The organism is Dermacoccus sp. Tok2021 (genome assembly GCF_019895135.1).
Lineage (GTDB): Bacteria > Actinomycetota > Actinomycetes > Actinomycetales > Dermatophilaceae > Dermacoccus > Dermacoccus abyssi.
Window position 1 is genome coordinate 1 of record NZ_JAGTHU010000011.1, and the last position, 105,161, is coordinate 105,161.

Genomic DNA, 105,161 nt, shown 5'->3' on the forward strand with positions numbered 1-105,161 from the left:
TGAGAGTCGTTGTTCATGGCGTCACTTGTAAGAGGCAATGAGGGTGTCCTTCGCCGACGAGTTCGGAGTCCGCTGAGTGTGGAGAACTGCAGGGAACGTACGTGATTTCACGCATCGTTCGCCCCTCCGATGCGCTGCGCTGGCTAGATTCCTTTGTCATGAAGCTGTCGAACAGCGTCAACGCTTCAACGGGCTTTGTCATCGGATTCGTGCTCGGGTTGTTGTTCTTCCACGACAAGGGCGAGGCGTGGTGGGCCACCGTCGTCCCCGCCGCCGTTCTCGGAATCGCGGGTGGGTTCGTGGGCTACATCCTCGCGCGCGATGCCGAGAAGAAGCGCGCTGACAAGCGGTAGGACCCATCGCAGGATGTGAGCTCTGGCCCGGTCTGTGACCGGCGCAGCTCACAGACCGGGCCACAACTCACATCCTGGGCCGAAGGTCACACATCGCCCGCCCATGGCGAGCGCTACCGTTCACCCCATGGCTTCGCACCCTCGCGCGCTGACGCAGCGCGCCGGCGTCAGACTGGCTGTGTGCATCGCGCTGGGCGCGCTCGTCGCTGCCCTGTCGATGGCGAACCTTGCGCGGAGCCTCTCCTTCGACGTCATGGCGGGCTGGACGACGGCCGCCTTCACCTTGGCCGCGTGGACGTGGCTCATCGTGCGCGGCATGGACGAACACGAGGCCGCGGAGCACGCGCGCGAGGAGGACCCGAGCGTCACGGCGTCGGAACTCGTCGTGCTCACCGGCACCGTCGCGAGCCTCGGCGGGGTCGGGCTGCTGCTCGCGGCAGCGGGGCACCACAGCAGTGGAACACCCGAAGCACTCCTCGGTGCGGGCAGCGTGCTCACGTCGTGGTTCCTCGTCCACCTCGTCTACACCCTGCGCTACGCCCGCGAGTACTACGGCGGCGGGCCTGGCGCCCACGGCATCGACTTCGAGGGCGGCGAGCCCGACTACTACGACTTCGCCTACGTCGCGTTCGACCTCGGCATGACGTATCAGATCGCCGACACCAACCTGAAGAACCGCCAGATGCGCCGCCTCGTGCTCGCCCACACGCTGTTGAGCTACGTGTTGGGCGTCGGCGTCGTCGCGACGACGCTCAACCTCGTCGTGTCGCTCGCGTCGAGCTAGGCCGCGCCGTCAGTCGGTGGTTTCGGTGGGCGTGCCGGGGTCGTCGCTGACGATCTCGCGCTCGGGCGAGCCCTCGTCGATCGCGCGAGCCTCGTTGCGGGCGTCTTCGCCGCCCTCGTCGTGGTCCTCGTCGTTCGAGAACGCGTCGGTGAGCTTGTCGATACCCATGGGATCTCCCTTGTTCGGTGCGCATTCTTCTGGTGTGCGTGGTTTTTGGCGTGCCCGTGCCCGGCCGGCGCGGGCACATCAAGGGCAGGCAGTCGGGCGGCCGCCGGTGAGCGCGTCACGAGGACGCTGCAGGGGCGCACTTGCGACGCTTCGTCGCGATGGCTCGCAAGCGCGCCCGCGCAGCCGGCGGCCGCCCGATCGGGGAGCGCTCAGGCGCCGGTCGTCGGGCGAGCGGCGCTCACCTGGGGCGTGCCCGCGTCCTCGTCACCGGTGAGCGCGTCGATCTCGCGGACGATGCGCTCGAACTCGTCATCGTCGATGGTGACGCCCGCTGCATCGAGGCCCTCCCGCAGCTTGCTGTCGATCTTGGCGTCGCCGGCGCTGTAGTCCCACGACGTCGCGGTGTCGACGGCGGCCTGGGCGGCCTCGCGCGCAGCTTCGAGTTCTTCGGGGGTGTGGCTCATGGGTGATGTCCTTTTCGTGTGTTCCGGCGGGGTGGGTTGGTGCCGTCACTCGCCCTGGAGGCGGTCCTTGTCGAGGCCGGACTGGGGCACGTTGTCCTCGTCGACGCGGTCTGCTTCGCCGCCCGCCTCCGGGTCTGTGATGTTGCGCTTGTCGCGCTCGCTCGGGCGCCCGCCCTCGTTGTCGCCGTCGTCCGGCATCTCGAAGACAGCGTCAGTCGCTACCGTCATGTCAGTTCCTCCACATCGAGTCTCGTGCAAGGCAGTGGACGGCCGGCCCACACGTGGGAGTGCCGCCCCGGCCATGATTGCCGAAATTGTCTGCCCGCGTGCGGCTTACGCTCAGGCGCCGCCGCGAGTAGGACACCCACTCAGCTAATCAGGAGGTACGTCGTCTGTCACCCGACCCCAGGGGTGGCCTAGCCCCGTGCGAGTATCTCCGCCGCTTGAGGGAGGTGCGCCCGGCGACTGCGCTCTACCCTCGGTCGGGTGAAACAGTTCTTCGGCCTCGACGACGAATGGGTGCGCAGTCGACCTGACGCCTGGCTGAGGCGAGATGTTCTCATCGCCATCCTGTTCTTCCTCGGCGCGCTGCTGGGTCTCGAGGTGTGGCGCGCACTCGGCTTCTCGGCCGATTCCCTGTGGCCGCGTTGGGCGCTGTATCTGAGCGCCGCCATCGGAGCCGGCCCGCTCGTGCTGCGCCGACGTTTCCCCGTCACCGTCATGCTCGTCACGGCCGCGCACATGTTCGTCATGGGGCTGACGCAGGTGCCGGTGATGTCGTCCATCGCCATGCAGGGCGTGTACTTCTTCGCCATCTTCACCGCGCTCGCCTGGGCGCCCGACCGCAAGCTGGTCACCCTCGCGGCAGCGGGCCTCGTGCTGTTCATGTTCGGCTGGCTGAGCGTGCAGTGGTCCGTGGCGGCGATGAACGATGACCTCCTCGACTCCTACAACGCCCAGCCCGCCAAGGCGCGCGACCCGTGGTTCGGCGCGACGGCCGCAGCCGTCCTGCAGGGGCTGATGATCAACGTGCTCTACTTCGCGACGGCGGTCGGGGCCGGGGCGAACTCGTGGCGTGGCGCCCGTGCCCGCGCGTTCGCCCACCAGCAGGCCCAGACGATCACCCGTCAGGCCGGCCAACTCACCGAGCAGGCCGTCGTCGAGGAGCGGCTGCGCATCGCACGCGAACTGCACGACGTCGTCGCCCACCACGTAGCGGCCATCGGCATCCAGGCCGCAGCGGCCCGCAAGGTGATGGTGAAAGACCCTGAGCGCGCGACGGACTCGCTGAGCAACGTCGAGGCCTCGTCGCGTGAGGCCGTCACGCAGATGCGCGCCCTGCTCGGCACTCTGCGCGCCGACGGACAACACACTGCGAACGGCTCGGGCGAGCCCACGAACGGCGCCGCACGCGCACCCGAACCGGGCCTGAACGACGTCGCCGCCCTCGTGGCGGGCGTACGCACCCCCACCTTCGACGTGCGCCTCGACGACCTCGTCGACGTCGACGTGCCCGCCAACGTCGGGCACAGCATCTACCGCACCGTGCAGGAGGCGCTCGCCAACGTCCAGCGTCACTCGACGGCCACGGCAGCCACCGTCACGCTGCGCGCGGGTGGCGAGGGCAACGGCCGCTACGTCGAGGTCGAGGTGCTCGACGACGGCCGCCCCCGCGCGGGTACGTCCGGCAGCGGGCTGGGCCTGCTCGGCATGCGTGAACGGGTGCGCGCCCACCACGGCTCGGCCGAGATCGGGCCGCGCCTCACCGGTGGATACCGTGTGCGCGTGCGCCTGCCTCTCGCCGCCTCGACCAGGAACAAGGAGACGCCGTGACCGAATCGCTCAGGGTCCTCATCGTCGACGACCAGCGGATGGTGAGCGGCGGGTTCTCCCTCATCCTGTCGGTGGAGGACGACCTCGACGTCGTCGCCACCGCCGCGAACGGTGAGGAGGCGCTCGCGGTCGCGCGCGAGCTGCACCCCGACGTCACGCTCATGGATGTACAGATGCCCGTCATGGACGGCATCGAGGCCACGCGCCGCTTCGTCGAGGAGGGCCTGGGCCGCGTCGTCATCCTCACGACCTTCGATCGCGACGACTACCTCTTCAGCGCGCTCGACGCCGGCGCGAGCGGCTTCCTGCTCAAGAACGCCGAGGCCGACGAACTCGCCGAGGCGGTGCGAACCGTCGGTCACGGCCACGCGCTGCTCGCCCCCGAGGTGACGCGCCGCGTCATCGAACGACGTACCGCGCAGCAGGCCGCACCCGAAGCGGATGCCCGCCTCGCCGCGCTCACCCCGCGCGAACGCGACGTTCTCGCGCTGCTCGGGCGCGGGCGCTCGAACGCGGAGATCGCCGACGAACTCTTCGTCGGTGAGGCCACCGTCAAGACGCACGTGTCGAACGTCCTCATGAAGCTCGACCTGCGCGATCGCGTGCAGGCCGCCGTCGCCGCCTACGAAACCGGCCTCGTGCGCGTGGGGGAGCAGCCCGGCACCTGAAGTTCATCCTCCCGGCGGAGGTGAGAACCCCGCCGTTTCGCCAGGATGGTTCACGTACCTCCCAAAGGGCGAAACCGAGAGGAACGGACGATGTTCGAAGCGAAAGGGCTGAGCCGCACGTTCGGCGACAAGGTCGCCGTGCGCGACGTGTCTTTCAGCGTGCCGGACGGCCGGATGACCGGTTTCGTCGGCGGCAACGGCGCCGGCAAGACGACGACGATGCGCATGATCATGGGCGTGCTCGAGCCCAGCGCCGGCGAAGCGCTGTGGAACGGGCAGCCGATCACGGCGGCCGACCGTCGCTCGATCGGCTACATGCCCGAGGAGCGCGGCCTCTACCCGAAGCAGCCGCTCATCGACCAGCTCGTCTACCTCGCGCAACTGCGCGGCGTGAAGGCGTCCGTGGCCCGCACCCGCGGCCTCGAGCTGCTCGACCGATTCGGCCTTGCCGAGCGCTCGAAGGACAAGCTCGAAGCGCTCTCGCTCGGTAACCAACAACGCGTGCAGATTGCGGCGTCCGTCATCACCGACCCGTCGGCGCTCATCCTCGACGAGCCGTTCAGCGGCCTCGACCCGCAGGCCGTCGACTCGATGGTCGACCTCCTGCGCGAGTTCACCGCACGCGGCGTGCCGGTGTTGTTCAGCAGCCACCAGCTCGACCTCGTCGAGCGGTTGTGCGACGGGCTCGTCATCCTCGCGCGCGGCGAGGTCGTGGCCGAAGGGCGCGCGCAGGATCTGCGCCGCCGCGGTCGCGTTCGCCACCGCCTCGTCCTCGACGCCGACGCCGGCTGGCTGCGCGACGTGGCCGACTCGCTCGGCATCAGCGTCGTCGACATCGACGGACCGGTGGCCGTGCTCGAACTTCCCTCCGAACCCGAGCGTTCCGCGGCAGCCGCGGACGCTGTGCTCCGCCGCGCGATGGAGCGGGGCCGCGTGCGTGAGTTCCACGAACTCGTGCCCCAACTCGCCGACATCTACCGAGAGGTGGCCTGAGGAATGAACGCCGCCGCAGAAACCCAGACCCGCCCCGCCTGGCAGATCGTCGCCCTGCGCGAACTTTCCGTGAAGGCGCGGGACAAGAACTTCCTCATGTCGCTCGTCGTGACGCTCCTGCTCGTCGCAGGCACGTTCGGCGTCCAGATCTGGCTCTCGGGCAAGACGCCTACGTCGTCCATCGCCGTCGTGACGCAGAAGAACGCGGCCGGGCTCTCGGGAAGCTCACTCGTCGACGCCGCCGAGAAGGCGGCGAAGGCCGACCACGACAAGGTCGAGTACACGAGCGTCTCCGCGTCGTCGCCCGCCGACGCCCGCGACGCGGTCAAGAGCGGTCGCGCCGATCTGGCGCTCCTGCCCACCTCCGGCGGCTGGACGCTCGTCGGTGACAAGGACGTCGACGCCGACGTGAAGAAGTTCGTCACGAGCGCCGCCGCGGAGCAGACGCTCGCCGCGAACGCGAAGGCTCAGGGCGTCGATCTCGCCAAGCTCTCGAGCGGAGCGAACGTGACGGACGAACGGCTCGACCCCGGATCCGTCAACGCCGGGCTGGGTAAGCTCGTCACCTTCATCTTCGCGTTCCTGTTCTACTTCGTCGCCTTCATCTTCGGCATGCCGATCGCGCAGAGCGTCGTCGAGGAGAAGCAGTCACGCATCGTCGAAATCCTGGCCAGCGCGGTGCCGCTCAAGCACCTGCTCGCCGGTAAGGTCATCGGCAACGCCGTCCTCGCGTTGGCCCAGGTGACGCTGCTCGTCGGCGTAGCGCTCATCGGGTTGTCGCAGACACGGTGGAGCACGCTCATCGGCACCGTGGCGAGTGCCTCGGGGTGGTTCGTCGTGTTCTTCCTCGCGGGCTTCCTCGTCGTCGCCTGCATGTTCGCGGTGGCCGGCGCGCTCGCGTCACGTAGCGAGGACGTCCAGACGACCGCCCAGCCGGTGACAATGCTCGTCGTCGTCGTGCTCATGCTCGGCATGATGCTCACCGGAACGGCCCTCAAGGTGGCCTCGTTCGTGCCGGTCGTCTCGACGGTGGCGATGCCCGCGCGCGTCATCACCGGCGATGCAGCCTGGTGGGAGCCGCTCGTCGCGCTCGTCATCGCGGGTGTCGCTGCGATCGCCATCACTCGGGTCGCGACGCGCCTCTACAGCCGCAGCGTCATGCAGACGGGTGGGCGCCTGAGCTACAAGGAGGCCTTCAAGCTGCAGGCGTGAGGGCTCCCCGGTAGATTTGGGCGCAGATCACACTTCAGCATCTCGACACGGGAGGGTCGCATGAGCGACAACAACGAGAAGCCCGCCTCCACCTGGGGCGGCGGCGACTCAGAGGCAGAGACCCGCATCGCGGGCGGTTCGACGCCGGCGGCTGAGCCGAACCCGGTGCACGACCACACCCAGCGGTTCGAGAACGATGCCACGCAGGTGGCCTACCGTGACCAGCCGCAGGCTGCAGCTCAGCCGGGGCAGTCCCCCGAGCGTGCGGAGTCGCCGACGCAGGCGTCGTCCGCGCATTCGCAGGCCTACCCGAGCGCGCCCATCGCCCAGCAGCAGTCGGCTCCCTACGCGCAGGGTTACCCGGGTGCTGCCGGCCAGCAGGGTCAGTACGGCGCGGGTCAGCAGTACGGTTCGGCGCCGCAGGGTGGGCAGTACAACTCCGCTCCGCAGGGTCAGTACGGCGCGGGTCAGCAGTACAACTCGTCGCCCCAGGGAGGCCAGCAGTACGGCTCCGCGCCGCAGGGTGGTCATGCGCAGCCGGGTCAGTACAACTCGTCGCCCCAGGGAGGCCAGCAGTACGGCTCCGCGCCGCAGGGTGGTCATGCGCAGCCGGGTCAGTACAACTCCTCGCCCCAGGGCGGCCAGCAGTACGGTTCGGCGCCGCAGGGTGGGCAGTACAACTCCGCTCCGCAGGGTGGCTACGCTCAGCCCGGTCAGTACAGCTCGTCGCCCCAGGGCGGCCAGACGTACGGCTCGGGCCAGCACACGACCCCGGCGCACGGCGGCCAGCAGGGCCAGTACACGTCGGCCGCGTACGGTCAGTCGCAGTCGGCCCAGCCGACGAAGACCTCGAGCGCGTCCCCCGTGGCGAAGTTCGGCCCGTTCCTGCCAGCCCTCCTGGCACTCATCGCTCCGTTCGTCGCGTGGGTGACGTTCAAGTCGGGCAGTGAGACCGTCGCGCTCAACGGCATCGGCGGCAACAGCAACTCGGCCAACCCGACGCTCGGTGAGTCGAGCAACACGGGCGGCATCTTCGTCCTCATCCTCGCCATCGGTCTCGCCGTGGCCGGCGTGCTCGCCGCTCTGGGCAAGCTCAACGCGAAGGTGACGGGCATCGTCACGGCCGCCCTCGGCGTCGTGCTGCTCATCATCGGCATCCTGCAGTTCCCGAGCACGGCCAGTGCCGTCGGTGACGGTGGCGCCGCATCCGGTTACTCGGCGACGATCGGCGCCGGCGTGTGGTTGACGCTCCTCGCGGGGCTCGCGGCGCTCGCGGTCGGTGTCGTCGCGTTCCTGCAGAGCCGCAAGGGCTCGAGCGCCTCGGCGACGAACGGCGGCCAGCAGTGGAACGGTGGCTACCAGCAGGGCCAGCAGCAGTTCGGCCAGGGCAACGGCCAGCAGTACGGCTCGGCCCCGCAGGGCGGGTTCGGCCAGAACCACTGATCTGCCTTACCTGACGAGGGCCCCTTCCGAGCGATCGGAAGGGGCCCTGGGCGTCTGTTCGTCCTTCCTCCTGCCGCCCCCGTGCAGCTCACGCCGTGACGTTCGCGGGAAGGCGCGACGCGTAGGGTGTGCGTGTGACTCCGTCCGACGACACGACGCCCGTCATTCCCGAGGCTGCGGCCGCGAACAGCGTCCGACCCGGCGCAGGTGCCGGCTCGCACGAATGGCCACCGCTCATGGTCTGCCTCGACATCGACGGCACTCTCCTGCAGTACGACGGCACGATGCACGACGCGACGCGTGACGCCGTGCGCAACACCGTCGCCGCCGGCCACCACGTCGTCCTGTCGACGGGGCGCGCCGTTGTCGCGACGACGCCGATCCTGCGCATGCTCGACCTCGACCACGGCTACGTCGTGTGCTCGAACGGCGCCATCACCCTGCGTCTCGACAGCTCGCTCGACGCGGGCTACGAGGTCGTCGACCGGGTGACGTTCGACCCCGCGCCGGCGCTGTCGTTGCTGCGTGGGCAGTGGGAGGATGCCGTCATCGCCGTCGAGGGGCCGGACGGGTTCAAGGTCACCGCGCCCTTCCCCGACGGGGAACTCGACGGCGAGCAGACCGTCGTGGAGTGGGAGGAGCTCATGTCGGAGCCCGTGACGCGCGTGACGTTCCGCTCGCCGTCGGGCACGAGCGAGGACTTCCTCGAGCTCGCCGACCGCATCGGCCTGCACCACGTCAACTACGCCGTTGGGTACACGGCCTGGATGGACATCAACCCCGAGGGCGTCTCGAAGGCGTCGGCGCTCGAGTTGGTGCGCCGCAAGCTCGCCATCGAGCCGTCGAACACGGTGGCCGTGGGCGATCAGCGCAACGACCTCGAGATGCTCGAGTGGGCTGCGCGCGGCGTCGCGATGGGCCAGGCGCCCGACGAGGTGAAGGACGCCGCGGACGAGGTGACCGGCCCGATCGAGAACGACGGCGCCGCCGACGTCCTGCGCTCGCTCTGTGAATCCGCCCGACGGCGGGGTGCCTGCTGACGCGGTGCGGCTGACGTTCGATGGCGAGGCCGACGCGGCGTACGTCGCGCTCGGCCCGGACCCGGGAGCCGGCGGTGTGACGCGCACCGTCCCGGTCGACCTCGGCGGCGAGCCGGGTATCGACGTCGCGTTGGACGTGGACGCGAACGGCCGCCTGGTCGGCGTGGAGGTGCTCGGCGCGAGCCGTTTGCTCGCGCCGGAGGTGCTGGCCGCCGCGCACCGGTTGGACGACTGATCGCCCGTCGCTTCAGCGGGCCAGAGCCCGCAGGTAGCGGCGCGTCATCCAGCGCTGCGCCCACCGCATGACGGGGGCGCCGATGCGGGTGAGGAGCCAGCCGGGCCGACTGAGGGAGTCGATGCTGACCCACACGTCATCGCCGCGACGTTCGACGAGGAAACGTTCGACGCCGCACTCGGGGTGACCGGGCAGCGTCGCGTAGGCGAATCCGCGCCGGTGCGGCTCGTCGATCACCTCCGTGACGCGGCACGGAATCGGCAGGCGCACCCGCCCGACGCCGAGACCGAGCACGACGACGGTGCCCGCGCGCAGCGGCACGTCGTTCGCCCGCACCGTCATCCCCGAGCCCAGTTGGAGACCCCACGAAAGCAACTCGTCGCCGACGGCGTCGAGATCCGAACGGCGCAGCAGTGCCGACTCCGCGAGCCGCTCGAAGCCCCGAGGTGCCGGCGCTGCCGTGTCGTCGAAGTCGAAGGCGAGAAGCTCCGTCGGAGCGGTGATCTGTGCTCCGGCCAGCGTCCGAACCGTCGCCTCGGACAACAGCCCGACCCCCGCCTCACTCCTCACCACAGCACCATCCTGCACGTGCAGATCGGGGCTTCGGCGGTGGGGGTTGAGTGGGGGAGAATGGGCGGGTGGCTGATCTTCACCTCACCTCCGCGACCAACCCGCGCCTCAAGGGGCTCGTCGGTCTGCGTAAGCGCCGTACCCGCGAGAACGAGGGCGTCACCCTGCTCGAGGGGTACGAGGAACTGTCGCTCGCGCTCGATGCAGGGGTGCGCCCCCGGGCCCTCTACACGTGCGACGACCTCATGCTCGACGCCGACCGCCAGCAGGACGTCGTCGACGCCGCCCGCGCCGCCGGGGCCGAGATCGTGACGGTGGCGCGCGCCGCGTTCGAGAAGGTCGCCTACCGCGAGGGGCCGGACGGCTTCCTCGCCGTCGTGCCGAGCGTCCAGGCCCACCCGCGCGAACTCGACCTGCCCGAGAGTCCGCTCCTTCTCGTCGCCGAGGGCGTCGAGAAGCCCGGCAATCTCGGGGCCATGCTCCGCACCGCCGACGCGGTCGGCGTCGACGGCGTCATCGCCGCCGACCCGGTCACCGACTGGGGCAACCCCAACGTCGTGCGCGGCTCGAAGGGCACCGTCTTCAGCGTGCCGGTGGCCGCCGCGTCCACCTCCGAGACCCTGAGCTGGCTCGAAGAGCGCGGCATTCCGCTCGTCGCGGCGACGCCGGACACCGACGTCATGCACACCGACGTCGACTACCGCGGCCCCGTCGCGATCGCCGTCGGCACCGAGAAGTACGGCCTCACCGACGAGGCGCTCGCCGCTGCCACGACCCGCGTGCGCATCCCCATGGTGGGCCAGGTCAACTCCCTCAACGTCGCGACGAGCGCCGCCGTTCTGCTCTACGAAGCGATGCGTCAGCGCGGCGTGCGCGGTTGACGGAGCGCGCCGGGTCGAAGGAGAGTGACCCGGATTACAGTCCACACCAATGGGCGTGGCACAGTGTGCACATGCGTATTGACCACGTGATGTATGCGGCCGAGTCCGACGGTCTGCAGGCGACGGCCGAGCGACTCGCGCAGCAGCTCGGCGTGGAAGCACTCGACGGCGGCGTTCACCCGCGGTTCGGTACCCGCAACGTCATCCTGCCGCTCACCGAGCACCGGTTCCTCGAGGTCGTCGAAGCCCTCGAGCACCCCAGCGTCGACAAGATGCCGTACGGCCAGGCCGTCAAGGCTCGCTCCGCCAACGGTGGCGGCTGGATCGGTTGGGTCGTCGAACTCGACGACATGACCCGCCCCGTCGAGAAGCTCGGTCGCGGCACCACCGAAGGCCGCCGTCACCGCCCCGACGGCACCGAGGTCACCTGGCAGCAGATCGGCATCAGCGACCTCGTCCTCGACCCGCAGCTGCCCTACTTCATCAAGTGGGACGACGACGCGACCCACCCGTCGTCGGACGGCCCCAGCGACTCGGGCCTCAAGGGCATCACGCTCGCCGGCGCGCCCGAGCGCGTGCGCGAGTGGATCGGCCTCTCCGGTGAACCGGGCGTCGACCGCGAGGAGTGGGAGCCGAGCATCGACTTCTCCTTCGTCGCCCCGCACGGCACCCCGTCGGTGCTGTCGGTGACGTTCACGACGCCCCGCGGCGACGTCACGATCTGACGCACGCATCACGCTCATCACGGGTCGGCATCCACGTTCGGATGCCGGCCCGTTGCGTTGCCGTCGTACGCCTCTGGGGAGGCTTAACCTCACCTGGCGCGGGTGGTCGGATGAACATATGGGCGACTCGGTGACACGGCAACGTCTCGCCTGCGGGCTGACGCTCGTCGTCGGCACGCTCGTGCTGGCGTGGAGCCTGTCGATCGAGCCCGCTGATGCACTCTTCTACCCCGCGACGGCGCTGCTGGCCGCGGTGTGGTTCGTCGGCGCGTTCCTGGCCCGACGTCCGGGTGGGCGTGAAGCGCCGAAGCCGACCGGAGCGCGTCGGCCCGCAGCCGACGTGGCTCTCGGCGCCGGCGTCGGGGCCGCACTCGCAGGGGCTTTTCTCGTCGGTGCGCTTGTTCTCACGCAGATTCCCGCGTTACGCGACCCCGTCCAGCAACTCCTCGATCACGCCGACCGCGGCGCCTTCGTCGTGGTTCTCGTCCTCACCCTCGTCAACGGCGTGGCGGAGGAGGACTTCTTCCGTGGCGCGCTCTACGACGCGTTGCGCGGCCACGCTCCTGTCGTCACGAGCACCCTCGTCTACACCGTCGTCACGGCTGCCTCGGGCATTTGGATGCTCGCCTTCGCCGGCCTCGTGCTTGGCGGGGTGTGCGCGCTCCTGCGCCGCCGCACCGGCACCCTTCACGCCCCGAGGCGGGCGTCGTCATCGGTGAAGGGTCGTCGTCGTTCCAGATGTTGCGTCACCTCGCCGAGCGGCTGCCGGGGGCGCTCGCGCCGCGGTGGGTGCGCAACACGATCCAGCCCATCGCCGTGGCCGACGCGGTGCACTACCTCGTGGCCGCGGCGGACCTGCCGACCGACATCAACCGCACCTTCGACATCGGGGGCCCCGGGGCCATCCAGTACGCCGACATGATGAGCGAGTACGCCACGAGGGTGGGGTTGCGACCGCGCATCGTGCTCAAGGCGCCCGTGACGACTCCGGGGCTGGCGGCTTACTGGGTCGGCCTCGTGACACCCGTGACGACACAGCTCGCCACACCGCTCATCGGCAGCCTGCAGCACGACACCGTCGTCCACGAACGCGACCTCGACAACCTCGTGGGGCCGCCGCCGGGCGGGCACACCACCTTCCGTGACGCCGTCCGGACCGCCTCGCGCAGCGCCGACACCCGCCGATGGGGTCGGACGCTCGCGCGCACGAGCGCCGCCGTCGCGGCGACCGCGGTGGTCGGCAGTCTCGCGACCGACCCCGACTCGCTCTGGTACCGCACCCTGCGCAAGCCCGCTTTCCAGCCGCCTGCGTGGGTCTTCCCCGTGGCGTGGACGGCGCTGTATGCCGACATCGCGCTCACGAGTTCCCTCGTGCTCGCGGACCTCGGCGAGCAGGGGCGCACGCGCGAGCAGAAGGCCTATGCAGCGGCTCTGGCCGGCAACCTCGTGCTCAACGCGGGATGGAGCGTGCTGTTCTTCGACCGAAAGAAGTTGCGTCCCGCCTGCCTCGAGGCCATTGCACTCGCCGTGAGCAGCGCCGACCTCGTGCGCCGAGCCGGTGCTCACACCCCGGAGCGCGGCGTCGCGCTCGCGCCGTACGCCGCGTGGACCGGTTTCGCAGCCGTGCTCACCGGTGCCATCGCGCGCTTGAACCCGCGTCGCTGACACCTCGGGCTCAGTAGCCCCGGTAGGCGCCCTTCTGCGCGTCGAGGATCGTGGGCGACAGCAGGGTCGACGGTTTCACGGGCATCCGGCCACGGTCGGGCGGGAAGACGGCAGCGGCGCGCAGCACGTCCTGCGTGACGAAGCGCTGCGCCGGGGCGTCATCGGGCAGCGTGAGCGACGGCGGCGTCGACGAGCGCGTCGCGAGGTGGAAGCCCCAGTCGCCGAAGCTCGGCACGTCGACGTGGTACGGCGTTGTCGCGAACCCGGCGCGGCGCAGGGTCGCCTCCGTCGTCCAGTAAGCCTCGCGGGCGAAGAACGGCGAGCCGCTCTGGACGACCATGCGGCCGCCGGGGGCGAGGGCCCTGTTCATCAGCCCGTAGATCTCCTGCGAGTACAGCTTCGCGGTGGCCACGTCGTCGGCGTCGGGGAAGTCGACGACGATGGCGTCGAACGTCTCGTTCTGGGTGCGCAGCCACGTGAACGCATCGGCGGCGCGATAGGTCAGGCGCGGGTCGTCCATCGCATCGGCGTTGGCCGCGACGAATTCGGGCCGCGTGCGCGCGAGATCGACCACCGCCGGGTCGAGGTCGACGAGCGTCACCTTCTCGACGCCGGGATACTCGAGCACCCGCCGTGCCGCGAGTCCGTCGCCCCCGCCGAGCACGAGGACCTTCGTGCGCGGCCCGTTCATCGCAGGAGCGACGAGCGCCTCGTGGTAGCGGTACTCGTCGAGCGTCGAGAACTGCAGGTCACCGTTGAGGAACAGCCGCACGTCGCGTCCGTCGAGGCCGGACGTGACGACGATGTCCTGGTAGGCCGAACGCTCGCTCACGACGATCGGATCGCGGTAGATGCGCTGCTGCGCGGACAGCTCGAACTTCCCCGAGAACCAGGCAAGCCCCGCGAGCCCGACCAGCGTCACGGCGAGCGCGCCGCCGACGAGGCGCCGCCCCCACGTCGTGAACGAGTCACGAAACACCCACAGGCACAAGGCAACACCGACGAGGGCGTTGACGGCGCCGACGGCGAGTGTGCCGCGGAGCAGGCCGAAGAGGGGCAGCAGGAGGAACGGGAACGCCAGGCCACCCACGAGGGCGCCGACGTAATCGGCGGCGAAGAGATCAGCGACGGCGTCCGACGCATCCTGCTTGCGGATGCGCTGCAGCAACGTCATCAGCAGGGGGATCTCGGCACCGATGAGCGCCCCGATCGTGAAGGCGAGGGCAACGAGTGCCGGCCCGTAGAGCGACCACCACGCGAAGGCGGCGTACAGCACGATGACGCTCGTGCCGCCGATGACGGCGAGGGCCAGCTCGATCAGGGCGAAGTTGCTGGCCGCCTGGCCGACGAGGCGCTTCGCGGCGAGCGAGCCGATGCCCATGGCGAACACCATGACCGACAGGACGATCGACGTCTGCGTGATCGAGTTGCCGAGCAGGTACGAGCCGAGTGCGACGAGCGCGAGCTCGTAGACGAGACCGCATGCGGCGCACAGCAGGACGGCGCCGAAGACGAGGGCGCGGGCGAAGCGGGGAGCCTCAGACGGTGAGCGCACGGCTCACCTCGATCGCGCGAACGCTGCGAACAGCGTCGCTCACTTTCCGCTGCCCGAACCGCCACCGCGGAAGGAACTACCGTGACGGCGCGTCGTCGAGCTGCGGTGATCGTTGTCGCAGGCCTCCTTGACGGCCCGCTCGTTGGGCGTGAAGCCCTGCGCTCGCGCCATCTGACGCTGCTGCTCGCGGCAGGCTTCCTCTTCCTTGCTCGTGCCGCAGCCGCTCAACCCGAGGCCGAGGGCCGCGACGAGCAGTATGTTGACGGTGCGCTTCATGCCGGATCCCTCCGTCGCTGCAGGTCGAGCGAGGACGCGGTCTCGACCAGTTCTCCGTGCTGCGGGTAGACGTGCCAGGTGCGCCACGTGAGGACGTCGTCGAGGCGCTCGGCGAGGAGGGCCGTCAACGCGAGGTCATGCCCGGGAAAGCGCGCGACGACGGCGTCGTCACGCTCGCCGAGCGCAGGGACGAACGCGTTGACCGCGTCGCGCAGGGCGTCCGGAGCCAGGTGCGTGACGCTCGTGCGCAGCGAGTAGCCGGGCGCGGTGTGGCGTTCCGGCAGAGGCATCGGGACGTGGGGGAGGTAGGCGATCGTCTCGGTGAACGGCTCGTCCTCCGTCTCGATGACGACCTGGTGCGAGGCCCCGAGCACGCGCAGGTCGGCACCCGCCACGAAGCAGGTGGCGAGAGGCTCCACAGGGGCCAAGCCGAGCCCCAGGCGTAGGTCGGCGGCGCGGGTGTCGACGAACGGCGACGCGATGGCGTGAAGGGTCACGACGAACCCCCGGTGACCTGCACGCCGAACGCCGGGATGTGACGGCCGGTCGACGGCTCCCACGCGCCGTCGTCGAAGCGCTCGAAGGCGACGAGCGTGCCGCCGAGGCGGTAGTCGGCGTAGGCGTAACGGCCCGAGCGCCCCGACGGAAGGCTGCGGTAGGTGCCCGTGCCGTCCTCGTTGCGGCGCAGCTCCGTGCCGTCGCAGACGACGTTGCGATCGCCAGGCTCGCCGCGCTCGGGCAGGGCCGGGCGGTCCTTCCACAGGGTGAGGCTGAGCGTGCCCTCGTCGTCCTCGACAGTGAGCCAGTCGGCGTCCGGATGCCCGCTGAGGCGGTGCGAGTGCCAGGTGAAGTCGTCGACGGTGAGTTCGAGGGTCTCCTCGACGCGCGCGGGAGCGCCCGCGAGCGAGAGGTGCGAGCCGGGGCGGATGGTCAGCGCGTCGTGGGTCATGGGAGCGCCGATCAGGAGATGGCGGCGCAGATCATGAGCGCGACCGCGATGTGAGCCGCCGCCGACACCCAGACCGCCGGGTGCCTGTCCTCCTGCAGCAGCAACGCGCCCAGCTTGCCCGGCGTCAGTGCGTCGAGGGCGAAGAAGCTCAGGGCCATGAAGACGAGGCCGAGGATGCCGTAGACGGCAGTGCTCAGGAGACCCGCCGCGAGGCCGTCGTGCGACGAGCGGATGGCGGTGAAGACGATGAGGCCGACGGCGATGAGGTTCGCCGACACGAGGATCGCCGCGTTCTGGTTGCGCTCACGCCAGATGATGTCGGCGAGGCGACCCGGCGTCAGCAGATCGGTCATGAAGTAGCCGAGCGCCTGGAGCGCGCAGCCGACGATGGCGAAGGCCGCGATGGCCCCGACGTCGTAGAGCAGATCGGATGCGGTCATCGAATTCATCGCCTTCCCGGCCGACGCAGGGCTGGGGCCGTTCCCCACGCGCAGTGACTGCGCGATGCCCCCGGAACATGCAAGAACTATAGGCGAATCACTCCGCCCCAAGGGGTGATTAGGGGGTGAGAGCCGCGGGTGGCTCGGGTGCGGTGGTGGCGCGGTCGTACGTTGTGTCCTGACGCCGCCTGTCATCGCGCAGCACGACGCCCTGCCCGCGGAGCACAGCTGCGGGCAGGGCGTCGCGTGAGCGCAGGTTCGTCAGACCTCGAGGTAATCGACGAGCTGAGGTGCGATGCCGATGTAGGTGGCAGGCGTCATCTCGAGGAAACGCGCCTCGACGTCGGAGGGAAGGTCGAGGCCGCGCACGAACTCGCGCAGGTCGTCACCGGTGATACGGCGACCGCGCGTCAACTCCTTGAGGCGCTCGTACGGCTGCTCCATGCCGGGCACGCCCTGGGCGCCGAGCGCGCGCATCGCCGTCTGGATGGGCTCGCCGAGCACCTCCCAGTTGGCTTCGAGGTCCTTGGCCATGGCGCCCGGCACGGGGTCGAGACCGCCGAGGCCCCGCGCGACGTTGTCCATGGCCAGCACCGAGTGCCCGAACGCGGTGCCGATGTTGCGCTGCATCGAGGAATCCGTGAGGTCGCGCTGCAGGCGCGACGTGACGAGCGTCGAGGCGAGAACGTCGAGCAGAGCGCTCGAGACCTCGAGGTTGGCCTCGGCGTTCTCGAAGCGGATCGGGTTCACCTTGTGCGGCATCGTCGACGAGCCGACGGTGCCCTGGCCGCGCACCTGCGCGAAGTAGCCCATCGAGATGTAGGTCCACACGTCGGTGCACATGTTGTGCAGGATGCGGTTGAACCGCGCGATGTCGGCGTAGAGCTCGGCCTGCCAGTCGTGGCTCTCGATCTGCGTCGTCAACGGGTTCCACGTGAGGCCGAGGCCCTCGACGAACGACTTGCTCAGTGCCGGCCAGTCGGCGCTCGGCACCGCAGCCGTGTGCGCACCGAACGTGCCGGTGGCTCCGTTGATCTTGCCGAGGTACTCCTGCCCGCCGATGCGGCGCAGCTGACGGCCCAGGCGGTGGGCGAGCACCGCGAACTCCTTGCCCATCGTCGTCGGCGTCGCGGGCTGGCCGTGGGTGTGCGCGAGCAGCGGCACGTCACGCATGTCACGGGCCATCGTCGCGACCTGCTCGACGAGCGTCGTCGCCTTCGGCAGCCACACCTGCTGCGTCGCACGCTGCACCATGAGGGCGTAGCTGAGGTTGTTGATGTCCTCGCTCGTGCAGCAGAAGTGGATGAGTTCCGAGAGCTGCTCGGCGTCGTCGTGGCCCGCGTCGGCCACGATCTGCGTGAGGCGGCGCTTGAGGTAGTACTCGACGGCCTTGACGTCGTGCACCGTCTCGCGCTCGATCTCGGCGAGTTCGGCGATGTCGTCACCGTCGAACTCCTCGACGACGTCGCGCAGCGCCTCCTTCTCGCCGTCGTCCAGCGCGCGTACGCCGTCGAGGATGCCGGCGTCGGTGAGGTGGATGAGCCACTCGACCTCGACGTGCACGCGCATGCGGTTGAGCGCGGCCTCCGACAGGTGGTCGACGAGCGGGGCGACGGCGCCGCGGTAGCGGCCGTCGAGGGCTCCGAGGGCGATGGAGGGCTGGGTGTCGGCGAGGCTGTGCATGCACCCATTGTTCCAAACGACGAGCCCCGGACGCGTGTCGCATCCGAGGCTCATCCCCACGGTGGAGTCAGCGCTTTCGGGCCCGCAGCGGGAGCCACACCGCCAGGCCCATGAGCGCCATCGCCAGCGGGACATGGACGGCGGCCATGACGTCCTTGCCCTCGTCCACGATGAGCCCCCCGAGATAGGCCTCGAGGATCAACAGCACCGTCAACGCCAGCGCACCGAAGGTCAGGTCGGTGCGTTCACGCAGCTTCAGGAACACCCACACCGTGGCGAGGAGCGCGAACCCGATGGCGGCCTTCCCGCACCACGAATGGACCTCGAGCCAGGGCGTCTTCTCAGGGTCGGTGTCGGGCGTCGACATGAACAATCCGGCCCACAGGCCCTGCAGCAGCACGGCGAGCGACGCGACGCCGACGAGTGCTGCGAACGTACGAGTGGGTGCCGTCGCGGCTGAGGAATTCGCGGGCGTGGAGCTCGCCATGATGGTCCTTCGCGTGGAATGAAGCAGTGTCCCCACAGCCAACCGCGTCCACCTAGGAGAAGGCTCTCGTCCGGAACCGGCAGACCTGACAAGTACCCGGGATTTTCCTGGGTCAGGGCCGACTCACCTCACCTGCTCGTCACTCGGCGTCGCGATCGTGCTCCGCCTCCTCCTCGGCTTCCGCGGTGTAGGAGATGACGTTGAAGACCTCGCCCTCGGGGCCGCGGATGGTGGCCTCGGGGCCGAACGGGGTGTCGAAGCTCATGAGCACCTCGCCGTCGAGCTCCTCGACGATGGCGACGCTCGAGTCGCGGTCGGCCACGACGAAGTGCGTGAGCCAGTTCGCCGGGACCTCGTCCGGCAGGTGCTCCGCGAGATGGATCCCGGCGACGACCTCACCGCCGGAGGCGCGCTTGCACGTGACGTAGTCGGCGCCCATCTCGTCGTAGCTGAACCCGAAGACCTTGCCGTAGAACGCCTTCGCGCCCTCGAGGTCTCGCGTCATGAGGTCGTTCCAACCCACGGAGCCAGACTCGTTGAAGATGCCGAAACCGTGGTGCTCACCGCCCTGCCAGGCGCCGAACGCGGCACCCTCGGCATCGGTGAAGAACGCCATGCGGCCTGCACCGGCGACGCCCATCGGCTCGGCGATGACGCTGCCTCCCGCGGCGCGCACCGCCTCGGCGGTGGCATCGACGTCGTCGGAGGCGAAGAACGTCGACCACGCCGTGGGAACCTCTGGCGCCATACGCGGCGTGATGGCAGCGGCGGATCGTCCGTGCTTGAAGCACAGTGCGTAGCCGCCCATCTCGGCCGGGCCCTCCTGCACGTCCCAGCCGAAGAGCTTGGCGTAGAAGTCGCCGGCCTTCTTCACGTCGTCGAAGCAGCAGTCGACCCAGTTCGGGGTGCCTGCAGGCCAGTTCGTGTCACGGGTGGGCATGGGAGCTCCTTCGTTCGAAGTGCCGAGTTCAACGGCTCGACATGAGCCAACCACGGGCCACCGACAACCGCCAGGGTGTCTGGCTCCTGCGCAGATTCCGGTGATCAGGTCGCACGTTCGGGATAAGGCGTCCAATACGTGCCCACGAAGACCCGACGAGGCCTACTCTTGTCGCCGTGACCCAGCCCTCCGCCGAAGCGCGCATTCTCACGTCGGCAGCGTTCCGGCGCGCGCGGCTCCGGGCGGCGTCACTCATCGCCTCCCGCACGGAGTTGCACAGGCTGCTCGCCAGCGTCGAGTCGAAGCGCGAGAGCAACCCGCGCCTGTACGAGGGCGCGCAAGGGCTTGACCTCGACATCATCTGCTCGGTCGTCGACGCCTACGTCGACGAGGGCATGCTCACCGTGGACGGCCACGACGACCCACACACCACCAGCATCACCGGCAAGGCACGTCTGCGCCTCGTCGTGGCAGCGTTCGTCTACCTCGTCGACGTGGAGGACGTCATCCCGGACTCGCGGCCCAACGGCCTCACCGACGACGTCGTCCTCTTGCGCTGGGCGTCACGCATGGCGCGCGCCGAACTGCCCGCCGTCTGAGGTCACTTCAGACGTTTGGCACCTTCGCTCGCGAGAGCGACGAACGGCTCCGGCTCGGCGAAGCCACCCTTCGCGGCACGCTGCTTCGCAAGCTCCACGGCGTCGTCGACACGGCCCGAATCGATGAGGGCGATGACGCAGCCGCCGAAGCCGCCGCCCGTCATCCGTGCGCCGTACGCGCCGCCGTCCTCAAGGGCCGCGGCGAGCGTGTCGACGGCCGGGACGGTGATCTCGAAGTCGTCGCACATGCTGGCGTGCGACGCGCTGAGCACGCGGCCGACGGCGGGGGCGCTCTCGCGCGTGACGCCGGCCCCCAGGGCCTCGTGCACGGCAAGCACCCGCGCCGAGTCGGTGATGACGTGGCGCGCGCGGCGGCGCGGAACGTCGGGCAACTCCTCGAGGCGCGCATCGACCGCACTGACGTCGCGTCCGTCGACCTCACTGCACAGGTGACCTCGCTCAATGCCGAGCAGATCAGCGGCCTCCTCGCAGGAGCGACGGCGCTCGCCGTAGGCCCCGTCGACGAGCTCGTGCGGCGCGTGGGAGTTGACGACGAGCAGGACGAGCCCGGCCGAGTCGAGATCGAACGGCACCTGCTCGGTGTCGTTCGTCAGCGTGTCGAGGCGTAGTGCGGAACCGGCTTCACACAGCACCGAGGCCATCTGGTCCATCGTTCCCGTCGGCGCGCCGGCGATCTCGTTCTCCGCGAGACGGCCGAGGCGGGCGATGGCCGGACGCTCGAGGCCCCATCCGGCCAAGTCGTTCCAGGCGCTAGCGGTCGAGCAGCTCAGCGAGGCGGACGACGACAGCCCGGCACCGCGCGGCACGTCGGCCGCGAACGCTATGTCGAGGCCGGGCACGTCGAGGCCGTCACGCGCGGCCGCCCAGCCGACGCCGGCCGCGTACGAAGCCCAGCCGAGCGACGCCTCGCGCGAGATGTCGCCCAGGCGCACCTCGGCGCGCTTGCCCTCGGAGACGAGCCGGACGAGGTCGTCGTCACGACGCCGCGCGACGGCGACGGTGCCGGTCGGCAGAGCGATGGGCAGGACGTAGCCGCCGTTGTAGTCCGTGTGCTCGCCGACGATGTTGACGCGCCCGGGCGCCCACCACGCGCCGTCCGGCGTGACGTCGCCGAACTCGCACGCGAACAGCGCTTCCGCTTCGGCGAGCAGGCGGCTCTGCGAGTCGCTCGAGGTGATCTCCTGCGTCATCGCGACGTTACCAGCTCGCGCAGGCGCTCGGCCACCGCCTCGGGCGCCACGTCGTTGCTGAACGCGCCCTGGCCGGACTCGGTACCTGCGAGGTACTTGAGCTTGTCCGCGCTGCGCCGGATCGAGAACAGCTCGACGTGCAGACACGCGAGGCGACGGTCCGGGTGGTCACCCTTCGCAGGAGCTTGCTGCCACGCCGAGATGTAGGGCAGCGGGGCGTCGTACATCGCGTCGAAACGGCCGAGGACGTCGCGGTAGAGCTCCGCGAGGCCGTCGCGCTGCGCCTCGTCGAGGGCCGCGAGGTCGGGCGTCTGACGGCGCGGGTAGAGGTGCACCTCGACGGGCCAGCGCGCCGCGAACGGCACGAACGCCACCCACGTCGCGTTCTGTGCGACGATGCGCGACCCCTCCGCCAGCTCGCGGCTCAGAATGTCGCCGAAAAGGTTGCGGCCGGTGCGCGAGTGGTGGCGACGGGCGGCGTCGAGTTCCTTGCGCGCCCGCGGCGGAACCATGTCGTAGGCGTAGATCTGGCCGTGTGGGTGCGGCAGGGTGACGCCGATCTCGGCGCCGCGGTTCTCGAACGGGTAGACGTACTCGACGCTCTCGCGCGCGGAGAGTTCGCGCGTCCGGTCGGCCCACGTGTCGACGACGAGGCGGGCCTGCTCGAGCGACAGGTCCTTGAACGAGGCGTTGTGGTTCGAGCTGAAGCAGACCACCTCGCACGCGCCGTACGCGGGCGCCGAGGCGAACAGCGGGTCGTCGATCTCCTCGACGCCCGTGACGGCGTCCGAGAGCGCCGGGAAACGGTTGTCGAAGACAGCGACCTCGTAGTCCTCCGAGGGCACTTCGCTCGCGTAGTCCGGGCGGCTCGGACACAGCGGGCACTCGTTCGCCGGCGGCATGAAGGTGCGGTTCTGACGGTGCGCGGCGAGCACGATGTACTCGTCGGTGAGGACGTCGTAGCGCAATTGCGACATGGGCGTCGTCTCGGGCAGATCGCGCCGGTCGGGCACGGCTTCGCGGCCCTCCTCGCGGTCGTACCAGCGGATCGTGCGGCCATCGGCGAGACGGCCGTCGGTTCGGAACATCACAGGTGCACCCACTTGCTTGCGTTGTTTCGGAAGGTGTTCGGGTCGAGTTGGGCCGCACGTTCCGGCAGGCGCCCGAGCGGCTGCGCGCCGGCGGCGTTCGGCAGGTCGTCGAGGTTCGTGCGCTCGGCGAGGCCGGGCTCGTCGGGGTAGCTGCCGACGACGTAGCCGATGAGGTCGAGGCCCCGGTGGCGCAGCGCCTCGGCGGTGAGGGCCGTGACGTTGAGCGTGCCGAGACGGGGCGCGACGACGAGCACGAAGCCCGCGCGAACGCCCTTGTCGCGCAGGTGAACAGCGAGGTCGGCCAGGGTGGCGCCCCCGCCGTCGAGGTGGACGAGCAGGCCGCCCGCGCCCTCGACGATGACGGTGTCGACGTCGTCGCGGTCGGCGATCTCGAGGACGCGCTCGGCGTGCTCCGCGACGGTCGGGATGCTCGTGCCGGCGAGGCGCGCGGCGGCGTCGGGCGCGAGGGGGTCGGGCAGGCGGGTGAACTCGTGTGTCGTCACGCCCTCGGTGCCGGCCAGGCGGGCGACCTCGTCGACGTCACCCGGCTCACCCGGGGCCAGGCCCGTCTGGACAGGTTTGACGACGGCGATCCGCATGCCCTGCGCGGCAAGTGCCGCGGCGACGGCGGCCGTCGTCACCGTCTTGCCGACCTCTGTGTCGGTGCCGGTGACGAGGATGACGGGGGCGCTCATCGTGCTCCTTCGAACGTGCTGGCGACGGCGCCGAGGATACGCCTGGCGTCGTCGAGTTCCGCATCCGTGAGTCCCGCCGTGGCGGTGACGCGCAGGCGGCTGATGCCGTCCGGCGTGCTCGGCGGGCGGAAGCACCCGATGCGCAGACCCTGCGCGCGGGCCGCGTCGACGGCGGCCAGTGCTTCGGCGGGTGACGGCATGGGCTTGGACAGCACGGCCCCGGCCGACGGCTCGACGCCGAGGGCGTCGGCGATGGCGGCTGCTGCAGCGAGAGTTCGACCAGGGAGCTCGGGATGCGCGACGAGATGACGAAGGGCTCCGAGCGCGGCCCCAGCGGACGCGGGCGCGAGGCCCGTGTCGAAGATGAACGGGCGTGCCGTGTTGAGCAGGTGTTCCCGCAGCGATCGCGGCCCGAGAACCGCGCCGCCCTGACTCGCAAGCGACTTCGACAGGGTGACCGTGACGACGACGCGGTCGGCGCCCTCGCCGTCGAGGAGGCCGCCAGCCCTGACGAGCCCCTCGCCGCCCTTACCCGCGACACCGAGGCCGTGCGCCTCGTCGACGACGAGCAGCGCGTCGTGCTCGACGGCGAGCGCGAGGAGCGCGGGCAGGTCGGCGGCGTCGCCGAGCACGGAGAAGATCGACTCGACGACGATGACGGCGCGCGGCTCGGTGCGTTCGGCGAGGGCGCGACGCACGGCGTCGACGTCGAGGTGCGGTGTGACGGCGACGCGAGCTTTGGCCAGGCGCATGCCGTCGATGAGGCTCGCGTGGTTGTGAGCGTCGCTGATGACGAGGGTGTCGGCGGTGCCGAGCACCGTCATGGCGGAGAGGTTCGCGTGGTACCCGGTGGAGAACACGAGCGCGGATTCGTGCCCCATGTGCGCGGCGAGCTCGGCTTCGAGCGTCGTGTGGACGGCGTGCGTTCCGGTGATGAGGCGGCTCGCGCCCGCGCCGCCGCCGGCTTCGTCGAGGGCTCGCTGCGCGCCGTCGAGCACCGCGGGGTGGCGCCGCAGGCCGAGGTAGTCGTTGCCCGCGAGATCGATGCGGACACCGTCGAGCTGGTCGGCCTCGGCCGTGCGGGTGAGGTCGCGCTCGGTGCGCCGTTTCGCGGCGGCGTCGAGGGCGTCGAGGTACTGGTTCACGGCGCCTGCTCGCTCGCCGGGGCGCATGCGTGGACCGCGGCGGTGACAGCCTCGCAGATCGTGCCCAGGTCGTCGTCGGTGCAGACGAACGGCGGCATCGTGTAGATGAGGCGGCGGAAGGGGCGGATCCATGCGCCCGCGTCGAGGGCGGCTGCCGTGGCCGCGTCGACGTCGACGTCGTGGGTCAGCTCGACGACGCCGACCGCACCCAGCGTGCGAACATCCGCGACGTGGGGGAGTTCGCGCAGGGGAGCGAGGTGAGTGTCGAGTGTGTCGGCGAATCCGGCTGCGCGGGTGAGACGTTCGGTGTCGAGGAGGTCGATGCTGGCGAGCGCGACGGCGCACGAGAGCGGGTTGCCCATGAAGGTGGGGCCGTGCATCATCGCGCCGGTGCGCTCGCTGATGGTGCGGGCGAGTTCGTCGGTGCAGAGCACGGCCGCCATCGTGAGGTAGCCGCCGGTGAGGGCCTTGCCGAGGCAGAGGATGTCGGGCGTGATACCGATACGGTCGGCAGCCCAGTAGGTGCCGGTGCGCCCGAAGCCGGTGGCGATCTCGTCGAAGATGACGAGCGCGCCGTGCTCGCGGGCGAGGGTGGTGAGGAATCGCACGCATTCGGGGTCGTAGATGCGCATGCCGCCGGCGCCCTGGAGGAGTGGCTCGACGATGACGGCCGCGATCTCGTCGGCGTGTTCCCTGTAGAGGGAAGCGGTTTCGCGCTTCCATGCCTCGAGTTCGTCAGGGTCGGCTTCAAGGCCTGCAGGTGGGAGCGGGGCGAAGAGCTGTTGCGGCAGCGTGCCGCGCCAGAGGGAGTGCATGCCGCCGTCGGGGTCGCAGACGCTCATGGGGTGCAGGGTGTCGCCGTGGTAACCGCCGCGGATCGTGAGGACGGTGCGTCGCGGACGGTCGTCGGCGGCGAAGACCTGGAGGGCCATCTTGAGGGCCACCTCGACGCTGACGGAGCCGGAGTCGGCGAGGAACGCGCGCGTCAGCTTCGGTCGGTCGGCCTCTGGTGCGGGCGCGATCTCGACGAGCTTCTCACCGAGGCGGACGGCGGGTTCGTGCGTCAGGCCGCCGAACATGACGTGACTCATCCGCTGCAGCTGCGCCTCGGCGGCGGCATTGAGCTCGGGCACGTTGTAGCCGTGGATGGCGCACCACCAAGAGCTCATGGCGTCGAGCACCTCGCGCGATGCGCCGTCGTCGTCACGCAGGGTGAGGCGCGGCCCGTGCGCGGACTCGACGAACCGCGTCGTCGCAGGGTTCGTGGCGCTCGAGTAGGGGTGCCACAGGTGGTCACGATCCGAGGCGAGCAGCCGTGCGACGTCGGGGGTGGGCATGGCCCTCATCCTTTCACCTGGGGAAGGGGTGTGGCACCTGTGGCATCGATCGACTCGACCCGACTCTGCGCGTCGGCGAGTGGAGGCGGAAGGCGGGGTCGCTCCAGTCGCGGTGGCCGCTCTTGGCGCGCAGGGTCGTCTGGATCCCGGGGATGGTGAGGCCGCGCTTCGTCGCTTGTCGGCGCTGGCGGTGCGCCGTTGACTCCGCGGGGCACGATTGCGCCGGCAGGGTGGCAGGCTGCCCGCGGGCGCGCCGTCCGGGTTCTCAGCCGGTGCCTCTGGAGCCGGTGTTCCTCGCTACCCTGGGGCGCATGCTTTCGGACCTCTCGGTGGCCGCCATGGTCGGTGCTGTCGCGCTTCTCGTCATTGCCGGTGTCATGACGTGGGTGGCGCGCGGTGCCGACGACGGACGCCTCCCGTTCGGTGGCCGCGTGTCGATCCGGACGGCGACGACCCGTCGTTCGCCGGAAGCCCTTCTCGTCGGCAACCGCGCTGCAGCCCCGTTCCTGCGCCGCTACGCCGTCATCCTCGCGGTACTCGCGGCCCTCGTGCTCCTGCTGAGCTTCGTCAGCGACATCGCGGCCCTCGCCGTGCACCTCCTCGCCGTGGTGGCCCTCGTCCTGGCCGTAATGGTCTGCATTCGGAAAGCGAATGCGGCAGCAGCCCCAGCCCCAACCGACGCTTAACTGGTGACGTTTTCTGCGGTTGGTGACGTTGCAACGCAGCCAAGCGCCGCAAACGTCACCAGCTAGCGGCGCTCGGCGCGCGCCATTGCCGCGTGAAGGCGCGGCACGAACCGACCGCACCGCAGGTCGTCTGCGATGACACGGACAACGAGCCACCCGAGCTCCTCGATCTGGTTGTGACGCACCCGTTCCTTCTTCAGGTCGTCCGGGCGTCGGTACTTGCCCAAACCGTCGACCTCGACGACGACCTTGTATCCCGCAACGGTGAAGTCGACCGTGGCCACCCACTCGCCCGCCCTGTCGCGGATGACGGTCTGCGGCTCAAGACGGATCCCTTCCCCGTGCGCCTGCCACGCGGTTTGCGTTTCCAAGGGCGATTCGCGACGGCCGTCGGCGAGTTCGGCGACGAGCCGGGCCTGGGCGATGCCGTGGCGCTTGCCCCAGGAAGCCAGGACACGTTCGAACCGCACGTCCTCGTGCCGGGCCGCGACATCGGCAGGCACGAGTCCGTGGAGCGCACCCTCGCGCGCTGCCAGTTCGACGATGGCCGCCTCGGGGCACTGCACGTCCACCCCGAGGTCGTCGAGTGTTCGGATGTCATGCGACCACGGGCGGTGTGCGCGCAGCCCGAGCCTGCGGGTTTGGACACGGGACGAGGCGCGCGCGATGTGAGCGTCGCGGGGAAGAACGAGGAGGGGAAGTCCGAGCGCAAGGCACGCGCTCGGTCCCACGAGGTAAGCCCCGGAGGAGGATCGGCACAGGGCGACAGCTCGGACGAGATGCTCCCGTACCCGTGACTCCGGGCTTGCCGCGTCTACGTCGAGGCTTTCGACGTAGACACCTCGGCCGATTCGCTCGAGCTTGCCCGAGCGAACGAAGGCATCGATCTGACGTGAGGTGAGACCTGCGCGCGTCAGTTGCGCCGTCGTCACGCTCCGCACGGGCGGTTGATGGGTGCTCATGGAGCCAGCATCAGGAGCCTGGGCCGGGGTGACAAGAAGCCTCGGACGGGGCCTGTGGACAGAAGCCTCGGCCGTCACTGCTGTGGACACGCTGGTTGGTGACGTTTGCTGCGCTTGGTGACGTTGCAACGCAGCCAACCGCAGCAAACGTCACCAGCTAGCCCCCGCCCCAGCGGGTCAGACTCCTGCGCCGCCGCTCAATGCGCCGTGGCGGGAGCACTCGGCCGACCACCCCGTCGGGACGACCTGCACCTTCATCCGGCGGGCGCACTGGGCGCAGAAGCGGGGCGGTTCCTCGGCGGCGAGCCAGCGCGCGCAGGCGGTGTGGTCGGCCTCGTCGGGCAGCTTGCCGCACCGGGTGCAGTACGTCGCGGTGACGTCCGCGACGCCCGTGTCGCTCTTAGCGCTCATCAGGAAGGTCTCCTCGGAGGGTGAGACGTCCGCTCCCGAACGCGAGGCGATCGGGAGCGGACGAAGAGTCGGTGCGGGGCGGCGCTCAGAGCGTGGCGTTGAGCGCCTTGATCGGCATGTTGAGGTCCGACAGGAGTGACAGGTCTTCCTTCGGGTCGCGCCCGAGCGTCGTGAGGTAGTTGCCCACGATGACGGCGTTGATGCCACCCATGAGGCCGTCGCGCGTGCCGAGGTCGCCGAGCGTGAGCTCACGGCCGCCCGCGTAGCGCAGGATGGTGCGCGGCAGCGCGAGGCGGAACGCGGCGATGGTGCGCAGGGCGTCGTTCGACTCCATCGGCTCGATGTTCTCGAACGGCGTTCCCGGGCGCGGGTTGAGGAAGTTGAGCGGCACCTCGTGCGGGTCGAGCTCAGCCAGCTGCGACGCGAGTTCGGCGCGCTGCTCAAGCGTCTCGCCCATGCCGACGAGCCCACCGCAGCACAGCTCCATGCCCGACTCGCGGATCATCTGGCACGTCTCGAAACGCTCCTCGTACGAGTGCGTCGTGACGACGTCGGGAAAGTACGACTTCGCCGCTTCGAGGTTGTGGTTGTAGCGGTGCACGCCCATGTCGCGCAGGTCGTCGACCTGCTCCTGGGTGAGCATGCCGAGCGACGCCGCGACCTGGATGTCGACCTCGGCGTGGATGGCCTTCACGGCCTCACGCATCTGCGTCATGAGCTTCTCGTCGGGCCCGCGCACGGCGGCGACGATGCAGAACTCCGACGCGCCCGTCTCGCGCGTCTGCTTCGCGGCGCGCACCAGCTGCGGGATGTTGAGCCACACCGAGCGCACCGGCGAGGTGAACTGGCCCGACTGGGAACAGAAGTGGCAGTCCTCCGGGCACCCGCCCGTCTTGAGGCTGACGATGCCCTCGACCTCGACCTCGTCACCGTTGTAGCGAAGGCGCACGTCGTGGGCCAGTTGCAGCAACTCCTCGAGTCGGTCGTCGCCGGTGCGCAGCACCTCGACGAGGTCGTCATAGCCGAGCGGCTGCCCGTTCTCGAGCACCTGCGTCCGGGCGCGCGCCAGGATATCGGTGCTGTCGTCGGTGTGCGTGCTGGGTGCCTCAGTCGTCGCGGTCATGCCGCCTAGATTAACGACGATTAACCGAGACGGGCGAGTAACTCGCAGCCCGATTGCCCGGGCTCGGCCACGCAGACCTCGGCGCCGTGCGCGCTGGGCGACGCACACACCGATCACGTGCGTGCACCGCCCAGCGTCGACGTGGCCGACTCAGCCCTGACGAGCCTTGATGCGCGGGTTCTGTTTGTTGATGACGTAGGTCTTGCCGCGGCGGCGAACAACCTGCGAGCCGGGCTGGTCCTTGAGTGAGCGCAGGGACTTGCGCACCTTCATCGTCGTCCTCCGTCGTCGATGCGTGATTCTGTGGGCGGGTCGATGAGCCCTCGTTCGACGGCCCGGGCGAGACGCCGCGGAACCCGGTAGAACGTCCCGTCCACGGCGACGGGGACGCGCGCCGCGAGCACCGCCTTCCAGTTCGCTCGTCGCGAGCGGGTGTTGGCGCGTGAGACTTTTCGTTTCGGAACGGCCATCAGTGGTACTCCTTCATGTCGCCGAGCCAGGGCTCGAGTCCGTCTTCGTCGGTGCTCCACACGGTTGCGAGCGTGTCGAGTTCGGCGGGTGTGCACAGGGCCGCTTCGAAGGCTCGACGCAATTCGTCGCGAGGGTCGCCGTGCGCGAGGAGCCCGGTGACGACGAAGTCCGTGCGCCGCGCGGCCGGACGGCGCCAGCGCCCCGCCGTGCCGATGTTGAGCTGACCCGCTGCGCCGTCCCACACGCACAGCGTCTCCGGCCGGGTCGGCACCCAGAAGCAGCCGCGCGTCCGGAACGCGCCGCCGCCGAGTTCCGGAACGTTCTCCTGGATGCGCTCGGGGTGTACGGCACGTTCGGAGCGAAGCCGCACGCGCCACACACCGTCCTCGCACGAGTCCCCGATCTGGGCGGGTGGCGTCTCGGCGACCCACTTCTCGATGGCTTCGACGTCGTGCACGCCGGGCAGAAGCGCTGTCGCGTCCCACTGCGACCAGTTCTCGACCACCTGCGCGCCCGGGCGCGCCAGCGTGCGGACGAGCGTCGAGCATTCGGGCATGAGTTCGCCGTCGACGGCGATGACATCCGCGTACTCGAGCAGGGTCGTCGCCACCTCGGCGGTGCCGCGCACGTCACCTTCGAACGTGGGCAACTCCCGTTCGACCAGCAGCTCGGGCCCGGTGAGGTGTCGGACGGCGTCACATCCGTCGACCGCGTTCACGACGGCTGCGATCCGTGCTCCGCCGAGCGTGTTCGGCTCATAGGAGGCAACCCGGCACAGCTGCGTCGCCTCAGCTCCGATCGGCAGTCTCGCGATGATGCTCGACCAGTGGCCGCTGCTCGCGAGGCCGGCAATCGTCGGCAGCACGTCCTCGCGGATCGCGCACGGCACGCAGGCGTGTTCGAGGTCGATCGTCGTGCGATCCAGCAGGCCGGTCACGTCGCTCACCGTGCGCACGAGGCTCGTCCGGTCAGCCCCGAACGAGTGCGTGACGACGACAGGCTTCGGCAGGTCGAACAGCAAACTCATGGCCGTGGTGTCGGCTGCGCTCTGTTCGACGCTGGTGATGACGACGGTGGGCGTTGCGCTGTTCCCCTGCCCGCTCACGCCGTGCGTCCTCGTCCGTAACGGCGGTTGAACTGTGCCACGCGCCCTTCGCTGTCGTGCACGCGCGCCTTGCCCGTCCAGAGCGGGTGCGAGTCGCTGGAGACCTCGACGTTGACGACCGGCACCGCGTCACCGTCGATGTCGATGGTCTCGCTCGGGCGCAGCGTCGATCGCGTGACGAACACGGCGCCGGTGGTGGAGTCCCGGAACGCCACGCGCTCGTAGGCGGGGTGGATGCCCTTCTTCACGGTTGCTACCCCTCTTTCCTCGTGTTAGAAATGAAAACCGTTCTCATTTTGTATCCGAGGAGCAGCATGTCACGCAAATGCATGGTCAGCGGCGCTGTGCCGGGCTTCGGCCATTCGATCTCGCACAGCCACGTGCGCAGCAAGAGGCGGTTCGACGTCAACGTCCAGAAGAGGCGCTACTGGGTGCCGAGCCTCGGGCGCACCGTGCGCCTCACCGTCAGCCCACGCGGCATTCGCACCATCGACAAGCGCGGTATCGACGTCGTCGTCGCCGAGTTGCGGGCGAGGGGAGTGAAGCTCTGATGGCCTCCAAGAGGAGCGACGTACGCCCGAAGGTCAGCGTCCAGTCGAGCGCCGGCACCGGCTATCGCTACATCACGCAGAAGAACCGTCGAAACACCCCCGGCCGGCTCGAACTGCGCAAGTACGACCCGATCGTGCGCCGGCACGTCGTGTTCGAGGAGATCCGCTGATGGCCAAGAAGTCGAAGATCGCAAAGGACGCCGAGCGGCGAAAGATCGTGGCCCGGTACGCCGACCGGCGAGCCGAACTCAAGGAGCGCATCCGCACGGGCAGCCCCGACGAGGTGGCCCTCGCCGTCCGTGAGCTCGCTGCGTTGCCACGTGACGCCAGCCCGACCCGGCTGCGCAACCGTGATGTCGTCGACGGGCGGCCGCGCGGCCACCTCACGCGATTCGGTCTCTCGCGCGTGCGCTTTCGCGCGATGTCCCACGACGGGCAGTTACCGGGAGTCACGAAGTCGAGCTGGTGAGACGAACGGCGGGCGCGAACCATCCCCAGAGAAGGTTCGCGCCCGCCGCAGTTCTTCGATGCGTCAGTGCTTCGGCTTGTAGCCGTCGTCACGCACCGTGTCGTTGTCATCGGCCAGGTGCTTCGGCTCGCTGTGGCTCTCGCCTTCGAAGACCTTCGCCACCGTGGACGCCGGGGTGGCGCCACCAGCGGCCGCCGAGCCCGACACAGCAGCTGCGCCGGCCACGGCCGGCGTCCCCGGGCGAGCGCCGTGCTGGGCGAGGCTCTCGCCCTCGACGTCGACGTTCGGCAGGATCTTGTCGAGCCACTTCGGCATCCACCAGGCCTTGTCGCCGAGCATGAGCATGACGGCGGGCACGAGGATCATGCGCACGAGGAAGGCGTCGAACACGATCGCTGCCGCGAGCGCGATACCGATCTCACGGATGAGCGCGTTGTCCTGTGCCGCGAAGGCGGCGAACACCGAGATCATGATGAGAGCAGCGGCCACGACGACGCGGCCCGAGTGGCGGAAACCGTCGATGACGGCGTCACGCGCTTCCGTGCCGTGCACGTAGGCCTCGCGCATGCGGGTCGTGAGGAACACCTGATAGTCCATCGCGAGCCCGAACACGATGCCGATGAGCAGCGTAGGCATGAAGCTCATGATCGGCTGCGGCTCGAAGATGCCGAACGTGCCGTCGGTGACGAGCTTCGTCGTGAAACCGAGCGTCGCGAGCACGGAGAGCAGGAAGCCCAGCGTGGCGAGCAGCGGCACGACGATCGAACGGAACACGAGCACGAGGAGCAGGAACGCGAGGCCGACGACGATGGCGAGGTACTTCGGCAGGGCGTCGGCGAGCTTCTCCGACACGTCCGCCGCGATCGCCGTCTGGCCGGTGATGCCGAGCTTCGTGCCCGTGGCCTTCTCGGTGGCGGCCTGCTGGTCGCGCAGACGCTCCAGCATCTCGTCGGTGGCCTTGTCGGCCGGGCCCGTCTTCGGCGTCACCATGACGACGGCGCCGTCGCCCTTCTTCGCCATCTGCACGATCTGTGCGTTGGCCACGTTCTCGTCCTTGGCCGCCCATTCGACGACCTTGGCGTAGGCACCCATCTGGGCCTTCTGGCCGCCGTCGATCTCACGGCCGTCGATGATGGCGATCATCGGCGCGTTCTTGCCCGCGCCCCAGCCCTCGGCGAGCAGGTCGGCGCTCTGTCGAGCCTCCGTACCCTTCTGCGCCGTCGCGTCGGACGGCAGGCCGAGGTGGAGGTGCTGCACCGGCGAGGCCAGGGCGGCGAGCAGCGCGACGACAGCGAGTGCGACCGCCCACGGGGCCTTGCGGATACCGCGCGCGAGGCGCACCGAGCCGTTGGTCGAGTCGTGGTCGAACTCGTCGGCGGCCTTGTCCTCGCGGACCCGACCGGCGAACGCCTTCGTCTTGAGCATGCCCATGAGGGCGGGCAGCAGCGTCAGCGACGTGATGACGGCGAGCGTGACGGTGCCGGCCGCGCCGAGACCCATCGCCGTCAGCATGCTGATACCGAGAACGCCGAACGCGGACAGCGCGATGATGACGGTGAGGCCGGCGAAGACGACCGCCGAACCGGCCGTGCCGAGTGCGCGGCCCATGGCGTGCTCACGGTCGGCCTGGCTCTTGATGTCGACGTGGCGCAGCTCCGCGCGGTAGCGCGACAGGATGAACAGCGCGTAGTCGATACCGACGGCGAGGCCGATCATCGAGGCCAGCGCGGTCGTCGTCTCGGGCAGGTCGAAGAACGCGGTGGCGCCGGTGATGCCCATCATGCCGAGCATGAGGCCCATGACGGCGTTGAGGATCGGCATGCCCGCGGCGACGAACGAGCCGAAGGTCAGGACGAGGACGAGCAGCGCGATGCCGATGCCGATGAGCTCGGAGGTGGTGCCCGGCTGCATCATCTCCTGCATGCCCTGGCCGCCGGCCGCGATGGTGAGCCCGTTCTTCTCGGCGGCCTTGGCCGCGTCGAGGATGCTCTGCTGCGTCTCGGGCTTGATGTCCATGTTGTTGTCGACGGCGAAGTTCCACGACACCGTGCCGATGCGGCCGTCCTTGCTCAGCGGGGAGAGCGCCTCGGCGTTCTTCTCCGCGACAGCCTTGGGCGTGCCCTGCTTCGTGGCCTGCGCGACGATCTGCTGCTTCATCGCGGGGCCGGCTTCGGCGGGGTTGGCGAGCTTCGTCTTCGGCATCTGCTGGACGCCGCTGACCTTCTTGATCAGTTCGTCGACCTGGCCCTTGTAGGGCTGTTCGGCGAGGGTGTGCCCGGCCGGTGCCTTGATGACGAGCTGGCCGTTGACCTGCTTGTCGGCGGCGGGCTGATCCGGGAACAGTTCCTTCTGCGTCTCGGCGGCCTGCAGCGAGGGGATGCCGGGAATCGTGAACTGCGACGTCATCGGCCGCGACTTCGCGGCGGCGAATCCGCCGAGCGCGAGGAGGGCGATGAGCCACCCCACGAGGAAGAACGGCCACTTGCGGTAGGCCGTCCTTCCGAGGCGGTAGAGCATGTTTGCCACTGGGGAACTCCTTTGTGAAAGGGGGGTCTGTGGGGTGTCAGCGCATCGAGCGGACGGCGGCATCCGCGTCGAGCACGTCGTGGAAGACGGTCATGAAGTCGGAGTCGGCCTTGCGGAGGGAGAACTCCTCGAGGCTGACCTTGACGATGGCGAGGAAGGTTGCAGTGATCGTGCGGGCGCGCAGGTCGCCCGCGTCCCACTTCTCGCGCTCGCAGATCAGGGTGGCCAGGGTGTCGGACAGGTGCGTGAACCGCTCGAACGCGAGGTGGGCCACCTTGCCGTCGCTCGCGATGGCCCGTTCGACAAGGGCGTGCTGATCGCTGGCCATGGAGGGATCCTCGACCTCGCTCATGACGCTGTCGAGCGCCTGGATGAGGTCGGGCATGAGGACACCGGTGGGGCCGCCGTCACGGAAGAGCGCGACCTGCGGGTTGTCCCCGACGCCGTCGGGGCCGAGGACGGCCGACGCCTTGTCGGGCGCGTAGTTGAACAGGGTGCGGCGGCTGACGCCGGCGGCCTCGGCGAGGTCGTCCATGGTGAAGCCGTCGTACCCGCGCTCGATGACGAGGATGCACGCCGCCGAGCGGATCTCCTGGAGCCGCTTGTGGGCGCGCTGGGCTCGGGGGTCGTCAGTGCTGCAATCCCACATGAAACCCACGGCCACTCCTTTGCACTGTCAAATATGCGAGTGCAATTTTGCACGAATGAGCTATGAAGTGCAACTACACCTGTGGCGCCGCCGCCTCGGGGCTCGGGCCGCTTTGGCGCGTCACCGGGAGACGACACTCCGAACAAGGGGGTATCGGCCAGGTGCGCCCGTGGTTAGGCTCAACCAAGAACCGCTGCCCCCGCAGCGCATCCGTAACCGAGGGGATATGAAGATGATCACCGCGCATGAGGTCAGGACGGCGCAGTTCCACCGCGCCGACGCCGGCAAGGTCGGCTATGACGAGGTCGGTGTCGACGACTACCTCGACCGCGTCGCCGACACGCTCGAAGCCATCGAGCGCGGCGGCCAGATGCCGTCGCACGCCGTGAGCGCCAACGACGTCGTCGAGGTGGTGTTCTCCGAGCGCGGCCCGCAGTCTGCCGGTGGATACGACCTCGACGACGTCGACGACCTGCTCGACCGGGTCGCCCAGCGCATCCGTGCCTACGAGGACGGCGTGCGTCGGGCGTCCGCGCCTGTCGACGCAGGACTCCCCAGTGACGTCGAGGCCGACGACCGTGGTGTCGTCCGCGACGAGCGTGGACACGGCGCACACGGCGGTCACGGTGTGGCTGCGGCAGGTGCCGCCGGCGCCGGTGTCGCGGGTGCTGCTGCGTACGAGCGCCGCGAGGACCGTGCGGACGTCGATCCGCGCGGCGACGTCCGCGACGATCGCTACGACGAGCGCGGTTTCGTCGACGAGCGTGACCTGCGCGACGAGCGTCGCCCGGAGGCCTACGCAGAGCCTGCGGCGCCTGAGCTTCAGGACTCGCCGCGCAGCGCCTTCGCCGACGACGGGGGCGTGCGTGACGGTGAGGCCCTCGCGGTCGCCGGCGGTGCGCCGCGGCGTGAGGAGCGCTTCGACGACGAGCGCGGCTTCGAGCCCGCCGACGAGCGTCGGGGTGGCTTCGGTGAGCCCGGCGTCCGTGTCGACGAGGTCTCGGACGCCGCAGCGTTCGACGGCCGCCGCGACGAGAACGTCGCCGATGAGCGCGCTTTCGACGGTCGTGAGCGCCGAGACGAGCGTGGCTTCGACGGTCGCGACGCGGGCCTGGTGGCAGGTGGCGGCGCTGTCGCCGCCGGAGGTGCCGCGGCTGCGCACGGTCAGCGCGACGAGCGCCGTGACGACGCCTTCGCTTCCGACACGCGTGATGACGTGCGCGACGACCGCGCCGGTCATGCAGGGGCCGGCCGTCAGGGCGGTGTCAACATGGTCGGATCCGACCCGGTCGACGAGGCGCCGATCATGGCCCCGGACGAGTCGGGCCGCAACCGTGAGCTGCGCTCGGAGGGCCGTTCCGACGTGAACACCTCCCACGACGCCGCGTACGCGCCGCCGGCCGAGCGCGACACGTTGGCGAACGACTCCGCGGTCACGCCTGAGGAGCGCTTCGACGCCGAGCGCCGCGATGACGTCGTACGTGACGAGCAGCTGGGCAACGACCCCTTCGCGGACGAGCGTCGTGACGCAGACCTGCGTGACGAGCGTGGCTTCGAGGGCGAGCGCGAGGAGCGTTCCTCGGGCTTCGGCCCCGCCGGTGTCGCAGCCGCTGCCGGCGGTGCTGCCGCCGGAGGTTACGCCGCTCACCGCCACAGCGATCAGGGCGAGCAGGTTGAGCGCAACGAGTGGGCCCCGCGTGACGAGCGCGACGCCGTGCGTATCGACGGCGAGCCCGTCGGTGACTCTGCCGGCGACCCGGTGCGTCGTGAGCACGACGCCGCCGACTACCACGACCCGGCTGCAGCCCACAGCGAGACGTTCGCCGAGCCGGTGCCGCCGCAGCAGGTGAGTGCCGAGGAGGCCCGCCCGGTCGCCGCAGCCGAGCAGGGTGACAACTGGGCCTTCGAGGACAACGGTCTTCGCCGCGACCGCGCCCCCCGCGACCCCGACGAAGGCGCGATCCTTCTCCAGGGTGAGGATGAGGGCCCCCGCGCCGACGAGCGCTTCCAGGGCAGCAACGCGTACGAAGGCGACGCAGTGGCCGGCGGTGACGCCGTCGCCGACGAGCGCCCGATCGCCACGCAGCCCGAGATCGTCTCCTACCGCGCCACCGACCGTCGAGTTCCGCTGCCCCGCAGTGAGGCTCGCCGTTCGATGAGCGATGAGGACCGCGAGGCGGAGGCTCAGTACCACCCCGAGTACAGCGCATACTCCTCGCCCGAGGACGGGGCCGGTGACTCCCCGCGTCGCAGCACGGGCGGCGCCTACGACGAGAGCGCGAGCAGGCCGGCGAGCGATCTCGATCGTGGGCCGGACGCCGGCGTTCTGCCGACCGAGCAGGCGCCGCTCGTCGATGACCGCCCGGTGGCGCCCGAGGCCCCCGTGGCACAGGACGCCCGTCGCGATGGGGAGTTCGACCCGTTCTCCGAGCCGAGCGCTGTGACCGAGCGTCCGCTGCCGACGCAGCCGAACGAAGGGGGCGAGGCGCCGCAGGCTGCCCCGCCGCAGACCGGTGGCTTCGAGCGTGACCCGTTCGCGGACGACGCTGGTCGGGACTCCTTCGAGCGCCCCGAGCAGCCGGCCCGGGCCGAAACGTTCGGTGGGCGCGGCACGGACGGCCCGCAGCGTGTGGCGCCGATGAACGAGGAGACCGCTCGCGTGCGTGAGCCGCGCGAGGGTGGCTTCGAGCAGCCCGGCGTCGGCAACCGTGACCCGTTCGCCGACGACGCCCGTCGTGACGGTTCGTTCGACGTTGCCGGTGGTGGCGACGACGTGCGCGAGCAGCAGTCGTTCGAGGCGTCGAGCCCGGTCGCCGACGACCGTCGGGCGTCCGACGTGAAACGCCCGGAGTCGATCGACCGTCCGCAGCCCATCGACCAGGCCGAGCCGCTGCCGGAGCGTGACGACACATCGCGCAAGGGCCTGCTGCGTCGCATCTTCAAGGGCTGACGTGCTGGCGTCGGACGACGTCGTCAAGGTCGAGTTCGAGCAAGGGCGCGGCGGGGCTGGTTACGACGAGATCGAGGTCGATGACTTCCTCGATTCCCTTGTGATCACCCTTCGCGGCTACGAGCAGGGCGCGCCGCGTCAGGGCGTGGTCACGTCTCGTTCGATCGACGACGTGGCGTTCACGCGGGCGCGTGGTTTCGGGCGCAGAGGGTACGACGCCGCGAGCGTCGATGCTTTCCTCGTCAAGGCCCGCGAGACGCTACGCGCGTACGAATCGCGCGGGGGCGTTTCGACGCAGGCACCTGAGGTCGTGTCCGCCCCGCGACAGGCGCCCTCGACGGCGCAACGCTCGGCCGTGAGCGAGCCGAAGAAAGGCATCTTCGGCAAGCTCTTCGGTGGCTGAACCGAACTGAACGACAAACGAGCCCCACACCAACGCGGTGTGGGGCTCGTGGCGTACGGCCATGCGGTTCGTGCGCAGGAACCGTCGAAGCTCAGCTCGTGACGGCGGGCAGGTCGATCACGCGGTCGAGCGCGTCGAACGCGATGGGGTGGTGGCTCACCATGACGACGGTGCGTCCGGTGCTCGCGGTGAGCAGGTCGCGGACGACGGCGTCGGCGGTCGGTCCGTCGAGGTGGGCGACGGGCTCGTCGAGCAGGATGACGGGACGCTCGGAGAGCAGCGCCCGCGCAATGCCGAGGCGCGCCCTCTCGCCGCCGCTGATCGAGCGCTCGGTGGCGGTGGCCACCGACTCGGCCCCCGAACGTCCGGCGCTCACGAGGTATTCGCCGAGGTGCGTGTCGAGTCCCTCGCCGAGTTCCGCGATCCACGGCCCGAGGCCGGCACGCTCGAGCGCGCGAAGCACGTCCGCGTCGTCCGCGTCAGGGCGGGCGAGCAGGAGGTTGGCGCGCAGCGAGCCGGCGAACAGGTGCGGGTCGTCGTCGACGAAGGCTATGCCGTCGCGCACGGCGTCCAGCGGGAGGTCGCGGACGTCACGCTCGCCCCAGGCGTACGTTCCGCCGGTCGGGTCGAGGTGGCGCGCGAGGACGGCGAGAAGTGTCGACTTGCCGCACCCGTTGGGGCCGGTGACGGCGATGTGCTCACCGGGTGCGACATCGAGGGTGACAGGCCCGAGGTCGGTCTTCTCGCCGGCCCACGAAGCCGTCAGGTCACGCACGCGCAGGTGCGGCACCGTCTCGTCCGGCGCAGCCTCCGAGCCCGAATCCCGCACCGCCGGCTCCTGCGTGAGCAGCGCTTCGAGACGGTCGCGGGCGGCGGACGAGCGGGCGAGCGAGCCCACGGCGTCGGGGATGAGGCCGACGACGTCGCCGAGGGCGAGTGGGGTGAGGAGCAGCAGCGCAGCGAAGGGTCCGTTGATCGTTCCGGCCTCGACCTCGCCGTCGAGAACCCACGCCATGGCGAGGGTTGCCACTCCCGTGACGGCGAGCGCGAGAGCCACTCCGGCGGCGCGGCCGCGCGACTGGGCGAACGCGGCCTTCTCGACGTTCTTCTGCGCGTACGCGAGCCACGTCATCGGCTCGTCAGTGGCGCGGATGGCGCCGAGCTCGTTCGCTCCGGACGCCACGAGGTGCGCCACCCGGTCGACCTGGCCGCGCGCCGCGAGCGACGCCGCCTGGCCGCGGCGTTCGAGCGCGAGGTCGATCCAGCCCACGAGGGCCGCCGCGACGACCGAGCCGAGCACGACGAAGCCCGCGGGCGGATGGACGACGAACGTCGTGACGACGGCAACGAGCGCGGCACCGACCGTCGTGATGAGCGGGACGACGACGCGCACCTGGATGTCGACCTCGTCGTCCAGGTCGCGCACGACGCCGGAGAGAAGGTCGGCGCGGCGCTTCGTGCCCAGGCGTGCCGGGGTGAGCGGCACGAGCTGGCGGTAGGCCGCGGTTCGACGATCCGTGAGGTCGGCCAGCGCGGCGTTGTGGGAGACGAGTCGCTCGACGTAGCGGAACACCGGGCGTCCGATACCGAACGCACGCACGGCGACGATGGCGGTGAGCAGGGTGAGGACGACGGGGCGCTCGCTGGCGCGCACGATGAGCCAGCCCGACGTAGCCGTCAGCGCAACGCCACACGCGAACGCGAGCGCACCGATGAGCCCGGCGAGCGTCACGCCGCGCACCGGCTTGAACAGCGGGCGTCGCTCCTGCGTTTCGGAGGTCATGCCGTCACCTCGTCGCGGATCGGGCGGGCCGTGAGACGCCACTGGTTGTCGGCGCGGGCCGCGAGTTCCTCGTCGTGCGTCACGACGACGACGGGCTTGCGCGCGGCGAGCGCGACGATCGACTCACGGATGTCCGCAGCACTCGCCGGGTCGAGGTGAGCGGTGGGCTCGTCGAGCAGGACGATGGCGGCGTCGGAGAGCCACGCGCGCGTCAGGACGAGGCGGGCGCGCTGGCCCGCGGAGAGGCCGAACCCTTCGTCGCCGAGGGAGGTGTTGACGCCGTCGGGCATGCCGAGGACGACGTCGTCGAAGCCGGTGGCGGCCATGGCCTCGCGGATCTCGTCGACGCTCGCGTCGTTGCCCAGCGTCAGGTTGGCGCGCACTGACATCGGCGCGATGAACGGACGCTGCGAGACGAGGTGCGTGCTCGGCACCTCGAGGCGCCCCGCCGTCGGGCGGCGCGCCCCGGCGAGCACTTCGAGCAGCGTCGACTTGCCGCATCCACTCGGGCCGGTGAGGGCGGTGAGGCCGTCGCGCACGACGGAGGTGACACCGCTGACGGCCGGGCTCTGCTGGCCGGGGTAGGTGTAGGAGACGCCGCTCAGCATGGCGCGCGCGAGGCCGCCGGCCTGTTCGGGGGCGGGCGCGTGCCACGGCCGGGCGTCGCTGCCCGCGAGGAGCGAGTCGATGGCCTCTACGCCGTCGGCCGCCGCGTGGAACTCCTGCCCGACGCGGCGGATCGGCCAGTACGCCTCGGGCGCGATGAGGATGGCCATGAGGCCGGTGAGCAGCGAGACGTCGCCGTGGGCCATGCGCAGGCCGACGGCGACGGCGACCATGGCGACGGAGATCGTCGCGAGCAGGTCGAGCGCTGCGGAGGAGAGGAAGGCGATGCGCAGCGTGCGCATCGTGGCCGAGCGGTGACGTTCGCCGACGCGGTGGATCTGCGCGACCTGGTGCTCGCCCCGTCCGTAGGCCACGAGCGTCGGAAGGCCCGCGACGACGTCGGAGAAGTGGCCGGCAAGCATCGTCGTCTCGACCCAGCGTTCCGCCGTGGCGCGCTGGGTGTAGCGGCCGATGAGCGCTGCGAAGACCGGCAGGAGCGGCAGCGTGACAATGACGATGAGGGCGCTCGGCCAGTCGACGACGAGCATCGCGGCGATGGCGAGCACCGGCACGACGCCAGCCGTCACGAGGGCCGGAAGGTAGCGCGCGACGTACGGTTCGACGGCGGCCGCGCCCTTCGTGGCCATGGTGAGCATGGCGCTGGGGCCGGGGCGTTCGTCCGCCGTCTGCGTCATCCAGCGGCGCATCGCGCCCTCGCGCAGCGCCCCGGAGATGCGTGCGCCGGCGTGGGCGGCCACCGTCTCGGTCGATGCGTTGAGTACCCCGCGCAGGGTGAAGAGGCCCAGGACCCACAGGCCGGGCGTCCAGAACGAGTGGCCCTCGACGACGGCGACGACGAGGTGCGCCACGGCGACGGCCTGGGCGATCGCGACGGCTCCGCTGAGCCCTCCGATGAGGGCGAGCAGCGCGACCGGCAGCCGGGTGGCGGGCACGGCGCGCAGCAGGGCGGGGTCGAACGGGCGCATGGGTCTCATTGTCCCGCACCCGCCGGCGTTCGCGGGCACGGGATGGGGCGAACGGTGGCCGTCGTCATGTGGCACGCCTTAATCTCAGGGAGGCACGGACGAACAACGAGAGGTGGCGGCGTGGCTGTCGACATGACCTGGCTGCTCGGCGGAGTGGCGCTGCTGCTCGCCGTCTTCCTCCCGACGCTCGTGCGCAGCGTGCCGATCTCGACACCGCTTGTGCTGCTCGGCGTCGGTGTGCTGTTCGGTCTCATGCCGCTGCCGGAGGGCTTCTCGCTCGACCCGGCCATGCACAACACGTTCCTCGTCCACGCCGCCGAGGCCACCGTCCTCGTCGCGCTCATGGGCGTCGGGCTCGCGCTCGACCGCCCGCTGCGCCTGCGTCACGGCTCGTCGTGGCGCGCGTGGGCAGCGACGTGGCGTCTGCTCGGCGTCGCGATGCCGCTGTGCATCGCGGCGGTGGCGCTGCTCGGGTGGGGCATGGGCATTGCGGCGCCGACGGCGCTGCTCCTCGGCGCTGCACTTGCACCGACCGATCCGGTGCTCGCCTCCGACGTCCAGGTCGCCGGCCCCGAGACGCAGGAGATGGGTGTCGGCGACGAGGAGATCGACGAGTCCGACGAGGTGCGCTTCGCCCTCACCTCCGAGGCCGGCCTCAACGACGGCCTCGCGTTCCCCTTCATTTACGCCGCGATCGCGTGGACGATGGAGGGCGCACCCTCGCACTGGGCCCTGAAATGGATCGGCTGGGATCTCATCGGCAAGGTTGCCATCGGTGCCGCCGGCGGCGCCCTCGTCGGGTGGGTGCTCGGCAAGCTGTTCTTCCGGCTGCCGCACAAGCAGTACCGGCTCGCCGACGCGGGGGAGCCGCTCGCGGCGCTCGCGGCCATCATGACGGCGTACGGCCTCACGGAGGTGGCCGGCGGCTACGGATTCCTCGCCGTGTTCGTCTGCGGTCTCGTGCTCCGCGCCAGCGAGCGCGGCCACAGCTATCACGCGGACATGCACTCCTTCATCGAGCGGCTCGAGCAGATCCTCACGCTGCTCATGCTTCTGTTGCTCGGCGCGTCGGCGACGAACGGGCTTCTTGCGCACGCGGATTGGCGCAGCGTCGTCATCGCACTCGTGCTGATCTTCCTCATCCGCCCGGCTTCGGGCTGGATCAGCCTCGCAGGTCGCCGTGACGACACCGACCGCGCCGTCGGCCTCACGTCGCAGGAGCGGTGGGTGACGGCGTTCTTCGGCGTCCGCGGCATCGGCACGGTCTTCTACGTCGCCTACGCGACGGGGAAGGCGTCCTTCGACGGCGCGGAGTGGCTCTGGTCGACGGTCGCCGTCGTCATGATCGCGAGTGTCGTCGTCCACGGCATCGCCGTCACGCCCGCGATGAACTGGCTCGAACGTCACCGCACGAACCACCGTCGGGCGCTCGCGGACGCTTGATCCACCTGCGCCCCGAGGGCGCCTGCGCTGCACCCCGGCGCCGGGCTGGCAGGGCCGCACACGCGGGCGCGTTTCTTCACCCCTCGAGGTGAAAAACTGCGTGCAGGAATGCTTCTGGGGGCCGGTGGTGTTGTGGTCGATGAGAGAGCTCATCGATCTGAAGGAGAGACCTCATGGCCTACCGCACCGAAAACCCCGCCACCGGCGTCGTCGAGAAGGAGTACAACTCCGCGACGGATGCTGACGTCACCCGCGCCATCGAGCGCGCCGACGCCGCGTTCGGCACGTGGCGCACGACGGACGCGTCCGAGCGCGCCTCCGTCCTCGCCAAGGTCGCCGGCATCTACGACGAGCGCGCCGACGAGCTCGCCCGTGTCATCGGCGCCGAGATGGGCAAGCCGCTCGCGCAGGCGCAGGGTGAGGTCGCGCTCGCGTCGTCGATCTTCCGCTGGTACGCCGAGCACGGTGAGGAGCTGCTCGTCGAGGAGCAGCTGAACATCGGCGACGACGCGAAGTCGCTCGTCGTCACCGACCCGATCGGTGTGCTCATGGGCGTCATGCCCTGGAACTTCCCGCACTACCAGGTCGCGCGGTTCGTCGCGCCGAACCTCATGCTCGGCAACACGATCCTGCTCAAGCACGCCTCGATCTGCGCGCGCACGGCCGAACTGATCGAGGAGATCCTCCACGCCGCGGGTGTGCCGCAGGATGCCTACATCAACCTGTTCGTCAGCAACGAGCAGATCACGTCGATCATCGAGGACCCGCGCGTGCGCGGCGTCTCCCTGACCGGTAGCGAGGGCGCCGGCAAGGCCGTCGCCGAGACCGCGTCGCAGAACCTCAAGAAGAGCGTCCTCGAACTCGGTGGCTCGGACGCGCTCATCGTCCTCGACGACGTCGACGTCGCCGAGACGGCGAAGGCCGTCGCCACCGCGCGCATGAGCAACGCCGGGCAGGCCTGCAACTCCCCGAAGCGCATCTTCGTGCCGTCGACGATGTTCGACGACTTCGTCAACGGCGTTGTCGCCACCGTCGAGGGCATAAAGGTCGGCAACCCGGACGACGAGGGCACGGACATGGGCCCGCTTTCGTCGGTCGAGGCTCGCGACGACGCGATCGCTCAGGTCGAGCGCGCCGTCGAGCAGGGTGCGACCCTGCGCACGGGTGGCACGGCGCTCGAGCAGGACGGCGCCTGGATGGCCCCCGCCGTGCTCACCGGTGTCACGCGTGAGATGGACGCCTTCAAGGAGGAGATCTTCGGGCCCGTCGCCGTCGTCTACTCCTACGACTCGATCGACGAAGCCGTCGAGCTCGCCAACGACTCCTCCTTCGGCCTGTCCGGCTCCGTCTGGGGCAAGGACACCGACAAGGCGGAGCAGATCGCCCGACGCCTCGAGGTGGGCATGACCTATGTCAACGAGCACGGCACGACGAAGGCCGGCCTGCCATTCGGTGGTGTGCGCCGCTCCGGTTATGGGCGTGAGCTCGGACGCTGGGGCTTCGGCGAATTCGCCAACACGAAGCTCGTCCGCGTCGCCAAGTGATCGATGCGTCGTGACCCGCGACGCGAGGAGGGAACAACCATGACTCGTTTCACCCGACTGATCGAATCCGTCCGATCACTTGCCGAGCCGGCCCCGCCGGCGACCCGTGGGCAGGAGGTGGCCCGTCTCGGCCTCGGAACCTTCATGTCGTTCGCCGGTGTCTCGCACCTCACGTTTGCCCGCAAGGACTTCCAGGCGCAGGTGCCGGACTGGTTTCCGATGGACAAGGACGTCGTCGTCCTCGCCTCCGGTGTCGTCGAGGTCGCGCTCGGTGCGGCGATGCTCACCCTGCCGCAGCGTCGCGCCGCGGTGGGGGTGGCGCTCGCCGCCTTCTACGCCGCGATCTTCCCCGGCAACATCAGCCAGTACGCCGAGCGGCACGACGCATTCGGCCTCGACACCGACACCAAGCGCCTCGTCCGCCTGTTCGGCCAGCCCGCCCTCATCGCTGCGGCGCTGTCGGCGGCTGGGTTCCCCCGACGCGGTTCGCGTCGCTGATCTCACCGCTTCGCACCCAAGAGAAGTGCCTCACCTACAACAAGTGCCGACTCGCCCCGACGCGAACGCCACGCGCTGCTGCGCACTGAATCACCAAGGAGATTGACATGTCCAACGTTCTCTTCGTCGTCACCGGCGCCCGCTCCTGGACCCTGGCCGACGGTTCGAGCGTCCCGACGGGATACTGGGCGGAAGAACTTCTCACCCCCTACCGTCTGATCACCGGGGCAGGTCACTCGGTCACGTTTGCCACGCCCGGTGGTGTGACGCCGGTGGCCGATGAGGTCAGCCTCGCCCCCGACGCGAACGGCGGCGCGGACGTGCGTCCTGACCTCGACGCGATCGACGGCCTGCAGCACCCCATGAAGCTCGAGGACGTCGTCCTCGGCGACTATGACGCGGTGTTCTACCCGGGTGGGCACGGCCCGATGGAAGACCTTGCGCAGGACGCCACGTCCGGCAAGCTCATCGCGGACGCGCTCGAGGGCAGCAAGCCTGTCGCGATCGTGTGCCACGGCCCGGCGGCGCTGCTTCCGGCGCGGACGTCGGCGGGCGAGCCCGTCGTCGCCGGACGCAAGATCACCGGCTTCTCGAATGAGGAGGAGAAGGCCGCCGGCAAGGCTGACAAGGCCAAGTGGTTGCTGGAGGACCGGCTGCGCGAACTCGGCGCTGACGTCTCGACCGGCCCCGCCTGGCAGCCGTTCACCGTCGTCGACGGTGACCTGCTGACGGGTCAGAACCCGGCATCGTCCGAGGCGCTCGCCAAGAAGCTGCTCGAGCGCCTGAGCTGAGCCTGGCTGCGCGACGCGCGAACATGCCGAAGGCGCCTGGATCCCCGTGGGGTCCAGGCGCCTTCGGTGTTCACGGGCGGCCGGCGGACGGCCGATTGGGCTCGGCTCTCACGTGGCGTGGCGCCTCGTCGTGCGAGATGAACGGGCTCAGTCCGCTGCCCCGCGCATCAGGGGGATTCTCGCGACGAGGACGACCAGCGAGGTGAGCGCGCAGAAGAGAGCCGGGCTCGCGCTGATGGACAGGCGTGTCGTGAGCAACCCCGCTGCGAGACGAGGTGTGTGCTCGGCACCTCGATGCGCCCGGACGTCGGCCGACGAGCGCCGGCGGGCAGCTTGAGCAGCGTCGACTTGCGTCGTCGTGCACGGCATCGCCGTGACATCCGTGATGGGATGGCTCGAGCGAGACCGGGAGGGTCGCTCGGCGCGTGAGCGCGAAGGCGCCACGGCTCTCGCTGAGGGAGGAACGGCATGACGACGTACCGACGCGACCGCTTCGACGGCTACATCGCGGGCGCAGGCTCGACGTCCGGGCGGCGCTTCGTCGTCGGGGTGTGGGAGCGTTCGCCCCTCGGTGCGTTCGCCGACGTCATGGTGGCGCACCCCGACGGGTGCCGGGAGTTGCTGGCCCCGAGCGAGCAGGTGGCCGAGTACGTCTCGGGCACCTACCAGTTCGATGGGGTGACGCTCGTCGATGTCGTGGTGGATCGCTCGGTTCGTGACGGGGGTGAGCGTTGGGTGGTCCAGGCAGGTGAGCTGCAGCTGTCGCTCGCAGTGGGAGGGCGACTGCTCCTGGCTGCGCCGTTGCTGCCGGTGCGCGGGCCGCTCGTCCACCCGCTCACGGCCCGCCTCATCGACCCCGTGGCGCGCCGGGTGATGACGGGCGTGCGCACCTCGGGTACGGCGGGCAACGGGCGGCGCGAGCACTATCTCGCCCAGGATCTGCATGCCGTCGAGCACATCGAGGGCACGTGGGCGGGCGAGCCGGTGGGAGCGCTGGCCGACGTCGCGCCCGAGCCGAACTTCGGGTTCAGTTCCACCCCGCGCCGCCCCGCCGTCACCCGCGTGACGACGTTCGTCGAGGTGCCGCGGTAGTCGGTGAACAGCGCCGGCGCGAGCGGACGCTCCGCGACCGTGCTCAGACGAAAGAACCGCGTGTCACTGCTGTGACATTGCTTCTCGCACGGCCTCCAGCCACATGACGACGGCAGTGGCGCCCGGGTCTTCGTACCCCTTCGCGCGCTCACCGAGATAGCTGGCGCGCCCCTTGGTGGCGACGGCGTCCGAAGTTCGGGCGGCACCCTCCCGAGCAGCCGTCACGACGGCGTCGATGCCCGAATCGGCCGCGTCCGCGGCAGGCTCCAGGGCGTCGACCATCGTGCCGTCACCGGGCTGGGCGCCGCCGAGTTCCCGGACGCCCGTGACGCCAGCACGCAAAGCGTCACCCCACGACGCACCGTCCGCGAGTGCCTGCGCGGCGCGCAGAAGAAGCATCCCGTACAGCGGGCCCGACGTGCCGCCGATCGCCCGTCGGCATCGCGCGGAGAGTTCCTGGAGCAACAAGGCCGCGTCGCCTTCGCCGGGGTCGTCGAGCCAGGCCCGGGCGCCGCGAGCGAGCGCCGATCCGAGGTCGCCGTCGCCGACGTGCTGGTCGGCCGCGTCGAGTTCGGTGCGTGCGCGCAGAAGGCGCTCGCAGGCAGCGTCGATGACCTGGCGCACGAACGGGTCGGCCTCGCCCTTCGGGCCCCCAGCGCGGTCGGCGGATTCAGGGGTCGTCACGACGCTGAGGGCCGGGCGCCGAGCGTCCGGGAACCCCGGCCACGCGGGCGACGCGGTGGGTATGTCGAGCAGGTCGAGAAGACCGTCGTCAACGGGCAGGAGTGACACGTGCGCACCGGACATGTCGAGGGAGGTGAGTACCGGGCCGGCCCAGAGACGCTCGACGACGACGCCCCGATTCGTCAGGGCGGTGTGCGCACCCCGCGCGACGATGTCGAGTTCGCTCGGCGGGGTGGCGCCGGCGGTGCCGACGAGGGCGACGACGCGGTCACCGTCGACGATCTCGCGGTCGTCGAGGATCCGCCCGACGAGCGTCTGTGCGATGTCATCGGCGCTGGTGAGGCGCGTGCGCTCGACGCCGGGTTCACCGTGGATGCCGAGGCCGAGCTCGATCTCGTCGTCACCGAGTTCAAAGCTCGGTGCGTCCGCGCCGGGGGTGGTGCAGGGGGCGAGGGCGACGCCCATGGTGCCGAGGTGTCCGGTCACCCGTGTGGCCACGTCGTGCACCTCTCGCAGTGTGCTCCCGGATTCCGCAGCGGCTCCCGCTACCTTGTGGACGAGGACGGTACCCGCGAGACCGCGCCGTCCTGCGTGTGTGTCGTCGTCGCTGAGCGCCACGTCGTCTCCGACGACGACCATTTCGACGTCGAGGCCGTCATGGCGGGCGAGTTCGGCGGCCATTCCGAAGTTGAGGCGGTCGCCGGTATAGCTCTTGACGATCAACAGGCAGCCGGCGTCACCGGTGACGGCGCGGATGGCGTCGAGCACCGCGTCGACGCTGGGCGAGGCGAACACGCCGCCACTGACGGCGGCCGTCAGCATGCCGTGTGCCACGTATCCGGCGTGCGCCGGCTCGTGACCCGCGCCGCCGCCGGAGATCAACGCCACCGGCACCGTCGCGCGGTTGTCATCGTTCACGACCCGGTCGGTGCGAACGACCGTCTGGCTCGAGCCGAGCAGGCTGACGTTCGGCTGAAGCAGCACGCGTCCCTCAAGCGATTCCCGAACCACGGCGTCCGCGTCGTTGATGAGTTTCTTCATACGTCCATGCAAGCACGGACGGGGCCCGAACGGTTGGGCGGATGCCTGTGCGGTGGGCCGGGGCCAAGGCCCGGACACCATCCCCTTCACACTTTTGGCGCCCTCGCGGGTGGCGAGTTTGCCGACGGCGTGCGGCTGCTCTCGCAGAGCGTTACCGCGACGGCTGTTCGGTTGCGTCGATGAGTACCTTCAGAACGTAGTCTTCGAAGGTCCGCCCATGCGCCGCTGCCTGCCGTTCGAGCTGGGTGCGCACCTCCTCGGGCACACCGTTGACCACGATGGAGCGCAGTCCCGCCTCGGGCTCGTCGATAACGACGTCACCACGCAGGGCGTAGAGGGCGTGTTCGACGACGTGCGGCTCGACGCCGAGACGCTCCGCGACTTCGGCCGCGAGGCAGAGGTATTGTCTGTACTCCTCGGGGGTCCACCCCCACGACTTCCACCCCAGGGTGGTGGCAACGCGGGAGTCGAGAATCAGCGGCTTCGGGTGGGTTGTGTCAGGCAGCTCGTACCCGAGGAAGTAGATCCACTTCGTGAAGAACGCCGGGCCGAAGTACTTGATCTTGAAGCCACCGGACTGGAGGTCGCGGTAGACGTCGACAGGGTCGGCGCCGCCGCGAATGGCCTGGTAGGAGTCGAACAGCTTGGTCGTGATCCCCGGGTCGGAAAGGGGCCGCTGGCAGCGGTAACTAGTCAGACCTTGGAAACCGGCGCCCCAGCCGCACATGAGCACGTAGAGATCCAGTGCGTCCTCGGGCGTTGCAACCTTCTCGGCGGCGTTGAAGATCTCGCGGCGGGTCACGTCTCGCCGTGCCGGTGAACCCGCCTCGGCAGAACGCAGGTACGGCGCGAGGGGCGTCCCTTCGGGCCACTTGGCGCGCCAGGTAGCAGGGAAGAAGTGTTCCTTCTGCTCGTAGACCTTCTCGTCAGACCACGGCAGGCCCTTTCCACCGCGTATCGCCGCGACGATCTCTTCGACGTTGGTTGTCATCTTTCCTCCGTTGCCCGGCTGTTCTATGGCGTCAGCTTGTCAGGAGGAGGGCGCCCGAGTGCGCCGTTTCGAGATGCCGCTCAGTTCGACTTCGCAGCGCAACCAGCAGGGAACATCAGAACGCCGCCGCCCGAATCGGGCGGCGGCGTCCTCGTGCGACCGGGCGAGCCTCAGTGCACCTTGATCGGGTCGGGCCTGCTCGGGTCGACGGCCTCTGGAATGTGCTTGGTCGTGATGCGCTTGCGGAAGACCCAGTACGTCCAGCTCTGGTAGAGCACCACGAGCGGCGTGAAGATGAGCGCCACCCACGTCATGATGACGAGCGTGTGGTGCGAGCTCGACGCGTTCTCCGTGGTGAGCGACCAGGCCGCGTTCGTCGTGCTCGGCATGACGTTCGGGAACAGCATGACGAAATACGTCAGCACGAACAGCGCGATGGCCACGAACGTGCCCGCGAAGGCTGCGCCCTCCTTGCCGCGCAGGTTGAACGCGAGAGCCGCGAGGAAGAACAGAGCCACGAGCACCGACGTCACCCACGAGGTCACAGTTCCGACCTCGATGCCGAGCCACACGAGCAGCACGACGGCGAGCACGGCAGCGGCAAGCCCCGTCTTCGTCGCGAGCGCACGGGCGTCGTGGCGGATGGCGCCGTCCGTCTTGAGCGCGACGAAGAAGCAGCCGTGCGTCATGAACACGAGCATCGTCACGACACCGCCGAGCAGCGACAGCGGGTTGAGCAGCGTGAAGAGGTTGCCGGTGAACTCCATGTCGGCGTTGATCGGCAGGCCGCGCACCATGTTCGTCAGGGCGACACCCCACAGGATCGCGGGGATGAACGAGCCGACGATGATTGCCGTGTCCCAGCCCTTGCGCCACGCCACCGAGTCGCGCTTGTGGCGGTACTCGAAGCCCATGTTCCGCACGATGAGGCCGACGAGGATGATGAGCAGCGGCAGATAGGCCGCGGAGAACAGCGTCGCGTACCAGTTCGGGAACGCCGCGAACGTCGCGCCACCGGCGGTGAGCAGCCACACCTCGTTGCCGTCCCACACCGGGCCGATCGTGTTGAGCAGCACGCGGCGGCGCTTCTCGTTCTCGCCGATGTGGTCGGTGACGGGGTCCGTCACCTCCCCGGCCTGACCTGCAGCAGCGTCAGTCGTCGAGTCAGCCTTGCCCTTGCCGAGCACCGGCAGGAGCATGCCGACGCCGAAGTCGAAGCCCTCGAGGACGAAGTAGCCCGTCCACAGGACGCCGATGATGATGAACCAGAAAGTGGTGAGTTCCATCGTTCAACTTCCCTGTCAGTACGCGAACGAGAGTTCGTCGTCGTTCTTCGAACCGTCGGAGTGCCCACCGGGCAGGTCTTCCCCGTCGTCGGCGACGGGTTCGGCGCCCTTCCTCATGTAGTCCATGAAGAGCTTCACCTCGACCACGGCGAGTGCTCCGTAGAGGAGCGTGTAGACGATCATCGAGGTGAGCACCTCGCCGGCGGAGACGCTCGGGCTGACGCCCTGCTTCGTCGTCATGACGCCGTAGACGACCCACGGCTGGCGGCCGATCTCGGTGAAGATCCAACCGATGCTCATGGCGAAGACGGGGGACAGGGCGCCGACGAGGGCGGCGGGGCCCATCCAGCGGTTGACGGGGTTGCGACCCTTACGGGTGATCCACAGGACCCACACGCCGATGGCCATGCAGATGCCGCCCCAGCCCATCATCCAGCGGAAGCTCCAGTACGACCACATCATGTTGGGCGTGTAGCTGTCCGCGGAGGTGAGCTTGCCCTCGTTGAACTTCTTCTGCAGTTCCGGTTCGAGGTCGTTGACGCCCTCGACCTTGCCGTGGAAGTCGCCCGTGGCGAGGAAGCTGAGCAGGTTCGGCACGGTGACGGCGAACTTCTCCTCCTTGCCGTCGCGGGTGCCGACGGTGAAGATCGAGAACGGGGCGTCCTTCTCGTACGTGTCGTAGAGGGCTTCCGCGGCGGCCATCTTCATCGGCTGCACCTCGGTCATCACCTTGCCCTGGAGGTCTCCGGTGACGACGACGCCGAGGCTCGCGACGAGCATGACGATGGCGCCGACGCGCGAGGCCTTGCGGTACATCGTGAGGTCGTCGGCGGTGGGGGCGACCTTCGTCGCGCCGCCCGTCTCGACGGCGTCAGCGGCCGCGCGGGCCTCGAGGGTGCGCTTGCGCAGGTTCCAGAGCATGACGCCCATGGCGACGGCGCCGCCGACCATGTACGAGCTGAACGCGACGTGGGGGAAGGTGACGAGCTGCACCTTGTTGAGCAGCACGGCGCCGAAGTCGACGAGCTCGGCGCGCTGGGTCTCCGGGTTGAAGCGGTAGCCCACCGGGTTCTGCATGAACGAGTTGGCGGCGAGGATGAAGTACGCCGACAGCAGCGTGCCGATGTGCACGATCCAGATGCAGGCCGCGTGCAGAGCGCGCGGCAGGCGGCCCCAACCGAAGATCCACAGGCCGAGGAACGTCGACTCGAGGAAGAAGGCGAGGAGCGCTTCGATGGCCAGGGGCGCACCGAAGATGTCACCGACGAAGCGCGAGTAGTCGCTCCAGTTCATGCCGAACTGGAACTCCTGCACGATGCCGGTGACGAGGCCCAGGGCGAAGTTGATGGTGAACAACTTGCCGAGGAACTTGGCGAGGCGCAGGTACTGGGTGTTGTTCGTGCGCAGCCAGGCGGTGTGGTAGCCGGCGACCAGGGCCGAAAGGCCGATCGTGATCGGCACGAACAGGAAGTGGTAAACGGTCGTGATGGCGAACTGCCACCGCGCCAGTTCCAGGACATCCATCGGTTGTGACCCCTCGACGAGACTTGTGAAGACTTTCACAAGAAAGGCTACTCAGGAGTTTCCGATCTCCAGAGGACCTAGGTCCTCACTTGCGGGTGGGATGTGTCACGGGCCTCACTTGCCCGCGGAACCCGATGCGCCGGAACCGGACTGGCCGCCCAGCACGGACGTGATCGGCTTCGCTCCCGAGGGGGCCTTGTACGTCTCGACGGAGTTCCACTTCGAGAACGTGTAGCTCGCCTTCGTGTTCGTCAGCTTGGAGCTGTAGTTCTCGATCTTGACGACCTGCGGCTTGTCGTCACGGGTGACGACGAGCTTGACCGCGTCCTTCGCGTCGGAGGCGCTGACGGTGTACGTGTCCTTGCCCGCAGTCTTCGTCTCGGTGACCTTGGCGTCCTTTGACGCGAGCTTCTTACCGTCCTCGGAGTCGAAGAACTCGGTGAGCATCTGCTTGACGTCGAGCGCCGGGTTGGAGGCGGGATCGTTGGCCGCGCCCTTCCACCACTTGCCGTTGAGCTTCTTCGCGTCGGTGGCGTTGGCGCCGATCTGCTGCCAGAAGTCGGTGTTGGCCTTGAGGTAGGCCTGCTTGCCGATGACGAGCCCCTCGGAGGAGGCCTTGCCCTGCGTCTGGATCTGCTTCTGGTTGGAGCCATTCGTCGCGCCGTAGGCGCTGAACGTCGTGCGCGTGCCGTTGACGGAGCCGACGATGTCGACGGAGGTCGACTTGGCGGACGTCGACGAGGACTTGGCGTCCTTCGTGAGGTCAGCGGCGCTCGGGGTTCCGCCGCAGGCGCTCAGGGCGAGGAGGGCGGCGCCCGTCGTCAGCGTGGCGGCAGCCGTGGTGCGCAGCGTCATGAGGGGTGACTCCGTATCGCGTCGGGGAGGCTCGGCGGTGAGCCACTGTGCCAAACGCGCGTGGCGCGCCCAAAGTGCCCGGCGTGTCGGGTGGGTGGGATCAGGTCGTGGAGGAGGCTTCGACGGGCGGACGCGTCAGGGTGGTCTTCGGGGCCACGATGTCGGAGTAGTCACCGTCGTAACTGGAGAGCTCGTCGATGCCGGTGCCATCGCCGTCGGTCCCGTACCCCTCGACCTTGCGGATCTGATTGCTCTTGGGATCGATCCAGGCCCTCAGCACACCGTTTTCGTTCTCCACGCAGTACATCCGCTGCCCGTCCAGTGTCTCCATGGTGACCGAGGCGGCCTTGCCGGTGAGCGCCTGGACGATCTCGCTGTCCTCCTCGAGGAGTTCGTCGACGTGAGGCACGATTGCCATGTCCTCGATGGCGGTGCGTGTCCATTCGTCGTCGGGCGAACGCGTCCAACGGTTCGCGTAGTCGGTGGCGTACTCGCCCCAGTACGTCGCATCTCCCTTGACGTAGAGCGTCGCGCCGATGAGGCGCAGTTCTTCTGTGCCGTGGTCGAGTTGCGTGTAGGTCAGTGCTTGGGGCGTACCGATGATTCGGCCCCGTCTCGTCGTGGCGGACATTTCGCCGCCGGGCACGGTGATCGTCGTGCGGATGGTGAGAGTCTTCGTCCGGACGAGCACGTCCTGGGCTCGCGAGAAGAGGACGGACGCGGTCGGCAGGTTGTCGGTGCTCGGCAGATTGTCCGTGCTCGGTGCGGCGGCCGGGGTGGTCGACGTGGTGCTCGAGTTCGAGGTGGTCTTCGCCGGCGCGACGCTCTTGCCGGCGACGCTGCATCCACCGAGAACGGCGAGGGCGAGCGGCGCGCTGACGAGAGCCTGCACGTAGCGAGCGCGAGGGGTGGTTGTCATGGAGGTTCGTCTTCGAGGGGTCGTCAATCGGAGCGAGCGCTCGACTGCGCGCTCATCATGGCACGCGGGTTCGGCGCGCCACCAGAGCGTCAGGTCGTCTTCTCGGTGCCTGATTCGGGGTCGGCCGAGCCCAGGTCGAGCGCGCCCTTGGGGGCGGTGACCTCGAACTTCTCGTTCCAGCGCGAGAAGGAGGCCAGGGCGAACTCGTCCTCACCGGGTGAGGCGTCCTCAATCTTGAGCAGGTTGTACTTGCCGTCGGCGCTCGCCCAGACGACGGTGTCACCGTCGGCGCCGGTGATCTTGTACGCCTCCACCCCGTCGACCGTGTCTCGGGTGAGCTCGGCGTCGTCGGAGGCGAGCGTCTTCCACTTCGGGTCGCTGTCGTCGGTCATCGCGTCGAAGATCGGCTTGATCGACATGTCGTCGAGATCGTTGTCGTCCCAGGTCGACGCAGGTGCCTTGACCCAGCGGTCGGCGAACGACGACGCGTCCGGGAGCGTGGGGTCGTCCTTCGCGACGGCCTTCCAGTAGGCGTCGTCGCCCTTGAGGTAGATGTCGGAGCCGATGCGCCGCAACGTGAAGTTGCCGATCTCGTCGCTCGTGAAAACGATGTCGCTCGGGTCGGTGTCGAGGTCTCCGGTGATGATCGCCCGCGGCGACTCCTCGTCCATCGCGTCACGACCGTCGACCCGCAGCGAGGTGTAGGCGTCGATGCGGTCCTGCGTCTTGCTCCACGCAGCCGTGGCGGAGGGCAGTGTCGTGCTCGATGAGCTGGACGAACTCGAGGACGACGCCGGCGTCGCCGCGCCCGAACGCGACGGCGCCGCCGCGTCCGAGCCCATCGTGCACCCCGAAAGCGTCACCGCGAGAAGCGCGGAGACGGCCGAGGCCACGCTGAGGGGACGCAGCGGCGCCGTCGTCGTCATCGGAGCGTCAGCCCTTGATGAGGTCGGTCATCTTCTTGGCGCCGCTCGGCGCCTTGATGCCGTAGTCCTTGTCGTGCGAGAGGAAGTTGACGGTCGTCATCTCGTCGTTGGAGGAGGACGAGGTCTTGGCCTCCCAGCCCTCGACCTTGAGGACGTCGCGCGAGTCCTCCTTCGAGACCCAGGCCTTGACCTTCTTGTCCTCGCTCTCGATCTTCCACGCGTCCTTGCCGTCGACCTTCTCGTCGGTGACGGTGGCCTTGTCCGACAGCAGCTTCTTGTTGGACGCGTTGTTGTCGTCCTTGAGCTCCTTGACGAGGTCCTTGAGCGTGTCGCTCGCGTCCTCGCTGTTGCTCTCGGGGGACTCGACCCACTTGTCGGCCATCATCGACGTCATCGCGCTCGAGGCGCCGCTGTTGCCCATCGCGGACTTCCAGTAGGCGGAGTCGGCCTTGATGTAGGACTTGCTGCCCACGATGACGGCCTCCATCTTGCCGCCCTCCATCTCGCCCGAGAGCGTCTGCGGGTCGCCGTCGACGTCACCCTTGATCGTGAAGCTCGCCGGCTTGCCGTTGCTCTTGCCCGAGGCCTTGACCTCCATGCTCTTGTACTTGCCGGCCGACTCCTGGGAGGCGTTCCAGGCGTCCTTGGCCTTGGGGGCTTCTTCGCCGCCGCAGGCCGCCAGGCCCATCGTGGCGGTGGCGGCGATCGCGACGGCGGCAGCCGTGCTGCGGAGCTTCATGGTGTTTCCTCCCGTGGGGTGCAATTCTTCGTCGTCAGTCTTACAGACTCGGGGAGTCCGACGCCGCCGCCCTCGCTGAGGTTCCGCCCGAGTTCTCACGCAGTGGGCCGGCGGGGCCGTGCGACGCAGCAGAACTGATTTGCGCCGCCGCTCTAACCTTGACGTATGGCAGATCCCATCGCTTCGTTGACCGGTTTCGTTCAGAACGCCATCGCCACGTCGTTCGGCGAGGAGTGGCGAGACGCGGACCCTGTCATCCGACCTGCCAACAAGAAGCAGACGAGCGCCGACGTCCAGGTCAACGCGGCGATGGCGCTCGCCAAGAAGGTGGGCAAGAACCCGCGCGAGGTGGCGACGGCCATCGTCGAGGCGCTCAAGGCGGACTCCGCTGCAATGCAGCTCATCTCGGACGTCGAGATCGCCGGCCCGGGCTTCCTTAACATCACGCTGTCGACGGACTGGGTGGCCGCGCAGGCCTCCACGATCCTGGCCGACGGCACCCTCGGCGTCCTGCCCCCGAGCAAGCTCGAGGTCATTCCGCTCGACTACTCCTCGCCGAACGTCGCGAAGGAGATGCACGTCGGCCACCTGCGCACGACGGTCGTCGGTGACTCGCTCGCGCGCGTGCTCGCGCGCCTCGGGCACACCGTCGTGCGCCAGAACCACGTCGGCGACTGGGGCACGCCGTTCGGCATGCTCATCGAGCACTTGCTCGAGGTCGGCGAGAACAGCCCCGAGGCGGAGCTCCTCGAGACCGACCCCAACGCCTTCTACCAGGCTGCGCGCGTCAAGTTCGACACCGCCGAGAAGGCCGAGCCGGCCGGCTCGAAGGGCGACTTCAACATGCGGGCCCGCAAGCGAGTGACGCTGCTGCAGGGCGGCGACCCCGAGACGCTGGCGCACTGGAACAAGCTCATGGACCGCTCCAAGGCGTACTTCAACCGGGTGTACTCGACGCTCGGCGTGACGCTGACGGACGCCGACCTCGCGGGCGAGTCGACGTACAACGACGAACTCGCGGGCATCTGTGAGGACCTCGAGTCGCGCGGTATCGCGCGGATCTCCGACGGCGCGCTGTGCATCTTCCAGGACGAGTTCACCGGCCGTGACGACGCTCCCGTGCCGCTCATCATCCGCAAGAGCGACGGCGGCTACGGCTACGCGACGACCGACCTCGCCACCGTCCGGCACCGCTCGCAGGATCTGCTTGGCGACCGGCTCGTCTACGTCGTCGGCGCGCCGCAGAACCTGCACTTCCGCATGACGTGGTCGGCGGCGGACAAGGCGGGCTACATCCGGCCGGAGTCGACGCCGATCCACGTGCAGATCGGTTCGGTGCTCGGCGCGGACGGCAAGATGCTCAAGACGCGTTCGGGTGACTCGGTGCGGCTCATGGAGCTGCTCGACGAGGCCATCGAGCGCGCCGAGAAGGTCGTCGCGGAGTCGAAGGCCGACATGACGGACGCCGAGCGCGCCGTCGTCGCGCGCCAGGTCGGCATCGGCGCGGTGAAGTACTCGGACCTGTCGGTCTCCCACGACAGCGAGTACACGTTCGACTTCGACCGCATGCTCGCGCTCACCGGCAACACGGGCCCGTACCTGCAGTACGCCGCCACGCGTATCCGCTCGATCCTCGCCAAGGCCGCCGACGCGGGTGCGACGCCTGCGTCCGCCATCACGATCGGTGAGGACGCCGAGCGCGCGCTCGCGCTGAAGCTGCTCGACTACGGCACCGCCGTCGCGCTCGTCGGCGAGACGCTCGAACCGCACCGGCTCGCCGCGTACCTCTTCGAACTCGCGACGGCGTTCACGGCCTTCTACGAGAAGTGCCCGGTGCTCAAGGCCGACGACGACGCCGTGCGCGACTCGCGCCTCGCCCTGTGCGCCCTGACGCTGCAGGTGCTCAGCGACGGCCTCGGCCTCCTCGGCATCGAGACGCCCGAGAAGATGTGACGCCCCAGCGGCGTTTGCGTTGGGGGCCTTGGTGCAGCTGACGCACTTCGGTGCAGCTGACGCACTTCGGTGCAGCTGATGCGGTTTGAGCAGGCTCAGAGTGCGTCGGGTGCACCGAACTGCGTCAGCTGCTGGCGGCGGTGTCTGACCGCTTCTCTCCGGTAAATTTGGGCGGACTTTTCGCTCGATAATCGAACATAAGTTCGATAAAATGAGGCGTGGAGACAACACAGCATGACGACGTGGCCGAGGTGCTGGCCGCCGTTCGTGCGCTGCCTCTCGAAGCGCGGGTCGAGGCGTGGCACGCGGTGGGCGTCGAACTCTTCGAGGTCGCATCGCGTCCGACGATCGACTGGGGTGAGCCGTCGGCGCTCGCGGTGGACGCGGTAACCGTTGATGAGGAACTCGCCCAACTCGACGCCGAGCGACGCGCCCTCGAAGAGCTCACCGTCACGGCCGCGTACGTCTCGCGCAGCGCCGACGCCACGATGCACGCCTTCGCGGCGGCCCACGCTCGCGTCGTCACGCGACACGACGTTCTCGAGGTCGACCAGTGGGAGAGCGACCCGCGTCAGTTCGTGCCCGGCGAGTTCGCTGCCGACGATCTGGCGGCCCGGCTCGGAGTCCGTGTCGGTACGGCGGAGGCGTGGGCTGAAGCGGGTGATGCCGTGCGAGCCTCGTTGCCTCGCATGTTCGTCATGGCCGGCGCGGGCGAGATGCGCATGACGACTTGCGAGACGGTGCTTCGCGAACTCGAACACCTCGCGCTGGCCGAGCGGGAGAGCGTCGAGGGGATGCTCGTGTCCGGCCGGGCGCTGTTGGGCGGTTCGGCGGCGGTGAAGCGTCGTGTGCGGCGGCTCCTTGCCTCGCTCGGGCTGTCGGCGCCGGCGGATGAGGACGCGTCGGAGGCGCTCGTCGAGGTCTCGTTCCGCGAGCATCCCGATCAGCCCAGGCTCACGCAGATGACCGTTGTCATGGACGCCGACCAGGCGTGGCAGGTCCAGGCCGCCATCGATGCGCGTGCGCGCCAGCTGGCGCAGGAACACGAGCGTCTGCACGGCGGCGCGACGCGGTACCGGATGAACCGGGCGCGGGTCGATGCCTTCGTCGACCTGCTCCTCGGCTCCGTGAGATTCGACCCCATCGTGCGGCTCACCGTGCCCGTGCGCTGTTTCGAGGACGGCACCACCCCAGGCACAAGCATGCCCTTCGCCGGTCAGGGGAGCGGCATGCCCGTTCCGTTCGGTGCGATCGATCGCAGTCGAGGCTGTTCTGCACAGGGTGGCTCGGGCCGTGGCGTTGCGCGGCCCGCCGCTGGGCAGGCCCCGTGGGGCGCGCTCTACCGGGAAGCCGAGGACGGCGTCGCGCCACTTGCCGCAGGGCAGGTTGGTGATGGCGTCGGGATAGGAACGGCAGGTCAGCGACGCGCCGCAACCGCCCCGCGCTCGATCACGCGAGTCGCCGACCTGCACGTGCCCGGCGTCGGTGTTGTGTCGGCGGCCTGCGTGGAGCGCCTCGCAGGGACGGTCGGTTCCGCCTTCACAGTCGCACTCGTCGACGAGAAGCGCGGCGTGACGCGGTGGACGTCGCGATTCACCTACCGCCCGTCGATCACCACGCGCCGGTTCGTCGAGCAGCGTGACGAGCACTGCCGCTTCCCCGGTTGCATGCGCCCGGGCGAGTTCTGCGATGCCGACCACGTCGTGCCGTACGCCGACGGCGGTGCAACGTCGGGCGAGAACCTGCAACTGCTGTGCCGTCACCATCACCGTGCGAAGACGTTCGGCGGCTGGGCGGTGGTCATGCGATCAGACGGCGTGTGCGTCTGGAACTCCCCGACCGGCACCTGGTACCGCACCGACCCGGCCGACACCACGGCCTACGAGATCACCTCTCGTGAGGGCTACGCGCTCATCGCCTGACGAACGGGGCTCACTCGAGATCCAGACGCATGAGATCGTCGGCCACACGAAACCCGAGCGAACGGTACAGCGGTATCGACATCTCCGACGGGGCGAGCACGATGCGCACCATCCCCTCGGCGCGGGCGGCGTCGATGACCTCGGCCATCAAGGAGGCGGCAACACCGCGGCGGCGAAAGGTCGGTGTCACGAAGACGTTGGCCGCGTAAAGCCACCGAGCCGTCGGACGTCCAGGGCTCGGCACCCTCGTGTAGATCAGGGCATTAGCCATCCCCACCGGACGCCCGTCCGCCGCATGTGCGACGAAAGCACGTCGTCGGTGCCGTTCCGTCTGCCAACACGCGCGGAAGTGTCGCTCGAACTCCCTGTCCCCGGTGGGGACGCCGGACCACTCGTATCGCAACGTCAACTGATCCTCGGCATCCGTACCCACCGGGTTGATCGTCACCTCAGGCATGCCCATCCCGGGACCGTGCACCGCCCACCACCAGCGCCCGGCCTCAGGGCTTGCGCCAGAGGATCTCGCCGTGCGGCACGCAGAACCAGCCGTCAGGATGTTCACCCCACCTGCGCCATGCCGTCGCGATGTCCTCCAGTTCGGGGCGGGCGGCCGAACCGTCGGCCACGAGCTGTTCGGCCAAGAAGGTGTGGGTGACGCGATCGGCCCACAGCTCGGCCCACCACAGGCGTTCGTCGGATGCAGCATAGGTCCACGTGGAACTCGATGCTGTGGCGTCGACCAACCCCGCTGCGTGGGCCCAGGCGAACAGGCGCCGCCCGGCGTCGGGTTCACCCCTGTTGGCCCGTGCGGCCGCCGAGTACAGCTCGCGCCACCGCTGCATGTCCGCCGACTCCGGCCACCAGGTCATCGCGCCGTAGTCGGCATCACGGACGGCCACCACACCACCAGGACGCGTCACACGGGCCATCTCGCGCAGTGAGACGGCGGGGTCGGCGACGTGCTGCAGCACCTGATGCGCGTGGACGACGTCGAACGAGTCGTCCGGGAAGGACAGGTCGAGCACATCCTCCACCGCGAAGCTCATGTTCGTCACGCCCGCCGTCGAGGCGGCCTGGCGGGAGTGGCTCAGCGCGTCGTCGCTGATCTCGGTGACGGTCACGTGCTTCACGCGCCGCGCGAAGTCGATGCTGATCGTGCCCGGTCCGGCCCCGACGTCGAGCAGGCGTGCCCCGGGGGTGAGGTGCGGCGCCAGGTACGCCGCCGAGTTCTCCACGGTGCGCCACGAATGTGAACGCAGGACCGGTTCGCTGTGGCCGTGCGTGTAGACGGTGGAGGCATCGCCACTCATGGGTCAAGAGTGTCTGGAAATCGCGCACTGCGACACATTGCGAGATTCAATTCTCGCAGTGTGAGATGGCACGTTCAACCGTCACGCGTTGCGCGCCCGGCGCTGACGGGCGGGGCAGGCAGTGCTCGAGCGCTACCCGACCCGCGTGAACACGGCCACCACGAAGTCTGACGCGTTGTCGCGCGCGTGCAGCTCCCACGTCGCGAAGACGGCGTCACGGCGCCAGCCGGCGCGTTCGGCGTCCGCGAGGAACTGTTCGAGCACATAGCCGCGCTCGGTGCCGAACCCGACGGCCAGACGCCCGCCGTCGCGCACGGCCGCGAACAACGCGGCAAGCGCCCGCGCCTGCGCGCCGTCCTCCATGAACGGCAACACGTTGCCCGCACACACGGCAGCGTCGAACGGCGCTCCCAGGCTCTCGAAGAACCCCGCCGGCACCGCGCCCAGGTCGCACTGCTCGAAGCGGATGTCCGGCCAGTCCTCGCGCGCCGCGTCGAGCAGCACAGGGTCGAGGTCCACGCCGACGGGCGAGAGCCCCAGCGCCTTCATCGCGCCGCTGACGCGTCCCGGCCCGCACCCGGCGTCGAGCACCCGCGAACCGGGCCCGACGAGCGCCGCGACGAAGCGCGCCTCGCCCGCGAGATCCTCACCGTCGGCTGCCAGCCCACGCATCCGCTCGACGTACCAGGTCGAGTGGTTCGGGTCGTCCGCGATCGTGCGCGCCCAACTCGTCATCGGCGCTTCAGCCGCCGAACCCGTTCGGGTTGGCCGACTGCCAACGCCACGTGTCGACGCACATGTCGTCGATCGTCTTCTCGGCCTTCCAGCCGAGCTCCTCACGCGCGCGCGTCGGGTCGGCGTACGTCACCGGCAGATCGCCCGCACGCCGCGGACCCACCTCGTACGGCAACTCCTTGCCGCACGCCCGCTCGAACGCGTGGAGCAGCTCGAAAACGCTCGTGCCCTGCCCGGTGCCGAGGTTGAAGGCGCGCGCCGACTCGCTCATCGCGTCGAGGTGGGCGAGCGCCGCAACGTGCCCGGCCGCGAGGTCGACGACGTGGATGTAGTCGCGCTCACCCGTGCCGTCCTTCGTGTCGTAGTCGTCACCGAAGACGCCCAGCTTCTCGCGCCGCCCCACGGCCACCTGCGCGATGTACGGCATGAGGTTGTTCGGGATGCCGCTCGGGTCCTCACCGATGAGCCCGCTCTCGTGCGCGCCGATGGGGTTGAAGTAACGCAGGAGCGCCGCCTTGAAACCGGGGCTCGCGGCCGCGACGTCCGTGACGATCTGCTCGATCATCGCCTTCGTCCAGCCGTACGGGTTCGTCGCCCGAAGCGGCTCGTACTCCTCGTGGTACGGCAGCGGCGCATCCGGGCCGTACACCGTCGCCGACGACGAGAACACGAACTTCTCCACGCCGTGTTCGGTCATCGCCGCGAGCACCGCGAACGTCGAGTCGAGGTTGTTCGTGTAGTACATGAGCGGCTTTTCGACGCTCTCGCCGACGGCTTTGTAGCCGGCGAAGTGGATGACCGCGTCGGGCTTCACGTCCGCGACGAGGGCGTCCGTGGCTGCGACGTCGGTGAGGTCGACCTCGTGACACGTCACCGGCTGCCCGGCGATCTGCTCCAAGCGCTCAAGCACCTTGGGGCTCGAGTTCGCGAAGTTGTCGCCGATGACGGGTTCGTGGCCCGCCTCGAGCAGGGCGAGCACGGTGTGGGAGCCGATGAAACCGGCACCGCCGGTGACGAGAACGCGCATGCCGCCAGGATACGGCCCCGACGTGACAGGTCGGGGGAGGCGGCGTCAGAGGCGGGGGAGGTGCTCCACGCGTTCGACGAACGAGCGCACCAGATGAGTCACCGTCTGCGGCGATTCGAGCGGTACCGCGTGTCCGGCGCCTTCGACCGTGTGCACCTCGGCGCCCGAAATGAGCTCCTCGAGCCGCCTGCTGCGATACGGCGGATTGACGGCGTCGTCCTCGCCGACGATGAGCTGTGTCGGAACTCGGAGGCTGTGGGCCTCTGGCTGTGTGCCGCGGCGGTTCGCGAACGCGCGGATCGCGTGGCGCAACTCGGCTCGCGACGGCTGCCCGAACTCCTCGGCCCAGTGGTCGACCTCTCGCCGCACCTGCCCGCTGCGCAGGCTCGTCTCGCAGAAGAGCGCCTGCCTGAGTTTCGGGCGAACCGCCCACCCGCCGAGGCGCCGATAGCGATTGGCCAGGCGCAGGTACCAGTACGCGTCGTCGGGATCCTCCGCGTTCGCCGACGCCCCGAGCAAGGTGAGGGAACGGAAGAGTTCACCGCGCCGGGCCGCGAGCGGCAAGGCCGCCGAACCGCCCAAGCCGTGCCCGACGTAGTGCACTGGCCGGTTGATCGTCGAAAGAAGCGCCTCGAGGTCGTCGACGAGGTCGTTCATCGCGAACGGGCCGCGGGCCGACGTCAGCCCGTGCCCGCGCCAGTCGAAACTCACACAACGGAACTGCTGTTCGAGTGCGTCGAGTTGATGGTGGAAGAGAGACCCCGTGAAGAACAACCCGTGCCCCAGCACGACCACGGGGGCGTTCCGCGGGCCGGACTCGATGAAGTGGAGGGCCGCACCAGGGCGCTTCAACTCGGTCACGGGCACTCCTTCCTCACGGGGTGAATCGCCGGTCGCTAGTCGGACGGGCGACTCGGAACCCTGCCCGAGAAGGTGAGAAGTCGGCTGGGGACGCACCGCGTCGCCTACGCCGCAGAGGGGCCTCGCCATCGGGCGACTCAACGGTAGGTGACGTACCCCTCGCGACCTTGGAGGTGGCTGTGGTCGTTCACCGTGAGTGCCGTGAGTGTGCGCCCGACGAGGATCTTCGTCACGGACGCGTTGACCGTCGTGGCGCTGAGATTGTGCCAGACGGCCACCGCGGCGTCACTGACGCCCGCGGCGCCCGCACTCGAGACGGCGCGTTCCTTCGCCGAGCTCGTGAGCAGGTGCGAGGCCGCCCAGGAGATCGGCCCGCCGGACGACACGACGACGGCGTCCTGCCCCGAGGAGAGTCGCGACGTCACGCGCCCTAGCGCGAGCATGATGCGGTCGGCGAACTGGGCGAACGTCTCGTCGTAGTCGTCGTGCTCACCCGACGTCCACCGACCGGTGGCCTCGACGAACATCTCCTGGAACGCCCGGCGCGGGTTGCCGCGGCGCGCGAGGTCGGCCTGCATGACGGCCTGGTTCGTGTACGCCGGTTTGTGCGTGTAGACGATGGCGTCGTGGTCGTACTCGTTCCACCCCTCGTCGATGTCGACGGGAGCCTCCCAGCCGGCCTCCTCCCACATGCGCGAACCCGTGACGCGCTGGCGCTGAAGCGAACCCGTGACCAGCAGGGCGGGCTTCACGCCGCACCCGGCGAGGGCGGCGCCCGTCATGCGCGCCTGCTCCTCACCGAGCGGCGACAGCTTGTCGTAGTCGCTGCGCCCGAAGCTGGCCTGGCCGTGACGCACGAGGTAGACAATGCTCACGCGCCGTCCCCGTTCGCGCCGATGAGCTTCTCGCAGCGCCACTCGAGGTAGTTGACCATCGGGCGGAACTGCTTGAAGACGGGGTTGTGCGTCTGCCCGTTCGCGTAGCGGTAGTAGATCTGCTGCGCGATGACGGCCAAGCGGAACAGCCCGAACACCTCGTAGAACAGCTGATCCTTCGGGTCGATCGTGCGCCCGGACTTCTCGGCGTAGTAGCTCCACACCTCGTCGCGCGTCATCATGCCCGGCGTGTGCGTCGGCTGACGGCGTGAGCCGCGCATGAATTCGTCGTCGTCGGCCTGCACCCAGTAGGCGAGGGCCCCGCCGAGATCCATGAGCGGATCGCCGAGGGTTGCCATCTCCCAGTCGAGGATGCCCAGGATGCGCGTCGGGTCGTCCTTGTCGAGCACGAAGTTGTCGAAGCGGTAGTCGTTGTGGATGAGGCAGTTCGCGACGTCCTGCGGCTGGTGCTCGTCGAGCCACACCATGACCGTCTCGAACGAGCCGGTGCCGTGCTCCTCGCCGTGCGTGCGGGCCTTGCGGTAGCGAGCGGACCACCCCTCGACCTGACGACGCACGTAGCCCTCGCCCTTGCCGAACGACTCCAGCCCCGCGGCCTGGATGTCGACCGAGTGCAACGCGATGAGCTCGTCGATCGCCGTCTCGCACAGCTTGCGCACGCCGTCCTCGTCGAGGCCCATCTCCGGCGGGATCTCCTGACGCAGGATGATGCCGTCGAGGCGCTCCATGACGTAGAACTCGCTGCCGATGACCGACTCGTCGTCACAGAAGGCCACCATCGGCGCGACGGCGGGAAAGTGCGGCGCGAGTGCGCGCTGGATGTCGTGCTCGCGGCGCATGTCGTGCGCGCCCTTGGCCTTCGTGCCCGAGGGCGGGCGGCGCAGGATGAGGTCGCGCTCCGGGTAGCGCAGGAGGTAGGTGAGGTTGCTCGCCCCGCCCGTGAACTGTCGCACCTCGGGCGTGCCGTCGAGACCGCTCGTGTCGGCCTCGGGGTGTGCGTTCTCGCGCAGCCACTGCGCGACGGCGGCCACGTCGAACGCGTCCTCCTCGCGCATCGCTCCCGCGTTGGCCTCGACGTCGTCGAGCGTCTTGTCGGCGGGCGTCGTCACTTGGCCGCTCCGGCACCCTGCGCCGCGAGGTAGGGCTTGAGCTCCTCACGGGCCACCATGCTGAGGTGCACCTCGTCCGGGCCATCGGCCAGGCGCAGCGAGCGGGCGTTCGCGTAGGCGGCCGTGAGCGGGAAGTCGTCCGACATGCCGCCGCCGCCGTGGATCTGGATGGCGAAGTCGATGATGTCGCACGCGATCGACGGCACGATCGCCTTGATGGCGCTGACGTCGACGCGCGCCGCCTGGGTGCCGCCGTCGTCGAGCTTCCACGCGGCCTGCTGCACGAGCAGGCGCGCCATGTCGAGCTCGATGCGCGCCTTCGCGAGGCGCTCGCGGTTGCCGCCGAGCAGCATGAGCGGCTTGCCGAACGCGACACGCTCGGTGCCGCGCTTGCACGCAAGTTCGAGGGCCATCTCCGACAGGCCGATGAGACGCATGCAGTGGTGGATGCGGCCCGGGCCGAGACGGCCCTGTGCGATGGCGAAGGCCTTGCCCGGCCCTGCGAGGACGTTGGAGAGGGGAACGCGAACGTCCTTGAGTTCGACCTCGCAGTGGCCGAACGGCTCGTCGAGCTGACCCATGACGGGCAGGGCGCGCTTGATCGTGACGCCCGGAGCGTCGGCCGGAACGAGGATCATCGAGTGACGCGCGTGACGGTCGGCGTCGGGGTCACTCAGGCCCATGAAGACGAAGACCTTGCAGTCGGGGTGCGCGGCGCCCGAGCTCCACCACTTGCGACCGTTGATGACGACCTCGTCGCCGTCGATGACGGCCCGCGCGTCCATGTTCGTGGCGTCCGAGGAGGCGACCGCCGGCTCCGTCATGAGGAACGCCGAGCGGATCTTGCCCTCGAGCAGCGGCACGAGCCACTCCTCCTGCTGCTCCCTGGTGCCGTACTTGAGCAGCACCTCCATGTTGCCCGTGTCCGGTGCGTTGCAGTTGAAGATCATCGGCGACAGTGCCGTGCGCCCTGTCTTCTCGGCGATGGCTGCGTAGTCGACGTTGGAGAAGCCCTTGCCGCCCCGGGTGCCGAAGCGCTCGGCCCACTCGTCGCCCTCGCCCACGGGCAAGAACATGTTCCACAGACCGGCGGCTCGGGCCTCGGCCTTGAGCTCCTCGATCTTCGGGTGGACGACGAACGAGTTCTCGCCCTTGGCCTTGAGGTCGGCGTAGAAGTGTTGAATCTCGACTTCGGCGGGCTCGATCTTCTCGCGGACGAAGGCGTCCACTTCATCGGCGAGTTCCTGGGCGAGGGGTGAGAGTGTGAGGTCCATGTCTTGACTGTAGTCACACTATTGAGCAATGCTCAATAGTGTGAACGAGCAGATTTCTCCAGTACCCGCCAAGAGGGTGCGGTTGACGAAGGACGAGCGCAGCCGGCAACTCGTCATCATCGGCCTCAAGAAGCTGGCGTACCGCCCCATCCAGGAGGTGTCGCTCGACGAGGTCGCCGCCGAGGCCGGCATCTCGCGCGCCCTGCTCTTCCACTACTTCCCGACGAAGGCCGCGTACTACGAGGCCGTCGTGCACGCCGCCGGGCGCCGGGTTGTTCACACGGTACAACCGGACGCCGACGCCACCGGGCGTGAAGCGCTGCGCCAGGTCATCACCCGCTACATCGCACGCATTGCGCGACGACGCGAGATCTACATCGCCCTCGTGCGCGGCAACCTCAGCGACTTCGGCGGCGCGGAGGCCGCGGACACGTGGCGCGGTCGCGTCACCGACTTCGTCCTCGACGCCCTTGCCGACGACGGCGTGAACGCCAGTCCCGTCGCGATCCGCGGCTGGCTCGCCTACGTTGAAGACCTGGCCCTGTCGTGGACGAGCGGCGAGGTCGACGGCGAGCGGCCCGGTCGTGAGGAACTCGTCGACCACTGCGAAGCCGCCCTCGACGCCCTGCTCGCGGTGAACCGCACCACCCCCTTGCCGTGGGGCGAGAACCCCACCGCCTGAACCACTCGACACCCGACGAACCGCACCAAGGAGAAGAACGATGCGCGCAGTACAGGTCACCACGCTCGACGGCCCGTCGGCCGTCGAGATCAACGACATCGCCGAGCCCACCCCGGGCAAGGGCGACGTTCTCGTCGAGGTGCGGGCCGCGGGCCTGTGCTACCCCGACTCGCTGCTGACGCGCGGGCTCTACCAGATGAAGCCCGAGCCGCCCTTCGTCCTCGGTTCCGAGGTGGCGGGCGTCGTCGTCAGTGCCCCGGAAGGTTCGGGGTTCAGTGAGGGCGACCGCGTGGTCGCGTTCCCCGGCTTCGGTGGCCTCGCCGAGCGCGTGGCCGTGCCCGCGCCGTTCGTCTTCGCGCTGCCCGACGGCGTCTCCTTCGAGGAGGGCGCGGCCCTGCCGATGAACTACCTCACCGTGCAGTTCGCGCTCGACCGACGCGGCCGCCTCGCCGAGGGGGAGACCGTGCTCGTCCACGGAGCCGCCGGCGGCATCGGCATCGCGGCGATCCAGCACGCGAAGGCGCGCGGGGCCAAGGTCGTCGCCGTCGCGTCGAGCGAAGCCAAGCGCGAGATCGCGACGGCTGCAGGTGCCGACCACGCCATCGCGCCGGAGGGTTTCAAGGACGCCGTCATGGAAATCACCGAGGGCCGCGGCGTCGACATCGTCGTCGACCCGGTCGGCGGCGACCGCTTCACCGACTCCCTGCGCAGCCTCGGCGTCGAGGGCCGCATGCTCGTGCTCGGCTTCACCGGCGGCTCGATCCCCGAGGTCAAGGTCAACCGCCTGCTCCTCAACAACATCGACGTCGTCGGCGTCGGCTGGGGCGCGTTCTGGATGCCCCGGCCCGAGACGGTGCCCGAGCAGTGGAAGGCCATCGAGCCCCTCGTCGCGAGCGGCGCGCTCAAGCCGGTGCTCGGCCCCGTGCGTCCGCTCGAGAAGGCCGGCGAGGCCATCGCCGAGATGGAGGAGCGCCGCGCCGAGGGCAAGCTCGTCCTCACGCTCTGACGCGCGAGCGGCCGCCGCCTCGTGAAAAGGTGGAGTCATGTCGTGGAGTCCTGAGCAGATCGCCGTCGTCGAGTCCGCGAGGTTCGCGTCGGTCGCCGCCGGCGGGTACCACGCGGACGACGTCGAACGCCTGCGCGTGCGCGCCCTGACGGCGATGCGCAAGGCGAAGCCCCTGCCCGACCTCGACGCCATGGCGCTGCGCCGTACGCCGCGCGGAGGCGTGTCGCGGACGCAGGTCGCGGGCTTCCTCACCCTCATGTCGGTGTGGTCGGCCACCACCGTCGTCGAGCACCCCGACGAGGTGGCGCGCCGCGAGCGCGACGCCGAGATCGCCGCGCTGACGACACGGGACGACGACACGACGCTGCGCTGGACGCACGAGCAGATGGACCTCGTGCGGGAGAAGAAGTTCACCCTCATCGGGCGCGCCTCGACGAGCTACGACGAACACGACGTCGACGACTACCTCGACTCGGTCGTCATCGCGATGCGCCGTGGCATCGAACTGCCCGATCCGCAGTACGCGCGGTTCGACTCGGCGGGGCTGCGCCGAGGGTACGACCCCAAGGAGGTCGACGACTTCCTCGACGAGATCGCCCACATGCAACCGGAGGGCTGATGAGCGACCAGACGCACGAGCAGGAGCGCGAGATCAAGGCCAAGGTGGCCGCCGAACGGCGCGAGGCGACGGTGGCCGAGGCCTCGGCCGAGGAGCTGCCCGACGAGAACACCGTCTCCAAGGCGGCCGTCTACCTCAACACGAAGCTGCCCAAGACCCGCACCATCGCGCAGGCACTCGTGCGCGACGAAGCGGGCGGCGTCATGCTGTGCGAGCTCTCGTACAAGCGCTTCTGGGATCTGCCCGGCGGCGTCGTCGACCCCCACGAGTCGCCCGCACACGCGGTGGTGCGCGAACTCGACGAGGAACTCGGCGTCAAGGCCACCCTCACCGGGCTGCGCGTCGTGTCGTGGCTGCCGCCGTGGCGCGGCTGGGACGACGCGATGCTCTACGTCTTCGAGGCCACGCTCGACCGCTCGAGTGACGACTTCACCCTGCAGCGCAAGGAGATCGCCGGCATCCACCACGTGGCGCCCGGCGACCTCGACGACCACGTCGCGGCGTACACGGCCAAGGTGATCCGCCAGGCGGTCGCGGCCGCCGACGCCGGACGCTTCGGCGTCTACCTCGAGAACGGCGAAGCGCCCGACTGGGCGTGATCGAGGCTCAGTAGCGCGACATCGTCGGCCCGCCCGGGCGACCGGGGCCGCGGCGGTCGTAGCCGCGCGGCGCAGGACGGCGGGTGTCGTCGTCGGTGTCGAAGAAGAGGCCCAGCACCCACGACACGAACGTCACGACGAGGGCGCCGAGCACTGCCGTTGGCCAGAACTGGTCGACGTGGAAGTCGAGACCGAACACTCCCGAGAGCCACGACGTCAAGGCCAGCATGGCCGCGTTGATGACGAAGATGAACAGCCCGAGCGTCACGATGAGGAACGGGAAACCGAAGAACTTCGCGACGGGCCGGACGACGGCGTTGACGAGGCCGAACACCGCCGCGACGACGGCGATGGTGAGCACCTTGGAGGTCGTGGTGCTCGCGCCGTCGGCCAGCGTGATGCCGTCGACGAGCGCTGCGGCGGCCCAGAGTGCGAGGCCGTTGATGGCGATCTTGAGCAGAGTGCGCATGTCTCCAGTGTGACCCTCAAGCCTGTGGCGGAGCCGTGAGGGCCCAGAGCGTCATCTCGTCGAGGTGCGGCTGGTAGGTGGCGTAGTTGTGGCCACCGAAGGCGCGGTCGAGCCGCGTCAGATACAGGTGGAGGTCCGGGTTCCAAGGTCACTCAAAGGTCACTCGTCGCTCTCATCATCATGCGGAATTCTCCGCTTCCAAAGAGGGCCAGAACCCTTGCTGGATTTCCAGTTATCGCTCCCCCAGGATCCAAACTCAAAAAGGATGTAGAGCACAGCTCCAACCATAAGAATGACGAAGAAGAGAACGCCGAGGGGAGTCACGGACGAGCCTCCGAGGGATACAAACATGTGTGCTCCATTCACCCAAAAGACCACGAAGGGGTCACCCTAATTCTCAGCTTGGCTGACAATGGCGACGTGCGCATCGGCACCGAAACCGCCATAGTCTCCTGCCGAATCTGAATCCGTGTAGCCCAGACCAGAGAGGAGGAGCTGAGTCTGCGGACCACTCGGAAGATCTCCAGTTTTTCGCTGAGCGTTAATGCCTACGCCTGGGGTTCCAATGCCTGTCCCGGCAGAATAGTTGATGTCTCCGTCGGCGAAGTTGACGGACCCACTCATACGCCCAGTAGCAAACTCAATACCGACTGACACGTGGTCGCGACCCGCCGGGTCGAACTGGCCGATTGGGTCCGAGCCCGCGCCCGGCTGGGAGGGCGCCGGGGCAGATCTAAGGTGCTGGGTATGACCGACGAGACCCTCGCCACCCCCGTCCGACTGCGTACGACGCTCGACTCGGTGCCCGGCTACAAGCCCGGCAAACCGGCCGCAGCTGAGGGGGACACGGTCGTCTACAAGATCTCGAGCAACGAGAACCCGTACCCGCCGCTGCCGTCCGTCGTCGAGGCCGTCCACGAGGCCGTCGCGACGATGAACCGCTACCCCGACATGGCCTCCTCGGAGCTCACGCACGCTCTCGCGCAAAAGCTCGGTGTCAGTGACGACGAGGTCAGCTTCGGCACCGGATCGGTCGGCATCCTCGCCGCGCTCATCGCCATCACGTGCGAGCCGGGTGACGAGGTCGTCTACGCGTGGCGCTCGTTCGAGGCCTACCCCATCGTCACCGCGCTGACCGGTGCACGCTCGGTTCAGGTGCCCCTCGACGCCGACTCCCGCCACGACCTCGACGCCATGGCAGCCGCCGTCACCGACCGCACCCGCCTGCTCATCGTGTGCACCCCGAACAACCCCACCGGCCCCAGCGTTCGTACCGACGAACTTCGGGCCTTCATCGAGAAGCTTCCGAAGGATCTGCTCGTCGTTCTCGACGAGGCCTACCTCGAGTTCGTCGAGGCCGACGACGCTCCGGACGCGCTCGCGTTCTACCGGGAGTTCCCCAACGTCGTCGTGCTGCGCACGTTCTCCAAGGCCTACGGCCTGGCGGGGCTGCGCGTCGGCTACGCCGTGGCGCGCCCGCGCATCACCGAGGCCCTGCGCAAGGCGGCCACGCCGTTCGGCGTCAACGACATGGCACAGAAGGCGGCTGTCGCCAGCCTCGCTGCGTACGACGAACTCGAGGAGCGCGTGCAGGCCCTCGTCGCCGAGCGCCGACGCGTCGTCGAGGCGCTCGCCGACGCCGACCTCAACATCCCCGACACGCAGGCCAACTTCGTCTGGCTGCCGCTCGGCGAGCGCACGGAGGAGTTCGCCGGCGTCGCGAAGGACGCCGGACTCGTCGTGCGTCCGTTCGCGGGGGAGGGCGTGCGCGCCACCATCGCGGAGCCGGAGGCCAACGACCGCCTTGTCGACGTTGTGAAGGGTTTCGTCGGCCCTCGATGACCACATGGTGAGACTCGCCGCTCACCCCTCGAAATCCGCGGCGGCGCAAGGAAAAAGTGACGCGCGGGTAGTGCTTCGCAGGTCGTTTGGTCGGGTACCGTCATCATCTGTGGCGTGACCTGCGTCACAAGATCCCGACGAGGTGGTACGGCGCATCAACCGTCCACCACCGAACGCGGGGGTGACGCATCGTTCGCCTCCGCCGAGGAGGAACGATGACGATCTCCGGAGCATCGGAAGGCATCGACGGCGTCACGCACGTCGCAGGCCACAAGCTCGACGGTTTGCCCGACGTCACGGACGGCGGCCCGGACATGGTGCAGCTCATTGCACCCGACGGTTCGCGCACGCCGATGTCGAGCGTCAACGAGCCGTACATGGAAGCGCTCAAGGCCATCACGGCCGAAGAGGTGCGCGCCATGTACCGCGACATGGTGCTCGTGCGCCGGTTCGACATCGAGGGCTACAGCCTCCAGCGCCAGGGTGAGCTGGGCCTGTGGCCGCAGCTCCTCGGCCAGGAGGCCGCGCAGGTCGCCGCCGGCCACGCCATGCGTGAGCAGGACTTCGCCTACCCGGGCTACCGCGAGCACGGCGTCGCGTTCTGCCGCGGCATCACGCCCGCGCAGGTCTTCGCCACCTACCGCGGTGTGAGCCACGGTGGCTGGAACCCGGCCGACCACAACTTCGCCACGTTCACCATCGTCATCGGCAACCAGATGCTCAACGCCGCCGGCTACGCCATGGGCGTGCGCCTCGACGGCCTCGTGGGCACCGGAGACGACACGAAGGACACGGCCGTCATCGCGTTCACGGGTGACGGTGGCACGAGCCAGGGTGACTTCAACGAGGCCATGGTCTACGCGGCCGTCAACCACTCGCCGATGGTCTTCTTCATCCAGAACAACGGTTGGGCGATCAGCGAGCCCAACACGCGCCAGTTCATCATTCCGCCGTACAAACGCGCGGACGGCTTCGGCTTCCCCGGTGTGCGCACCGACGGCAACGACGTGCTCGCCACCTGGGCCGTCACGCGCCGCAGCCTCGACAACGCACGCAGCGGGCTCGGCCCGACGCTCATCGAGGCCTTCACCTATCGCATGGGCGCCCACACGACGTCCGACGACCCGACGCGCTACCGCGAGGAGGCGCACGTCGAGGCGTGGAAGGCCAAGGACCCGATCGCGCGTCTGCGCGCCCTGCTCGAGCGTGAGAACCACGCCGACGCGTCGTTCTTCGACGATGTCGACGCCGAGGCGAAGGATCTGGCCGCTGGTTGGCGCCGCTCCTGCGTCGAGATGGCCGACCCGGAGATGACGGCGATGTTCGACAACGCCTACATCCACCTCGACCCGCAGCTGCGCGCGCAGCGCGAGGAGTTCGCCGAGTACCTCGCGTCCTTCGAGGAGGCGAGCGCGTGAGCACGTCGGAGACCGCTGAGAAGGCTCCCGTTCGCGCCAAGAAGCCGCCGAAGCTCTCGCTCGCCCGCGCTCTCAACGCGGCGATGCACGACGCGATGGTAGCCGACGACAAGGTCGTCGTCATCGGTGAGGACGTCGGTGACCTCGGCGGCGTCTTCCGCCTCACCGACGGCCTCAAGCGCGAGTTCGGCGAGCGCGTCATCGACCCACCGCTGGCCGAGTCCGGCATCGTCGGTTCGGCCGTCGGTCTTGCGATGCGCGGCTACCGCCCGATCGTCGAGATCCAGTTCGACGGCTTCGTCTACCCGGCCTTCGACCAGATCGTCAGTCAGGTGAGCAAGCTGCACAACCGCACCGGTGGCGCGGTGAAGCTGCCGATGGTCATCCGCATCCCGTTCGGTGGCGGCATCGGCGCCGTCGAGCACCACAGCGAGTCGAACGAGTCGTACTTCGTGCACACCGCCGGCCTGCGCGTTGTCGTCTGCTCGCGGCCCGTCGACGCGTACTGGATGATGCGCCAGGCCATCGACTCCGACGACCCGGTCGTGTTCTACGAGCCCAAGCGTCGCTACCACGAGCCGAGCCCCGACCAGCTCGATCTCGCAGCCGGCCCGCAGCGCGACCTGTACGAGGCCGAGGTTCTGCGCGAGGGCACCGACCTCACGCTCCTGGCCTACGGCCCGATGGTGCGCACCTGCCTCGACGTGGCCAAGGCCGCCGAGGAGGAGGGACGATCCCTGGAGGTCATCGACCTGCGCACGCTCTCGCCGCTCGACGAGGAGACGATCTGCGAGTCGGTTCGCAAGACCGGTCGCGCCGTCGTCGTCCACGAGGCCGCCCGCACGCTCGGTATGGGCGCCGAGATCGCCGCCATCATCCAGGAGAAGTGCTTCTACTCGCTCGAAGCGCCGGTGCAGCGCGTCACGGGATACGACATCCCGTACCCGCCGAGCCGCCACGAGCGCGAGTACCTTCCCGGCCTCGACCGCATCCTCGATGCCGTCGACGCAGCCTTCAGCTTCTAGGAGACACGCCAGTGCCTGTTCTGCAGTTCCCCCTGCCCGATCCCGGTGAGGGCCTCGTCGAGGCCGAGATCGTCACGTGGCACGTCGCCGCGGGCGACACCGTGGAGGTCAACCAGCCCGTCCTCGAGATCGAGACGGCCAAGTCGCTCGTCGAGCTGCCCATCCCGTGGGAGGGCAAGGTCGTCGAGATCCTCGTTCCCGAGGGTGAGACCGTCGAGGTCGGTACGCCGATCGTGACGATCGAGGTCGGCGGCGACGTCGACGTTGTCGAGGCCGCCGTCGACGGTGCTGCCGAGGTCGACGCCTCGACGTCCGAGTCGCCGGCCGAAGAAGCGGCTGACGACATGCAGGCCTCCGCCGAGGTCGCGCCCCCGGCAAACGACGCTCCGGCGGCCACGGCAGCCGAGGGCGACGAGGAGCCGCAGCAGAAGACCCTCGTCGGGTACGGCCCGACGGCGTCCAGCACGAGCCGCCGCGCCCGTCGCAACCGCCCGGACGCAGGTGAGCGTGCGCTCGCCGCCCCGGCGACGCGCGGTTTCGCGAAGGCGCAGGGCGTCGACATCGACGAGGTGAAGGCCTCGCGCGACGACGGCGTCGCCAGCCGTGACGATGTGTCGGCTGCGGCAGGAGCGTCGACTCCCCGCCACATGCGTCCCGACGCGCCTACGGCGCCGGCTGCCCCGAGCGCGGTCGACGCCGCTGCGGCGGCTCGCTCGACGGCCCCCGAGCCTCCGGTCGTTCCGGCAGCGGCCCCGGCTGCTTCGGGTGGCCTGACGGACGAGCGTCTGCCGATCAAGGGTGTGCGCAAGGTGACGGCCCAGGCGATGGTGAGCAGCGCGTTCACCGCGCCGCACGTCAGCGAGTTCTACACCGTCGACATGACGCGCACGATGGAGTTCGTCAAGGAGTTGCAGCGCGACCGCGAGTTCCGCGACGTCAAGGTGACGCCGAACCTCATCGTCGCGAAGGCGTGCCTCATTGCGATGAAGCGCGAGCCGATGATGAACGCGCTGTGGGACGAGGCGAACGCCGAGATCGTCATGCGCTCCGAGGTGAACCTCGGCATCGCGGCGGCCACCGACCGTGGCCTGCTCGTGCCGAACATCAAGAACGCCGGACGCTTCGGCCTGCTCGATCTGGCGCGGGAGATGGCGAAGCTCATCGACATCGCCCGTCACGGCAAGCCGAGCCCGGCCATCCTCAACGGCGGCACGTTCACGATCAGCAACATCGGCGTCTTCGGAGTCGACGCCGGAACGCCGATCATCAAGCCCGGTGAGAGCGGCATCCTGGCCATCGGCGCGGTGCGTCCGATGCCGTGGGTCGTCACGAACGACGCCGGTGAGCAGGACATCGCGATCCGCCAGGTGGCCCAGCTCTCGCTGAGCTTCGACCACCGCCTCATCGACGGCGACGTCGGCTCGCGCTTCCTCTCGACGGTCGGCCAGATCCTCGAGAACCCCGCGAAGGGCATTGCCTGGGCCTGACGCCGCCCGTGTGGCAGGGCGGGGACTACGCTCGGGGCGGGCCGCAGTCAGGCGGCCCGCAGGGCGGAGATGGGAAGCCGATGCGTGATCAGTGGGTCAAGCAGCTGAGGTTCCGGCACGCGGGGCAGGTCGTTGTCGCCGCATTCGCGGCAGCGGTCGCGGTCGGCACGGCGTTGCTCATGCTGCCGATCGCCACCACGGCGCCAGGCTCTGCGCCCGTCGTCACCGCTGTGTTCCACGCGACGAGCGCCGTATGCGTCACCGGCCTGTCGACCGTTGACACGCCGAACTACTGGACGCCGTTCGGCCAGGTCGTCATCCTCGTCCTCATCCAGATCGGCGGCTTCGGCGTCATGACGCTCGCGTCGCTGCTCGCCATCGTGCTGACGAAGAAGCTCGGGCTGCGCAGCCGCCTCACAGCTGCCAGCGAGACGAAGGCCGAGGGTCTGGGCGACATCCGCAACGTGCTGTTCGGCGTCGTGCGCGTGACGTGCACCGTCGAGATCCTCGTCGCGACAGCCCTGACTCTGCGATGGTGGCTCGGCTACGGCCATTCGTTCGGCCGTGCCGCGTACCTCGGTGTCTTCCACGCCGTTTCGGCGTTCAACAACGCCGGTTTCGCGCTGTTCAGCGACAATCTCATGAGTTACGCGCGTGACGTGTGGATCATTGCGCCCATCAGCGCCGCGATAATCCTCGGTGGGCTCGGGTTCCCGGTCATTATGGAGGTGATCCGGGTCCGCAGGCGGCGCCGTTGGAGCCTGCACACGAAGATCACCCTCATGATGTCGACGTCGTTGCTGCTCATCGGCGCCGTCGTGATCACCGCAGTGGAGTGGAGTAACCCGAAAACGCTCGGCCAGATGGGCCTCGGCGAGAAGCTCCTCGTGGGCACGTTCCACAGCGTCTCGCCGCGCACCGCGGGATTCAACGCGTGGGATTACGGCCAGGTCGACGAGGGCACCCTCTTGTCGACGATCATCCTGATGTTCATCGGTGGAGGATCCGCCGGTACTGCGGGCGGCATCAAGGTGACGACGTTCTTCCTCCTGCTCGTCGGCATCGTCTCCGAGATGCGCGGGGAGACGCATGCGACGATCTTCGAGCGGCGCATCGCCGATCGCACGATGCGTCAGGCTCTCAACGTCGCCCTCATCGGCATCGCGGCCGTCGTCGCCTCGACCCTGATCCTCACGCAGATATCCGACATTCGCCTCGCCGAGTTGCTGTTCGAGTCGACGTCGGCGTTCGCGACGGTCGGGTTGTCGACCGGTGTTACGGCCAAGCTGCCGGATGCCGGTCAGCTGCTGCTCGTCGCGCTCATGTTTCTGGGGCGCCTCGGGCCGATCACCCTCGTCTCTGCGTTGGCGCTGCGCGAGAGCACACGCCGCTACACCTACCCGGAGGGGCGCCCGCTCATCGGCTGAGCGACCCACGCGCCGGGCGTCAGTCGTCGGTCTCCCGGGCGGCCAGCTCGCGCATCGCTCCGGCCAGGCGGGCGTACTCGTGGCGCTTGGCCCACTCGGCCTTCTTGGCCTGCGACTTCTTCGCATCGCGGCGCGCCCCCACACCCCAGAAGACGGCCAGGAAGATGGGGAACCAGACCTTCGGATGGTCGAGCAGCCACACCACCCAGCCGGGCGGAGTCCAGTCCGGCCACGGGATGCTCGGCAGACTCGGCCACGGAATGTCGGGCCAGTTGATGTTGGGCAGATCGGGCCACGGGATGCTCGGCAGCGAGATGTTGGGCCAGTCGATGTCGGGCACGAGCGGCGCGAGCAACTCGACGATCCACGCGATGACGGTGGCGATGATCTCCGTGATGACCGGCGCGAGCAGGAGCATCACGATGGTCCACCCGCTCTTGCCGAGCCCGCCGAGCAGCGGGTACACGACGCGCTTCCACGGGGACGCGTCCATCGCGTCCTGACGACGGGCAGCTGGGGAGTCCTCGGGCGGCTCGAAGGCGACGACCTCGTCCTCAGTCTTGAGGTGGATGTCGGTCAGGTGACGCCCCAGGGGGTCGGCCGTGATGTCGAAGTACGGCTTCGTCGCGGACGAACTCGAGGTGAACTTGCCGTCCGGCAGCGAGCGCGCCATCGGTGCCTTGCGCGAACCGATGCTCTGGTGGCGCGAGATCGTGCGCCCGTCACGGGTGATGACGAGCCCCTGGCGCTGCCACTGCTCGTTCATGCCGAGCATCGGGCGCACTCGACCGGCAAGGCGCCCCAGCCGTCCGTCGGCCTTCTTCGCCGCCGCAGTCTGCGCGAGCGCTTCGGGCGAATCGTCCTCGTCGGGTTCGGGGTAACTCGGGTCGATCTGGCGCAGTTCGTCATGCCATCCGACGTACGCCTCGAAGCGGCCGAGCCCCGGATGGTCCAGGCTCCAGTTCTCCATCTTCGATCCTCATCGCGCTCACGAGAGGTCGGCGTGCGCCGACATTCCATCACACGCAAATGCCCGCCCCGTCAGAGCCGGAGCGGGCATTTCAGGTGACGTCGTTCAGTCGTCCGATCGACGGTGACGCGGGGTCTTGTGCGCGACGTCCTCGCCCTGCTCGCGAAGTTCCACACGAACCTCGGCGTCGTGGACGGCCTCCGGGACGGGCTGACCGTCCGCGGCGATCTCCTCCATCGTCGGCGCTGCGCACCACGCGGAGCCCGTACCGACGACCTCCGCGGCCGGCGAGGTGCCACTGACGTGACCGTCGGCAGCGCGAGTGGTGGCGGGAGCCTCGCTATCGTCGACGCCGCCCACGCTCGCAGCAGCAGCGGCGTCCTCGCCCTCGGCCTTCGACTTGGCCGCAGCAGCGGCCGCCATGCCGGACTGCGTGCGCAGCTCGATCTTCGGCAGGAGCAGCAGCACGAGGAAGCCGAGGACGGAAATGCCCATCGCCGTGAGGAAGACGTGGTCCATGGCGTCCGCGAAGCCCGCCTCGAACGGGTGCGCGATGGCCTTCGGCAGACGCGAGATGACGGACGAGTCCTCACTCACCGAGTTGAGCGCAGCGCCACCACCCTTCGGGTTCGCGAGACCCTGGACGATGCCGTAGGCCTCCTTGTCGGCCATGAGCGTCTTGTCGCCGAGCGCGGTCTGCAGAGCCTGCTTGAACTCCGGCGTCGCGGCGGCCGCCGTCATGTTCTCCTTGATGCGGTCGCCGACCGTCGAGAACAGCATCGACAGGAAGACGGCGACACCGATGGTTCCACCCATCTGGCGGAAGAACGTCGCGGACGACGTGGCCATACCGATCTCGCGCGGCGACACGGCGTTCTGCACGATGAGCGTCAGCGCCTGCATGCAGTTACCGAGGCCGAGGCCGACGAGGAGCATGAACGCCATGACGACCCACAGCTCGGAGTCGGCGGTGATGTGCGACAGCGCGAACATGCCGATCGACAGCAGGGCCGTACCGATGATCGGGAAGATGCGGATGACGCCGGTGCGCGCCGTGATCTGACCCGAAATGATCGAGGCCGACATCATGCCGAGCACGAGCGGAAGCATCATGAGGCCGGACTTCATCGGCGACGCGCCGTGCACGATCTGCATGTAGAGCGGCAGCATCATCATGGCGCCGAACATCGCCATGCCGATGATGATCGAACCGACGATCGTCACCGAGATGGCGCGGCTCTTGAAGATGCGCAGCGGGATGAGCGCGTCGTCCTTCATGCGCGCCTCGACGGCGATGAACAGCAGGATGCCGATGATGCCGATGACGAAGCAGGCGATCGACTTCGTCGAGTCCCAGCCCCACGTGCGGCCCTGTTCGGCCACCGTCAGGAGCGGCACGAGGCCGATGACGAGCGCAGCCGCGCCCAGGTAGTCGACGCGAGCCTCGCGGCGCTCGTGGTGCAGGTGCAGCGTGCGCGCCACGAGCAAGAACGCGACGACGCCGAGCGGCACGTTGATGAGGAAGACCCAGCGCCAGCCCGTCAGGCCGAGGATGGAGCTCTGCTCGGCGAAGAAGCCGCCGATGACCGGGCCGAGCACCGACGTCGTACCGAAGACGGCGAGGAAGTAGCCCTGGTACTTGGCGCGCTCACGCGGCGGCAGGATGTCGCCGATGATGGCGAGAGCCAGCGACATGAGGCCGCCGGCGCCGATGCCCTGGATCGCACGGAACGCGGCGAGCTGGTACATCGTGTCCGCGAACGAACACGCGAGCGAGCCGATGATGAACGTGACGATGGCGAACAGGTAGAACGGGCGACGCCCGAACATGTCCGACAGCTTGCCGTAGAGCGGCGTCGCGATCGTCGAGGTGATGAGGTAGGCCGTCGTCACCCACGCCTGCGCGGACAGCCCGTGCAGGTCGTCACCGATGGTGCGTATCGCGGTGGAGACGATGGTCTGGTCGAGGGCGGCGAGGAACATGCCCATGAGCAGCCCGTAGAGGATGCGCATGATCTGCGCGTGGGTGAATTCGCCGGCTGCGGGCGCGGGGGCCGGCGGCGCTGCGGGTGACGTCACGTGTCGTTCCTTCGTGAGGAGTCGGTGGTGGGGGAGGCGGTGTCGGCCGCGGGCGCCACGTAGGCGTCGAGCGAGTCCGAGAACTTGGTGAGGAGCCGTTCGAACTCGAGCGCTTCGTCGCTGCTCCAGTCGGACAGGAGCGACTGCACCCAGCGGGCGCGGAGCTCTCGCATGTCCTCGATGAGGGCGGTGCCTTCGTCGGTGAGGCTGACGAGCTGGGCTCGCCCGTCCTCGGGATCCTGGATCTTGGCCACGAGGCCGCCTCCGGAGAGGGCGCTCACCTGACGGCTGACGGTCGAGACATCCGAGTGGATGACCTCGGCGAGTGCGGAGACGCGCAGCGGCTCGGCCGCGAGGGCGTAGAGCAGCGGGATCGACCCTTGTTCGGCGTGGGGGTGGGGGCGTGGGAGGCGACGCTTGTGCGCGCTGAGCGCCTTGAACGTGCCCACGAGCGACGTGGCGATTTCGCGCGCCACGGCTCGGTCGACGGTCATGGTGTCCTTCGCGGGGTGGGTGGTGCCGCGTCGGACGACGGGCGTTCCTTGGCGCGAACAACTATATGTTTGGTTGTGCCATACAAGCAAACCGTGGCGCCCGGGTGGCCGTGATCGGCTTGTCGGGGCCGGACCGTAGGCTTGGAACCATGTCGACGAACGCCCCCGAAACGCCCCGTGCCGGCTCTGCTGCGTCCACGTCGCGGGGGTCGGCTTCGGGGGTCAGCGGCCCTCAGGTTCTCCTCGTCGTCCTCTGCGTCGCGGTCGTCGTGGCTGCGGCCACCATCGTCTTCACCGGCGCGAGCAAGGCCCAGCAGCTTCTCGACTCGGGTGCGCTCGTGCGCTGGGGCATCGCCGTGTTCAAGCCGGTCGCGGACGTCGCGATGGCGGCCACGATCGGATTCGCCGCGCTCGGTGCCTTCGTCGTGCCCGAGGGCAGCAAGACCGCTCGTGTTGCTCGAGCCGGACGCTGGGCCGCCATCAGCGCCACGCTGTGGTTCGCGTCGCTCGTCGTCGTCAGCTTCCTCTCCTACGGCGACCTCGCCGGTTTGCCCGTGAGCAGCCCCGGGTACGTGGGGCAGTGGTGGAGCAACACCTGGCAGATCGAGCTGCTGCGCAACCCCGCCCTGACAGCGCTCGCGGCTCTCGTCATCGCGCTCGTGTGTTGGTGGAGCGCCACCCGCGTTACGCTCGCCTGGATGACGGGGCTCGGTTTCCTCGCACTGTGGCCCATTGCGCTCAGCGGGCACGCGGCCGGATCGACCGATCACGAGACGGCCGTCGACTCGCTCATCCTGCACATCGCGCCGGTCGCCGCGTGGGTCGGCGGCATCATCGCGCTCGGCGTGATGTGGCCGCGCCTCGGCAAGGGAGCCGCGGCGTCGGTGCGCCGTTTCTCGGCCGTCGCCACGTGGTGCATCGGCCTCGTCGGTCTGTCGGGTGTTCTCGCTTCGACCCTGCGCGTGCACGAGATCGGCGAGTACTTCTCGACGCGCTACGGTCTCGTCATCGTGGCCAAGGCCGTGTGTCTTCTCGTGCTCGGCATCATCGGTTGGCAGCAGCGCCGCCGCGTCGTCGCCGTCCTCGAACATGACGCCTCGGACAAGCCGAGCAAGGCCCTGTTCGCACGCCTCGCGTTCGTCGAGGCTCTCGTCATGGGTGGCGCGATGGGCCTCGCCGCCGCCCTGGCCCGCTCCGCCCCGCCGGTCGGTGAGGTGACGGAGAGCTCCGACCGCATCGTCAACCTCACGGGCTACGCGGCACCGCCGCCGCTCTCGGTCGAGAACTTCTTCGGCCAGTGGCGCATCGAGTGGCTGTTCACGGTCGTCGCGGTCGTCGCCATCGTCCAGTACGTGCGGTGGGCCGAGCGCCTGCGCCGCCGCGGTGACGCCTGGCCGATCCACCGCACGATCCTGTGGGTGGTCGCCTGGCTCGTCTTCCTCGTCACGGTCAACGGCGGAGCCGGCGTCTACGGGCGCGTCATGATGAGTGTCCACATGGCCGGCCACATGGTCATCTCGATGACGGTGCCCGTCCTCCTCGTCATGGCTGCTCCCGTGACGCTCATGCTGCGCGCCTGGGCGAGGCGCAAGGACGGCACGCGTGGCCCGCGTGAGGTGCTGCTTTCGGTCGTCCACAGCCGCTACCTCAACGTGGTGGCGAACCCGGCCGTCGCGGCGGCGCTGTTCTTCGTGAGCCTGTTGGCGTTCTACTACACGCCGCTGTTCGAACTGGCGCTCACGACGCACACCGGCCACATCCTCATGAACGTCCACTTCCTCGTGAGCGGTTACCTCTTCGCGTGGTCGCTCATCGGCATCGACCCGGGCCCCAAGAAGTGGCCCGCACCGCTGCGCCTGCTCGTGCTCCTCATCACCATCACGTTCCACGCGTTCTTCGGTGTCGCGATGATGACCGGCGACACGCTGCTCGCCCCGGGGTTCTTCGAGCAGCTCGGCTTCGTTGACAACCCGCTACGCGACCAGCAGGCCGCGGGAACCATCACGTGGGGTTCGGGTGAGGGCCCGACGTTCCTGCTGGCCATGATCGTGGCGTCCCAGTGGTACCGCTCCGACCGCATCGAGGGTGAGCGTGCCGAGCGTCAGGCCGAAAGGGACGACGACGCCGAACTTCGCGCCTACAACGAGTACCTCGCGGCCCGCGGTGGACGCCCCGCTTCGGGGGTGGAGCGTGACGGCGCCTCGTCGGCTACCGTCGAGAACGAAGAGGCCCGTTCGAACTCGTCGACCACGAAGGACTGAGAACATGCGCGTCGCAGTCATCCAGCTCGCCTACACCGACTCGGAGCCGATGGCCGAGCGCATCCACCGCGTTGCCTCGCTCGTCGAGTCGCAGGAGGGCGCCGACCTCGTCGTGCTGCCCGAGCTGTGGAGCGCCGGAGGTTTCGACTACCCGGCGTGGCCCGACAAGGCCCAGGACGTCGAGGGTCCGGTCGCGCAGGCGCTCTCCGAGGCCGCTGCGAACCTCGGCGCGTACGTGCACGCCGGTTCGATCATCGAGAAGTCGGGCGAACCCGGCCCCGAGGGGCGTGGACTGTGGAACACGTCGATGGTGTTCGACCCCGACGGTGAACTCGTCGGCACCTACCGCAAGATCCACCGCTTCGGGTTCGGCAACGGCGAGCCCAAGCTTCTCGAGGCGGGCGAGGATGTCGTCGTGCTTGACTTCGACGAGCCGTCGTCGGGGGACGAAAGCGGCAGCAACAGCGTCAAGGTGGGCCTCGCCACCTGTTACGACCTGCGCTTCCCGGAGCTGTTCCGCAAGCAGGTCGACGAGGGCGCCCAGATCTTCGTCATCCCCGCCGCGTGGCCGGCGGCACGCATCGCAGCGTGGCGCACGCTCCTGCAGGCACGGGCCATCGAGAACCAGGTCTTCGTCATCGCCTGCAACACTGCGGGCACGCACGCGAAGACGGAGATGGGTGGCAACTCGGCCGTCATCTCCCCGAGCGGTGAGGTGCTCGCCGAGGCGGGCCGCGGTGAGCGCGTGCTCACGCTCGACATCGACGTGGACGAGGTGCGCGCGGCCCGCGAGAGCTTCCCCGTTTTGTCCGACCGACGCCTGTGAATGGTTGTGTACGAGCGGGACGCCTGAGTCACGCTCGTACACAACCATGAGCGGAGAGATAGCGCTGGATCTGCGCGAAGAAGGGCTCCGGGCTGACACGTAGGGCCAACCGAGGGATACGCATCACGGTGAGTCCGCCCATCGCTATCTCGTTCTGACGCAGCGCGTCGGCCATGGGTACGTCGCCGACGTAGTGGTGCGCGCCGTCGATCTCGACACACAAACGTGCCGCTTCCCACACGACATCGAGGTACATCCGCCCGCGGGGGCCGGGCCCCAGCACTTGCCGATCAGGTATAGGAAGGCCGCGGCGCCGACATTCGGCGACAAAGTCCAGTTCACCCATCGATTCGCTACCTCCGCTGATGTCCGCAATCACGTCGCGGATGGAAGCGCGGCGTCGAAGTTTGGGAAGCAGGTCCAGCGCCTGAGTCATCCGGGGTGCGTGAACCAGCCGTTGCTGGACGCTCATGGTCAGAAGTGCCGCGGCCTGACGGTCTGTCTCGGCCCACGCCGCCGCGCGCACGGCTGCGATGGCTTCGTGGGCGCGCGGTACGGGGTGGGGCCAGCGCAACGGCGTGACGGTGACGCGGTGGTGTCGAACCTCTGGCGTGGAGCGAGCCGAGGCGGTGGCGGGCATGGCCAGGTCGATGCAGTTCGACCGCCACGCGCTCAAGCCGGCGAGGAGAAGTGCACTCACCCCGTCTGCCCAGGCTGTTGGAGCGGCGTCGAAGGCTGCGGCGACGATGGGCGAGCGGACGTCGTTCCATGCCACGTCGACGACGCGCAGCGAGTGGTGCCCGAGGGGTTCCCACCGGCCGAGGCGGATCTGGGTGCGCACATCGAAGCGGTCGACACCCACGAGGGCGAGACGTCGCCTCGACAGGACGCCGTAGGAGGACGAAGCGAGCTCTCGGCCCAGGGCGGAGACGTCCCGATGTCTGTGAGTCATACGCCCCACTGTCGAAGAAACCGGTGGAGTGCTGCAGGAGCCCTGTGGACAACGCGAATGTTCGAGTATCAGCGTGACCGGGCAGTCTCGCTGATACCCAAACATCGACCGTTAGGGTGTCTCGCATGAAACTTCGCGCCCCCGAACTGACCGGACGCGGCTGGCTCAACACCGGAGGCGACGACGTGCGCCTGGCGGACCTGCGCGGCAAGGTCGTCGTTCTCGACTTCTGGACTTTTTGCTGCGTCAACTGCCTCCACGTCCTGGACGAGCTTCGCCCCCTCGAGGAGAGGTTCGGCGACAAGCTCGTCATCGTCGGGGTGCACTCGCCGAAGTTCGAGCACGAGGCCGACCCGGAGGCGCTCGTGGCCGCTGTCGAGCGGTACGCCGTGCACCACCCGGTGCTCGACGACCCGGACCTCGTGACGTGGCAGGCGTACGCCGCCCGCGCGTGGCCGACGCTCGTCGTCATCGACCCGGAGGGCTACATCGTCGCGTCGATGTCCGGCGAAGGTCACGGCCACGGTCTCACGACGCTCGTCGAGGAACTGCTCGTCGAGCACGAGGCCAAGGGCACCCTGCGCTCCGGCAGTGGCCCGTACGTTCCGCCGCCCGCGCCGAGCACGGCGCTGCGTTTCCCCGGCAAGGTGGCGCGCCTCGCCGACGGCACCTTTGTCGTGAGCGACACCGCGCATCACCAGGTCGTCCACCTCGCGGCCGACGGTGAGAGCGGGCTTGCACGCTTCGGTGGTGAGGGCGTCTTCAACGAACCCCAGGGCCTGCTCGTCCTCCCGCCGGAGGCGGCCGAGCGCACCGGTGACGACGTGCTCGTCGCCGACAGCGTCAACCACGAGATCAAGGGCATCCGCCTGAGTGACGGGCGCGTGCGCACCCTCGCCGGAACGGGTGAACAGCTGCGCGAGCGCGAAGGCTCCGGGCCGGCGCTCAGGCAGGCGTTGTCGACGCCGTGGGACCTCGCGTGGTGGTACGACCGTGTCGTCGTCGCCATGGCGGGCACACATCAGCTGTGGGTGCTTCACCTCGCCGAGCACCCGGCGGACAACACGGTTGCCGTCCTCGCCGGAACGTCGAACGAGGGCATCCGCGACGGTGCTGCCCACGACGCCTGGTTCGCCCAGCCGAGCGGCCTCGCCACTTCGGCCGACGGTTCGCGCGTGTGGATCGCCGATTCGGAGACATCGGCGCTGCGCAGCATCGCCGTCACCGACGACGGTTTCGAGGTGACGACCCACGTCGGGCAGGGCTTGTTCGACTTCGGGCACGTCGACGGACCGGCCGGCGAAGCGCTCCTCCAGCACCCGCTCGGCGTCGCGGAACTGCCGGACGGCTCCGTCGTCGTCGCCGACACCTACAACGGCGCACTGCGCCGCTTCGACCCTGCGAAGGGCGACGTCTCAACGCTCACGACCGGCCTCGCGGAGCCGAGCGACGTCATCGTCGTTCCGGCGACAGGCGACGACCGCGCCCATCTGCTCGTCGTCGAGGCGAACGCCCACCGCCTGACGCCCGTGGCGCTGACGCAGGAGGCGCAGCACGTGCGCGGCGAGGCGCACCAGACGCAACGACCCGTCACCGAGATCGCCAGTGGTGCAGCGGAACTCGTCGTCACGTTCGAACCGCCTGCGGGGCAGAAGCTCGACATGCGCTGGGGCGACCCGACGATGCTGCACGTGAGCAGTTCGCCGGAGGCGTTCCTGCGCGAAGGTGCCGGCAAGGGCCAAGGGCTCACTCGATCGCTCGTCATCGACGAGAGCGTCGGCTCGGCGATCCTTCACGTCAGCGTGCGCGCGGCGGCCTGTGACGGCGATCCGGTCACCGGTGAGGTGCCCGAGCACGCCGCGTGTCACCTCTACCAGCAGGACTGGGGCATCCCCGTCATCGTCGTCGACGGAGCGTCGTCGACGCTGACGCTCGACCTGCGCGGAGTCTGAGCGCGGACCCGTAGCGCCCTCGGGCGTGCGCCGGGCTCAGACCAAAGGGGCGTAGAAGTAGCTCTGGCGGAAGGAGACCTTGCCGTCGGGCGCGAACCGGAAGAGGTCGGCGAACTCGAGCGACGCCTGATCGCCGTTCTTCAGCACGCCCTCGAACGAGCCGCCGACAAAGCCCTCGTCGCCCTCGAGCACGAGCGTGTGGACGCTGTGGCGTCCGCTCTCGATGACGCGCTCACCCTCGTAGAAGGCACGCAGCGCGTCGGCGCCCACAATGTCGGGGTAGCCGGGGCGGCGGTAGGTGGGCGTCCGGCGTGAAGATGTCGAGCACTCCCTCGACGTCGGCGGCGTCGACGGCCTCGTAGTAGCGGCGGATGTGGGCCTTCTTGGCTTCACTCATGGCCGGTGCCTCCTGTGCGCTGTCGGGTTCGGTGCGACACACGATAGGGGCCGAGTCCGTGAGCCGTGGGTTTCGCACGCGCCGCGCGAACGGCAAGATGGGCGCATGACTTCGGCGCGCGGCACCCTTCACGTCCTCAACGGCCCGAACCTCAACCTGCTCGGCGAGCGTGAGCCCCACATCTACGGGGCCGACACCCTCGGTGACGTCGAGGAGCTGGCTCGCCGCACGGGCGGCGAGCTCGAGTTCGACGTCGAGTGCTTCCAGAGCAACCACGAGGGCGCGCTCGTCGACGAGATCCAGCGCATCCGCCGCACGAGCGTCGGCGTCGTCATCAACGCAGGCGCGTACACGCACACGAGCGTGGCCATCCGAGACGCCCTCGCGAACCTGGAGGCACCGTTCGTCGAGGTGCACATCTCGAACGTCCACGCCCGCGAGCCGTTCCGCCACCACTCGTACCTGAGCGACAAGGCCGCCGCCGTCATCGTCGGTTGCGGTGTGCAGGGGTACGAGTTCGCGGTACGTCGCCTCGATGCCCTCGTTCCGGGTGGGGAGATCGCGGTCTGAGACGAATGCCCTCGCTAGGGTGGAGGCATGTCGCGCACCGTCTTTGTGACCTCGGCCGAAGGCGAGACGGGTAAGTCGACCGTCGCCTACGGCCTCCTCGACCTCCTCTCCCGCCAAGCGGGCCGCATCGCCGTCTTCCGGCCGGTCACGGCCTCGCGCAGGGACAAGGTCGTCGACCTCCTCCTGTCGCACCCGGCCGTCGACCAGAGCTACGAGGACGCCATCGGCGTCACGTACGACGCCCTGCACGACGACGAGCAGGCCGCACTCGGCACGATCCTGCAGCGTCGGGACGCCGTGGCCCAGAACGCCGACGTCGTGCTCGCCCTCGGCAGCGACTTCGCCGACGTCTCCACCGGTCGGGAGGCCGAGTTCAACGCGAAGATCGCCGCGAACCTCGGCGCACCGGTCGTTCTCGTCGTCCACGGGCGTGAGCGCACGCCCGAGGAGATCGAGCAGGTCGCCGTCATGGGCTGCGCGCAGCTTCGCGCCCAGCACGCGGTGCCCGTCGCGCTCGTCGTCAACCGCGCCACGAGCGGTGACACCGACGCCATCCGCGCCGCACTGGCGCAGGACCCCGAGACCGAGAGCGTGCCCGTCGCAGGCGTCGTGCCCGAGGTGCCCCTGCTCGTCGCGCCGACGATCCAGGCGCTCGCGGACGCGTGCAACGCGACGCTGTGGCGCGGCAACCCCGAGTGGCTGCAGCGCGAGTCGCGTGGGTTCGTCGTCGCCGCCATGTCGCTGCCCAACGTGCTGACCCGCCTCGTCGAGGACGTCACCGTCATCGCCCCGGGTGACCGCTACGACGTGTTGCCCGGTCTCGTGCTCGCCCACCAGTCGGGCACCTTCCCGGGCCTCGCCTCGGTCGTCCTGACCGGCGGCTACCGCCCGCCCGAGAGCGTCCAGCAACTGCTCGACGGCACCGAGCTCGACGTGCCGATCCTCGTGACAAACGACGGCACCTTCGAGACGACGGCGGCGCTCGCGGGCACGCGCAGTGCCCTGTCCTCGGGGAGCCTCGCGAAGAAGCAGACGGCGCTGCGCGTGTTCAGCGAGTCGATCGACGCCGAGCGACTGCTCACCGCCATCGAGGTCGACGAGGCGGCCGTCGTCACGCCGCTCATGTTCGGCCACCGCCTGCTCGACCGGGCGCGCGGCGACCGCAAGCACATCGTGCTGCCCGAGGGGGACGACATCCGCATCCTGCAGGCCGCCGACGAGGTGCTGCGCGCCGGCATCGCCGACCTCACGATCCTCGGCGACGAGAACCGGGTGCGCGGCCTCGCGAGCAGCAAGGGCCTGGACATCCGCGGGGCGCGCATCGTTTCGCCGCAGGACGAGGAACTCGTCGAGAAGTTCGCCACCGAGTACGCGGAGCTTCGCAAACACAAGGGGCTGGAGCTCGAGAAGGCCCGCGAGATCGTTCAGGACGTGTCGTACTTCGGCACCATGATGGTGCACCTCGGGCTCGCCGACGGCATGGTCTCGGGTGCCGCGCACACGACGGCGCACACGATCAAGCCGAGCTTCGAGATCATCAAGACGGCTCCGGACGCGAAGATCGTCTCGAGCGTCTTCCTCATGGCGCTCGCCGATCGCGTGCTCGTCTACGGCGACTGCGCGGTCAACCCCGACCCGAGCGCCGAGGAACTCGCCGACATCGCCATCAGTTCGGCGCGTACCGCCGAGGCGTTCGGCGTCGATCCGCGCGTTGCGATGCTGTCCTACTCCACCGGCACGTCCGGTAGCGGTGCCGACGTCGAGAAGGTACGCAGCGCAACAGAACTCGTGCGCGAGCGGGCGCCTAAGCTGCTCGTCGACGGGCCGATCCAGTACGACGCGGCCGTCGAACCGAGCGTCGCGCGCTCGAAGATGCCCGACTCGCCGGTGGCCGGACGCGCGACGGTGCTCGTCTTCCCCGACCTCAACACGGGCAACAACACGTACAAGGCCGTGCAGCGCTCCGCGGGCGCCGTCGCCATCGGACCGGTGTTGCAGGGGCTCAACAAGCCGGTCAACGACCTGTCGCGTGGTGCGCTCGTCGAGGACATCGTCAACACGATCGCCATCACCGCCGTCCAGGCGCAGGAGGAAGCACGATGACCCAGCGCGACGGCAACGTCCTCGTTCTCAACGCCGGATCCAGTTCGCTCAAGTACCAGATCGTCGACCCCACCACCGGCGAGCACCTCGTCAAGGGCCTCGTCGAGCGGATCGGGCACGACAACGCGACGATCACGCACGAGTACGACGGAGAGAAGACCCACCGCGAGGTGGCGATCGCCGACCACGCCGTCGCGCTCGAGCAGATGACGGACGTCATGAGCGAGACCGGTCTCGCACTGGCGGACGCGGGCGTCGTCGCCGTCGGTCACCGCGTCGTCCACGGCGGGCGAAACTTCTCCGACCCCGTGCTCGTCGACGAGCGGGTGCTCGCCGAGATCAAGCGCCTCGGCACCCTCGCGCCGCTGCACAACCCCGCGAACGCGACGGGAATCGAGGCGGCACAGCGCATCCTTCCCGACCACGCCCACGTCGCCGTGTTCGACACCGGCTTCTTCGCGACGCTACCGCCCGCGGCGTACACCTACGCCATCGACGCCGCGCTCGCCAAGGAGCACGCCCTGCGTCGGTACGGCTTCCACGGCACGTCGCACGAGTACGTGTCGGCGCGGGTGCCGGAACTGCTCGGCGCCGATCCGGCCTCCCTCAAGCAGATCGTCTGCCACCTCGGCAACGGTGCCTCGATGTCGGCCATCGACGGCGGTCGTGCCGTGGAGACGTCGATGGGTGTGACGCCGCTGGAGGGCCTCGTCATGGGCACGCGCGGCGGCGACATCGACCCCGGTGCCGTGTTGCACCTCAACCGCGTCGCGGGGCTCGGCGTCGACGAGATCGACACCCTCCTCAACAGGGGCTCGGGCATCCTCGGCATGGCCGGTGCGACCGACTTCCGCGACCTCATGGAGCGCGTCGGGGCGGGTGACGAGACGGCGACGCTCGCGTTCGACGTTTACGTGCACCGCCTCGTCAAGTACATCGGCGCCTACACATCGGTTCTCGGTGGCGTCGACGCCGTGACGTTCACCGCCGGCGTCGGCGAGAACAACGCCGCGGTCCGGGCCGCCGTCTGCGAGCGTCTCGCGTGGCTCGGCGTCGAGCTCGACGAGGCCGCGAACGAGGTGCGCAGCGACGACCCGCGCGTCGTCTCGACTCCCGCCTCGAAGGTGGCCCTCTGCGTCGTGCCGACGAACGAGGAACTCGCCATCGCTCAGCACACCGTGGCCGTCATCGACTGAGCACCGTAGTGCCCGACCGGAGTCGTGCACAGCGATGTCAGCGAATTTTCACCTATCCTCCGCCCCGACGTCACCCCGCCTCTCCTAGCCTTGACCTCGCACAAGGGAACGCAGTACCCGGGGCGCACATGAAGATTCGATCGATCTTCTCGACCGTTCTGTCGGGCACGGTCGTGGCGCCGTTCGCCGCGTGGGGAGTCAGCGCGGCGGGTGCGGCACCCCATCCGTCGCCGGGAGCCGGAACCGTCGCACCCACGTCGCCCTCCGCACCGCAGGTGGTACCCGGCGCCGAGCCCACCACGACGGTGCCCGGTAACGCTTCGAGCACACCGCCGACGCCCACACCCTCGGCGTCCTCCCCGGCGACGAGCAGCAGCACGACTTCGTCACCGCCCACGCCGACGCCTACGGAGCCGACGAGCACCTCTCCCACCCCGGCGCCGATCCCCGTGGGTCCGCACGTCGCCACCGCCACCGGCATCGGAGCCCTCGGCAAGCCGACGAGCACCGAGCAACGGTGGTACCGAGCCGGTGGTGGTTATGCGCGCCACTTCGAGAGGGGCCTCGCCCTGATCGCCGTGGACGCTTCGGGACGGCCGATTCCGACGATGGGTGGTGTGGTGCTCGACGGCTTTGCGGAGTACTACAAGGCGCATCCGAACACCGGCTGGCCGGTGAGCCCTCAGATGTCGGACGCGAAGGGTCTCTGGCAGCGGTTCGACTCGCCGAACCACGCGTACCGGGGCGCGCTCATGCGCGCCTCGGCCTCCGCCCCGATCCACGGGGTCGAGTCACGGGTCTACGACTACTACGTCTCGAATCCCGCCGTTCGATAGATGGTTGGGAGCGCGACGGCGTCGTCGTCCGCGGTGAAGGCCTGGACGCGAGTCGGCGGCGGCCTCGTTCATCCCTTCGCCGGCGGCTGGGTGACGGTGGCCAACTCAGGTGCGAAGGCCGTGGTGCCGGCGTCGTTCAAGCCGAACACGCGGGTGCCCGGCACGACGAAGTTCGCCTGGGACGGCATGTATGCCCACGGGTGGCCCAAGGGGCTCCCGACCACGCGGTGCGGTGGTGCGGCGATCCTGACGGAGAAGGGCACGGGATACGCGATGGGCGACACCCGGCGGTGCCCGAGTGCGAAATACGCCCAGGCAGAACATGTACGGGAAGGTCGACGGTTTCCCACGCGCGGCCAACCCGGGCACGTCCAACCACGGCTACGGGCGAGCGATGGATCTCCTCGGTAACACGAGTGCGCTGGCTGAAGGGCGCGGTGCTTCTCCGTTCAAGTTCGGTACCGCGGCTGATAGGTGGCTGAGCAACAACGGCAAGGCCTACGGGTGGGACCGCCCCGAGCACCTGGACCAGAACGGATCGAACCCCGAGTACTGGCACTACAACTGGATCGGCTGAGTTCGAAACGCTCGCTAGCCTGGGCTCCATGCCGCTTCCCCTGCCGATCGCTACCGCGCGCACGACCCTTCGTCCGTTCACCGACAATGACGTCGACGACCTGCTCGACTATCACGCGCGCCCCGGCGTGGCCCGCTATCTGCTCAAGGGGCCGCTCGACCGTGCCGGCGTGATCGCGAAGATCGAGCAGCACAAGACTCAGATCGGGCTCGACACGGACGCCCGAGCCGTGGCCGTCGCCGTCGAGTACGAAGGCTCCGTCGTCGGTGACGTCGGCATCTGGCTTCTCGACGAGACGAACGAACGGGCCGAGACCGGGTGGGTGTTCTCCCCGGAGGTGGCAGGGAAGGGGTTGGCGACCGAGGCTGTGGCGGCCTTCATCGACGCCGTCTTCGCACACTTCCCGCTGCACCGCCTCGAAGCGCAGATGGACGGTCGCAACGATGCCTCCGCGCGCCTGTGTGAGCGCCTCGGGATGACGCGGGAGGCGTACCTGCGCGAGGACTTCTGGTCGAAGGGCGAATGGACCGACACGATCAAGTACGGATTGCTCGCCTCCGACCGGACGAAGTAGCCGCAGAAAAGCCGAGTGGCCCGGCACCCGGGTTGGGGTGTCGGGCCACTCGCGTGGAGCGTTCGGATCAGAACGCAGCTTCGGGGACGTCCATGAGGGCGCCGTCCTCGGCGAGGGTGATGGCCTTCTCCGACGCCATGCGCGGCAGCACCGTGCGCGCGAAGAACTGCGCGGCGGCCACCTTGCCGGTGTAGAAGTCCTCGTCCTTGCCGGCGTCACCCGCGTCGAGACGGGCCTGCGCGACGACGGCGGCCTTGAGCAGCAGCCAGCCGATGACGACGTCGCCCGCAGCGAGCAGCAGGCGCGTCGACGTCAGGCCGACCTTGTAGGCGTCCGTCGGCTTCTCGAGCGAGTTGATCGCAGCGCCGAACATGAACTCGCCCATGTCCTTGAGGTCGGTCGCGGCCTGGCCGAGCAGGCCGGCCTCACGCTGCAGCGAGGCCGGAGCCTCGGAGATCGTGGCCATGATCTGCTTCTGCAGCTCACCGAGTGCGACGCCCTGGTCCTTGACGATCTTGCGGAAGAAGAAGTCGAGGCCCTGAATGGCGGTTGTGCCTTCGTACAGCGTGTCGATCTTCGCGTCACGCACGTACTGCTCGACGGGGTACTCCTTGAGGAAGCCCGAACCGCCGTACGTCTGCAGCGACTCGGTGCCGAGCAGGACCCAGGCGCGCTCCGAGCCGACGCCCTTGACGATGGGCAGCAGCAGGTCGTTGAGGCGAGCGGCCAGCTCTGCCTCGGTGCCCTCTTCGAGCTCGACGGCCGGGTTGCCCTTCTGCGCCTGGTCGACGATGTCCTGCTGGCACGCCGTGTAGACGACGAGCGAGCGCAGACCCTCGGCGTATGCCTTCTGCAGCATGAGGCTGCGGCGAACGTCCGGGTGGTGGGTGATCGTGACGCGCGGGGCGTCCTTGGCCGGCGTCGTCATGTCGGCGCCCTGGACGCGCTCCTTGGCGTACTCGAGCGCGTTGAGGTAACCGGTCGAGAGCGTCGCGATGGCCTTCGTGCCGACGAACATGCGGGCGTTCTCGATGACCTTGAACATCTGCGCGATGCCGTCGTGGACATCGCCGAGCAGCGTGCCGACGGCCGGGTGCTCGTCACCGAAGGTGACCTCGCAGGTCGTGGAGACCTTGAGGCCCATCTTGTCCTCGACGTTCGTCACGTAGGCGCCGTTGCGCTCGCCGAGCTCACCGGTCTCGAGGTCGACGTGGTACTTCGGGACGATGAAGAGCGACAGGCCCTTCGTGCCGGGGCCGGCGCCCTCGGGGCGGGCCAGGACGAAGTGGACGACGTTGTCGACCATGTCCGACTCGGCCGAGGTGATGAAGCGCTTGACGCCCGTGATGTTCCACGTGCCGTCGTCGTTCTGCGTGGCCTTGGTGCGGCCGGCGCCGACGTCCGAACCGGCGTCGGGCTCCGTGAGCACCATGGTGCAGTGCCAGGCGCCGTCGACGATGTGCTTGGCGAGCTTCTTCTGCTCGTCGTTACCCATGTAGTACAGGAGGGAAGCGAACGCGTAGCTGGCGGAGAACATGTGGACGGCCGGGTTGGCGCCGCAGACGAGCTCGGCGAGCGACCAACGCACCGACGGCGGAACCTTCATGCCCTCGAGCTCGACGGGGGCGTCGAGCATGCCCCAGCCTGCGTCGATGTATGCGGAGTAGGACTTCTTGAACGACTCGGGCATCGTGACCGACTTCGTCGCCGGGTCGTAGACCGGCGGGTTGCGGTCGGAGTCGACGAGGCTGGCGCTCAGGTCGCCCTCGGCGAGCTTCGCCACCTGGTGGACGATGTCGCGGGCCACGTCCTTGTCGACGTCTTCGTAGATGCCGGTGCCCAGGACGTCCTGGCGGTTGAACACCTCGAAGAGGTTGAACTCGATGTCGCGAACGTTGCTCTTGTAGTGAGTCACGGATCCTCCGCAGCGTGAAAAATGGGTCTCCTGCATTGTGCTACTCGCGAGTAATGCTCGCAACACGGGGGTGCGCTTGCCCGTCCCGGGGCCTCGGGTGACGATGGAGGTGTGGGCGAAGCGAAGAGTCGGGTCGAAGCTGCGGTGGAGCGTCTGCGCGCTGCGGGGGAGCGGTTGACGCCGGGGCGTCGTGCCGTCATCGAGGTGTTGGACGCCGATTCGCGCCACCTCGACGCGGAGGCGATCGCGACGGCGGTGGCCGATCTCGAGCCGGGGGTGCACCGGGCGACGATCTACCGCTCGCTCCAGGCCCTCGTCGACGGAGGAATCGTGCGGCACACGCACGTGCCCGGCGGAGCCACGATCTACCACCTCGCGAGCCTCGAGCAGCTGTCCGCGGCGGGCGATGATGCCGCTGAAGATGCCCATTCGGGTCACGCCGGGCACGGTCACGCGCATCTGCAGTGTGTGCGCTGCGAGCGCTTCACGGATGTCGACGTGGAGGAGTTCACGCCACTCGTGGCGCGGATTCGGGAGCTCACCGGCTTCTCGGTGGACGCGCAACACGCGGCATTGCTCGGGGTGTGCGCCGAATGTGCCGCTCGAAAGGCGGACGAGGACGACGTGTGATGGAGCGGGCGACGGGAATCGAACCCGCGTGTCCAGCTTGGGAAGCTGGCGCTCTACCATTGAGCTACGCCCGCACGGCCCCGGATTTCCGGGGCGTTTCGCTACTTTAGCGGGTCGCGGGGACGCGTGCACGCCGACCCTCCGCGCAGTGAACCGTTGCCGTTCTTCGAGCAGACTGCCTCGGGCGCCTGCTCCCGGAACGCCGGTCGACTACGGTGTGAGACGTGCTGCTTTCTGACCGGGACATCAAGCGACAGATCGACGACGAGCGGGTCGTGCTCGACCCCTTCGACCCGTCGATGATCCAGCCGTCGAGCATCGACGTTCGTCTCGACCGGTTGTTCCGCCTGTTCGACAACCACAAGTACCCCTTCATCGACCCGGCCGAGGAGCAGCCCGAGCTCACGCGCCTCGTCGAGGTCGAGCCCGACGAGCCGTTCATCCTTCACCCCGGCGAGTTCGTGCTCGGCTCCACGTACGAGACGATCACGCTGCCGGACGACGTCGCGGCGCGCGTCGAAGGAAAGTCGTCGCTGGGCCGCCTCGGTCTGCTCACGCACGCGACCGCCGGCTTCGTCGACCCGGGTTTCTCGGGGCACGTGACCCTCGAGTTGAGCAACGTCGCCACCTTGCCGATCAAGCTGTGGCCGGGCATGAAGATCGGCCAGCTGTGCTTCTTCCAGCTCACCTCGCCCGCCGAGCACCCCTACGGCAGCGCGCAGTACGGCTCGCACTATCAGGGCCAGCGTGGCCCCACCGCCAGCCGCAGCTTCGCCAACTTCCACCACACCACGGTCTGAGCCGTGACGGGCGCCGAGGCGAGTAGCGCGAAGTCGTCGGGCGCTGCGGAAGCGCCGCGCTCCGAACCGGTGCCCGACGCGCCGGCCCGAACGGTCGACGAGAGTGAGTTCGGCGACCGCGTGGCCGACACCCTCGACGACGTGGCCGACTCCCTGCTCACCGACGGCTCGATCGAGGACGACGACGTCGCCTCCCTCGACGACGAAGCTGTCACCGTCGAGGCGCCCAGTCGGCTCGCGACGACGAAGCGATCCGGCAAGCCGGTCACCGCGAGTCCGGTGCTGTCGTTGCCGCGAGCCAAGCATCCCGAGGCCGTCGCCCTGTTCATCCACGGCGGCGAGGTCAACGCGAGCATCGCCATGTACCGCGGCGACCCGGCCTACCTGCGCGTCATCCCCTTCGCCCGCGACGTGGAGCGCCGCAGTCACGGACGGATCGGGGGCGCCGTGCTGCGCCTCGCGGTGCGCGGCTGGAACGACCCCGAGAAGCCGGCCGTTCAGGACGCCCGGTGGGCGCTGCGTGAGCTGCGCCGCCAATACCCGGGGCTGCCCCTCGCCGTCGTCGGCCACTCGATGGGCGGACGCGTGGCCCTCGACCTCGCCACGAGCGACGAGGGCGACGACCTCGCGGCCGTCGTCGGGCTCGCGCCCTGGGCGAGTGACGAATACGAGGCCGAGCCGTTCGGCACGACGCCGTTCCTCGGTATCCACGGACGCCAGGACACCGTCACCGATCCGGCGGCGACCGCCGATCTCGTCGAGCGCATCACCGCCGCCGGTGGCGACGCACGGTTCGTCGATCTGCCGGGCTGGCACGCCATGCTGTGGCGGCCGATGCGTTGGCACAAGGAGTCGTCGCAGTTCCTCATCGATCACCTGCTGCGCAAGGGGAGCGGCGCGCCCGACGGACGGTAGGGCTCCGGCTTTCCCTGGGGCGGTTGTGAGGGCTTCGCCTCGGAGGACGGATCCACCGTTGCGAGATCGAATGTGTAGGTGCGGGCGTTGCCGGTGAAGAACTTCTCGGTGGAGTGCTCGTACTGCGCCACCTGCGATTCGGGATGGCTCCTGACCTGTTCCACGATGGCCTGGTAGTTGTCCTTGTAGCGCGCCATGCTGTGCGCCTCGAGGTTGTCCGTCGAGCCGTCCGGCGCGGTGAGCGAGCCTGGATCCGTGAACACGACCCGGGTGCGGTTCGGTTCACCGGTTCCGTTGGCGCGCCCGTCGATCCGGTGCACGGGGTCGGCCGAGTTCTCGACGTTGAGTACGGAGGTCTTGTGCGGCACCTTGAGGTGTCCCACCGGCGAGCCGTACGTGACGACGTGCGTGATGTTGATGTCACCCTTCTGCTGGTGGCGCGCCATGTTCGTGGCCACCATGCCACCCTGCGAGTGGCCGAGGACGATGACCGGCTCGCCCTTGCCTGCCACTCCTTCCTTCGCCATGGCCTGACGCAGGGCCGTCAGCGCCGCAGCTTCGACCGGACTCTGGCGGCCGGCTGCGGCGTAGAGGTTGCCGTTGCCGTTGAAACCGTTCTTGCCGTTCGGCGCGAACGTCGAGGTGCCCGGCAGGATGAGCGTCCACGCCCCCTGACCCGTTGTCGGATCGACGACGCGTTGCACCTGGATGTGCCCGGCGTTCTCGGGGTTCTTGTAGAGCTCCGGGATACGCCCGGCCGCCTCGCTCACGCTCCGCACCTCCGGTGCCTTGGTCGCCGAGTTCGGGTCGGACGTCAGTCGGGTGCCCACGCGCTTCGGGACGCCTGTGAGAACGATCGTGGCGGCGTGCAGGGCCGTGATGTCCTGGGCGTAGGGGCCGGGCAGTACATCGGAGACGACCTGGACGACCATGTCGATGGCATCGGGTGCCTCGCGTTGGATCGTGGCCAGATCGACGTCCTTGCCCGAGATGGCATCCGCGATGACGTGGTTGAGCTTCAGGCCCGTCATGACGAGGTCGGCGGGGAGGGCTAGCCGGTCGACGAACTGACCCGCGATCAGCTCTGCGTCCTCGTAAGTCTTGACCGAGTAGTCGAGGAACGCCGCCATGATGCTGGCGCGCACCTGCGCGGCCATCAGGCCCTGCTTGCCGATGGTCAGGCCGAGGATGGCCTTCGCACACGCCGCGCTCGTGCCCGGCGACAGGACATCGCCGCGGAAGGGCAGGTTCCACTCGATGGTGAAGACGGTGGAGAAATGACCGTCACACTCGTCGGCGACCGTGCGGAAGGTTGCGGCGGTGAGCCGCAGGTCGGACAGCTTCGCGTCGACGTGCGAAGCGCTCGGGCCGTAGGTCGTGAACGCGACGGACGACGACCCGTCGGGCGCTCTCATGACGACACCCCCGCGGCTGCGAGGAGATCGAGGGCGGCCATGACGATGCCGCTGCGCACGTCCTCCCAGGTGGTGGGGACGGGCTCCAGCGGCTGACGCCGGTCGGTCCAGGTGCCCTCGCACCGCTCGGCGAGGGCGTAGACGTGCAGGTCCTCGCCCGCGGTGACGACGGCCGCCACGGCGCACGTCGCGTCCGGCCCAGCCGCCGTGATGTCGCACGTCAGGTGCGCGATGATCTCCTCGACCGCGACGCTCTCGTAGGTTCCGCGCGCCGTGCCGACGTCAAACGTTCCCTCTGCGACGTGACACGTGCGCGTCGTCGACTCGTCACCGACATCCACCCTCACCGACAACTGCGGGCGGGCGCTCGTCTCGACGTTCATCGGGCCGCACCACCCCGGATGGCCTCGGTGGGGATGGGGCGCGAATGCGTGGGCGGGCCAGTGACGGCGTCCACCGCACGGCCGGGCAACCCGACGATCGTCTCGAGCGTGTCGACGCGGGAATCGACGCTCGCCGCGTGCGCGTCGATTTTGGCCGCGAGGGCATGTGCGTCAGCGCTGCGCTGATCCATGATCCGCGTGAACTCCGTCAGCTTCTGACGGCAGTGGTCGGCCGACGTCGACTTCCAGTGCATAGTCGTGATCTTCGTGCGGGTGTTCGACGCGGTCGTTGACAGAGAGGTGCCGACCGTACGGGCCACCCGCGCCTGGGCCCTGATGTCGTCTGCGAGGCTGCTCATGCCCCCGACGTTACGAAGCGCTCACCGCGTCGTCATGCGCCGCCCCGAGCGGCCTGTGGAAGGGCCCGCCCGGGCCGAGTGAAGGAGCCCACAGCCGTCACCTCCTGTGAACGAACACCGGCAACAACGAGGCGTGGCACCCACCGAATCGGTGGGTGCCACGCCTCATGACAGCCGTGCGGAAGCGATCAGACGGTCTGTTCCGCCTCGTCGTTCTCCTTCTGCTCCTCGCCGCGGCGCACAGCCGCAAGGAGCATGTTGGCGACGTCGACGACCTCGACCTCTTCGCGGGCGTCGCCGTTGCTCTGCTCGGCGGTGAGACCGTCCGTCATCATGACGCGGCAGAACGGGCAGCCGATGGCGATGCGGTCGGCGCCGGTTGCGACGGCTTCCTTCGTGCGGTTGACGTTGATGCGCTGGCCGAGCTTCTCCTCCATCCACATGCGCGCGCCACCGGCGCCGCAGCAGAACGAGGTCATGCCCGAACGTTCCATCTCCTTGTACTCCACACCCGGCAGAGCCCCGATGAGCTCACGCGGCGGCGCGTACACGTTGTTGTGACGGCCGAGGTAGCACGGGTCGTGGTACGTGACGCTCTTGCCCGTGGAGGCAGCACCCGACTTGTCCTTCGGCTGCTTCGCGAACTCCTCCGGAGCAGCCACCGGCGTCAGCTTCTTCTCGCGCACGAGGCGGTTGAGCAGCTGCGTGTGGTGGACGACCTCGAACTCGCCGCCGATCTGCGGGTACTCGTTCTTGATCGTGTTGAAGCAGTGTGCGCAGGTGACGACGATCTTCTTGACGTTCGCGTCGTTGAGCGTCTCGACGTTCTGGCCCGCGAGCATCTGGAACAGGATCTCGTTACCGGCGCGACGAGCCGGGTCACCGGTGCAGCTCTCGCCGTCACCGAGGACGGCGAAGTCAACGCCCGCGGTGTGCAGCAACTCGGCGACGGCACGCGTCGTCTTCTTCGCGCGGTCCTCGTAGGCGCCGGCGCAGCCGACCCAGAACAGCCACTCGACGTCGTCGGCCGACTCGACGTCGGAGCCGATGACCTTGACGTCGAACGGCAGACCCTTGGCCCAGTCGAGGCGCGCACGCGCCGACATGCCCCAGGGGTTCTGCTTGTTCTCGAGGTTCTTGAACAGGCCGGCGAGCTCCTGCGGGAAGGCGGACTCGATGAGGGTCTGGTAGCGACGCATGTCGACGATGTGGTCGACGTGCTCGATGTCGACGGGGCACTGCTCGACGCAGGCGCCACAGGTGGTGCACGACCACAGGACGTCCTGATCGATGACGGCGTCGGGGCCGTGCGGGTTGTACGCCGTCAGCGGGTTCTCGATGTCGTAACCCGTGTCGCCGATGAGGGCCGTCTCGAGGAGGTTGACGTTGCTGTAGTCACCCTTGGGTGCCTCGCCGTCCGTCGTCGCGGGGGCGCTCTTGCCGGCCGCAGCGGCCTGCAGGAACGGCGCCTTGGCCGACGAGTGGTCGCGCAGCGTCATCATGAGCAGCTTGGGCGACAGCGGCTTCTCGGTGTTCCAGGCGGGGCACTGGCTCTGGCAGCGGCCGCACTCGGTGCAGGTGGAGAAGTCGAGCAGGCCCTTCCAGGTGAAGTCCTCGACCTTGCCGACGCCGAAGCTCGTGTCCTCGTCGAAGTCGAGCTCCTCGACGTTCGTCACCGGCTCGCCGTCGACCTTCATCGGCTGCAGCGCGCCGAGCGACGTGCGGCCGTCGGCGTTGCGCTTGAACCAGATGTTGAAGAAGGCGAGGAAGCGGTGCCAGGCGACACCCATCGTCGTGTTGAGGGAGATCGTGATCATCCAGGCCATCGAGATGAGGATCTTGATGGCGGCGACGGCGACGATGAACTGCTCGATGCCCTCACGGCCCATCGATTCCAGCGGCATGCCGAGGAAGAAGGTGAGCGGGAAGTGCAGGGCGCTCGCGTGGTCGTTGTCCGTGACTGCGGCGAGGGCGTACTCGAGGGCACGCAGCGTCAGGATGCAGGCGCCGACGCCGAAGATCGTGAACTCGACGTAGTAGGCCTGCCAGAACGTCGAACCGAAGAAGCGCGACTTGCGTCCGTCCTTACCCGCCGAACGCGCCGGGTGGTGCTTGCGGCGGTTCCAGATGAGCCACAGGATGCCGGCGAAGCCCGTCCACGCCATGAACTCGGTGAGCCACTCGTACGGCGGGAAGTGGCCGATGAGCGGCAGGGCGTAGGCCGGGTCGAAGATCTGGCCGTAGGCGTTGACCAGCGTGAAGAACAGCACGCCGAAGCTGATCATCGTGAACCAGTGGGCGATCGCGACGATCGGCAGGCGCGCCATGCGCGTGTGGCCGAGGAATTCGCGAAGGAGCGTGGCGGTGCGGGCACCCGGTGAATCGGTGCGCTTTTCGGGGGCGCCGAGTCGGAACAGCGACGCCATCCGCATGACCGCTCGCACCAGCAGCGCGACGCCCACGACGGTGATGACGACGCAGATCACTGCGGCGACGATCTGAAGGGCTGACATGCGCCTCAGTCTAAACGGCGTTACCGGCGCGTAACTGCTGGGATGCACCATCACATGTCACCCGGGAATTAGTCAACGCCCTCGTGCGCTAAAGGAAGTGAAGCTCTCGGGGGAAGGTTTCGCGATAACCACACGTTGGTATGCTCATAAGCAGTTCTAATCATCCCGCTCACTCGGATCACACGGAGGTCAGCCCTCATGCCCATCCTCGACGACGTCACCCAGGCCATCGGCAACACGCCGCTCGTGCGGATTAACCGCATCATCGACTCGGGCGCCACGGTGGCCGCGAAGCTTGAGTTCAACAACCCCGGCGCGTCCGTCAAGGACCGCATCGGCAAGGCGATCATCGAGGCCGCGGAGGCCTCCGGTGAGCTGAAGCCGGGCGGCACGATCGTCGAGGCCACCTCGGGCAACACGGGTATCGCGCTCGCGATGGTCGGCGCTGCGAAGGGCTACGACGTCGTCCTCGCGATGCCGGAGACGATGTCGAAGGAGCGCCGCGCGCTGCTCAAGGGCTTCGGCGCCGAGCTCGTGCTCACCCCGGGCTCGGAGGGCATGAAGGGTGCCGTCGCGAAGGCCGAGGCCATCGCCGAGGAGCGGGGCGCCGTCCTCGCCCGTCAGTTCGCCAACACGGCCAACCCCGAGGTGCACCGCCGCACGACGGCCGAGGAGATCTGGCGCGACACCGACGGAGCCGTCGACATCGTCGTCGCGGGCATCGGCACGGGCGGCACGATCACGGGCGTCGGTGAGGTGCTCAAGGAGCGCAAGCCCGAGGTGCAGATGATCGCCGTCGAGCCGGCCGAGTCGGCCATCCTCAACGGTGGTCAGGCCGGCCCGCACAAGATCCAGGGCCTCGGCGCCAACTTCGTGCCCGAGATCCTCAACCGTGAGATCTACGACGAGGTCATCGACGTCGACGCCGCCACCTCCGTCGAATGGGCGCGCAAGGCCGCCACCGAGGAAGGCCTCCTCACGGGTATCTCCTCGGGCGCCGCGCTCTACGCCGCCTCGCAGGTCGCCGCTCGTCCCGAGAACGAGGGCAAGACGATCGTCGTCATCATCCCGAGCTTCGGTGAGCGCTACCTGTCGACCATCCTGTTCGAGGGCGTCCTCGACGACTGATGTCGGGAAGACGACCGGCCTTCGAGGGGTTGACCCTCAAGGCCGGTCGCTTCACTGGTGACCTGACGAGGAGGAACGGTGGCGAAGAACCCACTCACGCGCGTGCGTGACGCAGGCAAGGCCGTGGCCCGAACCATGGCCGAGGACGTCGACGCTGCGCTGGCACGCGACCCCGCGGGCGGCTCGCGCCTCGAGATGGCGCTCGCGTCGCCCGGTCTGCACGCCGTGTGGAGCCACCGCGTCACACACGCCATGTGGCGGCGCGGCGGGCGCTGGAAGCGGCCCGCGCGCCTCGGCTCGCAGGTGACGCGCGCCGTCACCGGCGTCGAGATCCACCCGGGCGCGACGATCGGTCGCCGCTTCTTCATCGATCACGGCATGGGCGTCGTCATCGGTGAGACGAGCGAGGTCGGCGACGACTGCATGCTCTACAACGGGGTCAACCTCGGTGGGCGCACGCTGGCCAAGGTCAAGCGTCATCCCACGCTCGGTGACGGCGTCACGGTCGGCGCGGGTGCCCGCATCCTCGGGCCCGTCGTCGTCGGCAACGGCGCTCAGGTGGGCGCCAACGCCGTCGTCGTCAAGGACGTCCCGGCCACGGGCGTCGCGGTGGGTGTTCCGGCGAAGGTTCGGGTGCCCCAGGCACCTGCCGTCGACCCGTTCACGGACCCCGCGCTCTACATCTGAACGCACCCCATCCGACGGTTCACCCCGTCACCTCGGGGTGAACCTCCCGACCAAGGAGGTCATGTGCGCGCACCACGCGTAGCGATCATCGGTGCCGGCCCCGCAGGAATCTACGCGGCCGACATCCTCACCAAGGAGCACGAGAGCGCGACGGTCGACATCTTCGACCGACTTCCGGCTCCGTACGGGCTCGTGCGCTACGGGGTGGCGCCCGATCACCCGCGGATCAAGGAGATCGTCAAGGCGCTGCGGCGGGTGCTCTCGGGGGATCGCATCCGCTTCATCGGCAACGTCGACTACGGCACGGACGTCGACCTCGAGCGTCTGCAGCAGCACTACGACGCGGTGATCTTCTCCACCGGGGCGTCCTCGGACCGCCCGCTCGAGATCCCGGGCATCGACCTTCCGGGCAGTTACGGCGCCGCGGACTTCGTCAGTTGGTACGACGGTCACCCGGACGCCCCGCGCGATTGGCCGCTCACGGCGAAGAGCGTCGCCGTCATCGGTGCCGGCAACGTGGCCCTCGACGTGGCCCGCATGCTCGCCAAGCCCGCGGACGAGCAGCTCACGACGGAGATCCCGGACAACGTCTACCAGGGCCTCTCGCTCAACGAGGCGACGGATGTCCACGTGTTCGCTCGCCGCGGCCCGGCGCAGCTGAAGTTCACGCCGATGGAGTTCCGCGAGCTGTCGCACTCGCCGAGCGTCGACGTCATCGTCGAGCCGGAGGGCTTCGAGATCGACGAGGCCGGCCAGGCGGCGATCAACGCGAGCAAGTCGACGAAGCTCGTCGTCAACACGTTGCTCAAGTACCTCGACACCGAGCCCACCGGGGCGCCGCACCGCATCCACATCCACCTCTGCCAGGCGCCGGTCGAGGTGCTCGGTGAGGATGCCGTGACGGGGTTGCGCACCGAGCGCACCGAGTTCGTCGGCGACGGCAACGTGCGCGGCACGGGGGAGACGATCGACTGGGACGTGCAGGCCGTGTACCGCGCCGTCGGGTACTACTCGTCGCCGCTGCAGAACCTGCCCTTCGACGACGCCCGCGGCGTCGTGCCGAACGAGGCCGGCCGCGTGCTCGACGAGTCCGGAGAGCCGATTGCAGCGACGTACGTGACGGGTTGGATCAAGCGCGGCCCTGTGGGCCTCATCGGCCACACGAAGTCGGACGCGTCGGAGACGATCCGTTGCCTGCTCGAGGACCTGCCGTCGCTCGTGGCGCCGGCCGTCGAGGACGAGGACGCGCTGCTGCGTCACCTGCTCGACAGCGGTGTCGATGTGACGCTGTGGGACGACTGGGAGCGCTTGGACGCGCAGGAGATCGCGCTCGGCGCGGGCGCGGGCCGCGAGCGCGTGAAGATCGTTTCGCGCGAGGACATGATCGCGGCCGGTCGCGCGCACGCGGAGCAGGTGGCTTCCTGACCCGAGTTCATCGTCAGGTCCGACGTTCGAGCATGACGAAGGGCCCCCCCCCGGGGGGGGGGGGGGGCGGGGGGGGGGGGGGGGGGG

At 69.0% G+C, this 105,161-nt stretch carries 106 protein-coding genes, 1 tRNA gene and 1 pseudogene; 51 read left to right on the forward strand and 57 right to left on the reverse strand.

Annotated elements, in window-relative coordinates:
* The first annotated feature begins 158 nt into the window (after positions 1-158).
* Both K9D12_RS07695 and K9D12_RS07700 read left to right on the forward strand, forming a co-directional pair.
* Positions 159-353: a hypothetical protein gene (locus K9D12_RS07695; RefSeq protein WP_129666189.1), complete on the forward strand. Its 195-nt coding sequence runs from the start codon at positions 159-161 to the stop codon at positions 351-353.
* Between the two features lie 127 nt (positions 354-480).
* Positions 481-1,137 (forward strand): DUF1345 domain-containing protein, encoded by a 657-nt coding sequence (locus tag K9D12_RS07700; RefSeq protein ID WP_223059869.1) that lies wholly within the window; start codon positions 481-483, stop codon positions 1,135-1,137.
* A gap of 9 nt (positions 1,138-1,146) precedes the next feature.
* Here K9D12_RS07700 and K9D12_RS07705 read toward each other — a convergent pair whose 3' ends face one another.
* The 3 genes from K9D12_RS07705 to K9D12_RS07715 all read right to left on the reverse strand — a co-directional run bounded on the left by K9D12_RS07705 (position 1,147) and on the right by K9D12_RS07715 (position 1,997).
* On the reverse strand, positions 1,147-1,305 hold the full coding sequence (locus K9D12_RS07705; protein WP_156170135.1) for a hypothetical protein: 159 nt from the start codon (positions 1,303-1,305) through the stop codon (positions 1,147-1,149).
* A 209-nt stretch (positions 1,306-1,514) separates the two neighbouring features.
* A complete protein-coding gene (locus K9D12_RS07710) occupies positions 1,515-1,769 on the reverse strand; it encodes a hypothetical protein (RefSeq protein ID WP_047310684.1) in 255 nt (84 codons plus the stop codon).
* 45 nt (positions 1,770-1,814) lie between these two features.
* Positions 1,815-1,997, reverse strand: coding sequence for a hypothetical protein (locus tag K9D12_RS07715; RefSeq protein WP_047310683.1), 183 nt, complete (start codon positions 1,995-1,997; stop codon positions 1,815-1,817).
* Between the two features lie 258 nt (positions 1,998-2,255).
* Between K9D12_RS07715 and K9D12_RS07720 the strand changes: the two genes are divergently transcribed.
* The 7 genes from K9D12_RS07720 (at position 2,256) to K9D12_RS07750 (ending at position 9,193) form a co-directional block, all read left to right on the forward strand.
* On the forward strand, positions 2,256-3,602 hold the full coding sequence (locus K9D12_RS07720) for a sensor histidine kinase (protein WP_370633477.1): 1,347 nt from the start codon (positions 2,256-2,258) through the stop codon (positions 3,600-3,602).
* Positions 3,599-4,270, forward strand: coding sequence for a response regulator transcription factor (locus K9D12_RS07725; protein ID WP_129666195.1), 672 nt, complete (start codon positions 3,599-3,601; stop codon positions 4,268-4,270). The genes K9D12_RS07720 and K9D12_RS07725 overlap by 4 nt, the downstream gene beginning before the upstream one ends.
* Before the next feature lie 90 nt (positions 4,271-4,360).
* Positions 4,361-5,263, forward strand: coding sequence for an ABC transporter ATP-binding protein (locus K9D12_RS07730; protein ID WP_223059870.1), 903 nt, complete (start codon positions 4,361-4,363; stop codon positions 5,261-5,263).
* 3 nt (positions 5,264-5,266) lie between these two features.
* Entirely contained in the window at positions 5,267-6,475 is a 1,209-nt protein-coding gene (locus tag K9D12_RS07735; protein ID WP_223059871.1) for an ABC transporter permease, read from the forward strand.
* Between the two features lie 60 nt (positions 6,476-6,535).
* A complete protein-coding gene (locus K9D12_RS07740; RefSeq protein WP_223059872.1) occupies positions 6,536-7,918 on the forward strand; it encodes a DUF4064 domain-containing protein in 1,383 nt (460 codons plus the stop codon).
* Positions 7,919-8,052: 134 nt separating this feature from the next.
* Positions 8,053-8,958: an HAD family hydrolase gene (locus tag K9D12_RS07745; protein ID WP_370633478.1), complete on the forward strand. Its 906-nt coding sequence runs from the start codon at positions 8,053-8,055 to the stop codon at positions 8,956-8,958.
* The gene (locus K9D12_RS07750) at positions 8,927-9,193 is read left to right on the forward strand and encodes a DUF2283 domain-containing protein (RefSeq protein WP_370633479.1); all 267 of its coding nucleotides are present in this window, start codon (positions 8,927-8,929) and stop codon (positions 9,191-9,193) included. The genes K9D12_RS07745 and K9D12_RS07750 overlap by 32 nt, the downstream gene beginning before the upstream one ends.
* 12 nt (positions 9,194-9,205) lie before the next feature.
* On the opposite strand, the gene K9D12_RS07755 is transcribed toward K9D12_RS07750, so the two are convergent.
* Complete coding sequence (locus tag K9D12_RS07755; RefSeq protein WP_165357962.1) at positions 9,206-9,766, reverse strand: DUF1990 family protein; 561 nt, start codon at positions 9,764-9,766, stop codon at positions 9,206-9,208.
* Positions 9,767-9,831: 65 nt separating this feature from the next.
* Between K9D12_RS07755 and K9D12_RS07760 the strand changes: the two genes are divergently transcribed.
* From K9D12_RS07760 to K9D12_RS07775, 4 genes and pseudogenes are all read left to right on the forward strand, one after another.
* Positions 9,832-10,644 (forward strand): RNA methyltransferase, encoded by an 813-nt coding sequence (locus K9D12_RS07760; RefSeq protein WP_047310679.1) that lies wholly within the window; start codon positions 9,832-9,834, stop codon positions 10,642-10,644.
* A 71-nt stretch (positions 10,645-10,715) separates the two neighbouring features.
* Complete coding sequence (locus tag K9D12_RS07765; RefSeq protein ID WP_047311164.1) at positions 10,716-11,369, forward strand: VOC family protein; 654 nt, start codon at positions 10,716-10,718, stop codon at positions 11,367-11,369.
* Between the two features lie 118 nt (positions 11,370-11,487).
* Positions 11,488-12,006, forward strand: a pseudogene (locus K9D12_RS15260) (type II CAAX prenyl endopeptidase Rce1 family protein); the annotation flags it as partial.
* A gap of 101 nt (positions 12,007-12,107) precedes the next feature.
* Positions 12,108-13,034 (forward strand): tryptophan-rich sensory protein, encoded by a 927-nt coding sequence (locus K9D12_RS07775; RefSeq protein WP_223059873.1) that lies wholly within the window; start codon positions 12,108-12,110, stop codon positions 13,032-13,034.
* A 10-nt stretch (positions 13,035-13,044) separates the two neighbouring features.
* Here K9D12_RS07775 and K9D12_RS07780 read toward each other — a convergent pair whose 3' ends face one another.
* From K9D12_RS07780 to K9D12_RS07815, 8 genes are all read right to left on the reverse strand, one after another.
* Entirely contained in the window at positions 13,045-14,589 is a 1,545-nt protein-coding gene (locus K9D12_RS07780) for a polyamine aminopropyltransferase (protein WP_223059874.1), read from the reverse strand.
* Between the two features lie 39 nt (positions 14,590-14,628).
* Positions 14,629-14,865, reverse strand: a complete 237-nt coding sequence (locus K9D12_RS07785; RefSeq protein WP_223059875.1) for a hypothetical protein — start codon at positions 14,863-14,865, stop codon at positions 14,629-14,631.
* Positions 14,862-15,362, reverse strand: coding sequence for a DUF2617 family protein (locus K9D12_RS07790; protein ID WP_223059876.1), 501 nt, complete (start codon positions 15,360-15,362; stop codon positions 14,862-14,864). The genes K9D12_RS07785 and K9D12_RS07790 overlap by 4 nt, the downstream gene beginning before the upstream one ends.
* Positions 15,359-15,814 (reverse strand): DUF4178 domain-containing protein, encoded by a 456-nt coding sequence (locus K9D12_RS07795; RefSeq protein ID WP_223059877.1) that lies wholly within the window; start codon positions 15,812-15,814, stop codon positions 15,359-15,361. The genes K9D12_RS07790 and K9D12_RS07795 overlap by 4 nt, the downstream gene beginning before the upstream one ends.
* Before the next feature lie 11 nt (positions 15,815-15,825).
* The gene (locus K9D12_RS07800; protein WP_129666219.1) at positions 15,826-16,254 is read right to left on the reverse strand and encodes a DUF350 domain-containing protein; all 429 of its coding nucleotides are present in this window, start codon (positions 16,252-16,254) and stop codon (positions 15,826-15,828) included.
* Positions 16,255-16,515: 261 nt separating this feature from the next.
* Positions 16,516-17,937 (reverse strand): adenylosuccinate lyase, encoded by a 1,422-nt coding sequence (gene purB, locus K9D12_RS07805; RefSeq protein WP_223059878.1) that lies wholly within the window; start codon positions 17,935-17,937, stop codon positions 16,516-16,518.
* Between the two features lie 67 nt (positions 17,938-18,004).
* A complete protein-coding gene (locus K9D12_RS07810) occupies positions 18,005-18,424 on the reverse strand; it encodes a hypothetical protein (RefSeq protein ID WP_223059879.1) in 420 nt (139 codons plus the stop codon).
* 139 nt (positions 18,425-18,563) lie between these two features.
* Positions 18,564-19,364: a VOC family protein gene (locus K9D12_RS07815; RefSeq protein ID WP_223059880.1), complete on the reverse strand. Its 801-nt coding sequence runs from the start codon at positions 19,362-19,364 to the stop codon at positions 18,564-18,566.
* A 176-nt stretch (positions 19,365-19,540) separates the two neighbouring features.
* On the opposite strand from K9D12_RS07815, the gene K9D12_RS07820 reads away from it, so the two are divergent.
* Positions 19,541-19,963, forward strand: coding sequence for a hypothetical protein (locus K9D12_RS07820; protein ID WP_223059881.1), 423 nt, complete (start codon positions 19,541-19,543; stop codon positions 19,961-19,963).
* Positions 19,964-19,965: 2 nt separating this feature from the next.
* Here the strand turns inward: K9D12_RS07820 and galK are convergent, their stop codons facing one another.
* The 5 genes from galK to K9D12_RS07845 are packed head-to-tail and all read right to left on the reverse strand — an operon-like array spanning position 19,966 to position 25,442.
* Positions 19,966-21,174 (reverse strand): galactokinase, encoded by a 1,209-nt coding sequence (gene galK, locus K9D12_RS07825; protein WP_223059882.1) that lies wholly within the window; start codon positions 21,172-21,174, stop codon positions 19,966-19,968.
* On the reverse strand, positions 21,171-22,262 hold the full coding sequence (gene galT, locus K9D12_RS07830) for a galactose-1-phosphate uridylyltransferase (RefSeq protein ID WP_223059883.1): 1,092 nt from the start codon (positions 22,260-22,262) through the stop codon (positions 21,171-21,173). The genes galK and galT overlap by 4 nt, the downstream gene beginning before the upstream one ends.
* Positions 22,262-22,960, reverse strand: a complete 699-nt coding sequence (gene bioD / locus K9D12_RS07835; protein WP_047310669.1) for a dethiobiotin synthase — start codon at positions 22,958-22,960, stop codon at positions 22,262-22,264. Before bioD ends, galT begins: the two co-directional genes overlap by 1 nt.
* On the reverse strand, positions 22,957-24,105 hold the full coding sequence (locus tag K9D12_RS07840; RefSeq protein WP_370633480.1) for an aminotransferase class I/II-fold pyridoxal phosphate-dependent enzyme: 1,149 nt from the start codon (positions 24,103-24,105) through the stop codon (positions 22,957-22,959). Before K9D12_RS07840 ends, bioD begins: the two co-directional genes overlap by 4 nt.
* Positions 24,102-25,442 (reverse strand): adenosylmethionine--8-amino-7-oxononanoate transaminase, encoded by a 1,341-nt coding sequence (locus K9D12_RS07845; RefSeq protein ID WP_223059885.1) that lies wholly within the window; start codon positions 25,440-25,442, stop codon positions 24,102-24,104. The genes K9D12_RS07840 and K9D12_RS07845 overlap by 4 nt, the downstream gene beginning before the upstream one ends.
* Before the next feature lie 311 nt (positions 25,443-25,753).
* Here K9D12_RS07845 and K9D12_RS07850 point away from each other — a divergent pair, with 311 nt between their 5' ends.
* Entirely contained in the window at positions 25,754-26,128 is a 375-nt protein-coding gene (locus tag K9D12_RS07850) for a hypothetical protein (protein ID WP_047310667.1), read from the forward strand.
* Positions 26,129-26,190: 62 nt separating this feature from the next.
* On the opposite strand, the gene K9D12_RS07855 is transcribed toward K9D12_RS07850, so the two are convergent.
* The 7 genes from K9D12_RS07855 to K9D12_RS07885 form a co-directional block, all read right to left on the reverse strand.
* Positions 26,191-27,090 (reverse strand): type IV toxin-antitoxin system AbiEi family antitoxin domain-containing protein, encoded by a 900-nt coding sequence (locus K9D12_RS07855; protein WP_129666240.1) that lies wholly within the window; start codon positions 27,088-27,090, stop codon positions 26,191-26,193.
* A 177-nt stretch (positions 27,091-27,267) separates the two neighbouring features.
* Entirely contained in the window at positions 27,268-27,501 is a 234-nt protein-coding gene (locus K9D12_RS07860; RefSeq protein WP_047310665.1) for a hypothetical protein, read from the reverse strand.
* Between the two features lie 85 nt (positions 27,502-27,586).
* Positions 27,587-28,624 (reverse strand): biotin synthase BioB, encoded by a 1,038-nt coding sequence (gene bioB, locus K9D12_RS07865; protein ID WP_118912969.1) that lies wholly within the window; start codon positions 28,622-28,624, stop codon positions 27,587-27,589.
* A gap of 150 nt (positions 28,625-28,774) precedes the next feature.
* The gene (gene ykgO, locus K9D12_RS07870; RefSeq protein WP_047310663.1) at positions 28,775-28,897 is read right to left on the reverse strand and encodes a type B 50S ribosomal protein L36; all 123 of its coding nucleotides are present in this window, start codon (positions 28,895-28,897) and stop codon (positions 28,775-28,777) included.
* The gene (rpmF, locus tag K9D12_RS07875) at positions 28,894-29,094 is read right to left on the reverse strand and encodes a 50S ribosomal protein L32 (RefSeq protein WP_047310662.1); all 201 of its coding nucleotides are present in this window, start codon (positions 29,092-29,094) and stop codon (positions 28,894-28,896) included. Before rpmF ends, ykgO begins: the two co-directional genes overlap by 4 nt.
* Entirely contained in the window at positions 29,094-30,200 is a 1,107-nt protein-coding gene (locus tag K9D12_RS15265) for a GTP-binding protein (RefSeq protein WP_047310661.1), read from the reverse strand. The genes rpmF and K9D12_RS15265 overlap by 1 nt, the downstream gene beginning before the upstream one ends.
* Positions 30,197-30,448: a type B 50S ribosomal protein L31 gene (locus tag K9D12_RS07885; RefSeq protein ID WP_047310660.1), complete on the reverse strand. Its 252-nt coding sequence runs from the start codon at positions 30,446-30,448 to the stop codon at positions 30,197-30,199. Before K9D12_RS07885 ends, K9D12_RS15265 begins: the two co-directional genes overlap by 4 nt.
* 66 nt (positions 30,449-30,514) lie before the next feature.
* On the opposite strand from K9D12_RS07885, the gene rpmB reads away from it, so the two are divergent.
* From rpmB to rpsN, 3 genes are read left to right on the forward strand one after another with little or no spacing between them, the layout of a single operon-like run.
* A complete protein-coding gene (rpmB, locus tag K9D12_RS07890; protein WP_047310659.1) occupies positions 30,515-30,751 on the forward strand; it encodes a 50S ribosomal protein L28 in 237 nt (78 codons plus the stop codon).
* Positions 30,751-30,921 carry a 50S ribosomal protein L33 gene (rpmG, locus tag K9D12_RS07895; RefSeq protein ID WP_047310658.1) on the forward strand — a complete coding sequence of 57 codons (171 nt, stop codon included), beginning with the start codon at positions 30,751-30,753 and terminating at the stop codon, positions 30,919-30,921. The genes rpmB and rpmG overlap by 1 nt, the downstream gene beginning before the upstream one ends.
* Positions 30,921-31,220 carry a 30S ribosomal protein S14 gene (rpsN, locus tag K9D12_RS07900; RefSeq protein ID WP_047310657.1) on the forward strand — a complete coding sequence of 100 codons (300 nt, stop codon included), beginning with the start codon at positions 30,921-30,923 and terminating at the stop codon, positions 31,218-31,220. The genes rpmG and rpsN overlap by 1 nt, the downstream gene beginning before the upstream one ends.
* 63 nt (positions 31,221-31,283) lie before the next feature.
* Here rpsN and K9D12_RS07905 read toward each other — a convergent pair whose 3' ends face one another.
* Both K9D12_RS07905 and K9D12_RS07910 read right to left on the reverse strand, forming a co-directional pair.
* Positions 31,284-33,737, reverse strand: a complete 2,454-nt coding sequence (locus K9D12_RS07905) for an MMPL family transporter (RefSeq protein ID WP_225911080.1) — start codon at positions 33,735-33,737, stop codon at positions 31,284-31,286.
* 46 nt (positions 33,738-33,783) lie between these two features.
* Positions 33,784-34,395 (reverse strand): TetR/AcrR family transcriptional regulator, encoded by a 612-nt coding sequence (locus tag K9D12_RS07910; protein ID WP_225911081.1) that lies wholly within the window; start codon positions 34,393-34,395, stop codon positions 33,784-33,786.
* A gap of 232 nt (positions 34,396-34,627) precedes the next feature.
* Here K9D12_RS07910 and K9D12_RS07915 point away from each other — a divergent pair, with 232 nt between their 5' ends.
* Complete coding sequence (locus K9D12_RS07915; protein ID WP_223059888.1) at positions 34,628-37,345, forward strand: DivIVA domain-containing protein; 2,718 nt, start codon at positions 34,628-34,630, stop codon at positions 37,343-37,345.
* 1 nt (position 37,346) lies between these two features.
* Positions 37,347-37,748, forward strand: coding sequence for a DivIVA domain-containing protein (locus K9D12_RS07920; RefSeq protein WP_052946812.1), 402 nt, complete (start codon positions 37,347-37,349; stop codon positions 37,746-37,748).
* 91 nt (positions 37,749-37,839) lie between these two features.
* Here K9D12_RS07920 and cydC read toward each other — a convergent pair whose 3' ends face one another.
* Both cydC and cydD read right to left on the reverse strand, forming a co-directional pair.
* The gene (cydC, locus tag K9D12_RS07925; protein WP_047310653.1) at positions 37,840-39,531 is read right to left on the reverse strand and encodes a thiol reductant ABC exporter subunit CydC; all 1,692 of its coding nucleotides are present in this window, start codon (positions 39,529-39,531) and stop codon (positions 37,840-37,842) included.
* Positions 39,528-41,123 carry a thiol reductant ABC exporter subunit CydD gene (gene cydD / locus K9D12_RS07930; protein ID WP_223059889.1) on the reverse strand — a complete coding sequence of 532 codons (1,596 nt, stop codon included), beginning with the start codon at positions 41,121-41,123 and terminating at the stop codon, positions 39,528-39,530. Before cydD ends, cydC begins: the two co-directional genes overlap by 4 nt.
* Before the next feature lie 120 nt (positions 41,124-41,243).
* Here cydD and K9D12_RS07935 point away from each other — a divergent pair, with 120 nt between their 5' ends.
* From K9D12_RS07935 to K9D12_RS07955, 5 genes are all read left to right on the forward strand, one after another.
* Positions 41,244-42,566, forward strand: a complete 1,323-nt coding sequence (locus K9D12_RS07935) for a cation:proton antiporter (RefSeq protein ID WP_223059890.1) — start codon at positions 41,244-41,246, stop codon at positions 42,564-42,566.
* A 173-nt stretch (positions 42,567-42,739) separates the two neighbouring features.
* Positions 42,740-44,110 carry an NAD-dependent succinate-semialdehyde dehydrogenase gene (locus tag K9D12_RS07940; RefSeq protein ID WP_223059891.1) on the forward strand — a complete coding sequence of 457 codons (1,371 nt, stop codon included), beginning with the start codon at positions 42,740-42,742 and terminating at the stop codon, positions 44,108-44,110.
* Between the two features lie 39 nt (positions 44,111-44,149).
* The gene (locus tag K9D12_RS07945) at positions 44,150-44,608 is read left to right on the forward strand and encodes a hypothetical protein (protein WP_187036279.1); all 459 of its coding nucleotides are present in this window, start codon (positions 44,150-44,152) and stop codon (positions 44,606-44,608) included.
* 107 nt (positions 44,609-44,715) lie between these two features.
* Positions 44,716-45,399, forward strand: a complete 684-nt coding sequence (locus tag K9D12_RS07950) for a type 1 glutamine amidotransferase domain-containing protein (RefSeq protein ID WP_047310650.1) — start codon at positions 44,716-44,718, stop codon at positions 45,397-45,399.
* Positions 45,400-45,867: 468 nt separating this feature from the next.
* The gene (locus K9D12_RS07955) at positions 45,868-46,491 is read left to right on the forward strand and encodes a hypothetical protein (protein ID WP_047310648.1); all 624 of its coding nucleotides are present in this window, start codon (positions 45,868-45,870) and stop codon (positions 46,489-46,491) included.
* Between the two features lie 63 nt (positions 46,492-46,554).
* On the opposite strand, the gene K9D12_RS07960 is transcribed toward K9D12_RS07955, so the two are convergent.
* The 8 genes from K9D12_RS07960 to K9D12_RS07995 all read right to left on the reverse strand — a co-directional run bounded on the left by K9D12_RS07960 (position 46,555) and on the right by K9D12_RS07995 (position 55,456).
* Positions 46,555-48,216, reverse strand: coding sequence for a dihydroxyacetone kinase family protein (locus tag K9D12_RS07960; protein ID WP_129666431.1), 1,662 nt, complete (start codon positions 48,214-48,216; stop codon positions 46,555-46,557).
* 151 nt (positions 48,217-48,367) lie between these two features.
* Positions 48,368-49,207, reverse strand: coding sequence for a hypothetical protein (locus K9D12_RS07965; RefSeq protein ID WP_047310646.1), 840 nt, complete (start codon positions 49,205-49,207; stop codon positions 48,368-48,370).
* A gap of 170 nt (positions 49,208-49,377) precedes the next feature.
* Positions 49,378-50,493, reverse strand: coding sequence for a cytochrome d ubiquinol oxidase subunit II (gene cydB / locus K9D12_RS07970; RefSeq protein WP_223059892.1), 1,116 nt, complete (start codon positions 50,491-50,493; stop codon positions 49,378-49,380).
* A gap of 15 nt (positions 50,494-50,508) precedes the next feature.
* Positions 50,509-52,017 carry a cytochrome ubiquinol oxidase subunit I gene (locus K9D12_RS07975; protein WP_223059893.1) on the reverse strand — a complete coding sequence of 503 codons (1,509 nt, stop codon included), beginning with the start codon at positions 52,015-52,017 and terminating at the stop codon, positions 50,509-50,511.
* Positions 52,018-52,131: 114 nt separating this feature from the next.
* Positions 52,132-52,872 carry a hypothetical protein gene (locus K9D12_RS07980; RefSeq protein WP_223059894.1) on the reverse strand — a complete coding sequence of 247 codons (741 nt, stop codon included), beginning with the start codon at positions 52,870-52,872 and terminating at the stop codon, positions 52,132-52,134.
* 100 nt (positions 52,873-52,972) lie between these two features.
* Positions 52,973-53,791, reverse strand: coding sequence for a hypothetical protein (locus K9D12_RS07985; RefSeq protein ID WP_223059895.1), 819 nt, complete (start codon positions 53,789-53,791; stop codon positions 52,973-52,975).
* 89 nt (positions 53,792-53,880) lie between these two features.
* Positions 53,881-54,717: a hypothetical protein gene (locus K9D12_RS07990; protein ID WP_223059896.1), complete on the reverse strand. Its 837-nt coding sequence runs from the start codon at positions 54,715-54,717 to the stop codon at positions 53,881-53,883.
* Positions 54,718-54,724: 7 nt separating this feature from the next.
* Complete coding sequence (locus K9D12_RS07995) at positions 54,725-55,456, reverse strand: hypothetical protein (protein WP_047310640.1); 732 nt, start codon at positions 55,454-55,456, stop codon at positions 54,725-54,727.
* Positions 55,457-55,621: 165 nt separating this feature from the next.
* On the opposite strand from K9D12_RS07995, the gene argS reads away from it, so the two are divergent.
* Together argS and K9D12_RS15270 are read left to right on the forward strand one after the other, a co-directional pair.
* Complete coding sequence (gene argS, locus K9D12_RS08000) at positions 55,622-57,409, forward strand: arginine--tRNA ligase (RefSeq protein WP_223059897.1); 1,788 nt, start codon at positions 55,622-55,624, stop codon at positions 57,407-57,409.
* A gap of 218 nt (positions 57,410-57,627) precedes the next feature.
* Entirely contained in the window at positions 57,628-59,331 is a 1,704-nt protein-coding gene (locus K9D12_RS15270; protein WP_223059898.1) for an HNH endonuclease signature motif containing protein, read from the forward strand.
* A gap of 10 nt (positions 59,332-59,341) precedes the next feature.
* Here K9D12_RS15270 and K9D12_RS08010 read toward each other — a convergent pair whose 3' ends face one another.
* From K9D12_RS08010 to K9D12_RS08045, 8 genes are all read right to left on the reverse strand, one after another.
* On the reverse strand, positions 59,342-59,794 hold the full coding sequence (locus tag K9D12_RS08010; RefSeq protein ID WP_223059899.1) for a GNAT family N-acetyltransferase: 453 nt from the start codon (positions 59,792-59,794) through the stop codon (positions 59,342-59,344).
* 37 nt (positions 59,795-59,831) lie between these two features.
* Positions 59,832-60,641 carry a class I SAM-dependent methyltransferase gene (locus K9D12_RS08015; RefSeq protein WP_223059900.1) on the reverse strand — a complete coding sequence of 270 codons (810 nt, stop codon included), beginning with the start codon at positions 60,639-60,641 and terminating at the stop codon, positions 59,832-59,834.
* A 132-nt stretch (positions 60,642-60,773) separates the two neighbouring features.
* A complete protein-coding gene (locus tag K9D12_RS08020; RefSeq protein WP_223059901.1) occupies positions 60,774-61,376 on the reverse strand; it encodes a bifunctional 2-polyprenyl-6-hydroxyphenol methylase/3-demethylubiquinol 3-O-methyltransferase UbiG in 603 nt (200 codons plus the stop codon).
* A 7-nt stretch (positions 61,377-61,383) separates the two neighbouring features.
* A complete protein-coding gene (gene galE / locus K9D12_RS08025; protein ID WP_223059902.1) occupies positions 61,384-62,403 on the reverse strand; it encodes a UDP-glucose 4-epimerase GalE in 1,020 nt (339 codons plus the stop codon).
* A gap of 45 nt (positions 62,404-62,448) precedes the next feature.
* On the reverse strand, positions 62,449-63,264 hold the full coding sequence (locus tag K9D12_RS08030) for an alpha/beta fold hydrolase (RefSeq protein WP_223059903.1): 816 nt from the start codon (positions 63,262-63,264) through the stop codon (positions 62,449-62,451).
* Positions 63,265-63,401: 137 nt separating this feature from the next.
* Positions 63,402-64,139: a histidine phosphatase family protein gene (locus tag K9D12_RS08035; RefSeq protein WP_223059904.1), complete on the reverse strand. Its 738-nt coding sequence runs from the start codon at positions 64,137-64,139 to the stop codon at positions 63,402-63,404.
* Complete coding sequence (locus K9D12_RS08040; protein WP_370633481.1) at positions 64,136-65,269, reverse strand: phosphotransferase family protein; 1,134 nt, start codon at positions 65,267-65,269, stop codon at positions 64,136-64,138. The genes K9D12_RS08035 and K9D12_RS08040 overlap by 4 nt, the downstream gene beginning before the upstream one ends.
* Positions 65,266-66,543 carry an acyl-CoA dehydrogenase family protein gene (locus tag K9D12_RS08045; protein WP_223059905.1) on the reverse strand — a complete coding sequence of 426 codons (1,278 nt, stop codon included), beginning with the start codon at positions 66,541-66,543 and terminating at the stop codon, positions 65,266-65,268. Before K9D12_RS08045 ends, K9D12_RS08040 begins: the two co-directional genes overlap by 4 nt.
* An 82-nt stretch (positions 66,544-66,625) precedes the next feature.
* Here K9D12_RS08045 and K9D12_RS08050 point away from each other — a divergent pair, with 82 nt between their 5' ends.
* Genes K9D12_RS08050 through K9D12_RS08065 form a run of 4 tightly spaced genes read left to right on the forward strand, consistent with a single transcriptional unit; the run spans position 66,626 to position 69,449 of the window.
* A complete protein-coding gene (locus K9D12_RS08050) occupies positions 66,626-67,225 on the forward strand; it encodes a TetR/AcrR family transcriptional regulator (RefSeq protein ID WP_129666526.1) in 600 nt (199 codons plus the stop codon).
* Positions 67,226-67,265: 40 nt separating this feature from the next.
* Entirely contained in the window at positions 67,266-68,231 is a 966-nt protein-coding gene (locus K9D12_RS08055) for an NADPH:quinone oxidoreductase family protein (RefSeq protein WP_129666451.1), read from the forward strand.
* A 37-nt stretch (positions 68,232-68,268) separates the two neighbouring features.
* Positions 68,269-68,850: a DivIVA domain-containing protein gene (locus tag K9D12_RS08060; protein WP_129666453.1), complete on the forward strand. Its 582-nt coding sequence runs from the start codon at positions 68,269-68,271 to the stop codon at positions 68,848-68,850.
* Positions 68,850-69,449: an NUDIX hydrolase gene (locus K9D12_RS08065; protein WP_223059906.1), complete on the forward strand. Its 600-nt coding sequence runs from the start codon at positions 68,850-68,852 to the stop codon at positions 69,447-69,449. The genes K9D12_RS08060 and K9D12_RS08065 overlap by 1 nt, the downstream gene beginning before the upstream one ends.
* 7 nt (positions 69,450-69,456) lie before the next feature.
* On the opposite strand, the gene K9D12_RS08070 is transcribed toward K9D12_RS08065, so the two are convergent.
* A complete protein-coding gene (locus K9D12_RS08070; protein WP_129666457.1) occupies positions 69,457-69,918 on the reverse strand; it encodes a phage holin family protein in 462 nt (153 codons plus the stop codon).
* A 747-nt stretch (positions 69,919-70,665) separates the two neighbouring features.
* On the opposite strand from K9D12_RS08070, the gene hisC reads away from it, so the two are divergent.
* From hisC to K9D12_RS08095, 5 genes are all read left to right on the forward strand, one after another.
* Positions 70,666-71,760: a histidinol-phosphate transaminase gene (gene hisC / locus K9D12_RS08075; RefSeq protein WP_129666459.1), complete on the forward strand. Its 1,095-nt coding sequence runs from the start codon at positions 70,666-70,668 to the stop codon at positions 71,758-71,760.
* A 215-nt stretch (positions 71,761-71,975) separates the two neighbouring features.
* Entirely contained in the window at positions 71,976-73,178 is a 1,203-nt protein-coding gene (locus K9D12_RS08080; protein ID WP_129666461.1) for a thiamine pyrophosphate-dependent dehydrogenase E1 component subunit alpha, read from the forward strand.
* The gene (locus K9D12_RS08085) at positions 73,175-74,203 is read left to right on the forward strand and encodes an alpha-ketoacid dehydrogenase subunit beta (RefSeq protein ID WP_082128641.1); all 1,029 of its coding nucleotides are present in this window, start codon (positions 73,175-73,177) and stop codon (positions 74,201-74,203) included. The genes K9D12_RS08080 and K9D12_RS08085 overlap by 4 nt, the downstream gene beginning before the upstream one ends.
* 11 nt (positions 74,204-74,214) lie before the next feature.
* Entirely contained in the window at positions 74,215-75,690 is a 1,476-nt protein-coding gene (locus tag K9D12_RS08090) for a dihydrolipoamide acetyltransferase family protein (protein ID WP_129666463.1), read from the forward strand.
* 80 nt (positions 75,691-75,770) lie between these two features.
* Positions 75,771-77,117, forward strand: a complete 1,347-nt coding sequence (locus K9D12_RS08095; protein WP_129666465.1) for a TrkH family potassium uptake protein — start codon at positions 75,771-75,773, stop codon at positions 77,115-77,117.
* A 19-nt stretch (positions 77,118-77,136) separates the two neighbouring features.
* Here K9D12_RS08095 and K9D12_RS08100 read toward each other — a convergent pair whose 3' ends face one another.
* The 3 genes from K9D12_RS08100 to K9D12_RS08110 form a co-directional block, all read right to left on the reverse strand.
* Positions 77,137-78,087: a hypothetical protein gene (locus tag K9D12_RS08100; protein ID WP_129666467.1), complete on the reverse strand. Its 951-nt coding sequence runs from the start codon at positions 78,085-78,087 to the stop codon at positions 77,137-77,139.
* A 105-nt stretch (positions 78,088-78,192) separates the two neighbouring features.
* Entirely contained in the window at positions 78,193-80,166 is a 1,974-nt protein-coding gene (locus K9D12_RS08105; protein ID WP_304988626.1) for an MDR family MFS transporter, read from the reverse strand.
* Entirely contained in the window at positions 80,163-80,660 is a 498-nt protein-coding gene (locus K9D12_RS08110; protein WP_223059907.1) for a MarR family winged helix-turn-helix transcriptional regulator, read from the reverse strand. Before K9D12_RS08110 ends, K9D12_RS08105 begins: the two co-directional genes overlap by 4 nt.
* Positions 80,661-80,809: 149 nt before the next feature.
* On the opposite strand from K9D12_RS08110, the gene K9D12_RS08115 reads away from it, so the two are divergent.
* Complete coding sequence (locus K9D12_RS08115) at positions 80,810-82,921, forward strand: cytochrome c oxidase assembly protein (protein WP_223059908.1); 2,112 nt, start codon at positions 80,810-80,812, stop codon at positions 82,919-82,921.
* Positions 82,922-82,925: 4 nt separating this feature from the next.
* Complete coding sequence (locus K9D12_RS08120) at positions 82,926-83,747, forward strand: carbon-nitrogen family hydrolase (protein WP_223059909.1); 822 nt, start codon at positions 82,926-82,928, stop codon at positions 83,745-83,747.
* Between the two features lie 28 nt (positions 83,748-83,775).
* Here K9D12_RS08120 and K9D12_RS08125 read toward each other — a convergent pair whose 3' ends face one another.
* Positions 83,776-84,699, reverse strand: coding sequence for a DUF559 domain-containing protein (locus K9D12_RS08125; protein ID WP_223059910.1), 924 nt, complete (start codon positions 84,697-84,699; stop codon positions 83,776-83,778).
* Positions 84,700-84,824: 125 nt separating this feature from the next.
* On the opposite strand from K9D12_RS08125, the gene K9D12_RS08130 reads away from it, so the two are divergent.
* On the forward strand, positions 84,825-86,651 hold the full coding sequence (locus tag K9D12_RS08130; protein WP_223059911.1) for an NHL domain-containing thioredoxin family protein: 1,827 nt from the start codon (positions 84,825-84,827) through the stop codon (positions 86,649-86,651).
* A gap of 36 nt (positions 86,652-86,687) precedes the next feature.
* On the opposite strand, the gene K9D12_RS14865 is transcribed toward K9D12_RS08130, so the two are convergent.
* Both K9D12_RS14865 and K9D12_RS14870 read right to left on the reverse strand, forming a co-directional pair.
* Positions 86,688-86,921, reverse strand: a complete 234-nt coding sequence (locus tag K9D12_RS14865; RefSeq protein ID WP_259920505.1) for a nuclear transport factor 2 family protein — start codon at positions 86,919-86,921, stop codon at positions 86,688-86,690.
* On the reverse strand, positions 86,884-87,048 hold the full coding sequence (locus tag K9D12_RS14870) for a hypothetical protein (protein ID WP_225911070.1): 165 nt from the start codon (positions 87,046-87,048) through the stop codon (positions 86,884-86,886). The genes K9D12_RS14865 and K9D12_RS14870 overlap by 38 nt, the downstream gene beginning before the upstream one ends.
* A 105-nt stretch (positions 87,049-87,153) precedes the next feature.
* Between K9D12_RS14870 and aroQ the strand changes: the two genes are divergently transcribed.
* From aroQ to K9D12_RS08165, 6 genes are all read left to right on the forward strand, one after another.
* Complete coding sequence (gene aroQ, locus K9D12_RS08140) at positions 87,154-87,618, forward strand: type II 3-dehydroquinate dehydratase (RefSeq protein ID WP_223059912.1); 465 nt, start codon at positions 87,154-87,156, stop codon at positions 87,616-87,618.
* Between the two features lie 27 nt (positions 87,619-87,645).
* Entirely contained in the window at positions 87,646-89,721 is a 2,076-nt protein-coding gene (pta, locus tag K9D12_RS08145; protein ID WP_223059913.1) for a phosphate acetyltransferase, read from the forward strand.
* Complete coding sequence (locus K9D12_RS08150) at positions 89,718-90,917, forward strand: acetate/propionate family kinase (protein ID WP_223059914.1); 1,200 nt, start codon at positions 89,718-89,720, stop codon at positions 90,915-90,917. Before pta ends, K9D12_RS08150 begins: the two co-directional genes overlap by 4 nt.
* A 128-nt stretch (positions 90,918-91,045) precedes the next feature.
* Positions 91,046-91,753 carry a hypothetical protein gene (locus K9D12_RS08155; RefSeq protein WP_223059915.1) on the forward strand — a complete coding sequence of 236 codons (708 nt, stop codon included), beginning with the start codon at positions 91,046-91,048 and terminating at the stop codon, positions 91,751-91,753.
* Between the two features lie 322 nt (positions 91,754-92,075).
* Entirely contained in the window at positions 92,076-92,330 is a 255-nt protein-coding gene (locus K9D12_RS08160) for a D-alanyl-D-alanine carboxypeptidase family protein (RefSeq protein ID WP_223059916.1), read from the forward strand.
* Positions 92,331-92,358: 28 nt separating this feature from the next.
* A complete protein-coding gene (locus K9D12_RS08165) occupies positions 92,359-92,904 on the forward strand; it encodes a GNAT family N-acetyltransferase (RefSeq protein WP_223059917.1) in 546 nt (181 codons plus the stop codon).
* Positions 92,905-92,971: 67 nt separating this feature from the next.
* On the opposite strand, the gene K9D12_RS08170 is transcribed toward K9D12_RS08165, so the two are convergent.
* Positions 92,972-94,819: an acyl-CoA dehydrogenase gene (locus tag K9D12_RS08170; RefSeq protein WP_223059918.1), complete on the reverse strand. Its 1,848-nt coding sequence runs from the start codon at positions 94,817-94,819 to the stop codon at positions 92,972-92,974.
* Between the two features lie 111 nt (positions 94,820-94,930).
* Here K9D12_RS08170 and K9D12_RS08175 point away from each other — a divergent pair, with 111 nt between their 5' ends.
* Entirely contained in the window at positions 94,931-95,449 is a 519-nt protein-coding gene (locus tag K9D12_RS08175) for a Fur family transcriptional regulator (RefSeq protein WP_047310614.1), read from the forward strand.
* Here the strand turns inward: K9D12_RS08175 and K9D12_RS08180 are convergent.
* Positions 95,450-95,523 (reverse strand) — tRNA-Gly (locus K9D12_RS08180).
* A gap of 150 nt (positions 95,524-95,673) precedes the next feature.
* Between K9D12_RS08180 and dcd the strand changes: the two genes are divergently transcribed.
* Together dcd and K9D12_RS15275 are read left to right on the forward strand one after the other, a co-directional pair.
* Entirely contained in the window at positions 95,674-96,249 is a 576-nt protein-coding gene (gene dcd, locus K9D12_RS08185) for a dCTP deaminase (protein ID WP_047310613.1), read from the forward strand.
* A gap of 3 nt (positions 96,250-96,252) precedes the next feature.
* Positions 96,253-97,164: a serine aminopeptidase domain-containing protein gene (locus K9D12_RS15275; protein WP_223059919.1), complete on the forward strand. Its 912-nt coding sequence runs from the start codon at positions 96,253-96,255 to the stop codon at positions 97,162-97,164.
* Here the strand turns inward: K9D12_RS15275 and K9D12_RS08195 are convergent.
* The 4 genes from K9D12_RS08195 to K9D12_RS08210 form a co-directional block, all read right to left on the reverse strand.
* Positions 97,122-98,579: an alpha/beta fold hydrolase gene (locus tag K9D12_RS08195; RefSeq protein ID WP_223059920.1), complete on the reverse strand. Its 1,458-nt coding sequence runs from the start codon at positions 98,577-98,579 to the stop codon at positions 97,122-97,124. The two genes, K9D12_RS15275 and K9D12_RS08195, sit on opposite strands and share 43 nt — an antisense overlap.
* A complete protein-coding gene (locus K9D12_RS08200; protein WP_223059921.1) occupies positions 98,576-98,962 on the reverse strand; it encodes a hypothetical protein in 387 nt (128 codons plus the stop codon). The genes K9D12_RS08195 and K9D12_RS08200 overlap by 4 nt, the downstream gene beginning before the upstream one ends.
* Complete coding sequence (locus K9D12_RS08205; protein WP_223059922.1) at positions 98,959-99,321, reverse strand: hypothetical protein; 363 nt, start codon at positions 99,319-99,321, stop codon at positions 98,959-98,961. Before K9D12_RS08205 ends, K9D12_RS08200 begins: the two co-directional genes overlap by 4 nt.
* Positions 99,322-99,509: 188 nt before the next feature.
* Positions 99,510-101,834: a (Fe-S)-binding protein gene (locus K9D12_RS08210; RefSeq protein ID WP_187036219.1), complete on the reverse strand. Its 2,325-nt coding sequence runs from the start codon at positions 101,832-101,834 to the stop codon at positions 99,510-99,512.
* 198 nt (positions 101,835-102,032) lie between these two features.
* On the opposite strand from K9D12_RS08210, the gene cysK reads away from it, so the two are divergent.
* The 3 genes from cysK (at position 102,033) to K9D12_RS08225 (ending at position 105,074) form a co-directional block, all read left to right on the forward strand.
* Positions 102,033-102,962 carry a cysteine synthase A gene (gene cysK, locus K9D12_RS08215; RefSeq protein WP_047310608.1) on the forward strand — a complete coding sequence of 310 codons (930 nt, stop codon included), beginning with the start codon at positions 102,033-102,035 and terminating at the stop codon, positions 102,960-102,962.
* Between the two features lie 135 nt (positions 102,963-103,097).
* Positions 103,098-103,649: a serine O-acetyltransferase EpsC gene (gene epsC, locus K9D12_RS08220; RefSeq protein ID WP_223059928.1), complete on the forward strand. Its 552-nt coding sequence runs from the start codon at positions 103,098-103,100 to the stop codon at positions 103,647-103,649.
* A 63-nt stretch (positions 103,650-103,712) separates the two neighbouring features.
* The gene (locus K9D12_RS08225) at positions 103,713-105,074 is read left to right on the forward strand and encodes an FAD-dependent oxidoreductase (RefSeq protein WP_223059923.1); all 1,362 of its coding nucleotides are present in this window, start codon (positions 103,713-103,715) and stop codon (positions 105,072-105,074) included.
* Positions 105,075-105,161: the final 87 nt, after the last annotated feature.

What these genes read in the sequence shown, in the direction of transcription:
- K9D12_RS07695 (WP_129666189.1), top strand. Translation starts at nt 159, where the DNA reads ATGAAGCTGTCGAACAGCGTCAACGCTTCAACGGGCTTTGTCATCGGA.
- K9D12_RS07700 (WP_223059869.1), top strand. Translation starts at nt 481, where the DNA reads ATGGCTTCGCACCCTCGCGCGCTGACGCAGCGCGCCGGCGTCAGACTG.
- K9D12_RS07705 (WP_156170135.1), bottom strand. Translation starts at nt 1,305, where the DNA reads ATGGGTATCGACAAGCTCACCGACGCGTTCTCGAACGACGAGGACCAC.
- K9D12_RS07710 (WP_047310684.1), bottom strand. Translation starts at nt 1,769, where the DNA reads ATGAGCCACACCCCCGAAGAACTCGAAGCTGCGCGCGAGGCCGCCCAG.
- K9D12_RS07715 (WP_047310683.1), bottom strand. Translation starts at nt 1,997, where the DNA reads ATGACGGTAGCGACTGACGCTGTCTTCGAGATGCCGGACGACGGCGAC.
- K9D12_RS07730 (WP_223059870.1), top strand. Translation starts at nt 4,361, where the DNA reads ATGTTCGAAGCGAAAGGGCTGAGCCGCACGTTCGGCGACAAGGTCGCC.
- K9D12_RS07735 (WP_223059871.1), top strand. Translation starts at nt 5,267, where the DNA reads ATGAACGCCGCCGCAGAAACCCAGACCCGCCCCGCCTGGCAGATCGTC.
- K9D12_RS07740 (WP_223059872.1), top strand. Translation starts at nt 6,536, where the DNA reads ATGAGCGACAACAACGAGAAGCCCGCCTCCACCTGGGGCGGCGGCGAC.
- K9D12_RS07765 (WP_047311164.1), top strand. Translation starts at nt 10,716, where the DNA reads ATGCGTATTGACCACGTGATGTATGCGGCCGAGTCCGACGGTCTGCAG.
- K9D12_RS07775 (WP_223059873.1), top strand. Translation starts at nt 12,108, where the DNA reads ATGTTGCGTCACCTCGCCGAGCGGCTGCCGGGGGCGCTCGCGCCGCGG.
- K9D12_RS07785 (WP_223059875.1), bottom strand. Translation starts at nt 14,865, where the DNA reads ATGAAGCGCACCGTCAACATACTGCTCGTCGCGGCCCTCGGCCTCGGG.
- K9D12_RS07795 (WP_223059877.1), bottom strand. Translation starts at nt 15,814, where the DNA reads ATGACCCACGACGCGCTGACCATCCGCCCCGGCTCGCACCTCTCGCTC.
- K9D12_RS07800 (WP_129666219.1), bottom strand. Translation starts at nt 16,254, where the DNA reads ATGACCGCATCCGATCTGCTCTACGACGTCGGGGCCATCGCGGCCTTC.
- purB (WP_223059878.1), bottom strand. Translation starts at nt 17,937, where the DNA reads ATGCACAGCCTCGCCGACACCCAGCCCTCCATCGCCCTCGGAGCCCTC.
- K9D12_RS07810 (WP_223059879.1), bottom strand. Translation starts at nt 18,424, where the DNA reads ATGGCGAGCTCCACGCCCGCGAATTCCTCAGCCGCGACGGCACCCACT.
- K9D12_RS07815 (WP_223059880.1), bottom strand. Translation starts at nt 19,364, where the DNA reads ATGCCCACCCGTGACACGAACTGGCCTGCAGGCACCCCGAACTGGGTC.
- galK (WP_223059882.1), bottom strand. Translation starts at nt 21,174, where the DNA reads ATGACGCAGGAGATCACCTCGAGCGACTCGCAGAGCCGCCTGCTCGCC.
- galT (WP_223059883.1), bottom strand. Translation starts at nt 22,262, where the DNA reads ATGTTCCGAACCGACGGCCGTCTCGCCGATGGCCGCACGATCCGCTGG.
- bioD (WP_047310669.1), bottom strand. Translation starts at nt 22,960, where the DNA reads ATGAGCGCCCCCGTCATCCTCGTCACCGGCACCGACACAGAGGTCGGC.
- K9D12_RS07845 (WP_223059885.1), bottom strand. Translation starts at nt 25,442, where the DNA reads ATGCCCACCCCCGACGTCGCACGGCTGCTCGCCTCGGATCGTGACCAC.
- K9D12_RS07850 (WP_047310667.1), top strand. Translation starts at nt 25,754, where the DNA reads ATGCTTTCGGACCTCTCGGTGGCCGCCATGGTCGGTGCTGTCGCGCTT.
- K9D12_RS07855 (WP_129666240.1), bottom strand. Translation starts at nt 27,090, where the DNA reads ATGAGCACCCATCAACCGCCCGTGCGGAGCGTGACGACGGCGCAACTG.
- K9D12_RS07860 (WP_047310665.1), bottom strand. Translation starts at nt 27,501, where the DNA reads ATGAGCGCTAAGAGCGACACGGGCGTCGCGGACGTCACCGCGACGTAC.
- bioB (WP_118912969.1), bottom strand. Translation starts at nt 28,624, where the DNA reads ATGACCGCGACGACTGAGGCACCCAGCACGCACACCGACGACAGCACC.
- ykgO (WP_047310663.1), bottom strand. Translation starts at nt 28,897, where the DNA reads ATGAAGGTGCGCAAGTCCCTGCGCTCACTCAAGGACCAGCCCGGCTCG.
- rpmF (WP_047310662.1), bottom strand. Translation starts at nt 29,094, where the DNA reads ATGGCCGTTCCGAAACGAAAAGTCTCACGCGCCAACACCCGCTCGCGA.
- rpmB (WP_047310659.1), top strand. Translation starts at nt 30,515, where the DNA reads ATGTCACGCAAATGCATGGTCAGCGGCGCTGTGCCGGGCTTCGGCCAT.
- rpmG (WP_047310658.1), top strand. Translation starts at nt 30,751, where the DNA reads ATGGCCTCCAAGAGGAGCGACGTACGCCCGAAGGTCAGCGTCCAGTCG.
- rpsN (WP_047310657.1), top strand. Translation starts at nt 30,921, where the DNA reads ATGGCCAAGAAGTCGAAGATCGCAAAGGACGCCGAGCGGCGAAAGATC.
- K9D12_RS07905 (WP_225911080.1), bottom strand. Translation starts at nt 33,737, where the DNA reads ATGCTCTACCGCCTCGGAAGGACGGCCTACCGCAAGTGGCCGTTCTTC.
- K9D12_RS07910 (WP_225911081.1), bottom strand. Translation starts at nt 34,395, where the DNA reads ATGTGGGATTGCAGCACTGACGACCCCCGAGCCCAGCGCGCCCACAAG.
- K9D12_RS07915 (WP_223059888.1), top strand. Translation starts at nt 34,628, where the DNA reads ATGATCACCGCGCATGAGGTCAGGACGGCGCAGTTCCACCGCGCCGAC.
- cydC (WP_047310653.1), bottom strand. Translation starts at nt 39,531, where the DNA reads ATGACCTCCGAAACGCAGGAGCGACGCCCGCTGTTCAAGCCGGTGCGC.
- cydD (WP_223059889.1), bottom strand. Translation starts at nt 41,123, where the DNA reads ATGCGCCCGTTCGACCCCGCCCTGCTGCGCGCCGTGCCCGCCACCCGG.
- K9D12_RS07940 (WP_223059891.1), top strand. Translation starts at nt 42,740, where the DNA reads ATGGCCTACCGCACCGAAAACCCCGCCACCGGCGTCGTCGAGAAGGAG.
- K9D12_RS07945 (WP_187036279.1), top strand. Translation starts at nt 44,150, where the DNA reads ATGACTCGTTTCACCCGACTGATCGAATCCGTCCGATCACTTGCCGAG.
- K9D12_RS07950 (WP_047310650.1), top strand. Translation starts at nt 44,716, where the DNA reads ATGTCCAACGTTCTCTTCGTCGTCACCGGCGCCCGCTCCTGGACCCTG.
- K9D12_RS07955 (WP_047310648.1), top strand. Translation starts at nt 45,868, where the DNA reads ATGACGACGTACCGACGCGACCGCTTCGACGGCTACATCGCGGGCGCA.
- K9D12_RS07960 (WP_129666431.1), bottom strand. Translation starts at nt 48,216, where the DNA reads ATGAAGAAACTCATCAACGACGCGGACGCCGTGGTTCGGGAATCGCTT.
- K9D12_RS07965 (WP_047310646.1), bottom strand. Translation starts at nt 49,207, where the DNA reads ATGACAACCAACGTCGAAGAGATCGTCGCGGCGATACGCGGTGGAAAG.
- cydB (WP_223059892.1), bottom strand. Translation starts at nt 50,493, where the DNA reads ATGGAACTCACCACTTTCTGGTTCATCATCATCGGCGTCCTGTGGACG.
- K9D12_RS07975 (WP_223059893.1), bottom strand. Translation starts at nt 52,017, where the DNA reads ATGGATGTCCTGGAACTGGCGCGGTGGCAGTTCGCCATCACGACCGTT.
- K9D12_RS07980 (WP_223059894.1), bottom strand. Translation starts at nt 52,872, where the DNA reads ATGACGCTGCGCACCACGGCTGCCGCCACGCTGACGACGGGCGCCGCC.
- K9D12_RS07985 (WP_223059895.1), bottom strand. Translation starts at nt 53,791, where the DNA reads ATGACAACCACCCCTCGCGCTCGCTACGTGCAGGCTCTCGTCAGCGCG.
- K9D12_RS07990 (WP_223059896.1), bottom strand. Translation starts at nt 54,717, where the DNA reads ATGACGACGACGGCGCCGCTGCGTCCCCTCAGCGTGGCCTCGGCCGTC.
- K9D12_RS07995 (WP_047310640.1), bottom strand. Translation starts at nt 55,456, where the DNA reads ATGAAGCTCCGCAGCACGGCTGCCGCCGTCGCGATCGCCGCCACCGCC.
- argS (WP_223059897.1), top strand. Translation starts at nt 55,622, where the DNA reads ATGGCAGATCCCATCGCTTCGTTGACCGGTTTCGTTCAGAACGCCATC.
- K9D12_RS08010 (WP_223059899.1), bottom strand. Translation starts at nt 59,794, where the DNA reads ATGGGCATGCCTGAGGTGACGATCAACCCGGTGGGTACGGATGCCGAG.
- K9D12_RS08015 (WP_223059900.1), bottom strand. Translation starts at nt 60,641, where the DNA reads ATGAGTGGCGATGCCTCCACCGTCTACACGCACGGCCACAGCGAACCG.
- K9D12_RS08020 (WP_223059901.1), bottom strand. Translation starts at nt 61,376, where the DNA reads ATGACGAGTTGGGCGCGCACGATCGCGGACGACCCGAACCACTCGACC.
- galE (WP_223059902.1), bottom strand. Translation starts at nt 62,403, where the DNA reads ATGCGCGTTCTCGTCACCGGCGGTGCCGGTTTCATCGGCTCCCACACC.
- K9D12_RS08045 (WP_223059905.1), bottom strand. Translation starts at nt 66,543, where the DNA reads ATGGACCTCACACTCTCACCCCTCGCCCAGGAACTCGCCGATGAAGTG.
- K9D12_RS08055 (WP_129666451.1), top strand. Translation starts at nt 67,266, where the DNA reads ATGCGCGCAGTACAGGTCACCACGCTCGACGGCCCGTCGGCCGTCGAG.
- K9D12_RS08060 (WP_129666453.1), top strand. Translation starts at nt 68,269, where the DNA reads ATGTCGTGGAGTCCTGAGCAGATCGCCGTCGTCGAGTCCGCGAGGTTC.
- K9D12_RS08065 (WP_223059906.1), top strand. Translation starts at nt 68,850, where the DNA reads ATGAGCGACCAGACGCACGAGCAGGAGCGCGAGATCAAGGCCAAGGTG.
- K9D12_RS08070 (WP_129666457.1), bottom strand. Translation starts at nt 69,918, where the DNA reads ATGCGCACTCTGCTCAAGATCGCCATCAACGGCCTCGCACTCTGGGCC.
- hisC (WP_129666459.1), top strand. Translation starts at nt 70,666, where the DNA reads ATGACCGACGAGACCCTCGCCACCCCCGTCCGACTGCGTACGACGCTC.
- K9D12_RS08080 (WP_129666461.1), top strand. Translation starts at nt 71,976, where the DNA reads ATGACGATCTCCGGAGCATCGGAAGGCATCGACGGCGTCACGCACGTC.
- K9D12_RS08095 (WP_129666465.1), top strand. Translation starts at nt 75,771, where the DNA reads ATGCGTGATCAGTGGGTCAAGCAGCTGAGGTTCCGGCACGCGGGGCAG.
- K9D12_RS08100 (WP_129666467.1), bottom strand. Translation starts at nt 78,087, where the DNA reads ATGGAGAACTGGAGCCTGGACCATCCGGGGCTCGGCCGCTTCGAGGCG.
- K9D12_RS08110 (WP_223059907.1), bottom strand. Translation starts at nt 80,660, where the DNA reads ATGACCGTCGACCGAGCCGTGGCGCGCGAAATCGCCACGTCGCTCGTG.
- K9D12_RS08115 (WP_223059908.1), top strand. Translation starts at nt 80,810, where the DNA reads ATGTCGACGAACGCCCCCGAAACGCCCCGTGCCGGCTCTGCTGCGTCC.
- K9D12_RS08120 (WP_223059909.1), top strand. Translation starts at nt 82,926, where the DNA reads ATGCGCGTCGCAGTCATCCAGCTCGCCTACACCGACTCGGAGCCGATG.
- K9D12_RS08125 (WP_223059910.1), bottom strand. Translation starts at nt 84,699, where the DNA reads ATGACTCACAGACATCGGGACGTCTCCGCCCTGGGCCGAGAGCTCGCT.
- K9D12_RS08130 (WP_223059911.1), top strand. Translation starts at nt 84,825, where the DNA reads ATGAAACTTCGCGCCCCCGAACTGACCGGACGCGGCTGGCTCAACACC.
- K9D12_RS14870 (WP_225911070.1), bottom strand. Translation starts at nt 87,048, where the DNA reads ATGAGTGAAGCCAAGAAGGCCCACATCCGCCGCTACTACGAGGCCGTC.
- aroQ (WP_223059912.1), top strand. Translation starts at nt 87,154, where the DNA reads ATGACTTCGGCGCGCGGCACCCTTCACGTCCTCAACGGCCCGAACCTC.
- pta (WP_223059913.1), top strand. Translation starts at nt 87,646, where the DNA reads ATGTCGCGCACCGTCTTTGTGACCTCGGCCGAAGGCGAGACGGGTAAG.
- K9D12_RS08150 (WP_223059914.1), top strand. Translation starts at nt 89,718, where the DNA reads ATGACCCAGCGCGACGGCAACGTCCTCGTTCTCAACGCCGGATCCAGT.
- K9D12_RS08155 (WP_223059915.1), top strand. Translation starts at nt 91,046, where the DNA reads ATGAAGATTCGATCGATCTTCTCGACCGTTCTGTCGGGCACGGTCGTG.
- K9D12_RS08160 (WP_223059916.1), top strand. Translation starts at nt 92,076, where the DNA reads ATGTACGGGAAGGTCGACGGTTTCCCACGCGCGGCCAACCCGGGCACG.
- K9D12_RS08165 (WP_223059917.1), top strand. Translation starts at nt 92,359, where the DNA reads ATGCCGCTTCCCCTGCCGATCGCTACCGCGCGCACGACCCTTCGTCCG.
- K9D12_RS08195 (WP_223059920.1), bottom strand. Translation starts at nt 98,579, where the DNA reads ATGAGAGCGCCCGACGGGTCGTCGTCCGTCGCGTTCACGACCTACGGC.
- K9D12_RS08200 (WP_223059921.1), bottom strand. Translation starts at nt 98,962, where the DNA reads ATGAACGTCGAGACGAGCGCCCGCCCGCAGTTGTCGGTGAGGGTGGAT.
- K9D12_RS08205 (WP_223059922.1), bottom strand. Translation starts at nt 99,321, where the DNA reads ATGAGCAGCCTCGCAGACGACATCAGGGCCCAGGCGCGGGTGGCCCGT.
- K9D12_RS08210 (WP_187036219.1), bottom strand. Translation starts at nt 101,834, where the DNA reads ATGTCAGCCCTTCAGATCGTCGCCGCAGTGATCTGCGTCGTCATCACC.
- cysK (WP_047310608.1), top strand. Translation starts at nt 102,033, where the DNA reads ATGCCCATCCTCGACGACGTCACCCAGGCCATCGGCAACACGCCGCTC.
- epsC (WP_223059928.1), top strand. Translation starts at nt 103,098, where the DNA reads ATGGCCGAGGACGTCGACGCTGCGCTGGCACGCGACCCCGCGGGCGGC.